Origin of the sequence: Arthrobacter sp. AOP36-C1-22, from assembly GCF_052377515.1 — a bacterium.
Taxonomy (GTDB): Bacteria; Actinomycetota; Actinomycetes; order Actinomycetales; family Micrococcaceae; genus Arthrobacter_H.
This window is the reverse complement of record NZ_JBQSWW010000006.1, coordinates 57,672-154,691: the sequence shown is the minus strand read 5'-3', so window position 1 is coordinate 154,691 and position 97,020 is coordinate 57,672. Positions and strand designations below refer to the sequence as shown.

Below are 97,020 nucleotides of genomic sequence, written 5' to 3'. Positions count from 1 at the left end.
AAGCTGGTGGCAGGACCCTCGGATCGGGAGGGATGGCAGAAAGGTGCCGGTACATGCCCAAGATCGTCGATCACGAACGACGACGGATCGAGCTGGTGGAAGCAACCTGGCGGATCATCGCCAGACTCGGCCTGCAGCGCGCCACCATGCGTGAGGTGGCCGAGGAGGCCGGCTTTTCCAACGGTGCGCTCAAACCGTATTTCCCCACCAAGGATGCCCTGCTCCAGGCGACCTTCGAGCACGTCTTCCACCGGACCAGCGAGCGGATTGCCGAGGCGGCGGCCTCGCTGGAGGGACTCGACGCGCTGCGGGCCTTCGGCCGGGAGGTGCTGCCGTTGGATGCGACCCGCCTGGATGAGGCGCGGACGGTGGTGCCGTTCTGGCATGTGGCGATCCACGACCGCGAGAAGGCGGCGCTCAATGACGATTCGATGGTCATCTGGCGTGGGTGGATCCTGCAATGGCTCGCCCAGGCCCGGGAGTCCGGCGAATTGCGTGCGGGGGTCGAGGTCGGCCCGGCCGCCGAAGGGCTGTTGACCTTCCTGCTGGGCGCCCAGGTGGCGGCCACCCTGGATCCGGGGCATGCCGGCCCGGAGCAGTTGACCCGTCAACTCGACGTTCATTTGGGCTTGCTGTCCGCCTGAGGTTTTTCGACACTCGGAGAAAATAGTGACTTCCGCGGGGAACTGGCGTATTTTGACTGGTGTGTGACAGCTGTCACCAGAGGAGGAGGGGATCGATGACCATCGCGATGAGCCACCCGGCAGCCCAGCGGGCGGAGACCTTCACCAGATGGCGTGAACTCGTCTCCGCTTCCTTCGTTCCGCTCGAGGCCGATCCGGTGGCCCCGGGGCCTTTTGCCGGGCAGGTCTCCGGACATGGGCTCCAGGACCTGGCGGTCTTCGAAGTCGATGCCATGGCCCACCGTGTGCGCCGTACCCCGGCGCTGATCAACCCCGCGGACCCCGGCTACTACAAGGTGAGCCTGCAGATGAGCGGTCACGGGATCCTCATCCAGGATGGGCGCGAAGCCGTTCTGTCCCCCGGTGACCTGGCCATCTACGACACCCAACGCCCCTATACGCTGAGTTTCCATGAGGACTTCTCCACGCTGGTGCTCATGTTCCCCAAGCAGCTGATCGGGCTCGATGATGCCGACATGTCGATGTTGACCGCCCGTCGGCTGGGGTCCTCCGACGCCGTGGGCCGGGCCGTGGTCCCCTGCATCGCGCGCATCGGGGACCTGGTGCCCGAGGTCGGGGACGGGCTCGGCTACCTGCTGGCCCGCAATGCCGTGGATCTGCTGGGCACCGTGCTGGCGGCGGAGGTGCAGGTGGGGCCGCGGGCCGCCGATGCCGAGCAGGTGTTGCAGCTGAACAGGATCAAGCAGCACGTCGAGGCCCATCTGGCCGATCCCGCGTTGACGCCCGGCTCGATCGCCGCCGCCCACTACATCTCGCCCCGCACCCTGCATAAGCTCTTCGAGCCCACGGGAACCACCGTGTCGGCCTGGATCAGGGCGCGCAGACTGGATCGGTCCCATCGGGAGCTGTTGGACCCGCTGTTGGCGCATCTGCCCGTCGGGGTCATCGGGGCCCGCAACGGGTTGCCCGACGCCGCCCACTTCAGCCGGTGCTTCCGCGCCGCCTATGGTTCCGCCCCCAGCGCCCTGCGCGCGCGGAGCTGACGGCAGGGCCCCCGGGAGCCCTGGCGCCGGGTTTCCCACGGGCCGGCCGGTCGCCGGAGCGCGGCGTCGACACCTCGACGCCGCGCTCCGTATCTCAGGCGTGCCCGGTGGGCCCGGCCTCCAGCTCCTGCAGGATGGTCCGGGCCGTGGTGATCCCGGACTCGATGGCGCCATCGACCACGACACCGTTCCAGCCCTTGGCCCAATCCGCGCCGGCGAAGTGCAGCCGGGTGCCCGTGGAGCGGAAGTGGTGCCAGCCGTCGGTGAACTGCTCGGAGGCAATGGTGGACCAGGTCTGCCCGCTCCACTTATCGGCCACCCAGTCGTGCCCGGTGGTTTCGAGCACCTCCAGATCCGGCCGCCACCGGCGGATGATCTCCTGCACCTGCTCCGCATCCTGCAGGTCGATCCGCGTGTGGTCCGGCCCGAATCCCACCAGGACGGTCGTGCCGTCCTCCAGGAAGTACTCGCTCTTCATCATCGCCAACGGATTCCCCGACGGGGCGGTGGCCAGGAAGTTGTGGTGGCCCTTGACCTTGATCCAGATCTTGAACCCGGTGGAATTCGATCCTTGGCCCACCAGCCGCTGCTGGTCGGCCGAAAGCCCGGGGGAGAAGTCGAGGTTCTTCAGTGCGCCCCACGGCACGGTGACGATGCCCGCGTCCGCCGCGTGCACCGCACCGTCGGCGGTCGTCAGGCGGACGCCGGCGCCGTCATGGACGATCTGCTCCACAGCCGTCTCCAGGTGGATGGGGCAGCGCAAATCCGCGGCCAGAGGCTCGTAGATCCCACGCATGCCGTTCTTGAGCTTGAACTTCAGCGTCTGCTCATCGAGCAGGGACAGACGGTGATCGCTGAGTGCGGCCCAGTGCTTGGCCATGAGCGGAGAGGCGGTGGCCGTATGGCCGTTGTAGCCGGCGGACCAGTAGGCGTCGGCCAGATCGATTTCCTCCTGGCTGAAGTCCCCGTCGCGCAGGGTATCGAGGACACTGCCCCGATCGGCCTGGCGGAAGCGTTCAGCCACCTCGGGGGAGCCGTCGTAGTCCGGGCTGAGCACGTGCAGGGGCTCATGCGGGTACGGGAAGAACTCCTGCGAGCCCTCGAAGATCCGTGCCTGGGGGCGCTGCAGTTTGGCATCCAACTCCGCCTCGGTCCCCTCGTGGACCGTTCCGCAGGTCAACCAGTAGGCACGATCGTAGTCCGGGCTGGGATAGATCTCCTGGCCGTAGCGGATGATCTCGGTCCAGACGAACGGTTGCATCCAATGGACCCAGGTCGCGCCGATCTCCAGGGGGAGGCCCATGCGCTCCTCGGTCCAGGCCCGGCCGCCGATCCGGTCCCGGGCCTCGAAGATCTCCACCTCCACACCCGCGGTTTGCAGTTCGCGTGCAGCGACCAGGCCGGCGAAACCGGCTCCGACAATCAAGACCTTGGCAGACATGGGGACCGCTTTCTGGAGGCAGGGTGGGGCAGCGGCAACGCGGAGGCCCTGGGTGGGCCCGTCAGGGCCGGAGCCCCGGGCGCTGCCGAGCGATGATGCCGTGCTGTGGAGCACGTCACACCTTTTTTCTATGTCTGTAGAATATACGGTCGGCATCGCGTTGTGGCAAGCCCCTGCTGCCCGGGCTCGGCTGCGGGAAGGGTCGCGGACCCGGGAGCACGGACCGGTCAGAGGGCGGCGGGACCGGCTATTCGGACCATTTGGGGGTCGGGGGTCGCCAGGTGCCGAGCTGGTCCAGCAGGTCGTCGGGATCGTCGCTGACGATCAACGTGTCCCGGTACAGCGGAGCCAGGAACCCGCGCTCGACCATGGTCTCGATCATGGCCAGGAGTGGATCCCAGAACCCCGCGACGTTGTACAGGGCCACGGGCTTGGCATGGATGCCCAGATGCTGCCAGGTCCAGGCTTCGAAGAACTCCTCGAGCGTTCCCGCCCCGCCGGGCAATGCGACGAAGGCGTCGCAGAGGTCGGCCATGCGTTGCTTGCGCTCATGCATGGTGGCCACGACCTCCAACCGCGTCAACGACGCATGGGCCGTCTCGCCCTCGAAAAGCGCTTCCGTCGTGATGCCGGTGACCGTTCCGCCGCGGGCCAGGGCGGCGTCGGCGAGGACCCCCATGAGCCCCACCTGCCCGCCGCCGTAGACGATGCCGACACCGGTTTCGGCCAGCCGGGAGCCCAGCGTGGAGGTGGCCTCGAGGTAGGTGCCTCCGTGGCCGGTCCGGGAACCGGTGAATAAGGCGATCCGGCCGATGGGCCTCCGGCCCCGGTCCTGCAGGGCGGGGATGACCTGCTCGGCCAGCAGCGGGGCCAGGTCCCCGGGCAGGGGGACCGCCGTGGGGTCCAGCCAGCGCAATTCGGCGATCTCGGCGGCGGGGTATGCCGCGACCAGTTCCGGATGTTCGAAGACGGTCGCCTGGACCTCGTGGCCCGGCTCGTTGGCGGCGCGGCAGCGGAAGACCCCGAGTTCACGAAGGTCCGCGGGGTCCAGCTCCACGCCCAGCTCCTCGGAACATTCACGCAATGCCGTGATTGCGGGACTCTCGCCCGCCTCGGGCTTGCCTCCGGGGAGCATGAACCGGCTGGTGCCTCCCTTGCGCACGGTCAGCAGCGCCCCGGAGGAATCCCTGAGGACGACGGCGCTGACATGGATGACGGGGGTATTCGATGGCTTCACGCTGATCACGCTACTCCGTTGCGTCCTGCCTGCGCCCGGGGACAAGGGGGCGTCGCGCAAAGCCAAGCCCACCGGCTGTGATCCGGGGCACAGTGGTCTGTAATGCCGGTCCCATCACGCCGTGCTGTCATCACCAGGAGGAACCATGACCACCACCAAGACCCAGCAACAGGCCGGACGGGACCCGTCCGCCGGAACCGGGTTGGGGCAACGCCGACTCGGGATCCCGGCCCTGGTCTTCATGATCATCGCCGCCTCCGCCCCGTTGACCGTCGTCGCCGGCGGGGTGACCAGCAACTTCGCGGTCACCGGTCTGCTGGGGGTCCCGCTGTCCTTCATCCTGCTCGGTGCGGTCCTGGTCATCTTTGCCGTCGGCTATCTGGCGATGAGCCGACACGTCCGCAACGCCGGGGCGTTCTACGCCTATATCTCCCGCGGGCTGGGCAAGCCGGCGGGAGTCGGATCCGCCTGGGTGGCCCTGCTGTCCTACAACGCCATGCAGATCGGCATCAACGGCCTGTTCGGCTTCGCCTTGTCCTCGTTCCTGGCAGGGTCGATGGGGCTGGAAATCCCCTGGTGGGTCTGCTCGCTGGCCGGATGGCTCATCGTGGGCATCCTGGGGGTGAACAAGGTCGACCTCTCGGCCAAGGTGCTGGGCGTGCTGGTCGCGCTCGAATTCGTCGTGGTCATCATCTACGACGTGTTCGCCTTCGGCACCGCCCCGGAAGGAATCAGCACCGCCTCGCTGGAACCGGGATCGCTGTTCACCACCGGTGTCGGGGCGGCCCTGGCCTTCAGCGTCGCGGCCTTCATGGGCTTCGAATCAGGGGCCATCTACAACGAAGAGGTCAAGGATCCGCGCAACACCGCCCGCCGGGCGACCTATATCGCCGTCGTCGTCATTGCCGCCTTCTACGCCTTCTCCGCCTGGGCGATGACCATTGCCGAAGGCGAGAGCCAGGTGATCGGCCGGTCGGAGGAATTCGGGCCGGACCTGATGTTCGTGTACTTCGCCGACCACGCAGCCGTCTGGTTCGTCGATCTGGCCAACCTGCTGTTCATCACCAGCCTGCTGGCCGCCCTGGTGGCCTTCCACAACGTCGTGGCCCGCTACATCTTCTCGCTGGGACGCGAAAACGTCCTGCCGGCGAAACTGGCCGCGGTGTCCGCCCGGACCCGGGCCCCCTTGGCCGGTTCGATCGCACAGTCGGTGCTCGCACTGGTCGTCCTGGTGGTCTTCGCCGTGGCCGGAACCGGCCACGAATACGGGGAGCTGTTCCCGGTCCTGACCCTGTTCACCTGGCTGACCAACACCGGCGCGTTCGGTCTGGTGCTGCTGATGGCCCTGACGTCCTTCGCCGTCATCGGCTTCTTCCGCCGCCAGCCCACCAGACCCGGGGCCTGGACGACGATGGTCGCACCGCTGCTGGCCGGGGTATCGCTGACCGCGGTGTTCGGAATGATCGTCGCGAACTTCGATGTGCTCATCGGGTTGGAGGAACCCGGGATGCTCAGCTGGCTGCTTCCGGCCATCATCGTGGTCCCGGGGCTCCTCGGCGTCCTCGGTGCCTACTGGTTGCGATCGGCCCGGCCGGGCGTCTATGCCGGCATCGGCCGCGGTGGTCTGGACCCGGAGGAACTGGACTAATACCGTCACGGTCGTAGGCTGGAAGAAGAGCCCGAAACGTCGTCACGGGGGCAGGTGGCACCGCGGGCCCGGACCGATATGTCGAGGAGGACACGATGGGTACCCACGAACACCACCACCAGGACGCCGTCTCGCAAGCCGGGATGGGCATGGACGGGACACAGCTGCCCCAGCCGGAGGCCACCGAGCACGAGAGGCGCCGCGACGTCGACGGCCCCACCGAGATCGACTCCGGGTCCATTCCCGTCCACGGTGACGAAGACACCGCCGACGAGCTGGCGATGGAGGCCTACGGCGATGAGGACGAGGACGGGAATCCCTACATCCCCAACGCGCCGTTCCCCGGCTGAGCCCCCGGACAGGACCTGTCACGACAACGCCCCCGGACCATGGAAGCCATGGTCCGGGGGCGTTCGTCGTCCCGGCGGGAGCCCGGGGATACCTACCTAGGCGGCCAGCGCCGGGCGGGTGGAGGAGGCCGCGACGCGCAGTGCGCCCTCCTCGACCCGGAGGGTGATCCTGCCACCGTCCCGGACCGCTTCGGCGACCAGCAGGTCGGCGATCGGGTCATCGACCTCGCACTGGATCACCCGACGCAGCGGACGGGCCCCGTATTCGGGCTCGTAACCGTGCTCGGCAATCCACCCGATGGCCGCATCCTCCACGTCCAGGCCGATTCCCTGGGCTTCGAGCCGGGCTTCGGTGTCACGCAGTTGGATGGACACGATCTGGCGCAGCTGCTCCTGCTCGAGCTTGCGGAACAACACGATCTCGTCGATGCGGTTCAGGAATTCCGGACGCATGGTCTCGCGCAGCCGGCCCATGACCCGATCGCGGAGCGCCTTCTCGGAGCCGAAACCGCCGGCCCCCTCGCCGGACTGGGCGTTGAAGCCCAGGGCGCCGGTCTTGCTGGCCAGGAACGCGGAGCCCAGGTTGGAGGTCATGATGACCACCGTGTTGCGGAAGTCCACGGTCCGGCCCTGCCCGTCGGTGAGCCGGCCGTCGTCGAGCACCTGCAGCAACAGGTTGAACACGTCGGGGTGCGCCTTTTCGATCTCGTCGAGCAGCAGCACCGAATACGGGTTGCGGCGCACCCGTTCGGTCAGCTGTCCAGCCTCGCCGTAGCCGACGTAGCCCGGAGGGGCCCCGACCAACCGCGAGACGGTATGCCGTTCACCGAATTCGCTCATATCGAAGCGCAGCAGCGCCTCCTCGCGGCCGAACAGCGACTGGGCCAGCGACTTCGCCAACTCGGTCTTGCCGACCCCGGTGGGCCCCAGGAACATGAAGCTGCCCACGGGACGGGAGGCATCGCCCATGCCCGTGCGGTTGCGCCGTACGGATTTGGCGATGACGCCCACCGCATCGTCCTGCCCGATGACGCGCTCATGCAGTTCCTCCTCCAGCTTCGCCAGCCGGGCCCGATCGCCCTCGGTCAACCGGGCTGCGGGGATGCCGGTGGCCCGGGCGATGATCTGGGCGATCTGCTCCTCGTCCACCACGCTGGTGCCGTCGGTGTCGTCGTCGGTGCCGTCGGATTGCGTCCCGGCAATCAGCTCGTCGAGGTGCTCGGCCAGTGCGGCGATCTCATCGCGCAGCCATCCGGCGTCCTCGAAGCGTTCGGCCGCGATGGCGTCGTTCTTGCGTTCGCGCAGGGTCTCCAGCTCGCGGCGCAGCGCCTGGACGTCGACGGTCGGGCCGCGCCGCAGGCTCAGACGCGCCCCGGCCTGGTCGATCAGGTCGATCGCCTTATCGGGCAGGAAACGGTCGGTGAGATAGCGGGAGGAGAGGTCGACGGCGGCCCGCAGGGCACCTTCGGTATAGGTCACCTGGTGGTGTTCGGCGTAGCGGCCGGCCAGACCGGTGAGGATCTTCACGGAATCCTCCTGGGAGGGTTCGCCGACCGTGACGGGCTGGAAGCGGCGCTCCAATGCCGGGTCCTTCTCCACGCTGCGGTACTCGGCCAACGTGGTGGCGCCGATGAGCCGCAGTTCCCCGCGGGCCAGCCGCGGCTTGAGGATGTTCCCGGCGTCCATGCCGCCTTCCCCGGAGCCGCCGGCGCCGACCACGTTGTGCAGCTCGTCGATGAAGACGATGTACTCGCCGTCCCCGGCCGCGATTTCGTCCATGGTCTGGGTCAGGCGTTCCTCGAAGTCCCCGCGGTAGCGGGTGCCGGCGAGCATGCCCGGCAGGTCCAGGGAGATGACGCGTTTGCCCTGCAGCTGGGCGGGGATCGAATCGGCGGTGATGGCCTGGGCCAGGCCCTCGACGACGGCGGTCTTGCCGACGCCGGCTTCGCCGATGAGCACCGGGTTGTTCTTCATGCGACGGGCCAGGATCTCGATGGTCTGCTCGATCTCCTCCTGCCGGCCGATCACGGGGTCCAGTTTCTCCTCGAGGGCCAGTGCGGTCAGATCCGTGCCGTAGGTGTCCAGCATCGGGGTCGGTGAATCGGTCGGGGCCCCGGTCTGCGCGGGGCCGTCCTGGGGGCCGGAGGCTTCCTGCTGGGCGGCGGCCCCGATGTTCTGCAACGTTTCGGGGGTCACCCCGGAGGCGGCGAGGACCTGCCCGGCGGGGGAGTCCTGGTTGACGACGAAGGCGACGAAGAGGTGCTCGGGGTCGATGTAGGTCGAGCCGAAGGCGCGGGCGACCTGGCGGGCGTCGAGCAGGGCCCGTTGGGTCGAAGCCGTCAGTGCCGGGGCCCCGCCGGTGGGGCGGTCGGAGGATTGCGGCAGACGCTGTTCCGCGTTGCGGGCGATGGCCTCCACGTCGATGCCGCCGGCCCGCAACTGGGCGGCCGGCCCGTCCTGGGCCACGAGGACCCGCAGCAGGTGCAGGGCGTCGACCTCGGCATGGCCGTGTTCGGCGGCGAAGGCCGCCGCCTGCCCGAGCAGTTCGTGCGTGCGCCGGCTGAGCAGCCGGGTGATGTCGATGGGGCGGCCTGCGGCTGCGGCTCGCTGGCCCTGCAGGTAGCGGGCCAGGAAGTCATCAAACGAGCCGCTTCCCGATCCGGTGGGTCCGAAGAACGCTGGCATTTTCCCTCCAAGGAACTTGAGTGTCTTACGCTCAAGTATAGACCTGAGTGTATGTCACTCAAGTTAACGTGATGCGGTCGTCATTATTCCCCGCACGGTTTCCACCCGGCGGGCGAGGCCTGTGACCGGTAGGATTTCCAGCGAGAGCAGCCGGTGGCGGCTGGGGCAACAGCGGGAGGACGACGGTGGCCGACGAAGGCGAACGCGGATGGCTGGCACGCAAGGCGCTACCCAGCGGCAACGAACCCGACCCGCGGTTCACCCTGGCCAACGAACGCACGTTCCTGGCTTGGATCCGCACTTCGCTGGCCTTCCTGGCCGGTGGAATCGCCTTGGAGGCCTTCGCCTTCGACGCCTTTCCCACCGACCTGCGCAAGGCCATCTCGATCCTGGTCATCTGCCTGGGCCTGCTGATCAGTGCCGGGGCGGTGTTCCGCTGGCTGCGGATCGAGTCGAGCATGCGCAACCACCGTCCGTTGCCGTTCCCGGCGATCGTGCCGCTGCTGGGCATCGGCGGGGCACTGGCCGCGGCGGTCATCGTCGTCGTCCTCGTCGTCTCCGGATAGGTCCCTCGATGACCATCCCCATCACGCGCGGCCACCAGGACCCAGGACTGCAACCCGAACGCACCGTCATGTCCTGGGGCCGGACCACGTTGTCGCTGTTCGTGGTCAGCGCCGTGTTCATGCGCTGGATGCACCATTACGGCCCCTCGATCCTGATCCTGGTGGCCGTGGGGGGCCTGGGGGCGCTGTCCATCTACGTGACGCAGCGCCGCCGTTACTCCGCCCGCACCCGTGGCATCGCCGAGGGGCGCCTGGAGGCCGATGTGGCCGCCATCTTCTGGACCGCCGGCGCCGTCATGATCCTGGGCGTGCTGGCCCTGATCGTGGTCATCACGACCTGACGGTCACCCAGATCGTCTTGAGCTGGGTGTACTGTTCCAAGGCTTCCAACCCGTTGTCGCGCCCCCCGAAGCCCGAGGCCCGGTAGCCACCGAACGGGGTGGTGATGTTGCCTTCGCTGTAGCCGTTGACGGCCACGGTGCCGGCCCGCACCCCACGGGCCAGCCGGATGGCCCGATCGATGTCGTGGGACCAGATGGTCGCGGCCAACCCGTAGGTGGTGTCGTTGGCCAGGGCCAACGCCTCGGCCTCGTCCTGGAACCCGATCACCGCGACGACGGGGCCGAAGACCTCCTCACGGGCGATCGCCATCCCGGCGGTGACCTCGTCGATGACGGTCGGGCCGAGATACCAGCCGCCGCTGTCTTCGAACAGGGCCCGTCCTCCGGCGGCGATCCGGGCCCCGGCCGTGCGGGCATCTTCGATGAAACGCAGGGCCCTGGCCAGCGCGTCGGCCTCGATCAGCGGACCGAGGATCGTCTCGGGTTCGGCGGGGTCCCCGACGATCCGCTGGCCGGCCTGGCGCACCAGCTCGGCCACGAAGTCGGCCCTGAGCGATTCATGCACCAGGATCCGTGAACCCGCCGAACAGTTCTGCCCAGAAGCCCAGAACGCGGCCTCGGCCAGATCGGCGGCCACCTGGGGCAGGCGGTCGGCGTTATCCGCCAGCACGATCTGCGGCGACTTGCCCCGCATTCCAAGGTGATGTTCTTCAGGTTGCTCTCGGCGGCGTAACGCAGGAATTCCCGGCCGGTCCGGGTGGAACCGGTGAAGGAGATCATATCGACGTCCATATGCAGGCCCAGGGCCTTCCCGGCAACGGGCCCGAGCCCGGGAACCACGTTGAACACCCCGTCGGGTACGCCTGCCTCGGTGGCCAGTTCTGCGATCCGCAAGGTGGACAGGGAAGCCAACTCGGGGGGTTTGACCACCAACGAATTCCCGGCGGCCAGGGCCGGGGCCATCTTCCAGGCGAGCATGGCGGCCGGGAAGTTCCAGGGCAGGACCGCCCCGACCACACCGATCGGCTCGCGGACGATGAGTCCCAGCGCCCCGGGCCCGGTGGGGGCGACCTTGCCGAAGACCTTGTCGATGGCTTCGGCATACCAGCGGATGGTGCCGATCGTGTCGGGGAGGTCGAACTCGTGGCAGTCGGCCAGCGGACGGCCCGCATCCACCGATTCCAGCCCGGCCAGCTCGGCGGTGGCCGCCTCGATGAGATCGGCCAGGCGCAGCAGCACCTGCTGGCGTTCGATGGGGTCGGCATCGGACCAGACGCCGGAATCGAAGGCGGTGCGGGCGCTGGCCACGGCGGCATCGACGTCCGCGGGCCCGCAGGCGGCCACCCGGGCAATCGGCTGACCGGTGGCGGGGGAGAGCGCCGTGAACGTGGCCCCGCCGGCGGCGGGACGGAACCGGCCGTCGATATAGGCCTCCGTGCGCAGGGAACCGGTGGAGGGATCGGTCATTGCTGCCTCCATCCGGGGGGTCGACGTGGTTTGATCGTAGTCCTGCCCACCCGGTCCCGGCCATGGTTATTCCCGAACGACGGCAGTGCCCCGGGTGAGCGTTCCATCGGTCCGCACGTGGGCGTAGACGCCCATGATGGTGTGCCCGAAGGCGTCGTGGAGCAATTGCAGGACCGGCAGATCACGTTTCGAGCTCACCGGATCCACTTCGGTGGCCGGGCACCTGCCGATCTCCTGGAAGACCTCCAGCCGGGCACCTCCGGCCAGCAGCGAACGGCCCGGCAGGTGCCGTTCGGCCCAGGGCGGCAATCCGTCGAGGTAGATGTTGGCGCGGAAACGCAGCGGGTCCACCGGGACGCCGGCGATCCGGGCCAGTTCACGGACGGAGGCCAGGTTGATGATGGACACGGCTTGGGCTTCCTCATCGCCCTTGGAGAGCAGATCAGGGAAACGCCGGCCGGATTCGTGGGCGATGACCGGCGCGGCGTCCCCGGCCAGACCCAGCAGTTCGGCCACCATCGACGCCAACCGGTCGCGGCCGGTGGAGGTGGACAGATCGGCGTGTACCGCCTCTGCGTCATCACCCTGCGGGCGGGTGAGAGAGATCGTCCGTGAGGAGGAGTCGTAGTGGCTGCGCAATCCGGCCAGCGCGAAGTCACGGGCCAGGACGTGGAAGTTTTGTTTGCCCAGGTTCTGCGCCGTGTCCGGGACGTACTTCCCCCCGGCCCGGGCGAGTGCGTAGATCCGGTCGTCGGGGAAGCCGTGCCCGGCGTGGAGCCCGACCTCGGAGAGCGGCTGCGGGGACAGGCCCTTGACTGGATAGTGGTAGAGAGCGGCGATGGAGGCATCGGTACTGCCCGGCGGGGATTTTGGACTCTGCTGCACGGCTCCAGTCTAGTCAGGCTGCCTTGCTAGTCTGGCCGGGTGAGTTTCCTGATCATTGCCGCCCTGTTGGGCCTGCTCTACGTCTGGCTGCGCCGCAAGGACCGGCGCATGCTGCGCAACGGCGTCGTCCTGGTCGCAGCCATCTGGTTCGCACTCACCGGGGCCACGGCCCTGTTGAGCAGCTGGTCCCCGGTCTTCGACTACATCACCCTGGGCATCCTCGCCCTGGTGCCGTTGGCGGTGATCGTCCTGGCCGGATTCCTCATCGCCAACGGGCTGACCATGATGCGCAGCGAGGGCCGCCGGCTGGGGAACCTGCTGACCCTGGTGCTGGGCATCGCGATGCTCGTGCTGCCGGTCCTCGCCCTGCTGCTGGTGCTCACGCTCCAGCCCCTGCTGGTGGGACTGGCGTTCCTGCTCTTCTTCCTCTGCGGCTATCTCGGGGTCGTCTTCGTCATCTTCCTCGCCTACGCCGTGGCCTACGGCCGCATGGAGCACGACATCCACCCCGAAGCCATCACGATCCTGGGCTCGCGGTTGATCGGCGGAAAGGTCCCCCCGCTGTTGGCCAGCCGGCTGGACAAGGCGGTTGAACTCCATCGGCAGGCACCGGATCCGAAACCGGTGCTGATCCCCTCGGGAGGCCAGGGCCACGACGAGTCGCGGACCGAAGGGGAGGGGATGGCCGAATACCTGTACGAGGCAGGAATTCCCGCGGCCGACGTCGTCCCGGAGAACCAGGCGAAGACGACCCGGGAGAATCTGCGCTTCTCCCGCGAGGTCCAGAACGCCGCGGGGCGTCCCGGACCGTTGCTGGTGGTGACCAATAATTATCATGTGCTGCGGGCAGCCTTGTTGGCCCGCAAATACGACGTCGATGCCCAGGTGGTCGGGTCCCCGACCGCCCGCTACTACGTCCCCAGCGCCTTCCTGCGGGAGTTCGTGGCGATCATCAACGAGCATCGGGTCCTCAATGCCGTGTTGTGCCTGCCGTTCTTCGCGATTTCCGGGTTCATCGTCCTGGGCGTGCTGGCGGGGCAGTAGCCACGAGGCCAGAGCGGACCCCAACTACACTGGAGCCTCAGGTCTGCCTGCGAACCCGCCGAAAGGGCATGATGAAAAGACATTTGAGGAACGTGGCCACGGCCGCGTTGATCTGCGCCGCCCTGCCGTTGGCCGCCTGCACGACGCCGGGGGCCGGGACCGCTTCCAGCGGATCCGCCGGTGCTGCTTCGTCCGGTGCCAGTTCGTCCGGGACCGGGTCCCCGACAGCGACGCAAACCCCGGGCCATGCGGGTTCCACCCCGGCCTCGGCGGATGCGGCCTCGCCCGGGACTCCCGCGGCGGAAACCGCCGCGCAGGAGCGCCTCGACACCCTGAGTCTGGAACAACGCGTGGGGCAGGTCCTCATGATGGGGGTCCCCGCCACGAGAGCCACCGCCTCGGACCTGGGGATCCTGCAGAAGAACCATGTGGGCAACGTCTTCCTCAAGGGCCGCAGCACCGTGGGGCTGAAGGGCACCGCCGCGGCGGTGAAGAAGATCAAGGCGACCGTCTCGAAGAAGACCACCGGTGGGGTCGGGCAGTTCATCTCCACCGACCAGGAGGGCGGCAAGGTCCAGGTCCTGAAGGGCCCCGGCTATTCCACCATCCCCGCCGGACTGACCCAGGGTTCCTGGGATCCGAAGACCCTGGAACGCCGGGCCACCGGCTGGGGGAAGGAACTGGCGCAATCGGGCATCAACGTCAACCTGGCCCCGGTCGCCGATACCGTTCCTGCCTCCATCGGTGCCGCCAACGCCCCGATCGGCGCGTTCGGGCGGGAATACGGAAAGACCCCGGGCAGCGCCCAGGCCGGGTCCTCGGCCTTTGCCGCGGGAATGGAATCCGCGGGAGTCGCCCCGGTCATGAAGCACTATCCCGGGCTGGGGCGGGTCAGCCGGAACACCGACGTCTCCCACGGGGTCACCGACACCGTCACGACCCGCGAGGACGCGACGCTCGAGCCGTTCCAGGCAGGGATCGACGACGGGGCGGACTTCATCATGCTCTCCAGCGCCTACTACTCCCGGATCGACGCGAAGAACCCGGCGGCCTTCTCCGATACCGTCATCAACAAGATGCTGCGCGACGACCAGGGCTTCGACGGGATCGTCATCTCCGACGACATGTGCGATGCCACCCAGTTCCGTGATTGGAAATACGCGACCCGGGCGAAGAAGTTCTTCGACGCCGGAGGCACCATGATGCTCTGCGTTAATCAGGCCGCCATCGGACCCATCACCGCTGGGCTCGTCGCCGAGGCGAAGGCGGACCCCGACTTCAAGGCCAGGATCGACGAGGCCGCCTTGCGCGTGCTGAAGGTCAAGGACGGGCTGTAGGCCGGGCCTGCGGGCCCCGCCAGTGCATCCGTAGATGCTGCGGGCCGAGTTCGGCGACGGAGGAGACACCCAGCAAGGTGGTGGCCACCCGCAGCTCCTCGGCGAGGATGTCCAACGCCCGCTGCACTCCTTCACGCCCCCCGGCCATCAGCCCATACATGTAGGCCCTGCCGATCAGCGTGAAATCGGCGCCGGCGCAGAGTGCGGCGGCGATGTCCCCTCCAGACATGAGGCCCGAATCGAGGATGAGTTCCACGTCGGGGCCCACGGCCTCGCGGACCTCGCGCAGTGCCTGCAGGCTCGCGGGGGCGCGGTCGAGTTGGCGGCCACCATGGTTGGAGACGATCAGGCCATCGGCACCGGCATCCAGGGCCTTGGACGCGTCCTGCGCGGTGAGGATCCCCTTGACGAAGAGTTGGCCCGGCCACACCGAACGCAGCCAGGACAGGTCCTGCAGCGACAGCGTCGGGTCGAACATCGAGTTGATCAGTTCGGGCAGTGAATGCGAGGTGCCGCTGAGCGAGGCGAACTTCAGCGAGTCGGTGGTCAGGAAGTTGAACCACCACTCGGGACGGTAGGAGGCGTCGAGCACCGTCTTGAGGTTCAATTTCGGCGGGATGGTCATGCCGTTGCGCACATCGCGCAGGCGTTGACCGGCAATGGCGGTGTCCACGGTGACCATCAGGGTGTCGTAGCCGGCGGCCGCGGCCCGGTTGACCAGGTCGAGCGAGGCCTCGTGGTCGTTCCAGAGGTAGAGCTGGAACCAACGACGGGCTGCGGGCTGGAAGGCGGCGACCTCCTCGATGGACCGGGTGCCCATCGTCGAGAGCGTATAGGGGATGCCGGTATCCGCAGCGGCCCCGACCCCGGCCTCCTCGCCTTCGGCGTGCATGAAACGGGTGAAGCCCGTCGGGGCGATGCCCACCGGCAGGGAGGACCGTGCCCCGGCGATCGTCGTGGACAGATCGACTGCGGGGTGCCCGCCGAGGATCCCGGGAACCAGCTCCACATCGGAGAAGGCCTGCCGGTTGCGGCGCAGCGTCTCCTCGTTCCCGGCGCCACCATCCACGTAGTCGAAAGCGGGTTTGGGGGTCCGTCGCCGGGCGATCCGGCGCAGGTCCCAGAGGTCGGCCGCCTTCGCCAGTCGGTGGGCCCGGAAGTCCAGGCTCGGGCGTTCGAACTGCATGAGCGGACGCAGCTCGGAGAGCTGGGGGAAATTGCGTTGCATGGGTCCCTTCGGGGCTCGCTAGGGCTTGGCGATGTCGATGACTACCTTCACGTCACCGTCACGATGCTCTAAGGCCCCAGCGTAGTCCGCCATCGGGTGGCGGCGGCTGATCAACCGGGCCAACCACTCGGAGTCCGCCTTCGCCAGGGCATCGGCGCCCTGCTCGTAATGGCGTCGGTTGGCGTTGACGGAACCGAAGACGACGTCGTTCTCCAGCACCGCGGTACGGTTCATCTGCCCGACATCGAGCGGGGTCTTCCCGCCGACACTCGAAACCCCCGTCAGGCAGACGACCGCGTTCTTGCCGTTGTTGGCGATGGCGTCCACGATCACCGGGGCCACCCCGGTGCATTCGATGACGATATCGGGTTCCAGTCCCGATTCCGGCAGTGAGTCGGTATGGAAGTGCGCCCCCAGATCGGCCACCAGCCGGGGTTTCGGCCCGTCGGTGACGATGTCGTAGACGTGGACCTCGTATCCGCGCTGCACCCCCAGCAACGCCGCCAGCAGGCCGACCGGTCCCGCGCCGGTGACGGCGACGACCCTCGGGTCGAAGAAGGCGCGGGATCCGATGCGTTCGATCTGTTCCCAGGCCTTGGCCACGATCGTCGTGGGTTCCAGCAGGACCCCGACCTCGGCCAGGGCGGCATCGAGCGTGACCAGATGTCCCGGCTCCTCGCGCCACTGTTCGCGGCCGAAGCCGTCCAAGGAGGCGATGCCGTGTTCGGTGTACTTCCCGTTCAAGCACATATCCCATTCACCCGCGGCGCAGGCAGCGCACGGGACGGGATCGGGGCGACGGACGATGCCGACGACCAGGTCACCGGCGGAGAAGCCGGAACCCGCGGGAGCCTCACGGACCCGGCCGAGGTTCTCATGGCCGATGACCAGCACGTCCTTGCCCTCGGGGGCGGTGCCGTACTCGGCGTTGATGATCTCCCGGTCGGTCCCGCATAGCCCGATGGCCAGCGCATCGACCAGGATGCTGCCTTCGGATGGGTCGGGAGGCCCCACCTCCTGCAGGGTCAGCGAATCCTTGCTTCCCGGCGTGACGGTGAGGGCCTTCATGAACACTCCTTGGTAGGTGGCGCGGGTCGATGGGGTCGAGGTCGGCTATCCGCTGAGCGGCATCCGCGGGATGTTCGGTTTGCCGTCGCCCCCCGCGCCATACGCCTTCAGGGCGATCCGGGTGGCCAGTTCCTCGTCGACCCGATATTTGTAGATCGGGGAAACCGGTGTCTGTTCCGCCGTCGCCTTTGCGGCATGTGCAGCGGGCGCAATGACCTTCTCGTGGATCCGGTGCCTTCTGAACAGGCTCATGATGACCTCCTCGTCAACCCGGCAGAAGCTGCTGGTTCCTTCAGGATACGCCGAATATCCCCCGAATCCAGAGGATGAACGGAACCGTTTGGCCGTTGCCGTGGGGGCCTTCATGACGAGTTCACCGGCCGTTGATCCGGCCGTTGTCCGGGGTGGCCAACATGGACGTGGAGCACCCGCACCCCGAACGCCGAAGGAACCGAAACCCATGGCATTTTGCCTCACGTCCTCTCCGAAACCCCGCCGACCGCTGACAGTCCTCATCCTCCTCGTCGCGGTTCTGGTGATCCCGGCCGCGATGGTCCCTGCCGCCGCCGCCCCGGCGCATGCCGTGGCACCGGAGGCCACGAAACTGCGACCTTCGTCGGCGGGTCCGCTATTGATCGGGCACCGTGGAGCCGCCGGGGTGGCACCGGAAAACACGGTGGCCGCCTTCAGGGCGGGCCGGGCTGCCGGCGTCGACTTCATCGAAACCGATGTGCAGCTCAGCGCCGATGGGGTGCCCTTCCTCTTCCATGACAACACTCCGGCACGCACGACCAATGTCGAGGAGGTCTATCCCGGTCGGGAGAAGGATCCGATCACCTCATTCACCTGGAAGGAACTGCGGGCTCTGGAGGTCGGCTCCTCCTTCGGCCGACGGTTCACCGGGGCGCGGATCCCGCATCTGGATGACCTGGCCCGTATCGCGAACCGCCGGACCGGGGTGTACCTGGAGATCAAGTCGCCGAAGAACTCCCCGGGCATCGAAGCGCTCGTGGCACGAAAGCTGTCCGGGCATCCGGCATGGAAACGGCTGGTGGACGCCGGGAAGGTCCACGTGCTGGGTTTCGACGCCTCCTCCAACCGCCGGTTTGCTGCCTTGGCACCACGAATTGACTTGCAACAACTGGTCGGCACCGTGCCGAATGAACAAACCCTGGCCGATTGGTCCGGCTTCGCCGACTCGGTGGGCACCAACTACCGCACCCTGACCCCCGGCGCGGTCGACCGGGTCCACGCGGCAGGCCTGGGTCTGGGGGTCTATACGGCGAACTCACCCGAAGCCATCACCATCGCCGTCGACCTGGGAGTGGACATAGTGACCGGGGACTTCCCGCAACAAAGCGTGCGACTCCAGGCCGGGAGGCCCCCGTTCCCGCGGGCTCGTGGCCTGCAGATCTCCGAGGCGGTGAATGATCCGCCCGGGGACGACGTGGCATTCGACGCGGGGGAGCATGTCGTGATCCGCAACGCCTCCGACCATGCGATCGACGCCTCCGGGGTGCTGCTCCGCGACGCCGCGAACAACACCCTGCGGGTCGGCGCCGGCTACCGGATCCCTCCGGGCGGGGAACTGCGGGTCCATACCGGCCCCGGAACCAACACCGCCACGGCCTACTTCAACGGCGGCTCGGCATCGATCCTGAATAAGGGCGGGGACTCGGTGGCCCTATGGGACAAGTGGGGGCGACTGCAGGACGTCTTCGCCAACTGAACGGTCCGAGGAGGCTCGGGCATCCGGGCCTCTCCCTTGACGCCCGCCGATGGGCGGCAGATGATCGAGCCAGGGACGGAGGAGGACCGAAAGAGATGACGGAGGCAGCATGCGCGAGGTCAAGGTAGGACTGTTCCAATCGGTTGACGGCGTCGTCGAATCGCCCCATCTGTGGCAGTTCGACCGTTTCGACGAGGAACTCGGTGCGGGGATGAACTCCATGATGGAGCAGACGGACACCGTCCTGCTCGGGCGGCACAGCTACCAGGAATGGGCGGGACATTGGCCGAAGGCCGGGCAGGACGACCCGTTTGCTGCCTTCATCAACCCCGTGGAGAAGTTCGTGGCCTCCCGGACGCTGGGCGGTGAGCTCGAATGGCAGAACTCGACGCTGATCCAGGACCCGTTGGAGGACTTCGTCCGCGACCTGCGCCAATCCGACGGCGGGGACGTTTCCGTATGCGGCAGCATCTCGGTCGTCCGCCAGCTCCTCTTCGCCGGCTTGCTGGACTCCTTGCAGTTGATGGTCCACCCGGTCATCGCCGGGGCGGGGAAGCATCTGTTCGAAGCCAGCGACCCGGTCACCCGACTGGTGCTGCAGGATTCCCGCCGGACCAGCAAGGGCAACATGGTCCTCAGCTACGGCCGCCACAGCGAGTGAGGACCCCGCAGAGACCGGCTTCACGGCGACGGCTGGGCGATCTTGAACAGTGCACCGGTCGGATCCGATAAGGCGGCGACCCGGCCGAACGTCGTGTCGACGGGCGGTTCGATCACGCTGGCTCCCAGGCCCAGCGCGCGGGTGATCGTTGCCTCGGTGTCCACGACCTGGAAGTAGACCTGCCAGGCGGAGGGGTGGCCCGTGCGCAGATAGGGGGCCGCATCGATGATTCCGGCGCTGGCCTCCGGCCCCTGGCCCAGCGTCGTGTAGCGGAAGTCGTCGGTGTAGGAGACGACGGTGGTCTGCCAGCTGAAGACCTGCTGGTAGAACTGCACGGTCTTCACGTAGTTGCGGGCGTGGAGTTCATGCCAGTAGGGGGCGCCCGGTTCGCCATGGAGGCGGAATCCGCGGTGCTCGGCGATTTCCCAGAGGCCCACCGAAGCCCCGGAGGGATCCAGCGCCCGGGCCACCCGGCCACGGGGAACGATCTCGGTGGTCTGGGCCATGATCTTTCCGCCCTGGCTGACGGCAACGGCGAGCGTGGCCTCGATGTCCTCCACGCGCAGGTACGTGCTCCAGGTGTCGGGGAGACCGGCTTCGCCGTCGTTGCCCACGATCCCGGCGACGGGGAGGCCGTCCTTGAAAGCGGTGAAGTACCGGCCAGACTGCGCCGGGTCGGCGGTGTCGAAGGTCCAGCCGAACACGGCTGCATAGAAGCCGCGGGCCCGTTCGGGTTGGGAGGACATCAAATCGATCCAGCAGGGGGCACCGGGGCTGGGGACGGGCATGGGCATGACGACCTCCTGGGTGGCGCGGATGGAACCGTGCGGAGAGTCTATGCCCGCGGCATCGGCTGCGCCCATGGGGCAGGACGTGCGGGATTCCCGAACCATCCCGGCTGCGGGGGCCGATCGGTCGCCCCGGTCCCTGATCTGGCCTACGGTGAAGCCATGGCCATCGTCTATCGTGCTGAGCTCACCCCCGGAAAACAAGAAATCGTCACCGCCTGGCTGGCCCGCCAACCCTGGTCGGGAGTCGACGACGGCGACTCCGTCGAAATGATCGGCGCCTACCGGTTCGATGACCCGGACGAAAGGATCGGCATCGAAACCCATCTGGTCCGCCGCTCCGACGGCACCGTCCTGCAGGTGCCGTTGACCTACCGGGGGGCCGAACTGTCCGGGGCCGAAGAACATCTGGCCGGGGAAATGGAACATTCGGTGCTCGGGCATCGCTGGATCTACGACGCCACCGGTGATCCCGTCTACGCCGCGGCACTGGCCCGGACCATCGTCCGGGGCCAGGCGGGGGCCGACCAGTTCCGTGACATCGACGGAACCTTGGTGCTCCAGCCCAGCACCGTCGTCGTCCACGGGTTCGGCGATCACGCGGCGCCGGCGCCGGACATCACGAGGGCTGCCCCGTCCACGAGCGAGGAACCGGGGGCCGGGCACGTCACGACGATCACCACCGACGGTCCGGCGCTCGCCGTCTACCGCACCCCGCACGCGGCGTCCGGGCATGACGGACACGACGGACGTGACGGACAGCTCACCGGCCGCTGGGACGGCCTGGGGGATTCACTGCTGCTGGCCGCCCTGACCTGAACGGGTAGGCCGGGAGGGCCCGGGGCCGCTGCCCGTAGGATATGGCCCATGACGACTCAAAGTGCGATCTTCGTGGATGCCGGGTTCCTGTTGGCCGTCGGCGGGCAGCATACGGCGGGCACTTCGCTGCGTTCGGCCTTCCGGGTGGACTACGAACGACTCGTGGAGGGCATTGCCGGCATTGCCCGGGAAGACAGTGCCCTGCCGGTGCTGCGCACCTATTGGTATGACGCCTCCCGGGACGGGCTGTTCACCGATCAGCATAAGCGCATCGGCATGGTCGACGGCGTGAAGGTGCGGCTGGGCCGGATCTCCTACAGCGGTGAGCAGAAGGGCGTGGACCTGCGGCTGGCCCTGGACCTGGTGGGGCTGGCCCGCAGCGGAGCCGTTTCGGTGGTCTACCTCGTCTCCGGGGACGACGACCTGGCCGAAGCCGTCGAAGAGGCCCAGGACATGGGCGTGCAGGTCAAGCTCATCGGACTGCGCAAACCCGAGACCCGGATCGGGCTGGCCTCGGTGGCCGAGCACCTGGCCCTGTGCGTCGACGGCATCACCGAGCTGCCCGCCGAGTTGCTCGAGGCGATGTTCACCCGGTCGGTGACCAAGGGGTCCATGCCCGGTCCCGGGGTCCATGCCACCGCTGATCCGACGCCGGAAGACACCCCGGGTGAAGCATCCGGGGCCGCGCTGGAAACCGACCCGGTCCAGGCGGTGAAGCCCGGGGCCCCTGCGGTGCGCCCGCAGCGACCTGTGCCCGGTCCGTCCCCGGTGCGCATCCCGCCGAACACCGGGCCGCTGCCCCACGTGCCATCGGCAGGACCGCAGCTGGTCCACTCCTCCACGCGAGAGAACGCCGCGGCCACGGCCGGGGCCCCCGAGGCCAGCGATAGCGCCCTTTTGCGGGCCGTCGGTGAAGTCGGGGCCAGCGTCGCGGACAACTGGTACGTCAACACCACCCAGCGCGAACTCACCGAGCTGCAGGCCGACCGTCCGCTGTTGCCACCGGAGATCGATCGGGTGCTGCTGAAGGATTGCGCCCAGCAGATCGGTGAATGGAAGACCGATATCCAGGTGGTCCGCCGGACCTTGCGCGCTTCCTTCTGGGACCGTCTCGATGAGCTGACCTGACCCGCTCGAAGGTTAACCTTCTACTTCCTCGGCAGTAGGGTCGACGGCATGAGTGAACACCCAGCCACCTCGACGTCGGACGTGACGGAACAGGGACCACGGACCGGGGCCTCCTGGATCAGCAGCAACCGGCCGGCAAGCATGTATGCGGCGGTGATGATGGCCATCTCCGGGGGAATCGTCTGGTCCATGGCCGGCGCCCCCGAGGAAGCGGCCAAGAACTGGCTGATCCTGGCGTGGATCCTGCTGACCTCCACCTACACGGCGTTCGCCCTGGCCCCGAGGCCCCTGCCCCGTGTCGTGCACTTCGCGCTGGCCGTCGTCGTGGTGGCCGTCGTCGTGTGGGCGTGGTCGCCCGGTGTGCAGGAAAGTAGCCTGGCCATACCCTTCATCCCCCTGGCCATCGGAGCCGTGGGAATGGCCTTTTCCACGGGCCGGTTCCGGCCCGAAGGCGCGGAGCCCGAAGGGAACCCGCAGCAGCACGATTGAGACGTCTCAGCGCCGCCCGGTGCCGGCATCGCGGACCAGCTCGCGAAGGCCGGCGACAAAATCCTTCCACGCGGAACGACAAGGGACCCGGGGCTCCTCGGCCCCTTGGATGCGGGCGGCCCACAACTCATCGGTGGTGCTGTCCAGTGCCTCCTGCGCCCAACCGCCCATGAGCCCATAGGCCGGCGCACGGACGGGCGCGGGGGAGAGGAAGATGTCGTGGAAGGCGTCCTGGATGCGTCGGATGGTGACATCGCTGCCCAGGGACGACGCGCGTTCGGCCACGACGTCGACGTTCAGGGCGACGTCGGCGGTGGTGGCCTCGACGGACCAGCGCGGCTGCAGGTAGCTCCTGGATGAAAGCAGGACCAGGACCGGGATCTCCAGGTCCAGGCCGTCGGCCACGGTGGCCTGGCCCTCAAAGACGGCATTGAGGAAGGCCCAGGTCAGCGGGAACCCGCGTTCGGGCCGCCATTGAAGGTTGTAGTCCCATTCGCCGTCGAACTGGCTGGAGACGGCCCGGGTGTAGATCCCCGGATCGATGGTCGGCAAAGAGGCCGCCGGGCGCAGCCACGACCCGGCGTGCATCAACGGGGCCATCATGGCCCGGCCGATATCCCGTCCCTGGAACTCCAGCCACGGGGAATTCAGGACCAGGGCGTCGACCTGCTGCGGATGGCGGGCGGCCCACAGCGTGGCCGTCAGGCCACCGGTGGAATGACCCATCAACAACAACGGGGTCGTGGACGCCGAATCGCGACCCATGGCCTCCAGCGCGGCGGCGATCTCCTCGTCGTATTCGTCGAGGCTGGTGATGTACCCCGGGGTGGAGCCCGGGCGGAGGCTGCGCCCGTAGTGGCGTAGATCGATGGCGAAGAAGCGGGCGCCGGCCCGATGCCAGAACTCCGCGAGCTCACGTTGGAAGAAGTAGTCGGACCACCCGTGGATGTACAGGACGTCGACTCCGGATAGTTCCGGGACGTTCCAGTCCTGGATGCCCCCGCCATACCTCACCAGGGTGGCCACCTCGCCCGAGGGCAGCTCCAGGGTGAGCTGCTCGAACCCCGGCCCCAACACATCGGGAACCCACGTCGTCATGTCCGCAGCCTACAACGACTGACCGGGCCTCCCTCCAGCTGCGGGAACCTACAGTAGGGGTGTGACCTACACCGCACCGGAATCCTTCACCACCCGCCCGACCCTGTACGGCAGCTTCGGCATGAGCGCCTCCACCCACTGGCTGGCGACCGGCTGCGCCCAATCGGTCCTCGAACGCGGGGGCAACGCCTTCGATGCCGCCGTGGCCGCCGGCTTCGTGCTCCACGTCGTCGAACCGCATTTGAACGGCCCCGGCGGCGATATGACCGCGCTCTTCGCCACTGCTGAACGGCCGGCCGAGCCAGTGATCCTGATGGGCCAGGGGCCGGCACCGGCGGCGGCCACCGTGGAGCATTACCGTGCCGAAGGCCTGGATCTGGTGCCCGGGGCCGGCGCGCTGGCGGCGGCGGTCCCCGGGGCGGTGGACGCCTGGTTGCTGCTGCTGCGTGACCACGGCAGCTGGGACCTGGCCGACGTGCTGGCCTATGCCATCGACCAGGCCCGGGACGGGCACCGGATCCTGCCGCGCGTGTGCGACACCATCGCCACGGTCGCCGACCTGTTCACCGACCATTGGCCCAGCTCGGCCCGGCAGTGGCTCCCGGAGGGGAAGCCGCCGGCCGAAGGGTCGATGCTCTACAACCCGACGTATGCGCAGCTGCTCGGATCCCTGGCTCGGACGGCGACAACTACCGCAGCGGACGGCGGCCGGGCCGCTGGAATCGATGCCGCCCGTGGGCTCTGGGCGCATACCGTCGGCACCGAGGCGGAGGCCTTCCTCGCGACACCCCACCGGCATTCCTCCGGGACCGACCATGCCGCGGTGATGACGGCCGCCGACGTCGACGGGTTCCGGGCCGGCTACGAACCGGCGGCCACCGTCGTCTTTCGCGGACACACCATCGCCAAGACCGGACCCTGGGGGCAGGGCCCGGCACTGCTGTTGGCCCTGGCCATCCTCGAGGGGTACGACGACGACTACCTGGACCCGTCCACCGAACTCGGCGCCCACACCATCCTGGAGGCCCTGAAGCTGGCGATGGCCGACCGGGAAGCCTATTTCGGGGACACCGATGTCCCGCTGGAGTACCTGCTGGGTGCCGACTATGCTGCCGAACGCCGCGGCTTGATCACCGAACGGGCCAGCCATGACTTCCGACCGGGAACCGTCCCCGGGCACACGCCGTTTCGGCCCGACCTGCGCACCGAGGAACCGTCCCCGGCCCGGGCCGACGGCGCCAAGACCGGTTTCGCCGGCGTCGGGGAACCGACGGTCCGCCCCAGCGGGGAAACCCGAGGGGACACCTGTCATCTGGATGTGGTGGACCGGTGGGGGAACATGGTGTCGGCTACCCCCTCGGGTGGCTGGCTGCAATCCTCGCCGAACGTCCCCGCGCTGGGATTCTGCCTGGGCACCCGGCTGCAAATGACCTGGCTACAGGCAGGCTCTCCGTCCACCCTGTCTCCCGGGAAACGCCCGCGCACCACGTTGACCCCCACCCTGGTCTTCAAGGGCGGTCAGCCGGTGGCGGCAGTGGGCTCGCCGGGAGGGGACCAGCAGGATCAGTGGCAGCTGCTCTACCTATTGCGCACCATCGTCGGTGGGTACACCCCGCAGCAGGCGATCGACGCCCCGGCGCTGCACACCACCTCAATTCCCGGTTCTTTTTGGCCGCGGACCTGGGCTCCGGGTGGGGCCGTGGTGGAGGACCGGCTGGGCGAAGCGGTGATCGCCGGGCTTGAAGCCCGTGGCCATGTGGTGACCCGGGCCGGTGACTGGGCGCTGGGACGGCTGTCCGTCGTCGTCCGGGATCCAGCGACAGGTCAACTCGCGGCGGCAGCGAATCCCCGTGGGGCCCAGGGCTACGCCGCAGGACGCTGATCGGCAGGTGTGGGTGCCGGACCGCGTCCAGCGCGGTTCCCGCCGTGGAGCCGGGCCCCGCGCTGGTTTCGGCGTTATGCCTTCCTCGGATGGGCCACGGCCTCGCTACTGGCCAGGCGGTTTAGCGCCAAGGCGGCCACCAGAAGGCCGAAGTCCCGCAGCCCCACATCGAAGAACCCGGGGAGCAGCAGGAGGTTCACGATGATGCCGGCCAGCCAGGCGACGATGACCAGCGAACCGATGCGTGGCCGCAGTGCGACCAGAATGCCTGCGGCGATCTCCACGATGCCGACCCCGTACATGAAGACCTCCGGGCTGACCGGGACGATGTCGGTGGCGATGGGGGCCAGGTAATGCGTCCAATCGGTGAGCACGTTGGTGAACTTGTCGATACCGAAGATGATCGGCGCGATGGTGAAGATGGTCCGCAGCAGGAGGAAGGCCTGATGCGTGGCACGGCTGTGTTGCCGGGTGCCCTCCGGGGCGAGATGGGTGGTCATGATGGGAACCTTTCTAAAGTAGAGATAACTCACATTAGAACCGTCGGTACTCTAAATCAATACATATTCGTTTTAGAAGTAGACTGACGTCATGAGACCCGTATCGCGCCATCGTTCCCTGCAGGACATCGCCACCGTCGCGGACCCCCTACGCGCTTCGATTTACGAGTTGGTGTCGCGCAGCCGGGAATCAGTGGGGCGCGACGAGGTCGCCCGGGAACTGGGCTTGGCCCGCCATGCTGCGGCCTTCCAATTGGATCGGCTCGCCGAACAGGGGCTGCTCACGGTGGAATTCCGTCGGTTGAATGGGGCCACGGGCCCCGGTTCCGGCAGGCCCTCCAAGGTCTACCGGGCGACCCGGACTGAGGTGTCCGCCAGTGTCCCGCAGCGCGAATATACCGTCGCCGCCGACATCATGGCCGAGGCGATCGACGCCTCCCGTGCCGACGGCCGGTCGTTGGACGAGCACCTGCCCGAAGCCGCGCGCGCGGCGGGGCGCCGCCTGGCGGCCGGCCAAGCGGATGTGCAGGCTTTTCTCGCCGCGAACGGCTACCGGCCAGAGGATCGTCAAGACGGGACCACGGATCTGACCAACTGTCCGTTTCACTCCCTGGCCAACCGGCATACCGACACGGTGTGCGGAATCAACCAGGAGCTGATCTGCGGGGCCTTGGAGACGCTGGAATCGGATCGGCGCACCGAACGGGTGGAACCCAGCGCGCCCTGCGGATGCTGCGTCAGATTGGCTGCGGAGTAGCGCCCGGCAGGTCTACGGGGCGCACGTCAGCTCATCCGGCACAGCGATCGTCTTCACGACGTCGCCGCTGGCGGGATCGATGAAGACCACGGAATCCTTCGGCCATTCGGGGTTCGGCTCCACCCGGTCGGGGTACTCGGCTGAGGGTGAAGAAGCATCGGGATCCTGGGCGGCCTCCGACGTGAGCGGGCCGTCTTGGAGGATCGTCCCGCTGGTGGTCTCGACGACCCGCACGCCCTGATCCACGCCGTCATAGAATTCCTGCGGGAGATCCCCGGCAATAAATTGGTCCTGCAACGCCGAACAGTCCTCCGAAGCCACGGCCGAAGAAGAGCCGGCGGCGGACTCCGGCGGCGCCGAGGCATCCGGCGCCGTTGTCCCCGTGCCGCAGCCGGCCAGCAAGGCGCCGACCGCGATCAGCGGCAGGATCGTTTTGGTCTTCACTGGCATGCGTCCTCCGACGTTGTGGTTTTGCCCACCGTATCGCAGGGGGTGAGCAACAAAAACGCTTAGCGGTGCGGGAGAGGTCATCATTGGCCGTTGTTCTTCACACCGTGTAGTTCTGGGGTGTGCTTCCTCCGAATCCCCCCGCGCCCCCGGTGGCCACGCCCAGCCCAGAAACCCCTGGACACGTCGTGGCGGCCCGGGGCCATGATGGGTATCGGCAGTACCGGATCCCCGCGCTCGCCGTGAGTACCTCGGGAACGGTACTGGCCGCCTATGACGGCCGACCCAATCTCGATGACCTACCCAACACCATCGACCTGCTCGTGCGCCGCAGCTTCGACCACGGTACGACGTGGGGACCACAACAGCTGATCCGCACCGGGGAAGGCCTGACCGGATACGGTGATCCCAGCCTGCTCGTGGACCGGCAGACCGGACGCATCTTCTGCTTCCATGCGGCCGGCACCCATGCCGGGTTCTTCGAAGCCGTCGAAGGGCTCGAACCGGACGACGACGTCCAGCACGTGGATCTGTCCATCTCGGACGACGACGGGGCCACCTGGTCCCACCGGCGGCTGACCGGGGAACTCAAGCGCGAGGGCGTGACCGGGATCTTCGCCGCCGCCGGGAACGGGATCCAACTCGACGCCGGCCCCTATGCCGGCCGACTCATCCAACAGATGGTCCTGCTGTTCAACGGCTTCATCCGCGCCGCCAGCGCCTACTCCGACGACCACGGAGACACCTGGACCCTGGGTGAGCCCGCCCCGGGGGAAGCGAATGAAAACAAGACCCTCTGCCTGCCCGACGGCACCGTGCTGCTGAACTCACGGGCGCCCGGGGCCCGCCGGGGAGCCATCTCGCGCGACGGCGGCCACAGCTACACGGCCCTGGAACCGATCCCCACCCTCCCCGATCCGGGGGACAACGGATCCATCCTGCGCCTGCGCACCACCGCAGACGGAGGGTCCGTCCTGCTGGCGACCAATAACCGGGACACCGCACTGCGGCGTCAGACCGTGCTCAGTGCCTCCTACGACGCCGGGGCCAGCTGGGTGCCGGTGCGTACCCTCTGCTTAGGAAGCTCGGCCTATTCCACGGCCGCCGTGCTGGCCGACGGCTCACTCGGGGTCTTCTACGAACGCTGCGGGTACACCGAGCTGGTGTTCACCCGCATCGACGCCGACCAGTTGGGTGATGAGGCACTCGCCGCCGCGGCGGCGACCTTCACCGAGGACGACGGCGGAGCGCTGACCTGGGTGCTGCGCTCCATCACCCCCGGGCGGCCCACCGAATGGGTCACGGTCGGGGCCACGCATTCGATCCCGGCGGAAGCGGGGCAGTGGGGTGTGCACACCTGGAAGGAAATCGGGCACGGTTACGCGGAGGAGGGGCAGATCCTGGGCACCCGCGAGGCCCAGATCGCCAACTACGGGCCCCCGGCCCCCGGGGTGAAGGTCGGGGACCTCCTCGCCTTCACCGGGCGGTTCAGGAACCTTCGGGATGAAACGGTGACGGCCGAACTCTCCGGGACCTTCGATGGGGAGGTGGCCGGCGACTTCCCGCCGGTTGAACTCGAGCCGGGCGCCGAGACACTGTATTTCACCCCGACCCAGACGGTGAGCGCAGCAGATCTGGCAGCCGGAGCCGTCGTCGTGCACTGTGCGGTCGCCGCCGGAGGGGAGTACTTCGAGCAGACCTTCACCGTGGACACGAAGACCGGAACCGGGGAACCGGTGGGCAGTAACGGTCGGACGACAATATAGACCAGCCGAGTGGACGTCTCTTCGAGTGCTGTAGCGTGGCCGGAAACGCCCGTCGCGAGGTCGCCGGGCCGGACCACTGGCACCGTGGGGAGAGGCACCATGATCGGTCAAAACGCAGTGGGGCCAAGGATCGCGGTCTGCGCCGCGGTGACGCTCCTCGCCGCTGCCGGGCTGAGCGGCTGCACCTCATCGACCGGATCGTCGGCTGCCACCTCCACGGCAGCGGCGGCCCAGCAGGGGCTGGAATACGACGCCGACCTCGGGGCCATGTATGCCGGCGTCCCGGTCCTGTTCAACCCGGCGGAACTCGCCGGCGGGGCGGCCGTGGAGGATCATGAACGACTGGAGTTCGACGCCGGGCAGGAGGTGCCGAAGGGACTGGAGATCGCCACCCCCGGCGTGGCCGAGCTGCCGCGGCTTTGCGAGGAAGCAGAGCCTTGCCGGGACGGCGAAGAACCGAAGTTCGCCCCGGAAGAGGCGGTCGTGGTCAAGGCCTCCGAAGGGTATGACGGGGCACCCTTCACGCTGACCGGGCAGGCGATCGATGCCGACGGAAAATCCACCGACGTCAGCATGGTCGTGACCCCCGAATCGGTCGGCAGGGCCCCCCGGGGATACCACGGTGTCCGCAGCCAACCGCATGACCGCGGGATAGGGGGACAGCAAGCTGACCATCGACTTCTCCGAGGCGATGATGGTCAACCATGCGGGCGGCAAAAGCTACGTCACCGGCACCTATGAGGCCGAGTTCCCGGCGATGGCCGTTCCCCCCGGTGGCGTCCTGGACAGCACCCACGCCGGCGACTTCACGGCTGATGAGATCTTCAGCACGGTCGTCGACCAGAAGAAACCGCAGCTCTCCGGCGAACAAGGCGTCCTGGCGGTCCTCATCGACGATACCGCCGGCGGGGTGACCTACTCCCTCGCCGCCGGCGCCGTCCTGTCGTTCCCATACGCCGAGGTCGTGGCTTCGCTGCCCCACACCACAGACGAATAGGCGCCGGCACCTTCTCCTGCGGTTAGTGGTCCGGGGCCTGCGGGTTGAGCATGCTGGCTGCGGCGGCCCGATGCTCCTCCAGCCCGGTGGCCAGTGCGTAGAGCGCATGACTTAGTGGGCTGGCCGCCAACAACGAGGCGCAGCGTTCGGCCAGCCGGGGCTCCTCCCGCCCGGTGAGCTCGGTATAGCGGGCCACGGTCCGCTCGAAGATATCGGCACTGGAGATCATGCAGTGGAACGTGAAATCGACCACCGGATCGCTGACCTTCGCCGTGGTCCAGTCCAGCACCGAAACGATCTGCTCATGCTCATCGAGCAGCAGATGGGCCGGGTAGAGCTCCCCGTGGGTGAACACGGTGGACCGTGGCCATAATCCGTCATCGGCCAGCCAGGCCTCCCAACCGCCGACCAGGTCGTCGGAGACCTCGAACTCGGCCCGCACCCGCTCCAGGTCCGCCCGCCAGCGGGCTCTGACCTGCTCGGGGTCCTCATGCGGAACGCCTGCTGTTTGGGCCCGGTCCGTGTCCAGGGTGTGCAGTTCGGCGATGACCCGGGCCAGGGAATCGGCGTAGGCCTCTGATTCGGTGTCGAAGTTCCACAGCGGCTCACCGGCGCCGTCCAGGGTCAGCCCGGGGAAACCGGGCAACAACGGATAGGCGATGAGTTCGGCGGTGCTGATCCGCCAGTCGGGGACGGCCACCGACAGCCGGGGGCGCACGAAATCAAGGATCGCCCGTTCCTCGCCGAGCGTGGCGGAGACCTCGTCGCGGCGCGGGATCCGTAGCACCCACTGCTGGGCCACCTCGGAGTCCTCGTGGCCGAACGCGACCCGGTAGTCCAGCCCCGATTCGTTGAACGTGATGCCCTCTTCGGTCAGGTCCAGATCGTGGCGGGCGGCCAGGGCGCGGACGGCTTCGGGGGTTTCCGGCAGGTCGGTGCTCATGGATGGCATTGTCTCAGAGGTCGGTGACGATGACGACGTCCAGACGCCGGGGCCCGTGAACCCCTTCCACCCGTTCGAGCTCGATATCGCTGGTGGCGCTGGGGCCGGAGATCCAGGTCAACGGCCGGGTGATCTCCAGCCGCGACATGGCCTCGGGCAGGATCTGGACGATGGACGACGCCGGGACGATGCACACATGCTGATCGGGCACCAGGCTGATCGCCCGCCGCCCCTGGTCGGGCGAGCCGTCCAACACGATCGTGGCCGATTCGGCGATGGAGACCGTCGAGGAAGTGACCACGGAGGAGAGCGCGTCGAGTTCGGGCACGCTCAACCGGTGGCCCGGGGCGTCGGTGATCCGCCGGTCATCGACGCGCAGATCGTCAACGTCGAACCAGGCCTCGGGCAGCCCGTGGGGGACCACGTACCCGGAGGCCTCCTTCAGCAGGGTGGCGATGGTCCCCGGGAGTCCTGCCGCAGTCACGACGTCGACGTGGGCCTTATAGTCCTCGAGACGTTCGACCAGCATCTCCTCGATGTCCTGTTCCGATAGATCGGCGGACCGGCGGTAGGTGCGCGGGACCTCGGGGATCGCGGGTTCGTCGGCCAGGGCCGAGGTGATGCGTTCGAGGATCTCTTCGCGGGCGCCCATCATTTTCCGTCCTTCGTGGTGCCGGTGTCCCCAGCGTCGTGCTCGGAGGCCCACCAGTCGCGGAAGGACTTCTTCGGTGGCGCCGGGATGTCACGGGAGGCGGTCCACCCGCCGGCCAGGCGGCCGGGAAGACGTTTGATCTTCTTATCCCGTCCGGCAGCCAACCGGCCCAAGGGCAGGGCCTTCTCCAACAGGTTCAGGTGCGTCCCGGAGGAGAACGCCCATTGGGCGCCCTTCATCATCAGGTCCATTTCCGAGGGCATCCGGGGTTTTCCGCGCCGGGAGTCGACGTCCTCGCCGCGCAGGTGCACCAGGATCTCGGGGATGTTGATCTTCACCGGGCAGGCGTCGAAGCAGGCCCCGCACAGGCTGGAGGCATAGGGCAGGGAATTATTCTCCTCCGCCTTGATGCCGGTCATCAGCGGGGAGAGGATCGCCCCGATCGGTCCCGGGTAGGTCGAGCCGTAGGCGTGGCCGCCGGTGCGTTCGTAGACCGGGCAGACGTTCATGCAGGCCGAGCACCGGATGCAGTGCAACGCCGAACGTCCGTACCGATCCGACAGGGCGGCGGTGCGCCCGTTGTCCACCATCACCAGGTGCACGTTCTGTGGTCCGTCGTCCTCGGTGACCCCGGTCCAGAAGGAGGTGTACGGGTTCATCCGTTCCCCGGTGGAGGAGCGGGGGAGCAGCTGCATGAAGACCTCGAGGTCGTCGGCCTGGGGCAGCAGCTTCTCGATGCCCATCACGGTGATCAGCGTTTGTGGCAGCGTCAGGCACATCCGGCCATTGCCTTCGGATTCGACGACGCCCAGGGTGCCGGTATCGGCCAGCGCGAAGTTGGCCCCGGAGATGGCGACCTTGGCCGAGAGGAACTTGCGCCGCAGGTGGGCCCGGGCGGCCATGGCCAGCTGGCGCGGGTCATCGGTCAGCTCCGGGTCGACATCGGGCATTTCGCGCAGGAAGATCTCGCGGACCTCGGAGCGGTTCTTGTGGATGGCCGGGACCAGGATGTGGCTGGGCTTATCGTGGCCGAGCTGGACGATCAGTTCGGCCAGATCGGTTTCGAAGGCCTCGATCCCCTCGGCCGCGAGGTGGTCGTTCAGACCGATCTCCTCGGTGGCCATCGACTTGACCTTCACGACCTCCTCGGTGTCCTGCTCACGGACGAGGGAGGCGACGATCCGGTTGGCCTCCTCGGCGTCCCGGGCCCAGTGGATGATCCCGCCGCGGGCGGTGAAGTTCGCCTCGAACTGTTCCAGCAGGGCCGGAAGGTCGGCCATGGCCGCTTCCTTCGTCGCCGATCCGGCGGAGCGCAGGTCCTCCCAGTCGGGCAGCTCCCCGACGACCTTCAGCCGCTTATCGCGGATGGAGTGGGTGGCATGGCGCAGGTTGGTGCGCATTTGGTCGTTGGCCAGCTCGTGGTGGGCTGCGTCGGGGAAGGACTCGGTGGCATGCAGGTTCCCGATCCCGTAGGCGGGCAGGGACGGCATGCCGACGAAGACGGCGCTCATCGGGCCACCTTCGCCTTCGCGCCGTGCCCGGTCCCGGCGTCATACGGGTTCTCCCGGGTGCTGGCGAGGATCTCGGCGAAGTGCAGGGTGCCCGCCGCGGCGCCGGAGCGGGAGAGCCCACCGCCGATATGCAGCAGGCAGGAGGCGTCGCCCCCGGTGCACAGCGAGGCGCCGGTGGAGGTGATGTTCTCCGCCTTGTCCTCGAGCATGGCCGAGGAGACCTCGGCGTTCTTCATCGAGAACGTCCCGCCGAAGCCGCAGCACTGGTCGGCCTCGGGCAGATCGGCCACCGTGATGCCCTCGACGGTGCGCAGCAGATCCAGTTGGCGGTCCTGCAGGCGCAACAGCCGCATCCCGTGGCAGGAGGGATGGTAGGTCACCGAGGTCGGGAACCAGCTGCCCAGTTCTGCGGCGGCGTCGGTGATGCCCAGGACGTCGGTGAGCAGTTGGGAGAGCTCGTAGGTGCGCGTCCCCACCGACTCGGCCCGGCTCTTGAGCCCGGCATCGCCGGCCCGTTCGGCGATCATCGGGTGCTGGTGCTTCACCGAGGCGACGCAGGAGGCCGAAGGGGCCACGGCGACGTCGTAGTCGGGGGTGTCGAAGGCCTCGACGTGATTGGCGATGACCGGCACGGCCTCGGCGAAGTAGCCGGAGTTGATGTGCATCTGACCGCAGCAGGCCTGGCCGGTCGGGAACACGACTTCGTGCCCGAGCCGTTCCAGGATCGAGACGGTGGCCCGGGCGGTGCTCGGGTACATGCCATCGACGATGCAGGTGGCAAATAGGGCGATTTTCATTCAGGGCCTTCCGGTGGCGTCGTCGAGCGAGCCATGGGCTATGTGGTCAGACCACTATAGGGTTACTGCTCCCCTCCGTCCAGCACCCGCGCCGAGGGTGGTCGGACCATGGAAGGATGGACGGGTGACCACCGAGAACCAGGCCGGAGCTCCGGCACCGAAGGCCTACCAGACCGTCCTTGACGCCATCGAGAACCAGCTGCGTCATGGGCAGCTGAAGGTCGGGGACCAACTGCCCGGCGAACGGCTGCTGGCCGAAACACATGGCATCTCCCGGGCCTCGGTCCGGGACGCCATCCGGATCCTGGACGTCATGGGCGTGGTGCGCACCGCCACCGGATCCGGGCCCGGCGCCGGGGCCGTGGTGATTTCCGAACCGGCCACCGGGATCGCCACCGCCTTGCGGATGCACGTCGCCTCGGCTCGGCTCAGTGTCGAGGAGATCGTCCAGACCCGCATCCTGTTGGAGACCTGGGCCGCGAACACCGCGGACCTCCAAGCCGACCCCGAACGCTCCGATCGCCTCCTGGCCGCGGCACGGGAGCTGCTGGACGCCATGGACGATCCGCAGCTGGACCGTGCCGGCTTCCATGCCATGGACGCCCGTTTCCACGTGCTGCTCTCCGGGCTGGCCGGTAACGCCGTGATCGAGGCCATGATGGAGTCCCTGCGGCTGTCCATCGGCGACTACGTGCGCGAATCGGTGCGCAGCGACGCCGCCTGGGAACCCATCGCCGAGGTCCTGCGGGCCCAGCACCATGGCATTCTGGCGGCCGTATCCGCCGGCCACGGGGCCGAGGCCGCCCGGTTGCTGCGCGAACACATCGAATGGTTCCACCAGGAATCAACGGAGACCCAGGGGGACTGACCCTGCGGTGCGGAACGCGTTCGACAGGGCCTCGACGGTTCACTCCATGCGCCCGGTCTCGTAGGCCCAGATGGCCAACTCGACCCGATTCCGTGCCTGGAGTTTGGCCATGAGACTGCCGAGGTGGAACTTCACGGTGCTTATGGCGATGTGGAGGTCCTGGCCGATTTCCGCGTTGGTCCGCCCTGCGGCCACGCTGAGCAGCACCGCTTCCTCACGGGTGGTGAGCGGATCGAGGGGCTGGGCAGGGCGGGTCGGGATGCGACGGGTGAAGTCGGCCAGGAGTCGGGCCGTCACCCCGGGATCGATGAGCGCCCCGCCCCGGACGGCGGCCTGGACGGCCCGGACCAGTTCTTCGGGGGAGGCGCCCTTGAGGAGGAACCCCCGCGCGCCCGCCTTCAGCGCCCCGTAGACATGTTCGTCGGTGTCGAAGGTGGTGATCACGACGACGGCCAAGGGGTTCTCCACGCCGGGCCCGGCCAACAGGCGGGTTGCTTCGATGCCATCGAGGTTCGGCATCCGGATATCCAGCAAACAGACATCGGGGCGCAGGCGCAGGGCCATGTCCACGGCCTCCCTCCCGTCGGCAGCCTGGCCGATGACGTTCAGGCCGGGCTGGTGGTCCAGGATCGTGGTCAGCCCGGCCCGGATGATGCTTTGATCATCGGCGATGAGTACCCGCAAGGTCATGATGAGGCCCCCGGGCGGGGGAGGACCGCGGTGACCAGCCAGCCGTGTCCGGTTCCCGGTCCGGCATGGAACGTCCCCCCGAGCAACCGGACCCGCTCGGCCATGCCGATCAGCCCATAGCCGGGGACCCCACCGGTGGTGGCTGCCCCGTCGTCCATGACGCTGAGCCTCACCTCGGTGCCACCGCCCACGACGGTGACATCGATCAAGGTGGCGTGGCGTGCATGCCGCCGGGCGTTCGTGACGGCCTCTTGTGCCACGCGGTACAAGGAAGTCTGCACGCCCGCAGGCAGGCCTGCCAGCTCGCCCCGCAGCCGGACCTCGACCCGCGGAAGGCCGGTTCCCGGGGAGGCCAGGTTCTTCAGATCGGCCAGCTGGCTCGTTGGACCGGCCGCTTCCCGATCGCCGGTGCCGCGCAGCGTGCCCACCATGGCCCGCATTTCCTCCAGCGTGGTGGCGGCCTCCCGCTCGATGACTTCCAGCGCGTCAACGGCGCCGCCCGGCGAGGTGGAACGAGCCAGGACCAGACCTGCTTGGGCTTGAATGGCCATGGCGGAGACATGATGGGCGACCGTGTCGTGGAGATCCCTGGCCAGTTGCTCCCGCTCCTGGAGCCTCGTGTGCTCGATCAACTGACCCCGGACGAGAACCCGATAGCGGCCGGCCGTTCCCACGGCGGCGGCTGACACCAGGACCGCCGTCCCCCCGATCGCATCCGCCGGCCCGCTGAAGTCCGTCAGGATGCTGAGCAGGAGTCCGATCACGATCACCCCGGCGCCCAGGGCCACGTCCCGTCCGGCGGCCCGCCGGAAGAGGGAATGGACCAGCAGGAGCACGGCGGCCCCGCCATGGAGCACCACCGGGCCGGTGCCGGAGACGAGGGCGCCCAGATCCACGAGGATGAACATCCCGAACGCAAGAACGACGGCGGCCAGAGCATGCGCTCGCCGGATCAACACCGCCACCGTCACGAGCAGTCCCATCGGTACGATGAGCCACGCGGAGTCGGGCCGGACGGCCGCCTCGAGGACCACCGCCACGGCCACGACCGCAGCCAGGACGCCGTCGTGCCAGCGGATACCGGCCGACGCACCCCTGACGGGTGGCTCGACCCACAGCGACCGGGCGACACTCCACATGGTCATCAGCATAGAAGAGCGGTGCCGGCAACGGAACGGCCGAAGGACCAGCCCCCGCCCGGCCGATGGGCCAGATCGATCCAGGCCTGCGGACCGGTGTGGTGCCGGGGGTGCCGGACCCACACTGGAAGCCAGGAACCAGTGCCCACCCTCGATGAAAGTGAAACCGTGATGCGTAGGAATCCAACGACGGACCGTTCGGACCCCCGACTCGACGAAAGGATCGTGCTTAGCGGCCTGTGGACCAGCGTCTTGTTCGTCTTCGCCTATGTCGATCTCTTCGGATTCTGGAGGGCAGACATCGTCCAGGGCGCGCTCGCCGGCCAGGTCTCCGGCACGGGCGTGGCGATCAACCAGACCTTCCTGGCGTTGGCGACCGCCTACATCCTGGTTCCCAGCCTCATGATCGTGGTGTCGCTTCTGGCCCGGGCCAGGGTGAATCGGACCGCCAACATCGTCATCGGTGTGCTCTACTTCGTCACCATCGTGGTGACGGCCCTGAGCGAGAGGTGGATCTACTACCTTCTCGGTAGCGCCGTCGAGCTGGTTCTTCTGCTGATGATCATGCGGACCGCGTGGACCTGGCGGCACTGTTCCCGCCGGACGCTGCCGTTGGCTGGTTCCAGCGCAAAACCAGCCACCTGAGCCAGGGCCACGGCGCCACGAGGGGGGAGGACCTCATGGCTGCCGGATCCCGCACGGACCCCACCGCCGACCTGCTGGTCGACGTCCGCGCATTCCACCCCGGGACCACCGATCTGCGTCACCGGCTTTACCATGACCCCCACGTCGGGCTCGATCTTCCCGGCACACAGCAAAAGGTCCTGGACTTGGCTCGACGGAGCGCGCTTCGAGATCTCCACGGGGGCCCGCACCACCTCGGTGTCCGCAGTGCTGTTGCTCGGGGACATGGACGCCTTGCCGATCCAGGAGAAGATCGGGCTTGGCTATGCGTCATGGGTCGAGGGCTCGAAAATAGAACCGCATCTAACGCAGTAGGCCTCGACGTGGATGCGGCCCACCCCCAGCAGGTCCAGCGCGGAGCGGTTCAGACACTCCAGAAGGGGAGGCCGTGCCCATAGGTGAGACGGGTGTGCTCCGCCGGCAGGGATAGCGCCCATTTGGCGATCAAGACGGCTTAACGGCCTGCCTTGCTTGAAGTTGGGCCGACGGTACCGAGGGCTGACGTCACTTCCACTCGATAACCGACATTATCGTGTGTATTCTGTGCGAAAATTTCTGCTTCCGGGGCTGCTACACGGATCCCCCGAAGTCGGTTGCAAAATAGTTCCGTTTCCGTCCGGGGATCCAATCGAACAGAACATAGATGGCGACTAGGCCTGTTGTTGAATAGTTCCGAAAGACACGGAAAATTCCGTCCGCGATCTTGGAGAACGCTAACGCCCTGCTCAGCAACTTAGCCAGTGACCAGGCAAAACGTGCGTTGTAATACCACTGCCGAACAGCCCCTTGTTCTACTCATCGCTGGTTACCTAACCGGATGTTGCAATAGCATCTCAGGTACAGGATCGAACGTAGCAGTCAATTAAATGCAAACGACCCGCAACACTGGCGGGTCGGAGCAGATAAACAGCGAGCATTTTTGCTGCGCTTCGTGGACAATTGTCTTACCAATTAGCGAATAAGTCAAGGAGACCCAATGACGAAGCCTGCTTTCGCTTCATCCATATTGTCCGTTTTAGTTGAAGTTATCGCTGGCATCGCCATGATTGTGATTGGCGTTATTTTGCAAGTAAGTGGTTCAAGCGGAAAAGTACCTAACCCCACGCTCACAGTAACTGGTGGTGTGCTTGTTGCCTTAGGCGGCGTGCTCTTATCGTGGTTGGCTTCCCGGATACTAAGCGAACGCCAGCGCGAAGAATCACGAAAAAACGCAAAAGATGAGTCAGCGAACGCTGTAGAAGTCGCGCGTGCTGAGATCGACGAAAAACTCAATAACCTTAGTCGTGTTCTCGGGCAGGCTGCAGGCCAAATTAGCCAGACCGTCGAAAAGTTCGAAATGAAAGTATTTTCCGCCGACACGGGGTTCGAACTAATTTCACAAGCAAACAGGACGATTTATGGGCAAGTAAATGAAATTGCGGTTATGCGAAAATCTAAGTTTGACTCGGCATCCTTGCTTGATACCGCGCACTCGCTGGACAAGCTCGGTCGGGAACTAGCTTCACGATCAGACGCCGACAACAGCCAACAAGACTCAACTGGCTTAGCCCAGTTACAAAACAAAATTAACGAGGTCATTGAGGAGCTAGCAGATAGCAACGGGAGCGTGCCTCGGGCTTCAGGGAAAGTACGCACCACATGCCCATACTGTGACTTCGGGGTAAATGTACTGGTAGGAGCGACACCTGGAGATACCTCTATAGAAACTTGTCCTAATTGCGGTGAGGTTTTCAACGTACATCGAAACTCAGCCGGTGCTGGGTTCACTAGAAAATTTGGTCCCAAAGGTGCAGAAAATTCGTCGAAAGAGAAGCTTCCACGATGGAAATTCAGTTGTACCAATTGCAGCGTTGATCTTTTCGCATCCCAAAACGGCAAAGGCGAAAGAACGATGGTCTGTTCTTCATGTTTCTTCGCCTTCAACGTCGATCCAACTGCTGAGTCCGCTATTCAAATTGGCCAACTGGATAAAATGGAGGCGGTGGAACCATATAGAAGTGGATCTCGGCCTAAAGCTCCATGTCCTAAATGCAAAAATACAGTCAATATGGCCCTTCGGTATGACGATGGATTCTTCGGTTTCTGTCCAGAAGATATGGTTGCGCTCGTTGTTACAGATAAGAACTGGGATGACCTCAATCGCCAAATGCTTTCCGAGACATGAGCACGTTTCTATGGAAAATCACCGCATTTGCTAAAACATCACTCATAACCCTCATCGCAGCTTCCCCCCGTCGCGTCAAGGAAAGGGATGGATTAGAAACCTAGGAGTCTCTTTGGAGATGCTGCCGGTCTTCCCTTTGAACGATTAACGCCCAATTCCTTTATCGTGGCCGTACTGGCGTTGCGCGGCACTGCGGGGTCTGGCGACCGGCGTGCTTTCCGGGGCTCTGGGGCTGAATGGGTGGGGGGAATTCGCTTTCTGTAGCCGGCGGCTCTCCGCCATGGCCTTCGCCATCTGGAGCCGCTCCCGTTCCTGCACCGCCCGACCTGCCTCCACCGTCCGGGCTTTGCCCTTGAACTCCTCACGCTCGGCCCCCACCGAAACCTTGGCCTGCACACGACGCCTGGGTGCCTGCTCCAGGCCGTGCTCTTGTTCTAGGCGGGTGCAGGCACTCTGTGCGGCACGCCGGTCGTTTCTCCCATGCCAGACCTCTCCCAGGTCGCTTACCCGGGAGACCACCACATGCACATGGTCAGAACCGTGGCGGACCATCACCCAGGGATGATCGGCAAAGCCCATGTCCTCGGCGAAGGACTGGCCCATATCCGCCCACGCATCATCTGTCAGGATCGGATCCGTCGCGGTGTTGCGTAGCGAGGCATGCCAGACCGGGTTCCTGATCTCCGGCCGGCTATGCATGGCCTTGCGCAGCTCGCCGGCCCACTGGGACGGGTCCAGGTGTCCTTCCACGCCGATGTTCGAGGCGATCACCACCCCGCCAGGAACCAGCTTCCCGTTGGCCGGATGGACGTGCTCGTTCGCCTTCCCCGGACCATGCAGGTAGGCCCCGATGTCCCCGGGGTTCTTGCCCCGGGTGATCTTCGCGATCACGCCAGCTCACCCCGCAGACGGGCCAACTCCTGGCGCGTGGCCTCCACCGTCTCCAGCAGCTCACCATGGGCAAGAACCTGGCCGGAATTCACCGCGCGCGTCGGCTGGTTCAAGTTCGACCCCATCCGGCCCAGGTCAGCACGCAACCGCGCAACCTCCTTGCCGTCATCCCCGCGACGGCACCGGGAGCAACGTCATCTTGGAGTGGGCCCGCTTCGAAGCCATCGTCGGTTCATATTCGGTCCGGGCCAACGACAGACTCCGCGCCGCAGTGCCCCGGTTACTCCACGGTGTTGCCGAGGCCTATGGCGTGGATGTGGCGGTGGAGTACAGCCCGCAGCACCCGGTCAACGTCAACGACCTGACCGAGACCGCTGCCGTGCATGGCGTCATCGAGGAGCTGTTCGGTCCCGAGAGCCATCTTCGGATCCCCGTCAGTCGGTTGGTTCGGAGGACTTCCCCCGCATGCTGGATTGGGTGCCCGGCTTCTTCGTGCTCCTGCCCGTGGGGCCCGAGGGCGTGGAGTCGGCCACCGCCCCCGCCAACCGTTCGGCGCACGCAGTTTTCGCCGATGTGATCCGGTCCGACGGGGCGGTGCCCCAAGTGGGGCTGGTCAGCAGGCGGCCGGCCCGCGGCAGGAGCTGAGTCGCCGGACTACTCAGGGCCGGGCCTCGTGATGGCGTTTGCCGTGGGTCCGGCGCTCCTCCTTCATCCTGGCCTCGTGCAGATGCCTTTTGCCCTCGGCGAGTTCGTGGCGGGCCGCAGCTTCCTGGCGGCGGAATTCGGTGTAGTAGCCGTCGTCGTAGTCCTCGATGATCTGGAACGTCCAGCGTCCCTCGACGACGTTGCGCCCCACCAGTTCCTCCTCCAGGCGGGCGGCCACGGCCCCGTGGCCGGCGGAACGGAGCATCTCCACCGCCTCCCCGAGGGCCAGATCGGCACCTCCGGTCTTGCGGTGGAAGTTGTAGAGGCTTCCGCGGGCGTCCTCGACCATTTCCAGCGCCTCGGAGAGCTTGCCCAGCGCCTCCACGGTCGCGTCGTCGACTCCCTCGGGGACCCGGTGTTCCGGTGCGGGGCGGTCTCGATCCTCGGTGCTGTGGTTCTCGGTCATGACGGATCCTTTCCCCGGCGGCCGGGACGCCGGTGGATCCGAGCCTACGGGGCCGCGACCACTCTGTCAGCCGTCGGGCCCGGGGCCGCCGCGGCTGGGCGGGCCCGGGACCGTCGGGTGTGCTGAAACACCCGGGACGATGATTGGGGTCACAGTGAGTGGTCCATATGCCTTAGGCTACTTGTTAACAAGTGCTTCACAACACGATGAGGGCTTGAAAATACCGACCAGTAGCCGAAGCGGTGTCATGGGTAATCCTCCCCGCCGTCCGGCATCACAAGGAGCAAGAATGCGTTATTCGCGCACTTCAAAAATCCTCGGCGTCGCAGCAGCAGTTGCGTTGAGCCTGAGCGCCTGCGGTGGCGGAGGAGACAACGCCGCCGACGGTGGAGGAGACACGAGCCGGGTCATCGTCGTTGATGGCGCCGAGCCGCAGAACCCGTTGATCCCCACGAACACCAATGAGGTCGGCGGCGGGGCCGTCTTGGACCTCATCTTCGCCGGCTTGATCAGCTACGACGCCGATGGCAAGCCGCAGAACGAGATGGCCGAGTCGATCGACACCGACGATTCGCAGAACTACACCATCAAGCTCAAGGCCGACCAGAAGTTCACCAACGGTGACCCGGTCACGGCCGCGTCCTTCGTCGACGCCTGGAACTACGGTGCCGCCGCGAAGAACGCCCAGCTCAGCGGATACTTCTTCGAGAGCATCGAAGGCTACGACGAAGCCAGCGCCGAGGGCTCGAAGGTCGATGAGCTCTCCGGTCTGAAGGTCGTGGACGACACCACCTTCACGGTCAAGCTCAAGCAGCCCGAATCCGACTTCCCGCTGCGTCTGGGATACAGCGCGTTCTACCCGATGCCGGAAGAGGCGCTGAAGGACCCGAAGAAGTACGGCGAGAACCCGGTCGGCAACGGCCCGTATAAGTTCGACGGCGACGGCGCCTGGGAGCACGAGACCCAGATCAAGCTGGTCCCCAACGAGGACTACGAAGGCCCGCAGAAGCCGAAGAACGGCGGCGTGACGTTCAAGATCTACCAGAACGACACCACCGCCTACCAGGACCTGATCTCCGACAACCTGGATGTCCTCAAGACCATCCCGACCTCGGATATCAAGAACTTCAAGAACGACCTGGGCGACCGCTCCATCGAGTCCCCGTACGCCGGCAACCAGACGATTGCCATCCCGTACTACCTGGACAACTGGGACGGCGAAGCCGGTAAGCTGCGCCGCCAGGCCATCTCCATGGCCATCAACCGCGAGGAGATCACCGACGTGATCTTCAACGGTGGCCGCACCCCGGCGAAGGAATTCACCGCACCGGTGCTCGATGGCTACTCGGATTCGATCCCGGGCAGCGAGAACCTGGCCTACGATCCCGAAAAGGCCAAGGAACTGTGGGCCAAGGCCGAGAAGATCGAGCCGTACGACAAGTCGGAGAAGCTGACCATTGCGTACAACGCCGATAAGGGCGACCACAAGACCTGGGTCGAGGCCGTGGTGAACAACATCAAGAACAACCTCGACATCAAGGTCGCCGGCAAGCCGTACGCCACCTTCAAGGAGGTCCGCACGGATGCGACCGCGCAGAAGCTGACCGGTGCCATCCGCTCCGGTTGGCAGGCCGACTACCCGTCGCTGGCCAACTTCCTGGGCCCGATCTACACCACGGGTGCCGGCTCCAACGACGCCGTCTACGAGAACAAGAAGTTCGACGACGCCATCACCAAGGGCCTGTCCGCCGACAACGTCGAGGACGGTTCCAAGGCGATGAACGAGGCCCAGGAGATGCTCCTGGATGACCTGCCGGCCATCCCGCTGTGGTATCAGGTGGCCCAGGGCGGCTGGAGCGACAACGTGGAGAACGTCGAGTTCGGCTGGAACGGCGTGCCGCTGTACTACGCCATCACCGGCAAGTAGGGGACACCACACCCCTCAGTCACACGCGGGGCCCGCTTTCGTATCACGGGGGCGGGCCCCGCATTCCTGCCTCACCCAAAAGGTAAAAAGCATGTCAAACTCCCTACGCCCCGATCGGGCGTCTTCAGCACGAAAGGCCCACCGCTGATGGGCAGATTCCTCCTCCGCCGACTGTTGCAGCTGATCCCGGTCTTCCTGGGCGCGACGCTGCTGATCTACTTCCTTGTCTTCAGCCTCCCCGGGGACGCCACCGCCGCCATCTGCGGCGAAAAGGGCTGCACCCCTGCGGTCGAAGCTTCACTGCGCGAGCAGTACAACCTGGACCAGCCCTTCTGGATCCAGTACCTCCTGTATCTCAAGGGCATCTTCACCTTTGATCTGGGCACCAACTTCGCCGGCCAGCCGATCACCGACATCCTGGCCCGCGTCTTCCCCACCACCGCTCGTCTGGCCCTCATGGCATTGGCGTTCGAAGCCGTCTTCGGCATCGCCATCGGCCTGTTCGCGGGGCTGAAGAAGGGCAAGTTCTTCGACTCGACCGTACTGGTCTTCTCGCTGCTGGTCATCGCCGTGCCGATCTTCGTGCTGGGCTTCCTGATGCAGTTCGTGGTGGGCGTCAAACTCGAATGGGCCAATCCGACGGTCAGCGGTGACGCGAGTTTCACCGAACTGATCCTCCCGGCCCTCGTGTTGGGGCTGGTGTCCTTCGCCTACGTGTTGCGGCTGACCCGCACCGCGGTCATCGAGAACGCCAGCGCCGACTATGTGCGCACGGCCACCGCCAAGGGGCTGAGCCGTCGCCGCGTGGTGACGGTCCACGTGCTGCGCAACTCCATGATTCCGGTGGTGACGTTCCTGGGTGCCGACCTGGGCGCCCTGATGGGTGGAGCCATCGTCACCGAGGGAATCTTCAACGTCAACGGCGTGGGCAACACCTTGTACCGCGCCGTGCTGAACGGGGAGGCCCCCGTTGTCGTTTCGATCGTCACCGTACTGATTGTGGTCTTCGTCCTGGCCAACCTGCTGGTGGACCTGCTGTACGCGTGGCTGGACCCGAGGATCCGATATGCCTGAGAACACCCAAAACCGTCCCACCGTCCGCGGTGCCAAGATTTCCAAGTACCCGATCGAACACTTCGTGGCCGACCCCGACGAAACCCCGTTGCAGGCCACCGACAGTTCCGTCTCCGACGCGGCACCGGTCTCCCTGTGGCTCGAGGCGTGGCGGAACCTGCGCACCCAGCCACTGTTCATCATCAGTGCGATCCTGATCGTCTCGGTGGTCTTCGTGGCCCTGTTCCCGGGGTTGTTCACCAACGAACAACCCAATGCGAACTGCCAACTGGCCAACTCCGACGGCGGTGCCGTCCCCGGGCACCCGCTGGGCTTCACCCAGCAGGGCTGCGACATCCTGGCCCGGGTGATGTACGGGACCCAGTCCTCGCTGACCATCGGGTTGTTCGCCACGATCGCCATCGTGATCTTCGGCGGCACCATCGGGGCGATCTCCGGCTTCTTCGGTGGCTGGGTCGACGCCGTGCTGGCCCGCCTGGGCGACATCTTCTTCGCCCTGCCGCTGATCCTGGGCGCCATCGTCGTGGTGCAGATCCCGTTCTTCCAGGAGAACCGCAACGTCTGGACCATCGTGCTGATCCTCTCGGCCTTCGGCTGGCCGCAGATCGCCCGCATCACCCGGGCCGCAGTGATCGAGGTGCGCGACGCGGACTTCGTCATCGCGGCCCGCTCATTGGGTGTGAGCCGGGCCGGTGCGCTGATCCGCCACGTCATCCCGAACTCGTTGGCCCCGGTCATCGTGATCGCGACCATCACCCTGGGCATCTTCATCGTGGCCGAGTCCACGCTGTCCTACCTGGGTATCGGGTTGCCGCCGGACGTCATGTCCTGGGGCAATGACATCTTCTCGGCCAAGAGCTCGCTGCGCTCGAATCCGATGGCCTTGTTCTGGCCGGCCCTGGCGCTGTCGTTGACGGTGTTGAGCTTCATCATGCTCGGCGACGCGCTGCAGGACGCCCTGGACCCGAAGGCGCGCAAACGATGAACGGTGAAACCATGAACAACGAAACCTTTGACGAAGCCTCGAGGCCGCGTCCGCTGCTGGAACTGCGCGATCTGGCCATCAGCTTCAAAACGGGAAACGGCGAGGTCGAGGCGGTCCGTCAAGCCAACCTGACCATCCTGCCCGGGGAAACCGTGGCGATCGTCGGGGAATCCGGCTCGGGCAAGTCGACCACCGCCCTGGCGGCGATCGGTTTGCTGCCCGCCAATGGCCGTATCGCCGGCGGGACCCTGCTCTTCGACGGTGAGGACATCACCAACGCCTCGGAGAAGCGTCGGGTCGAGCTGCGCGGTTCCTCCATCGGCATGGTCCCCCAGGACCCGATGTCGAACCTGAACCCGGTCTGGCAGATCGGCTTCCAGGTCAAGGAGACGCTGGCGGCCAATGGACTACCGCATCAGAAGAAGGATGTGGCCAAGGTCCTCTCCGAAGCCGGTCTGCCGCGGGCGGAGGAGCGGGCCAACCAGTACCCGCACGAGTTCTCCGGTGGCATGCGCCAACGCGCGCTGATCGCGATCGGGCTGTCCTGCCGACCGCGGTTGCTCATCGCCGATGAACCGACCTCGGCCCTGGACGTCACGGTGCAACGCCAGATCCTGGACCACCTGGACACCATGACCGACGACCTGGGCACCGCGGTGCTGCTCATCACCCACGACCTCGGGCTGGCGGCCGAACGCGCCCATAAGGTCGTGGTCATGTACAAGGGACAGGTCGTCGAGGCCGGGCCCGCCGTGGAACTGATGACCAACCCGCGCCACCCCTACACCCAGCGCCTGGTGGCCTCGGCCCCCTCGCTGGCCTCGCGCCGGATCGAATCGGCCAAGGAACGCGGGAAGGAATCCGCGGAGGAACTGACCGCCGACCGGCCGGTGGCCACGGACAACGTCATCGAGGTCCGGGACCTGGTCAAGAACTACAAGATCCGCGGCGGCGTCGGCAAGGCCACGGAATTCCGGGCCGTGGACGAGGTGTCCCTGAGCATCAAACGGGGCACGACGACCGCCGTCGTCGGCGAATCCGGTTCGGGTAAATCTACGGTGGCCCGGCTGGTGCTGGGGCTGGAGGACGCGTCGGAGGGCAGCATCCTGTTCGACGGCGTGGACATCACCACGCTCTCGCGCAAGGAGATGTTCAAATTCAGGCGCCGGGTCCAACCGATCTTCCAGGACCCCTTCGGCTCGCTGGATCCGATGTACAACATCTTCCGCACCATCGAGGAACCGTTGCGGGTCCATAAGATCGGTGACGGCAAGGTCCGCGAACAGAAGGTGCGGGCGCTGCTGGAGCAGGTGGCCCTGCCGGCGTCGATGATGCAGCGCTTCCCGAACGAGCTCTCCGGCGGCCAGCGTCAGCGCGTGGCCATCGCCCGGGCGCTGGCTTTGGACCCGGAAGTGGTGATCTGCGACGAGGCCGTCTCGGCGCTGGACGTGCTCGTGCAGGCGCAGGTGCTGAACCTGTTGGCGGATCTGCAGTCCGAACTGGGGTTGAGCTATTTGTTCATCACCCACGACCTGGCCGTCGTCCGCCAGATCGCCGACCATGTCTGCGTGATGGAGAAGGGGAAACTGGTGGAGACCGGGAGCACCGACGAGGTCTTCGAGAACCCGCAGACCCAGTACACACGGTCGCTGCTCGACGCCATCCCCGGTGCCGGTCTGATGTTGCCTCCCGAGGTGGCCTGACCCGCCAGCAGAACGACAGTTCCCGGCCCGCCATCCCTAACGGGGGTGGCGGGCCGACCTGTCGGTGGGCCCACCCGGGGACTGAATCCGGACCGCAGGAGGCCCCCGATTCCGGCAACGGTGCAAGAATCGACCTACGGCAGGTGGGCCAGGACGGGCCAGCACGGTGCCGGCGACGAAAGGGACCAGCATGGCTGAACGGGTCGGGATCATCGGCGGGGGCATCGTGGGGGTGGCCATCGCCCGGGCGCTGACCGCCACCGAGGACGTCGAGGTGACGGTGCTCGAGAAGGAAGCACGTCTGGCGGCCCACCAGACGGGCCATAATTCCGGCGTCGTGCATGCCGGGCTCTACTACCCACCCGGTTCACTCAAGGCCACCCTTTGCGGCCGGGGCCGGGAGATGACCCGCGACTTCTGCCGCGAGCGTTCCCTGCCCTACCGCGAGCTCGGCAAACTGGTTGTCGCCCTCACGAAGGACGAGCTGCCCCGGCTGGAGGAGATCGAACGCCGCTCCCGCGAGAACCGGGTCCCCGGCGTGCGGCGGCTCGATGCCGGGGCGATGCGTGAGATCGAACCCCATGTCGCCGGGGTCGCCGCGGTGCATTCACCGCATACGGCGGTGGTGGACTATTCGGCGATCACCGAGGCGTTGGCCGATGACGTCCGTCGCGGAGGTGGGGCCGTCCTGCTGGGTCAGGAAGTCACCGCGGTGTCCACCGCCGGCGGATCAGTGAGCGTTTCAACCACGGCAGGGACCCATGTCTTCGACCGACTCATCGTCTGTGCGGGTCTGCAGTCCGACGTGATCGCCCGGATGGTCGGGGCCTCCCCGTCGCCGAGGATCCTGCCCTTCCGCGGGGAATACCGGGCCCTGGCCCCGGGCCGCCAAGACCTGGTCAAGGGCATGATCTATCCGGTTCCTGACCCGCGTTTCCCCTTCCTGGGCGTCCACTTCACCCGCGGGGTGTACGACGACGTCCAGGTCGGCCCGAATGCCGTGCCCGCCCTGGCGCGGGAAGGATACCGGTGGCGGCAGGTCTCGATGCGGGACACCCTCGAATCGCTGCGCTGGCCCGGGGCTCCGGCCCTGGCCAAGCAACACTGGCTGATGGGGGTCCGGGAGATCTCCGCCTCCCTGGTCAAACCGCTCTATTTCCAGCAGGCCCGCCGCTTCGTCCCCGAATTGCTGCCGGCGGATCTGGCCTCGAAATCGGCGGCCGGGGTGCGGGCCCAGGCCTGGGACAAGGACGGGTCGTTGGTCGATGACTTCGCCGTCGACCAGGTCGGAGCCGTCACGCTGTTGCGCAACGCCCCCTCCCCGGCGGCGACCTCGGCGATGGCGATCGCCGAATACGTGCTCGAACATCATCTGGGGATCACCCCCGGAGGCTGAACGACGCCGGGTGGGGCACGGGAGGAGTGCCCCACCCGAGGACCACGCAGTGGGCTTGAGCTACTTGACCTTGACCATCAGCGGTTTACTGGCCGTGGTTCCGGCGGCATTGGAGAATTCGACGACATACTCATAGGTCCCCGACTTCCGCCCGGAGATCTTTTCTTCGACCTGCTGGGCTGCGGGGCTGCTGGCGTCCAATTTCCCGGTGGCGATCTGCCGACCGTCTTCCAGAAGTCGGTAGGTCTCGCCATTGGTGCCCCACCAGAGGTTGGCGGTCAAGGTGTAGTCCCCGCCGGTTCCCTGGTGGTCGCGGCTGAGAACCGGCAGCGCCGGGGCCGCGTCGGTGACCCTGACCTTCAGCGGCGCGGTCTTCGTCGAGCCAGCGGCATTCACCAGCTCTCCGGTGTAGGTGTAGGTGCCGTTCTTTTTCCCCTCAACAGAGAAGGAGGCCTTCTGTGCTTCCGGCGTTTTGGCCTTGAGCTTCGAGACGGAAACCAGTTCGCCATCTTCGTAGAGACGGAACAAGCTGGCATTGGACCCGTGCCAGAGGTTCATGCTGACCGTAAAATCGCCATCCTGGAGGCCGGTGTCCCACCCGTTGTCGTGGGACAGGGATGCTGCTGTCGGCGCCGTGGATTCGTTGTCGCTGGGTGCTCCAGGGTCGATATCTTCAGACACGTCCAAGGAAATGGCAGCAAGCTTGGCCGTCAGGGAGGTCGACTTCGACCCATTGGCTGCAGTGAATTTCACAGTCTGGGCCGCGATGGCACCCGACTCGACGTCTTCGGAGGACACCGTGTGCTGCAGTTCATGGGTCGTCGTTCCGCCGGTGGAAAGTTCCTTCGCCGCGGTATGGTCGCCCGTGGTCACGTCCGTCAACCGCACGTTGCCCGTATTCTCCAGAGTCAGCGTCGTGGTGACGGTATCTCCGGTGCTGGCGTACCCGTCACCGTCCACGTCGATGAAAGCCCCGTCGTCGTGGGTTTCAGAAAGCTCCGGTGCCCGGCGGAGAACGTCGACTTCCTCACCGGTGACTTCGAGGGTTTGGTCGATATTCGTGTATTCCGGGACTTGTCCGACGGTCCAGGTGGTTCGGGGGACGAAGAAACCGTCCGCGACGTCGTCGTCGGTCACCGTGTGACGTGGAGACGTGCAGTTGTAGGAAGTGCCCACGGCGAGGGAACCATAACGGCAGTTGCCTGCCGGGCTGGGGTCCCCGACGGGCTGGGCCGCGAACGGGGCGAAGTTTCCGTCCGTGGGCACCACCCATTGCGTGACATTTCCGGTATGGGACACCACGAAGCTGTAGGGGACCTGGTCCCGGGCCGCATACGGATCGGCGTCGACATCCCGGTTCGAGTCGGTCTGTTCGCCCTCGACGGAGATACCCACGATGGTCTTGCCCTCGACTTCTGCCGTGACCGGACCTTGGGATTCCCTCCCGTCGGCGGCGGTGAAGACGCTCTGGAGCTGGACGGGGCCGTTGGCCGTGGCGGGGGAGGTCACGGGAACCTCGACCATGGTGCTCTTGCCGGAAGCGACGGCGGGGACCTCGACGGTCTTGGCCGTCCAGCCGGCGGGGCCGGAGATGGTCAGTTGGCCTGCTGGCAGTCGGGTTGCTTCCTGGTTCGTCACAGTCACCGGAACGTTGGCGGTTTCATCCGGGTCGATCTCCAGGGGTTCGGCCTCAAGCGGTGCGCACACGACATTCAGCCAGTCCTGGTCGTAGGCGGAGAAACGCAGGTCATTGGTGTAACCGGCTTCGTAGAAGGTACCGAAGATCCCGCTGTCCAGGGCTGTGGTGGACGAGTAAGCGGAGGTGCCGGACCGAATGGTCCGCAGACCAGGCCAGGTGGCCCCGTCGTCACAGGAAACCCTGGCCGAAACGTTTTCGCGTTCAGTCTGTGAGTTGGCCCCCGTGTAGAGCAGTTTCCGGGCGTCGTCGCTACCCTCGGCGGCATTCGGGAACATGCTGGTCAGCTCCGCGTTGTTAGTGGGATCCGGTAGCTGTCGGTCGGCGGTGACTTGTCCGTAGGTTTCGCCGCCGTCCTCGGAGATGGTGACCTTCCGGAATCCGCCTCCGTTCGAATCGCGGGAGTTGAGCATGACACGGCCGTCGGAGAGCTCGACGACCTTGTTCTCGTCCATCCCGGTGCCGACGAGTTCACCGCGGTGCCAAGTCGCTCCGTGGTCGTCGGAGTAGACCGAATAGGCCTGCATGGCGCGGGTGCCGTCTGATTGCTGGACGTCGCCGGCGAACTGCTGGATGAGCCGTCCACGGTGTTCACCATGGCGTAGCTGGATTCCTTCTCCGGAACTGGCGAACATGCTGCGGACATCGCCGGGGGATGGGGTCTTCGAAGCTCCGGGCTTCGCCACGTCGGTGATCAGCCGCGGTTCGGACCACGTCCTGCCCTCGTCCGTGGACTCTGCAACGGCAGCACTGATGACCTGGCGGTCGTCATCATCGTTGCCGAATGCACTGCCGTGGAAACCTTGATCCTTGGAATACACGAAGAAGGCGAAGACCTTGCCGGCTTCGTGGTCGGTGACGAAGCTGGGGTCGCTGTATCCGTATTTCTTCCCGGTCGCATCACCGGGATGGCCTGCGGCAATCGTCGACATGGAATCCCACGTCTTGCCGTTGTCGGTACTGCGCCGCATGACGATTGAATTCGGGTTGGGTGCATCGGCTGCGCTGTCCGGTCGGGCATCCCACGCAGCCAGCAATACTCCGTCACGAACATGCGTCAGAGCGGTGATCCGGTAGAAGAAATCCTCTGCTGTCCGGTCGGCTGCGAGGTTCTGCTCATTGAATACCCCGGGGGCAGCTGACGGATCGCCCCCCGGGGTGGTGGTGTCGCCCGTGGCAGGGACGGCGATGGCGACCGGAAGCACCAGCCCCAATGCTGCACCGGTGATGAGGAGGTGGCGAACTCGTCCCATCCATGGTGCCGACCGTCGACGACGGGTAGGGGGAACCGCTGGGGCGTGGTGCATGCAGAGACCTTTCGAACGAAGCAAATGGAATAGATGGGAGGTGGGATGTCCGATGTACTGTATGAACTGGATCACAGATTTCTGGATTGGGCCAGAAGGGGAAGGCTGTGTGACTTTTGGGCAAGCGAGGTTTGACTCTCCGGGAGTGGTCGGCGCGCCCCCTTGTCGACACGATCCCGGTACGGCGTCGAATCCTGTCTGGCTTTCCGTGCGGTGAACTCGTGGCGAAGTATTTATTGCTGATACAGATAACATTTCGTATTCTGATCTCAAATTCGGGTCATCAGGGACCTGTGCGTGGATTGGCCATGATGGCCCCAGGGGCCTTCCCGCGCCCTATGTGTTCGTGGAAGCGCATGAAATCAAAGAAGTTTTCGTCCCTTTTGTGGTTTGCCCTCATTTCGAGGCGCACAGTTTTGGTCTTTTCGGGAATGTGCTTGCGCTCACACTCTTCATGGGTAAACATAGGTAAGTGATCCATAACATCCGTGGATCACCACATTGGAGAAGTCGGGAGAGACGATGCGTTCCATGCACACTTCGAGGGCCGGCGCCCTCACCGCCATTGCCGTGACGGGCGCCTTGGCGCTGACCGGATGCGGAGGAGATGCCGAGTCGTCGGGTGCCGCCAACGCCGCCGACGGCGATTTTTCCGGAAAGACGATGACCTATTGGTCGTACTGGCAGGAGAAGGAACCCCAGGCCAAGGCGATTTCGGCAGCGATCGAGGACTTCGAGGAGGAAACCGGAGCGACGGTGGAGGTGGAATGGCAGGGACGCCAGGTCACCCAGAAGCTGGCGCCGGCGATGCGCTCGAACGCCCCCGATGTCGTCGAATCGGCGCTGGACAACTTGGCGCCATTGGTCGGTGACGGCCAGGGCGAGGACCTCAGCTCGGTCATGACCGAAAAGAGCATCAACGAGGACTCCTCGCTGGCCGACGCCGGCGTGGACCGGTTCGAGGACCTGGTCACCAACGACGACGGCGAAGTCTGGATGATTCCTTACTCCGTGCTCGGAATCGGCATCTGGTACGACGCCAAGGAACACTCCGAGCTGGAAGGCAACGCCCCGAAGACCCTGGACGATCTCGGTGCCCTCATCACGAAGGAAGGCAAGGGGTCGGTGGCACTGGATAGCGACGTGCCGTACTACACCACCCTCTGGGCCAGCAGCATCCTGATGCGTGAACTCGGTCCCGAGAAGTTCCGGGCCACGGTCGAGGACAAGTCCGGTGAGGCCTGGATGGACGACGACGTGATGGCTGCCGTGGAGAAGATCCGTGACGTCGTCCCCCCGGAGTCATTCGCCGACGGCAGTTTCGGTTCGAAGTTCCCGGCCATCCAGGAACGGTGGGCCACCGGGAAGGCGACGTTCCTGCTCAACGGGTCCTGGATCCCGCAGGAAACCGCCAAGAGTGCGGGCAAGGATTTCGACTTCGCGTCACTGGAGATCCCCGCGGGGACCTCGGGCGAAGCAAACGCGCAGATCGGCCTGACCGGGTATTCGGTCCCGGGTAGGGCAAAGCATAAGGAGCTGGCCAAGGCCTTCATCCGTTTCGTCCTGGAGAAGCAATACCAGGAGGATTACGTGACCAGCTCCAGCGCGATGTCGGTCCGCGACGATGTGGAGGTCCCGGAGGACCTGAAGAACATCGGTGACTCCATCGCCGCCGAGGACCCCGTGCTGGCATTGGACGGGGTGAACGTCGACTACGCGGGCATCGTCCCGGAGGTCTTCGCCGCCCCGGTCCGCGACTACCTTTCGGGGGGAACCGACGCCAAGGGCTTCGCCCAGAAGATCTCCAAGGCCCAGGCGAACTACTGGAAGGGCCAGAACTAGATGGCCCTCGCCACCCGGGCGGCCGAACATCCCGTTCGGCCCGCCCGGCACGGAGCGGCCCGCCGTCGGGCGGGCCGCTCCGAGTCACCCATGGAGAAGCGGCGTCGCCGGATCTTCTGGCCGTTCCTGATCCCGGCCCTGCTCGCCTACGGGATCCTGTTCCTCGGGCCGGCGCTGGCCTCCTTCGTCATTTCGTTCATGCGCTGGGACGGCATGGGCGAGCCGGACATGGTCGGCTTCGAGAACTACAGCCGGTTGTTGGGCGATAGCGTCTTCCACCAGGCGTTTGCCAATACCCTGATCATCCTCCTGGTCGGCGGCATCGCCGTCTTCGCCGTGGCCTTCGGCCTGACCATGGTGCTGCGGGAGATGCGCGGACGGAAGTTCATCCGCAACGTCGTCTTCTTCCCGGTGATCATTTCCCCGGTGGTGCTCTCCATCCTCTGGGGCTTCATCTTCCAGTCCAACGGACTACTCGAATCCGCATTCCGCGGTGTGGGGATCCCCGAGGGACCGAACTGGCTGGGTGACCATCTGTTCCTGATCATCGTGGTGGGGCTGATCTGGATCAACCTCGGCCTCTACGTCACCATCCTCATGGCAGCAGTGGACCAGATCCCCATCTATCTTTATGAGGAATGCGCCCTCGCCGGTGCCACGGCCTGGCAACGGTTCCGCTATGTCACCCTGCCGCTGACCTGGGATGTCGTCACCGCCGCAGCGGTGTTGTGGACAATCGGTTCACTGAAGATCTTCGAGTTCATCTATGCCTTCGGAGGCACCTCGGCGGATATGCCACCGACCAACGTGTGGAACAGCGCCCTGTTCATCTACGGGAAGACCTTCGGGGGCCGGACACCGGCCTTTGAATTCGGCTACGCCTCCGCAGCCGCAGTGGTCACGGTGCTGGCCGTGATGGTCTTCGTCTTCGCGCTCCAGCGGGCCACCCGCCGCGAACCGATCGAGTACTGAGGAATCCATGGCTACCCTGCTTTCCGACCGGGCCACCCCGGCCCATCAGGAACATCCCGAGAACACCCCGCCGCCACCGCCGCGCAAGACAGGCTCCACCGCCAGGATCGGCGCGACCGGAAAGGTCCGCAGCGTCGGCATCGTGCTGGTCTGGATCCTGGCCGCCTTCAACGTCGGCACCCTGCTGTGGGTGTTGCTGACCTCGCTGCGGACCCACCGGGCGATCTTCGAAACACCGTGGGGGCTACCGATCCCGCCGGCCTTCGAGAACTTCGCCACCGCATTATTCGAGGGCGAATTCGGCATTGCCGCGTTCAACACCGCCCTGATGACCGTCGGCGGGTCGATCACCCTGATGCTGCTGGCCGCTCCGGCCGCCTACGTCCTGGCCCGCAGCACCCGCAAGGTCTCCGGGACGATCTTCGCCCTCTTCGCCATCGGCATCGGCGTGCCGGTGCAGGTGATCATCATCCCGCTGTACGTCATGCTGGAACAACTGCATCTGATCAACTCGTTGTGGGGGCTCTTCCTGGCCTTGCTGGGGGCCAACATCCCCTTCACGGTGATCCTGCTGACCGGGTTCATGCGCAGCCTGCCCAACGATCTCGAAGAGGCGGCGGCCCTGGATGGCAGCTCCTCGCTGCGGACGTTCTGGCAGATCATGATGCCCCTGGCCCGGTCCGGCATCATCACCTTGCTGACGCTGAACGCCATCAACATCTGGAACGAGACGTTCCTGGCCCTGGTGCTGATCCAGGACACGGATAAGCAGGTCCTTCCGGTGGCGTTGCTGAACTTCATCGCCCGGCAACAGACCAACGGAGCCGACTACGGCGGACTCTTTGCCGGGGTGCTGGTGCTGGTGCTGCCGATGATCCTGCTCTACATCTGGCTGGGCCGCCGGATCATCGAGGGCATGACGCTCGGCGCCAGTAAATAACGAGGCCACCCACCCTTCCGGACGGCCACCGGAATGCAACCCCCATGGAAAGTGAGTAGGAATGCTGCAGGAAGCGCGCCCCCACGCCGCGCCGCTGGACACGGAGGCCTCGTCGCCGACCCCGGCGGCGCTGTCGATCCACGACGGGGGGTTCCTCCGTTTCGGCGAACCCCACCGGATCCTCTCCGGGTCCCTCCACTACTTCCGGGTCCACCCCGACCAGTGGAGGGACCGGCTGGCCCGCTTGGCGGCGATGGGGCTGAACACCGTAGACACCTACATCCCCTGGAACTTCCACGAGGCGGTCAAGGGCCGGGTCGATTTCACCGGCTGGCGGGATGTGGGACGGTTCATCGATCTGGCCGGGGAGCTGGGCCTGGACGTCATCGTCCGGCCGGGCCCCTACATCTGCGCCGAATGGGACAACGGCGGCTTCCCCGTCTGGGTGACCCACGGCAGGAGGGGACGCCTGCGCTGCCTCAGCGATGACTTCACCCGCGATGTCGCCGGCTGGCTGGACCTGGTCATGCCCCAACTGGTGTCCCGGCAGTCGGGGACCGGGGGGCCGATCGTCGCCGTGCAGGTCGAAAACGAATACGGCAGCTACGGCGACGACGCCGAATACATGGCCTGGCTGCGCGAGGCACTGCTGGCCCGCGGGGTCACCGAACTGCTCTACACCGCCGACGGGCCCACCGAGTTGATGCTCGACGGCGGCACCCTCGAGGGGACGTTCGCGACGGCGACCTTCGGTAGCAGGGTGGCCGAAAGCGCCGCGTTGATGCGCGGACGCCGCCCCGGGGATCCCTTCATGTGCGCCGAATTCTGGAACGGCTGGTTCGACCACTGGGGCGAAAAGCACCATGTGCGCGAACCCGGCGACGCGGCCGGGATCATCCGCGAGATCGTGGAAGCCGACGGATCGGTGAGCCTGTACATGGCCCATGGCGGAACCAACTTCGGTCTCACCTCGGGGGCGAACTTCGACGAGGGCCAGTACCAACCGACCATCACCAGCTACGACTCGGACGCCCCCGTGGCCGAAAACGGGGAGCTGACCGCGAAGTTCCATGCCATGCGCGAGGTCCTGCTCGGCCCCGGAGCCGAACCGGTCCCCGCCGGACTGTTGGCCGCTCCGGCCACCCTGCCGGCGACGAGCCTGCCCCTGGAGGGCAGGGCAGGTCTGCTTCCGGTGCTGCGCGGGGCGGGAACCCCGGTCGCCTCGGCCCACCCGTTGACCTTCGAAGAGCTCGACGCCGATGCCGGACTGGTGCTCTACAGTGCCCGGCCGATCCTGCCGAAGGGCCCGACGACCATCAGCATCCTGGGGCTGCGCGACCGGGCCCAGGTCCATGTCAACGGGACCCTGGTCGGGGTGCTTCAACGCAACGACCCGCAGGCGGTCATCGAACTCACCGGTGCGGGGGAGCGGGTGGAGCTGGAGATCGTCGTGGAGAACCAGGGGCGCATCAACTACGGCCCCCGGCTGGGGGAGTCCAAGGGCATCACCGGCGGGGTCCTCATCGGGCGACGACTGGTCAGCGGCTGGAACCACCGCCACGTGGCCCTGACTGAACCGGGGCCTGCCGAACTGTTGGCGACGGCCCGGACCACCCCCGGGGAAACTGTGCAGAACCGAAAAACCGGCCTGGCGGAGGCGACCCTGATGGTCGACGACACAGCGGATGCCTTCGTGTCCCTACCCGGTTCGGTGAAGGGATTCCTCTGGGTCAACGGTTTCCTGCTCGGGCGCTACTGGAACCGTGGACCGCAGACCACGCTGTACCTGCCGGCGCCCTTGTTGGTTCCAGGGGCCAACACCCTGACCGTCCTCGAGCTGGAAGGCCTGGGCGACCAGGTCCGGATCGTGCAGGAACCAGAACTCGGTCCCCCGGAGGTCTTCATTGAAACCTTCTAATGCGGGCACCGCGGAACGGCCGAACGTCATCCTCATCTGCGCCGACCAGTGGCGGGGGGACTGCCTGTCGATCGCGGGCCACCCGCAGGTCCAGACCCCGCACCTGGATGAACTGGCCCGACGCGGCACCCGCTTCACGAAGGCCTACTCGGCGACGCCCACGTGCGTTCCAGCGCGCGCCGCCTTGTTCACCGGCCAGTCACAGGAACGCCACGGCCGGGTCGGCTACGAGGAAGGTGTTCCGTTTGCCGCGGCCCACCCGGTCACCCTCGCGGGGGAATTCTCCCGCGCCGGCTACCACACCCAGGCCATCGGAAAGATGCATGTCTACCCCGAACGCGCCCGGGTGGGCTTCGACGACGTCGTACTGCACGACGGGTACCTCCACCATGCCCGCGGGGAGCATCGGCAGGACTTCCGCTTCTTCGACGACTACGTCCCGTGGCTGCGCCGCCAGCCCGGCATCGCCGTCGACGAGGAATACTTCGATTCCGGGGTGAACTGCAATTCGGTGGCCGCCCGCCCTTGGGACAAACCCGAACGGGTGCATCCGACCAACTGGCTGGCCACCGAGGCGATCGACTGGATGTACCGCCGGGACCCCACCCGCCCGTTCTTCCTCTACCTCTCCTTCCATCGGCCCCATCCGCCCTACGATCCACCGGCCTGGGCGATGGACCAGTACTCCTGCGTGCCCGAGGACGAACTGCCTGTGGGGGACTGGATCTCCGATTGGCAGGAGCACCGCCGGGATGGGGACTACCAGGCGGCCGTCGCGAAGCTTCCTCCCGCCGTCGTCCGCCGGGCCCGCATGGGGTATTACGGGTTGATGACCCAGCTCGATCTACAGCTCAACCGCATCGTCGAATCCCTGGCCGACTTCGGACTGGACGAGAACACGGTCATTGCCTTCACCTCCGACCACGGCGAGATGATGGGGGACCACCAGATGTTCCGCAAGGCCGTGCCCTACGAGGGCTCCGCCCGGGTGCCGCTGATCATCCACGACCCCCGCAGCCCGGCCGCCTCGAACGGTTCCACCGTGGACGACGTCGTGGAACTGCGTGACCTCATGCCCACCCTGCTGGACCTGGCCGGGGTCGAGATCCCCGCCACGGTGGATGGTCTCTCGCTGGCCGGGCACCTGGCCGGAGGCCCGGTCCCGGCCAGGACGCACCTGCACGGCGAGCACACCTATTTCGGCCAGTCGATCCAATGGATCACCGACGGGCGGTTCAAATACATCTGGGCCTCGGGCAGCGGCGCCGAACAGCTCTTCGACCTCGACGCCGACCCGGGTGAATTCCACAACCTCATCGGCGAACCGGCGGTCCTGGACGACGAACGGCGGTGCCGGGGGCGGCTGATCTCGGCGTTGGAGGACCGGGAAGAGGGATTCGTCAAGGCCGGGGAGCTGGTGGTGGGCGCCGAACCGGTGACCGTCCTGCGTCAGACCCGCCAGCGGGTGGCCGCGGCGGCCGCGAACGTTGCGCTCCCCGCCGATGAAGCTGCCCGGGCCTAGGCTGGAACCCAAGGAGACCGGATGATGACGAGGGGACGTGGAGGCATGACCATGCCGGTGGGGCGTGCCCCGTCCATGCGCGATGTGGCCCAGGCGGCCGGGGTCTCGGCGCAGACCGTGTCGCGGGTGCTCAGCGGGCACCCGCATGTGCAGCCGGCGACCCGGAACCGGGTCATGACGGTGGTCGAGGAGATGGGGTATCGGCGCAACTACACCGCCAGGGCCCTGGTCACCGGTCAAAGCAAGACGTTGGGGGTGCTCACCCTGGCCACGGACTTCTATTCCCGGGCTTCGCTGTCCCTGGGCATCGAGAAGGAGGCCCGCGCCCACGGCTACCTCGTCAACAACACCACCACCGACTCGTTGGCTTCCTCCGCCATCGGCCAGGCCGTCACCCGGCTCGTGGACCAGGGGGTCGATGGGCTGATCATCGCGGTGCCGTTGATCGACGTCGACGAACCCCTGGAACGGATCACCCGCCGGGTTCCCACGGTCACCGTGGACGGTTCGCGGACCTCTGCCGCCGATGTCGTAGCCGTGGACCAGGCCGAAGCGGCCCGGCTGGCCACCCGCCACCTGCTCGAACTGGGGCACCGGACGGTCTGGCATATCGCCGGACCCGATCAATGGTCGGATTCGGCGACAAGGGTCGCCGGCTGGAGGGAGACGTTGCAGGAAGCCGGCTGCGAGGTGCCGCCCGAACTCCACGGTGACTGGACGCCGGAGTCGGGGTACCGCAATGGCCAGTTCCTGGGGCGGATGCCCGAGGTGACCGCAGTGCTGGTCGCCAGCGACGAAATGGCCTTCGGGACACTGCGTGCCTTGCATGAGCTCGGCCGGCGGGTGCCCGAGGATGTGTCGGTGGTGGGAATCGACGACATCGCCCTGGCCGCCTACAGCCAGCCGCCGTTGACCACGATCAGGCAGTCGTTCGAGCAGACCGGGAGGCAGGCGGTGGCCCATCTGATCCGGCAGATGACCCACCCGGAACCGGACCATTCCTCCGAACGGGTGGCCCCGGAACTGATCATCCGCTCCAGTACGGCCCCGCCGCCGGGCAGCTAGTGCCCCCGGTGTTCGGGGACCAGGGTGGAGACGACCTGCAACAGCAGCTCGGGGCTGAATTCCTCCGGCTGGCGGGCCACGTTCACGGCCGCTCCGTAGATGAGTGAGGCCAGGGTGGAACGCAACGCGGGGCCTGACATGCCGGTGCCTTCGACCAGCCGCTCGGTGACCGGCTCCAGGGTGGCCGCGTAGCGGTCCAGTGCGGCGTTGATGGGCGCGCGGTATTCGTCGTGGTGACGCAGGAAATAGAACTGGAAGATCAGGTCGACTTCACCGCGCCGGGCGGGCAGGGCATGGATCTGCTGGGCCACCATCGAAATCAGGGCGGCCCGGGGGGAGAGATCCTCGCCGAAACCGGGCGGGGGACCACCCAGGATGGTCTCCAGCAGGTGGGTCAACAGCGCGTGCAGGAGACCTTCCTTGGACTCGTAATAGAAGTAGACCAGGCCGATCGACAGCCCCGCTTCGGCAGCCACGCTGCGGGAGGTCACCGACTCGATCCCGCCGTCCAGTGCCACCTTTGCGGCGGCGTCCATGATGTCCTTGCGTCGTTCGCCCTCGGGCTTCTTGATTCCCCCCATGGAGCAAGCCTAGCCTTGTCATCCATCGAACGATGGTTCAATGTGGGGTGATGATCGTTGACGCCCACGGAACCGGAGCACCATGCGCCACCCCTTGAAGAATGAGACCGTCCTGATCACCGGTGGAGGCAGCGGCATCGGCCGGCTGTTGGCACTGGGGGCCGCCCGACGCGGAGCCCGCATCGTCATCTGGGACCTGTCGGAAGCCTCCGGACGGACAGTCCGTGACGAGGTGCGGGCGCTGGGGGCCGACGCCGAGGCCTTCGCGGTGGACGTGACCGACCGGGCCGCCGTCCGGGCCACGGCGGAGCAGACCGGCGAGGTCGACGTCGTGGTCAATAATGCCGGCGTCGTCAGCGGCAAACGGCTGCTCGACGCCTCCGAGGAGGCCTTGGAGGCCACGATCCAGGTCAACGTGATGGCCTTGTACTGGGTCACCCGGGCCTTCCTGGGCGGAATGATCGAACGCCGGCACGGCAGTATCGTCACGGTCTCCAGCGCCGCGGGAATGGTGGGGGTGGCGAAGCAGACCGACTATTCGGCCAGCAAGTTCGCGGCCTTCGGATTCGCCGAATCGTTGCGTGTCGAACTGGCCAAGGACGGCACCGGGGTCAACTCCCTGGTGGTCTGCCCCTACTACATTTCCACCGGCATGTTCGAGGGCGTGAAGACCAGGTTCCCGCTGATCCTGCCGATCCTGAAACCCGACTACGTGGTGACCCGGATGCTCGACGCCATCGAGGCGGGCAAGCAGAAGCTCGTCATGCCCCGCGCCGTCCATGCCCTGTCTCCGCTGCGTATCCTGCCGGTGCCGCTCTTCGACAAGGTGGCCAACCTGCTGGGGGTGAACAACACCATGGACGCCTTCGTCGGACGCTCGGGCGGGAAACGGGAGGCAGCTTCGACGGACTCAGCGCAGAGCTGAGATCCCGGCGCGGCTGCAGGGCGGCCTATTCGTCGGCGGTGCGGGGAGCCCGGGAATTGATGGTCCACCATTCGGTGGGTTCGGAAATGGTGAACCGGCGGCCGGTGGTCGAGGTGGGGGTGATGCGGACGAACGCGTCCTTATGCCCCGATTCCCATGGGAAGAGCATCAGCGAGAAACTCTCCACGAGCTCCTCCGTGGACTTGAGCAGTTCGGCGGCACCCTTGAGATTGACGCTCCAGGCGACACCCGTGGACTGGTCAACGCCGTCCACTTCGAAGGCCACCGGGTGATCCCCCAACGCTGCGGAAAGTTTTGTTCCCGCACCGGTGCGAAAAACGACGGTTCCGTGGTCGACGGCGTAGTTGACTGGAAAAATATCCGGGTGGTCCTCCACCCAGACCGCCAAACGGCCCACCGACACGCTGCGAAGCAACGTCCAGCACTCGTTGACCTCGAGGCGTTGTGTGGAGGAACCCTGATCCTTCGTCATGGTCCCGAGCATAGGCTCGGCGGCCGGACTTTGGTAGGGCGGGAGCCGACCCCGGGATCAGGGACCCCGGAGGGCCGTGCGCAGTGCCCTCCAAGCCCCCGTGGACCAGAGGGCCCAGAGCATCAGGACGGGCTGGAAGAACAGGCGGACCAGCCGCGAACCATCACTATCGAGTCCGAACGCGGAGGTACCAGTGACGTATTGGGCGATGTTGCCGGGGAACACCGCAAGGAAGAAGGCCGCAACGGCCCAACCCACCAGAACGCGGCGTCGACGCCAGAACACCAGGGCCGCACCCAAACCGATTTCCACTACTCCGGAGGCCAGGATCACGACATCGGCATCGAGGGGGACCCACTGCGGCACCTGAGCCGTGAATTCCGTGCGGGCGAAACTCAGATGGCTGGTCCCGGCGAAGACCAGGAACGCACCGAGGATGACGGCGCCGACGAATCGGGGCCGTGAGACCTTCCCCGTGGGGCGGGCCACCATGCTTCGGGCCCTCTGCACGAACGGACGCTTCATGACGGAAGGCTAGCAGTGCCGATGTCCGGACCGGGGCCGGGCATGGATACGATCGACTGATGAACGACGTGATGAAGCTGCGTTTCCTAGCGGCCCCCACCGATGTGTCCGAGGACGGCGTGACGGTCCAGGCCGGCCGGATCCTGGAATGGATCGACCAGGCGGGGTACGCCTGTGCGGTCGGATACGCCGGGGGCTATTGCGTCACCGCCTACGTCGGGAACGTGCACTTCACCCGTCCCATCCGCAACGGCGATCTGATCGAGGTCACCGCCCGGATCGTGCATACCGGACGCACCAGCATGCAGGTGGTGGTCACCGTCGACGCCGCGGATGTCAGTGAACGCGAATTCCGGCCCGCGATGGACTGCATTCTGGCTTTCGTCGCCATGGATGAGGACAGCCGACCCAAACCCGTCCAACCGTGGGAGGCCTCCGATCCCGAGGCGGAGCAGCTGGCCCGCTGGGTCGAGGACCGGGTGGAGGCCCGGGCAGCCATCCGCGACCTGATGCGGGCCCAAAAATACACGGAGGCCGGAACGGCCCCGCAGGAGATGTTCAGGTTCCTCGCCTCACCCACCGATGTGAACTGGGGTGGCAACGCCCACGGCGGGATCGTCATGCGCTGGATCGACGAGGTCGCCCGGGCCTGTGCCACGCGCTGGAGCGGACGCGATTCGGTGGCCGTCTACTCGGGTGGCATCCATTTTTTGAACCCCATCCACATCGGAGACGTCGTCGAACTCGAGGCCCGGCTGATCCACACCGGCCCGCACAGCATGCATATCGCGGTACACGTCAGGGCCCGGGACCCGCGCTCGGAGGCCTGGCGGGAAACCACCCGTTGCATGAGCATCTTCGTGTCCCGCGACGAAAGCGGCCATGCCTCCCCGATCCCGCAGTGGGTTCCGGTCACCGAGGAGGACCGGCGGCTTGATGACCATGCGCTGGAACTGATCCTCCGGCGGGCCGAGGTTCCCCCGCTGCAATTCGCCAGCGAACGAAAATACTAGCCCGCGCGGAACCGGTGGCATCCCGGGGTCAGGAGTCGGTGCCGGCCGCCGGCCAGTAATAACTGTCGGGGAGCGTCCGTGGCCCGAAGATCGCCTGGCCCACCCGCACGACCGTTGCGCCTTCGTCGATGGCCCACTCGAAATCCCCGGACATGCCCATGGACAGTTCTTCAAAGGCCGCCGGATCCGGGGCGTCCTGGCGGATCCGATCGCGCAGGGTGCGCAAGGTGGAGAAACAGCGGCGTACCCGCTCCTGGTCGGTGCTGAATGCGGCGAGCGTCATGAGTCCGCGGACCCGCAGGGTACTGAATGCCGGCAATTCGGCGATGAAGCCGGCTGTCTCCTCGGGCTCCATCCCGTATTTGCTGGCTTCGCCGGAGGTGTTCACCTGGACGAAGACGTCCAGACCGCGGCCCTCGCGTTGCAGCCGGCGATCCAGCGCCTCGGCCAGACGCAGGCTGTCCAGGGCCTGGAACTCGCTGGCGAACCGGGCGACGAATTTGGCCTTATTGGTCTGCAGGTGCCCGATCACCGACCATTTGACCTCCTCCAGATCGGACATCGCCTCCCATTTGCGGTGGGCCTCCTGCACCTTGTTCTCACCCAACCACCGGCAGCCGGCGTCGACGGCCAACCGGATATGGGCTTCGTCGATGGTCTTGCTGACCGGCAGGAGGCGAACCTCCCCGGGGGAGCGGCCGGCCCGCCGGGCGGCGGTGGAGATCCGGTCCTGGACGGCGTGGAGATTCCTGGCAAGATCCTCCCGGGTGTCGGCGGGAGGGTAGATGGGGGTGCTCATGGTTGAACCATACGCCCTGGTCCGGGGCTCCACTCAGGCGTCGTCGCGGTAGCGCAGCACCCCGCCGACAGCCGTCGCCCGGACCGGCACATCGCGCAGTTCCGCGGGATCGATCGTGTAGGGGTCGGCTCCGAGGGCGGTGAAATCGGCCAGCATGCCCGGACGCAACCGTCCCTTCAGGTCCTCCTCGCCGGAAGCATGGGCGGCTCCGATGGTGAAACCGGCAATGGCCTCGGCGATGGTGATCCGCTCGCCGGGCTGCCAACCACCGGTGGGTTCGCCATCGGGGCGCTGGCGGGTGACGGCCGCGTGGATGCCGTGCAGGGGGTTGGGGAGTTCGACCGGGGCATCGGAGCCGAAGGCCGGGAACGCGCCGGCATCGATGAGCGAGCGCCAGGCATAGGAGGCCAGATCGCGGCCGGCCAGCAGGGTGGAGGCCAGGGTGATGTCGGTGGGGCAATGCGTGGGTTGCATGGACGGGACGACGCCCAGGCGGACCACCCGGGCGATATCCTCCCGGCGCAGATGTTGGGTGTGTTCGATCCGGTGGCGCAAGGCCCGCGGGGCCGCGGAACCATGCAGCGGATGGAGGGCCAGATCCTGGTAGGCGTCGAGGACGAGCTGGTTGGCCCGGTCCCCGATGGCGTGGGTCGCCACCGCGATGCCGGCACCGGCGGCCCGCCGGACCAGGGCGAGCAGCTCGGGGTAGGGGGTGACCTCGAGCCCGGTGTTCCCGTCGTCACCGGGGAAGGGCGAACCCATGTGGCTGGAGTGGGATCCCAGGGCACCGTCGGAAAAGAGTTTGACCGGCCCGGTCCGCAACCAGGCATCGCCGTAGCCGGTGGCCAGGCCCTCGTCGATGGCCCGGTCCAGAGAGGTCGCCGGAATCGATTTATGCACCCGCAGCCGCAAATCGCCACGCGCGCGCAGTCCCTCGTAGGCGGTGCGGCATTCCTCGCCGTCGAAGTCGTGGACGGCGGTCAGCCCGGCCGCCAGCAACCGCTCCTGGGCGGAGGCGAGCTGGGACTGTAGATCCCCGGCCGCGTCACCGTGCATGATCTCGCTCAGGGGCGCATGCGCTGCCTCCCGGAGGATCCCCGTGGGTTCTCCGTCCGGGGTGCGGATGATCCGACCACCGACCGGATCGGGGGTGGACGCGTCGATGCCGACCAGGGCCAGTGCCGCCGAATTCGCCCAGACCGTATGCCCATCGATGCTGGGCAGGGCTGCCGGATGTGAACCGGTCGCCGAGTCCAGTGCCGCCCGATCGGGCTGGACGGGCACATCCCAGGTATTGAAGTCCCACCGGCCCCCGAAGATCCAGGCCCCCGCCGGCAGCCTCGAGGCGTGGACCCTGATCCTGCCCAGGGCCTCGTCCAGTGAGGAGGTGCCCCGCAGGTCGAGCGCGGCGCTCTCACGGGCGTAGTTGGCCGTGTGGATATGGGCATCGGTGAGCCCGGGGATCACCGTTGCCCCGCCGAGATCAATCGTTTCCAGGGCTCCGGTGGCCTGGCCCCGGAGATCCTCCGGGGTGCCCACCGCGATGATGTGCTCGCCGCGTGCCAGCAACGCCGTCGCCCGGGGATATCCATCCCACTGCGTGTGGAAGGTGGCGTTCACGTACAGGCGTTGCTCAAGCATTCACGGGTCCTTTGCAGAAGATCACAGGTCAACGCAGGTGATCACGTCGGCTGATGCCCGGATGGACCCCTGCGTCCTGCGGCCACTCTAGGGCAGGGCCGGGTGTTTGCCGGGGCCGGGCCCACCGCGACGACGGGTAGCCCTGTGCCGCGCTCGCCGACGGTCGTAGACTCCAGCATGGAGGAGGGGCATGATGGCGATCCCCCGGGAAACACCGGTGAACGACGACGGCTTGCTGGAGGTTGGCGGCGTGGTCTTCTATTGGCGCGGGCCGGCACCCTTCTATTATCTGCGGGTCCCCGAGGAGGCGGCAGCCTACATCCATGACGTCGCCTCCCAGGTCACCTATGGGTGGGGGATGATCCCGGTGGCCGCGAAAATCGGTTCCACCCGCTTCACCACGGCTCTATTTCCGAAGGACGGTGGCTATCTGGTTCCGCTGAAGACGGCGGTCCGGCAGGCGGAGGGGATCGACCTCGACGAGGAGGTCACCGTGGAGCTCGAGCTCGGGGGGACCTGAAGGCCCGGGCACGGAAACGGGCCGTGGGCGATGAACCCACGACCCGCCGCCGTTCCTTAGGCAACCGGTGAAAACCGGCACCGACGCTACTTCTTCGAGGATCCCTTGGCCTTGGCGGCAGCACCCTTCTCGGTGCGGGCCCCGGCGTCGGCCAGATCGCCGTCGCTGTTCTCCACGTGGGAGCGCAGGAACCACTGGAAGAGTTCGAGTTCGCCGACCTGACCGATCAACAGGTCTTCGGTGATGGGGTCCAACGCCCCGACGATCCCGATGGCCTTGCGGTGGCTCTCGATGATCCCGGTGTAGACGACGTCCAGGGCAGCCAGGTGCGCGGTGGTTCCGGCGCGGCCGATCTCGTAGTCATTCCAGGGACGGGCCGCGACGAGGGCCCCGGGGAGCCCGTTGGGGGAGACCCCGAGGGTGGCCATGCGCTCGGCGAGGGTGTCGATCATGCCGCGAACGGTGTCGATCTGCGGGTCGAGCATCTCGTGGACGCCGATGAAATCGCGGCCGACGACGTTCCAGTGGGCATGTTTGAGGGTCAGCTGCAGGTCGTTCAGCGCGTGGAGGCGCATCTGCAGGGTCTCGCCGACCTGGTGGCCGTCCTTGAGGCTCAGGCCCGGGACGGTGTAGGTGGCGTTCTTCTTGTTCTTCGTAGCCATGGTTCTGCTTCCTTCCATTGACGGGTACTGCGGGCTCCTCGGCGGACTCAGGCCGCCAGCTCGTTCTCGATCGCTGCGGTGAACGCATCCAGATCCCCGGGGTTCCGGGAGGTGATCAGGGTCCAGCCTTCCGCCGGGCAGCGGAAGACCTCCTGGTCCTTCCAGGTGCCGCCGGAGTTTTCGACATCCGTTCTGATCGAGAGATACGAGGTGAGCGTCTTGCCGCGGGTCAGACCGGTCTCCACCAACAGCCACGGACCGTGGCAGATCGAGGCGACGGGGCGGGACGCTGCGGCGAAGGACTTCGCGAGGCGTTGGGCCTCGTCATCCAGACGCAGGGCGTCGGCATTGAGCGTGCCACCGGGCAACAGCAGCAGGTCGTAGTCGGCAGCCTCCACGTCCGCGAGGGTGGCATCGACCGGAACCCGGTCTCCGGGTTCCCAATCACTGACGAGGGTTTCGATCTCGCCGGGTTTCGGCGCGGCGACGGTGACCTCTGCTCCGGCGGCGCGCAGCCGCTGCAGCGGAACCGTGAGCTCGTCCTGCTCGACGCCGCGGTTCGAGACCGCGACGAGGATCTTCCTGCCGTTCAGGTTGGCCATGATTGATGCTCCTTTCGAAGGGGAGTCACTGGGTCCAACCCTTCCACTGCTCCGGTGCGCTGGCAAGGTGGAATATCCTGCCTTGGCGTCAGGCTGGATCCGCGGGCTTTGCGCGGGGATTCCGTGGCGCGAAGGGAGCTTGGGACTGCCGCTTTGCGGTGACGAGCCGGTAACAGAAGACGGTTTTATGCCGAAATGGCCCCCCGATCGGAAATACGTGGCTACGGTGGGACTGGATGACGCAGCCCTTCGGGCCGCGTCGAAAGTCTTACCGGAGCCAGTGTGAAGAGGGTCTGAACATGTGGGAATTCGTCGGCGATAGATACCGCCAAATACTCTTTGACTCCTGGCAGCACTTCAGCCTGGTCGTCCAATGCCTGATCCTCGCGACGGTCATCGCCATCGTCCTGGCGGCCCTGGTCTACCGGAGCAAGGCAGCCAGCGGGGCAGCCAACAGCATTTCCGCCATCGGCCTGACCATCCCGTCGTTCGCGCTGATCGGCCTGCTCATCGCCCCCATGGGCTTCGGTGTCGCCCCCGCCGTCGTGGTCGTGACGTTCTTCGCCGCCTTGCCGATCCTGCGCAACTCGGTGGTTGGCCTGGCCGGCATCCCGCCGTCCGTCGTCGAGTCGGCCCGCGGCATCGGCATGAGCCGCTTCCGCACCCTGGCCACGGTGGAGATCCCCATGGCGTGGCCCGTCATCCTGGCCGGCGTGCGCGTCTCGGCGCAGATGGTCATGGGGATCGCCGCCATCGCCGCCTACTCCCTGGGTCCCGGCCTGGGCGGGTTCATTTTTTCCGGTCTGTCCCGGCTCGGGGGCGCCAACGCGCTCGAGTCGGTCGTCGTCGGCGTCGTCGGCGTCATCCTGTTGGCCCTCATCCTCGACCTGCTGCTTGTCGGCATTGGTCGGCTCACCACACCGCGAGGTATCCGTGTCTGATTTGAAACCAACCACCCAAGGCTCCGAGAACGGCGTCACGGGCGCCGCCATCCTGCTCGAGGAAGTCACCAAGCGCTATCCCGGCCAGGCCACACCGGCCGTGGGCGGGCTGACCCTGGAGATCCCCGCCGGGTCGATCGTCATGTTCGTCGGCCCATCGGGCTGTGGCAAGACCACGACCCTGAAGATGATCAACCGGCTCATCGAACCCACCGGCGGCGGCATCGTCATCAACGACCAGGACGTCACCGCGATGGACGGGGACAAGCTCCGTCGGCAGATCGGCTACGTCATCCAGGCCGGCGGCCTCTTCCCGCATATGACGGTGGCGACCAACATCGGCCTGGTGCCCAAGATGCTCGGCTGGACCAAGCAGCGCATCGCCGACCGCGTGGATGAACTGCTCGAACTCGTCTCCCTGGACCCCGATACCTACCGCGACCGCTACCCGAAGGAACTTTCCGGCGGGCAGCAGCAGCGCATCGGGGTGGCTCGCGCCCTGGCCGCCGACCCGCCCATCCTGCTGATGGACGAGCCCTTCGGCGCCGTGGACCCGATCACCCGTCAGCGGCTGCAGGACGAACTGATCAACATCCAGTCCGAACTCCAGAAGACCATCGTCTGCGTCACCCACGACTTCGACGAGGCCGTGAAGCTCGGTGACTGGATCGCCGTGTTCGACGAGGGGGCGCATCTGGTGCAGTACGACTCCCCGGAGCGCATCCTGGCCAACCCGGCCAACGAATTCGTGGAGAACTTCATCGGTTCCGGCGCCGGGCTCAAGCAGCTCACGCTCAACCGCGTGGAGGACGTGAAATTGGAGGAAGCGGTCACCGCGGTCGCCGGTGACACGGTCTCCGATGTCCTCTCGCGCCTGCAGGGGGAGGGGAAGAAGAACGTGGTGGTGCTCGATTCACGCGAACGCCCCGCGCAATGGCTGTCCCGACGCGAGCTGAGCCGCATGGACGTCATCACCGACCAGATCGATCCCGACCTCGCGGTGGTTTCGGACCGTTCGACCCTCAATGACGCCCTGGACGTCATGCTGGTCAACAGCGTCAGTGCCGCGTTGGTGGTCGGCAGACGCGATGTCTTCCGTGGCCTGGTCACCGTGGACACGGTCATGGAGTCCATCCATGCGGCCCAGGAAGCGGCCAGGGACGATGCCGCTTCCCCGGTGGGCCTGAACAGCGGCGCCATCCCGACAGCATCTGTGGATGCAGCGGTCGCGGCGTCCGGGCGGAGCAACGCGTCGCGGACTGATGACGATGAAGCACCCGGCGAGCCGCAGGATGGTGGCCAACCATGAGCTCCCTCGAGACCACCACGGGCGCGGACGCCGGCGCCGTCGGCGAGGCGTCCCGGGCGGTGGATGGAGGCATGGCCAAGGCGCTCTGGTGGCAGCTGGCCGGCATTGCCATCGCCTTCCTGCTGCTCATCGGTTGGCTGGGACTGAGCGATTTGAGCGCGACGGAAAAAGCGACCCTCGATCCCGGCGAACTGTGGGGGTACACCCTCGAGCACCTCAAGCTCACCATCGTGGCGGCCGTCATCGTGCTGGTCATCGCCCTCCCGCTGGGCGTGCTGCTCACCCGGGGGCCGCTGCGCAAATTTAGCGGCCCGGTGATGGCCGTGGCCAACATCGGCCAGGCGGCACCGGCCATCGGTCTGGTCGTGTTGCTGGCCTTTTGGTTGGGTTTCGGCTTCAACGCTGCAGTGGTCTCGCTGGTCGCCTATGCGATCCTTCCCGTCCTGCGCAACACGATGGTTGGACTCAGCCAGGTCGACGAGCGGCTCATCGAGGCAGGACGCGGCATGGGCATGAGCTCCAGTGCCGTGCTGTTCAAGGTGGAACTGCCGTTGGCCGTACCGGTGATGCTTGCGGGCATCCGCACCGCACTGGTCCTGCTGGTGGGGACCGCGACGCTGGCTGCCTTCATCAACGGTGGCGGACTGGGAATCCTGATCGTCACCGGTGTCAACCTCAACCTCAGCACCGTGCTGGTGGCCGGCTCGCTGCTGGTGGCCCTGCTGGCGCTGGTCATTGACTGGCTGGGACGGCTCGTCGAGCATGTTGCCCGCCCGAAGGGACTCTAGAAATGGCTGTTCATTTCCCCGCCCGGGGCCCGCGGCGCCCCGCGGCCAGACGGCGCGTCCATGCGGCCGCCGCCGCCCTTGCCGTGGGTTCCCTGCTGGCCGGTTGCGGGCTGCAGCCGGCTGCGTCCTATGTCCCCAAGGCCGATCCGGGGATCATCGAACCTGCCGAGGGGTTGCCCGACGATGCCTCGCTGGTGGTGACCGCGAAGAACTACACCGAGGCGCTGACGCTGGGCAAGATGGCCGTGCTGGCCGCCACCGCGGCGGGGTTCAAGGTCACCGACCTGTCCAATGTCCCGGGCAGCCAGCCCTTCCGTGATCTGTTGGTCTCCGGCAAGGCCGACATGGGCTGGGACTACACCGGCACCGGATGGATCATCTACATGGGCCACGAGGAGGGCATCCCCGATAAGGAGAAGCAGTGGCAGGCCGTCCATGACGAGGACCTGGGCAACGGCCTGACCTGGGGCCGGCCCTCGCCCGAGAACAACACCTATTCCTTTGCGGTGCGCAAGGACGCGGTGAAAGACCTAGGCGGGATCAGCAAGATGTCCCAGATTGCCAAGCTGCCGGTGAAGGACCGCACGTTCTGCGTGGAGTCCGAGTTCAATTCGCGGTCCGATGGCTTCAATCCCTGGCTGAAGGACTACGGGATGAAGCGTGGGGACGCGAAAGGGGTGCCCGATGACAACATCGGCATCTACGACACCGGTGCCGTCTACTCGGCCACCGCCAACGGCGACTGCAACTTTGGCGAGGTCTTCACGACCGATGGGCGGATCGATGCGTTGGACCTGGTGGTCCTGGAGGACGACCGCAAGTTCTTCCCGGCCTACAACCTCGCCCCGGTCATCAGTACAGAGACCCTCGAGGAATACCCGCAGCTGGCAGATGTCTTCGCGGAGGTCTCCTCCCGGCTCGATGACGAGGTCATGCGTGGCCTGAACCTCAAGGTCGACGTCAACGGCGAGGAACCTGCCGATGTCGCCTACGACTGGATGGTCTCGGAAGGACTGATCACCGAACCTCAGTAGCCCTGTTCTGGCCGCCGGGCAAGCTCGGCAGCGACCGGGGGATGAGGACTAGGGTGGGTGGACCAAACTCTCGAGGGCAAGGAGCGAACCATGGGTCGGATCTAGGACAAGGTAGCAGTCATCACCGGAGGAGCCAGCGGCATCGGGCTGGCGGCAGCGAAGTTGTTCGCCGCCGAAGGAGCCAAGGTCGTCATCGGGGACCTGAAGCCAGAACAGGCCGAGGCCGCGGCTGCGGAGATCACCGCCGACGGCGGTACTGCCATCGGGGTGGCGGTCGACGCGATGGACGAGGCCTCGCTGACCGGGCTGGTCGACACCGCAGTCTCGACGTTCGGGGCCCTGCACATCATGTGCAACCACGTCGGGGGCAGCAACCCAAAGAAGGACCTGGACCTGCTGCGCCTGGACATGGATGAATTCGACCGGACGATGAAGCTGAACGTGCGCAGCACCGTGGTCGGTTCGCGGGCCGCCCTTCCGCATATCATTGCCGCAGGAGGCGGGTCGATCATCAACACCGCGTCCGTCGGAGGGCTCTCCGGGGACTTCCTGCAGGTCTCCTACGGCACGGCGAAGGCCGCGGTGATCCGGCTGACCGAATACATGGCCACGCAGTACGGGGCACAGAACGTACGCTGCAACTCCATTGCCCCGGGCGCCATCATGACCCCCGCGCTGCGAGACAACCTGCCCCAGGAGGCCATTGAGTCCATCCGCGGACATAATGCCCTGCCCTACATCGGTGCCGCGGAGGACATCGCCCAGGCGATGCTGTACCTGGCCTCCGAGGAGTCCCGCTACGTCACCGGGCAGTGCCTAGTGGTCGACGGCGGCATGTCCAGCCACTCATCGATCGCCGAGGACCGCCGCTCGCTGCTGCCCGACACCCCGGGGCAGTAGCTCTGTTCGTGACTTCCTCGGCCGGTGACGTCGACTTTGTGTCCTGGCCCGAAGGCCGGACATGCGGCTCCCAGCGAATCGAAAGTTCACTAAGTCGAGGTCGTGGAGACTGAGCATGAATAAGGCAAGGTCGTTCCGTCTCGTTGGCGCCTCCGGACTCTTCGCTTGCGGAAAGCTCGGCGCACACCGGCAGTTCATCTGACGAGCTCAGGCTGATCGCGATGTGGTAGATAGTCCCGAGCCAACCGCGCCGTCGGGTGAAGGTCGACCTCAGCGGCTCTCCAGTGGTCCCTGAAGGCCATGCAATCCTGCTGTCAGAGCTTCGGTGAATGAAGCCCTCTGGGTATCACTTTTGACCGGCCACCCGGGGATTTCTGCTTGGCCAAAGTTTCGGGCGAAGAGCTCGAGTGGTGAGCAAGACCACGTGTCGTCGAGTTCTGCCGCACGCTCGGTGCCTAGATGTTCGCGTACGTCTAGACCCAGAAGGTGAATGGCAGCTCGGTCGGCTTCCAGATCATAGGCGAGGAGTACGTCCCGTCCTTGCTTGCTTTCGTAGAGGCGGTCTTGGATTGCTGCGGATTTTTGATACCAAAAGGCCGGAACTGATAAATCGGAGACATCTTTGGTCTCGTGTGATGGTGCACGATCAGTCCATGCCTTCATTTTGAGTGCCGTGTAGCCCGCGGGGTGTGGAACACTAACGGTTGCTCCACAGGGCAAAGTCAGAGGAGTTGCTTGTTCAATGACTTCTCTAAACCCGAAGACGGCCACGCTTTCTTTGCGGGGTGAAGGGGGTGAACTGCCTGTTGGATTCTCGATGTCTCCGAAAGGCATGAGATCCACCGGAAGTGAACGGATATAGTACCGAATTCCGGTATCGCCTGTAGGTTCGAGGCGAGATACCAGATCGTCGAATGCATCCCAGGACGCCAGTGTCAGTGCCACATCGATATCGCTGGTACTGCGTAGAGCGAAGGTGTGCTTGTGTGCGCTGTGCAGAATGTCGCGGCTAACAGCACCAATCAGCATTATATCTGCGGGATTGATGTTGCTGATATTGAGAATTTCTTCAACGACCGTGTTAGGCAGGTCGAAGAGGCGTCGATCAGTGCACGATAGATCGAACATCTTGCTCCAATAGCCTTGCCACTTCTCGTTGCCGCGGCTCTCGTGATGCGAGGAGGTCGGCATATGTCAGGAGGAGGGGTGTTTGCCGTGGAGCCAAGTCCGTGGGGTTCTCCCAAAATGCTCGTCGGATGTATATGTTGGGAGAGCGACCGGCCTTCCACCGATGCCTGATAGCTACAGTAGGGTCAAACTTCGGCGTGTAAAGAACCAACGTTGTTGGTTTTATCCAACGTGTCACAGCCGATTCGCCGCCGAGAAGTAGTTCGTCATCTCCGGGTGATGTGCCAAAATTCGAAATCTCACCTTCCAATTGGGCGAGGCTCAGTTTTGTTCCTAATCCAGTGGAGTAAGCCGCCAGCCACATATCTAATAGTTCGTCGCCGTGGGTGAGCGCGGAGCCTACAACGTAGCCGCTATTTTCGAGTTCTTTGATCGTTGCTTGTGCGGTTCCGGTGGAAACGCCTGCTGCGCGGGCGATTCTGCGCACGGGTTGTTGAATTAGCGTGGGCCAGCATAGGAGAGCAAAGACGACTTGTGCGCGCCGTGGTGACAACAGGTTGATTGGTGCAACCGCGTCCGTGCGTGGCGAAAAGCTTGATTCGCTGGGTTGTCGTCCTCGGATATCGAGGTGAACACCGGGGAAATCAAAATAGGCATTTCCGGAGGCGTCGAGGTACTGAATACCAAGGTTGCGAAAGGCTGAGGCGCTTCGTTCATTCATGTACTCGGCAAGCACGGTGACGTCGCGGCTATCCTTGGAAATTGGGGTGCGTAGTTGGTAGTACTCCGTTAGCGTGCCGGTCGCTAGATAGACGAGTTGGGTTTCTGTGGACCCCCTGGCGTGAGAGATGTCAGCGTTCAATACCTCGCCGGGCAGCAGTTCTTTCGTTGGCTTATTGGGAGAAATCTGGACGCCGTACTCGTGAAGCTGCTCGAGAACATGTTCGATCAGACTCTGATCGGGCCTCATTCTTTACCTCCTGCGTTCAAGATTGTTTGATGTTCAGTATACTTGAACAGAGCTTGAACTTGAACAACCTGAGGGATCTCACCAGGGATTGGTGTCGCAATTGGGGGCAAGTGTGGCGCTCTATCCCGGCCTGCGGGCGACCTGCCAAGACGAAGGGGCTGGACATAGGGGAGGCAATCTGTTCCGGGATGCCGCCTCATGGGCCGATGGTGGACAGAGCAGAAAAGTGGGTGCGAGAGAATCCCGGACGATGACTGGGCTGAGCGAGCTAGTATCCGCAACTTCTCGCCGCTCTTCCGGGCTTATCCGGTGAGTAGTGGCGGCTTATCGAAAATTCGTACTGTGACTGACGGATGGTCGGGCGACCGAATGTGCGAAATCGCAGCGAAACGAAGGGACTATGCCTTCCCGAAGACCCGGCGCGCAGCCACCAGCCCGGCCAAGGAGATCAGGCCGATCGCGATGTAGTAGAAACTCGGCGCCAATAATGAACCGGTGGTGCTGATCAACCAGGCCAGGATCAGCGGGGCGAAGCCGCCGAACAAGGTGACCCCGACGTTATAGGAGATGGACATCCCGGTGGTCCTGATGTTCGTGGGGAACATCTGGGCCAGCAGGGCCGGCAACGGACCGAAGTAGGCGGCCATCAGGATGCCCAGGACCACCTGGACGGCCGTGAGCACCGCGACGCCGGGGGCGGCGACCAGGATCAGGAACAGCGGGAACGCGACCAGCACGGCCAGCACCGCCGCGAAGAGCATGACCTTCACGCAACCGATCCGGTCGGCCAGCTTGCCCGCCAGCGGGGCCCCGATGAGGGTGACGATCCCCGAGATGATCCCGCCCAGATAGCCGGCGTAGGAGGGCAGGTCCAGGTTCTGGACCGCATAGGTGGGCATGAACAGGATCAGGTAGACCGACACGCTGGCCAGACCCACGATGGACGCCGAGGTGACCCAGCGTGGTGCCGCGCCGAGCAGGGTGGCGGCCAGCGGTGATTTGGTCAGGTTCCCGCGGGCCGCCTCGAAGTCGGGGGTCTCATCCATCTTCAACCGGATGTAGAGTCCGACCGGGCCGATCAGCAGCCCGAAGAAGAACGGGATCCGCCACCCCCAGGAATACAGGGCGTCGTGGTCCATGAAGGTGAACAGGGTGAATCCGAAGGCGGAGGCCAGGAACATCGAAACACCCTGGGTCGCCACCTGCCAACTACCGTAGAACGCTTTTTTATCCGGGGCGTTCTCGATCAGGAATGCGGTGGCGGTCCCGAATTCGCCGCCCGCGGAGAATCCCTGGATGAGTCGGGACAGCAGGATCACCAACGCCGCCGCCGGGCCGATCATCTCGGTGGTGGGGGCGCAGGCCATGATCAGGGTGCCGAGCATCATCAGCATGATCGTCAGGGTCAGTGCGCCCTTGCGCCCGTGTCGATCGGCGTAGGAGCCCAGCACTATGGCGCCCAAGGGGCGGATCAGGTAGGACACGGCGAAGGCGCCGAAGGTCAACAGGATCCCGGTGGTCTGTCCTCCCGCCTCGCCCGCCGGTTCGAAGAACAGGGCGGAGATGACGACGGCGAAGGAGGAGTAGACGATGATGTCGAACCACTCGAGGGCGTTGCCGATGGAGGAGGCGATGACGGCGCGGCGGGCCCGGGAACGGTCCGCCTCGGTGATGGTGTGTGGCGCGGCCGAGGTGCCTGGCCCGGCGCTCGGCCCGCTCATGCCCGGTCCTGCCCGAGCTCGGTGATGAGCGTATCGATGAATGCCTCGCAGGCGGCGAGTTGTTCCAGCTCGACGTATTCGTTGGCGGCGTGGGCCACGGCGATCTCCCCGGGCCCGCACACCACCGTCTCGATTCCTGCGCCATGGAACAGCCCGGCTTCGGTGCCGTAGGTGACCTTCTCATCGGTCGGATGCCCACCGCAGTCACGGGCCAGGGCCACAATATCGGCGTCGGGGCCGATCTCCAGGCCGGGACCCTGTGCCTTGACCACCAGCTCGATCCCGGCTTTTTCGTTTTCGGCTTTCATCGCCGGTTCCAGGGTGTCGAAGAGGAACTCACGGATCCTTGCCACCACCGGGGCGGTGTCCACGGTTCCCAAGGCACGGAACTCGAACTCGATCTCGCAGGAGTCGGGGACCGTGTTGCCGGCAATGCCCCCGGAAATCAGGTTGACCCCGCCGGTGGTGAAGGCCACCGGGTAGGCCGTATCGAAGGGGCCCTCGCGGCGCCATTCCTCGGTGAGCTGCCGGTAGAACTCGATGAAGCGGCCCGCATGATGGATGGCGTTGGAGCCCTGCGGGGTCAGCGAGGAGTGCGCCGCGACGCCACGGAAGGTGACGGTGAACAGGTTGATCGATTTATGCCCGCGGACCACCCACATTCCCGAGGGTTCACCGACGATGCAGGAGGCGGGTTTGATGCCGTGCTCGGCGAATTGGCCGATCATCCGTTGGGCACCGAGCAGTCCGACTTCCTCGTCGTAGGAGAAGGCCAGATGCACCGGTCGGGCCAGCGGGGCGGCGGCGATCGCCTCCACCCGGGACATGATGACCGCCAGATAGCCCTTCATGTCGGCGGTGCCACGCCCGTAGAGCCGGCCGTCGCGTTCGGTGACGGTGAAGGGGTCGCTGTCCCAGTCCTGTCCTTCCACCGGGACGACGTCGGTATGACCAGAGAGGACCACCCCGCCCTCGGTGGAGCCGTCCTTCGCCGGGAAGGTGGCAAAGAGGTTCACCTTGCGCACCCCGTCCTGTTGGTCGTGGGGCAACAGCAGGGGCTCCACGCCGTGCCGGCGCAGTTCCGCGGCCACGCAGTCGATCAGCTCGAGGTTCGAGCGATGGGAGGTCGTATCGAAAGCTACCAGGCGTGTGAGCCAGTCCACAGGTGAAGTCATGACCCGCACTGTACACCCGGGTATGGAGGGGCTTCAGGGAATGTTGAGTCGGGTTAACCCGCAGGTTCGGCCCCCCGAATGAGAGGCCTCTCACGGCCGCCGCAGACACTGTGGGGGTAGCGTGGGAGGGTAGCGGTCCGGACGCCCCGGGCCTGGAAGGAGCACCCGTGTCCATCGTCGTCATCAACGCCCTGAAGGTCCCGGTCGAGGCCGGTTCGGAACTCGAGAAGCGTTTTGCCGCCCGCAAGCATTCGGTCGACGGTTCACCGGGGTTCGAGGGCTTCCAGCTGTTGCGCCCCGTGGCCGGCGACGACCGGTATTTCGTCTACACGCAGTGGGCCACCCGCGAGGACTTCGAGAACTGGCGTGACCAGCGCCCGGGCCATGACCATTCCAAGGGTGCCCCGGTGGCCACGGGCATGGAACTGCTCGAGTTCGAGGTCGTTGACCTCAGCGACTGATCCGGCCGGCGGTTCTGCCGCCCAGATCACCCCAGTGCGACGGCGGTGCCTGCGTGGCACCGCCGTCGCACTGTGTCTCCGGCCACCGGCCTACGAGCGGGTGGCCTGCCGGTTTAACTGGCCGCGCGGTGGCAGACCCACCCTTCGGGCATGGTCCCGGAGGCGATGAATTCCTGCAGCTGGGCGTGGGCCTGCTCCTCCAAGGCGGTATCGGCCTGGGGGTAGATGATCGGCTCCTCCTTGGAGTTGTGCCGGTCCAGCAGCGAGAGCAGTTCCTGGCAGGTGGAGACCAGTTCGGCGGGTGCGGCCCCGCCGTCGTGGGCTGCCTGCACGGTGTCCATCAGCTGCCAGAGTTCTCCGTGCTCTCGTTCCATGACCATGATCGGCATCATCAACCCGGCCTCACGCAGGGGCGGGAAGAGGAAGACCTCCTCCAGATAGATATGTCGACGCAGGGCCGCCAGTGCCCGCAACAGGGCCGCGTCGTCGTAGGACCCTGTCGTGGCCCCGGCGGTGAAGGCCTCGATGCCGCCGTCGATCTCGCGGTGCTCGCGTTCGAGTGCGTCGGACAGGATGCCGGCGGTGCTCATGATGCCGGGCCCGGGGTGGGTGCAGCGACCTCCGGCAGCGCCTGGCGGGTGCTGATGGCCATCCGGTTCCAGGTGTTAATCGCGCAGATGGCCATGATCAACGTGACGGTGTCCTGGTCCGTGAATTCGTTGCCGACCCGTTCCCACGTCTGATCAGAGACACCGGCCTGACTGATCAGGGTCATCTCCTCGGTCAGTGCGAGTGCCGCCTCCTCGCGGTCCGAATACAGGCCGGAGGCTTCATGCCATCCGGCGAGGACGTCGAGGCGGCGGGCCTCCACCCCGGCGGCGCGGGCTTCGCGGCCGTGCATTTCCAGACAGTAGGCGCAGCCGTTGATCTGGGAGGCCCGGATCTTCACCAGGGCCAGCAGATCTTCTCCGAGGTTGCCACCATGGATGTACTTCTCCAACGCGAACATCGGCTGGTAGGCGGCCGCATCGATGCCGTGGATGTCTAGACGTTGAGCTGCGGGCATTTCACGTGGTCCTTTTGACTGGAACGGTGCCGGCGGGAATCCGTCGTCGATTCCACTGTCCCGCCGCTCCCGGGGGTTGTCAATCGGTCGCTGACTGGCCGTGGGGACAGTCCATCCGGGGCGGTTGACCGGCAAAGGTCCGATGATTGACCGTAGGATGGTGGCCATGGCTGTGACTGATGAGGCGATCGACAAGATCAAGGGCATGTTGCTGCGCGAGGAGCTCAAGGCGGGGGACCGGCTTCCCCCGGAGAAGGAGCTGGCCGAACGGCTCGGACTTTCGCGCAATTCACTGCGAGAAGCGGTCAAGGCCCTGGAACTGATTCGGGTGCTGGACGTCCGCCGCGGTGACGGAACCTACGTGACGTCGCTGGATGCGAACCTGCTCAACGGGGCGGTGGCCTTCATCGTGGAGCTGCACCAGGACCGGTCGGTGCTCGAACTCTTCGAAGTCCGGCGCATCCTCGAACCGGCCAGCGGCTTCATGGCCGCCTCGAGGATGTCGGCCGAGGAACTTCAAGCCCTGCGCGCCACGATGGAGGGGATCGACGAGACCACCGGCATCGAGGAACTCGTGGCCCACGACCTGGATTTCCACCGCATCATCGGCCAGGCCGCCGGCAACGAATACCTGGGCAGTCTGGTCGAGGCGCTCTCTGGAAGCACCGTACGGGCGAGGATCTGGCGGGGGCTGACCCAGGACCACGCGGTGGCGCGCACCCTGGCCGAACACCAGGCCATTGCCGATGCCCTGGAGCGCGGCGATGCCGAACTCACCCGGGCCTTGCTGACCGTGCACGTCAGCGGTGTGGAAGCCTGGTTGCGCGAGGCGATGTAGCCGGTTTCCGGTCGGTCCGCAGTTAGTGGTCGTCGCCCAGTTGGTAGACCCGGGCCGCGGTCCCGTGCAGCACGGCCTCCTGCTCGGAGTCGGAGAGCGTGGAGATCAGCTCGAACAGCGGGCCAGCGGTCTCACCGTAGGAACCACCCAGCCGGCTGATGGGCCAATCGCCCCCGAACATGAGCCGCTCCGGTCCGAAGGCCTCCAATGCCTCATCCCACACCTGGCGGAGGGCATCCGCCGTATAGGGCAGTCCCGGGATGAACAGCCCGGAGATCTTCGCGACCGTCCGGGGAAGTTCCGCCAGGGCCCTGAAGTCCCGCTGCCAGCTCGGCATCGCCTGCTCGTCCGAACGCGGCGGCTTGCCCAGATGGTCCAGGACCACCGTCAGGGGGTCGAGATCGCGGGCCAGCTGCACGGTCTGGTCCAGGTGGCCCGGAAAGGCGTCGGGAACGTCGAAGGCCAGCCCGGAAGCAGCGACGGCTTCCAGGGATTCGCGCACTGCAGGAAGTTCGAGGAAATCGGGGCGCGGGTCGTCGTGGACCAGATGGCGGATGCCCTTGAACTTCGTCTCGGCCCCCAGGAGGTCCAGGGCGGCGCGGGCGCCGGTGGGGTCATCGAGCCGGATCCACCCGACGACGCCGAGCACCCAGGGGCTCTCCTGCGCCACGGCGAGCATGGCCGCCGTATCGGCGGCGGTGTCGTCGGCCTGGACCAGCACGGCGTTCTCGACGCCTCCGCCCGCGAGGGCGTCGTGGGCCTCCCGGGCCCCGTGGCTGCGGTGGAGGATGCCGTGCTGGGGGCCCAACCAGGCGTAGGCCTTCGGCGCATCGCCACCGCCGGCCGCGGTGTCGGCGTCGTCGAGCTCCCACAGGTGCAGGTGCGCGTCGATAATGGGCCGGCTCATGAGAGGAGTCCGCGCTCCGTCAGGGCCTCCCAGAGTGCCTCGGGGATGTCCTGCCCCATCCGCTCAGCGTTGGAGACCATTTGGGACGAGGAGCTGGCCCCGACCGTCACGTTCACCACGGCGGGGTGGCGCAGGCTGAATTGCAGGGCAGCCTTCGGTAGTTCGACCCCGAAGTCCTGGCAGATCGAAGCCAACTCCCGGGCCCGTTGCACCATTTCGCGTGGGGCTTGTTCATAGTTGTAGTGGGCATCATCGCTGACCTCGGCCCGCGCTAGTAGCCCGGAGTTGTAGACCCCCACATTCACCAGACCGGTGCCGCGTTCGAGGCAGCGCTCCAGCAGCGGCCCGTCGGGCTGCTCCAGCAGGGTGTAGCGTCCGGCCAGCATGACCAGATCCAGATCGGAGGCTTCAACGCATTCCAGCGCCGCCTGCGCGGAATTCGTGCCGACCCCGATGGCCCGGATGAGTCCCTCGGCGCGCAGCTGCTCCAAGGCAGGAAGACCCTGGTCGATGCCTGCCTGGAGGTCATGGACATCGGGATCGTGCAGATAGGCGATGTCCACGCGGTCCAGACCGAGTCGTTCCAGGGACTCCTCGAGGCTGCGGCGGATCCCCGCCTCGGAGAAGTCCCAGACACGGCGGCTGGTGGCGGGCACGTCGAAGCCCTCGTCGTCACGGGCTCCGGCGTTGGAACCACCGGGCAACGCGTCCGGGTTGGGGGCCAGCAGCCGTCCCACCTTCGTGGAGATGACGAACTGATCCCGTGGCTTGGTGGCCAGCACGGCCCCCAGACGGCGCTCGGACAGACCGAGGCCGTAGTGCGGGGCCGTATCGAAGTACCTGACGCCCGAGTCCCAGGCGGCTTCCACGATGGCGGTTGCCTGGTCGTCGGGCATCGCCTTGTACAGGTTGCCGATGCCCGCGGCACCGAAACCCAGTCGACCCAGTTCGGGCGCACCGCCGGCTCCGGGTGCGACGGTGCTCATGGCAGCGCCCACACCAGCGGAATGCCGGAGTCGTCGCCCGAGTAGTCGTCTTCGACGGCCAGCATTTCGGCCATCCGGGCCTGCCAGGGGACATTGGCTGGATGGTCGGCGATCGCATGGCGCATGGCCTGGTAATCGTCCACGTCCAGGACGTGGAAGAGGTCCAGACCGCTGCGCCAGATGCGCCAGTTGCGGACTCCGGCCTCCTTCAGGGCGGCGACCAGTTCGGCGGGGATCCCCGCGTGGGCGTCGGCGTAGTCCTGCTCGGCGCCGGGCTTGAGCTGGGTGTGCAGGGCAATGGTTTCAGGCATCGGTGGCTCCTGGTTCGGGGAAAGATCCACTTCCGGATGATGCGGAAACCGGCTGTCCGGTCCAGACGGGTCCATCGGGGAAACTGTAGTCGGCCAGGGACTTCTGCAACATCTCCGTTCCCGCGCCGGGGGTCGACGGTGGCCAGTAGTTCCCGCCGTGGACGTCCACGGGGGTGATGAAGTGCTCGTGCAGGTGGTCGACGAATTCGATCATCCGGCCTTCCAGCTCACCGGAAACGGCCACGAAGTCGAACATGGACAGATGTTGGACCGCTTCGCAGAGCCCCACGCCGCCGGCGTGCGGGCAGACGCGGACCCCGAATTTGGCGGCCAGCAGCAGGATCGCGACGTTTTCGTTCACCCCGGCCACCCGGGCGGCGTCGATCTGCAGGACCTGCAGGGACCCTGCCTGCAGCATCTGCTTGAAGACCACGCGGTTCTGGACATGTTCGCCGGTGGCCACCGGGATCGGTGCAACGCCGCGGGCGATGGCGGCATGACCCAGGATGTCGTCGGGGCTGGTGGGCTCCTCGATCCAGGCGATGCCGTAGGGGGCCAAATGTGACATCCAGTCGATGGCGTCGGCGACGTCCCACCGCTGGTTGGCGTCCACGGCGACCCCGATGTCCGGCCCCACGGCCTCGCGGGCAATGCGCACGCGGCGGATGTCGTCGTCCAACGAGGCCCCGACTTTGAGCTTGATCTGTTTGAACCCCTCGGCGACGGCTTCCTTGGACAACCGGGCCAGTTTCTCGTCGCTGTAGCCCAGCCATCCCGGGGTCGTCGTGTAGCCCGGGTAGCCCCCGGCCAGCAGCTCGGCACGGCGCGTGGCCTTGCCGGGTTCTGCACGCCGGAGGATCTCGAATGCTTCCTCGGGGGTCAGCGCATCGCTGAGGTAGCGGAAGTCCACCAGGGCCACGAGTTCCTCGGGGCTCATGGAGGCCAACAGATCCCAGAGCGGCATCCCGGCCCGTTTGGCCTTCAGGTCCCAGAAGGCGTTCACGACGGCACCGATGGCCATATGCATCACGCCCTTTTCGGGGCCGAGCCACCGGAGCTGTGAATCGTTGTTGAGCATCTTCCAGGTGGTGCCCATGTCACCGAGCAGTTCCTCGACATTCGAACCCATGACGTGGTCGGCCAGTGCCTTGATGGCGGCGGTTTCGATTTCGTTGCCGCGGCCGATGGTGAACACGAAACCATGGCCCTCGAAACCGTCGCCCGCATCGGTGCCGATCGTCAAATACGCGGCCGAGTAGTCCGGGTCCGGGTTCATGGCATCCGAACCGTCGAGTTCCAGCGAAGTGGGGAAGCGGATGTCATAGACATCCACCGAGGTGATGACGCTCATGGTGCTCCTAGTTTCGCGGTGTCCCTGGAAATTTCCCTGATGGAGAACCGGGCAACACCGCACTCTGGCGATTCTGACTCTGCGCTCAACCCAAACATCCGATCTTTCTCTTGTCAATAAGTCTCTTTTGTGAGGTTTAGCAGATAATATAGATGAAGAGTTCGGATGTTAGAGCTGTGACGGAGGAAAAATGAACGTGAAATTTGCGCGTCTAGGCGCCCCCGGCGAAGAACAGCCGGTGGTCATTGCCCAGGAAGCCGACGGCGAGGAGAAATACTTCGATGTGTCGTCACTGACCAACGATATCGACGGAAGGTTCTTGGCCGGCGGCGGTGTGGCCCGCACCCGTGAAGCCCTGGAGTCGGGAAGCCTGCCGGAGATCGGGTTGGAAGGGGTCCGCGTCGGCTCACCGATTGCCCGGCCGGGATCCGTGGTCTGCATCGGCATGAACTATGTCGCCCATGCGGCGGAGTCCGGTGCGGAGCCGCCGACGATCCCCGTGGTCTTCCTCAAGCCCTCCAACACCGTCTGCGGACCCTATGACGCCGCGCCCATTCCTCCGTCGGCCCAGAAGTACGACTGGGAGGTGGAGCTGGGGATCGTCATCGGCCAGGAAGCAACCTATCTTTCCGGCGTCGAAGAAGCAGCTGCGTGCATTGCCGGTTTCGTTCAGGCCAACGACCTGTCCGAACGCGAATACCAGATCCCCGGTGCCGCCGGGCAGTGGACCAAGGGCAAGTCCCTGCCAGCATCCACGCCGCTGGGCCCGTGGATGGTTCCCGCCGATCAGCTCGACGGCGAAAAGCTCCGTTTGCGCTCCTGGGTCAATGGCGAACCGCGGCAGGACTCCAGCACGGAGGATCTCATCTTTGATCTGGCCACCGTGGTGCACCACGTCAGCCAATACATGCTCCTGGAACCGGGCGATGTCCTGTTGACCGGCACCCCGCAGGGAGTCGCCTTGTCCGGACGCTTCCCCTACATCCAGCCCGGTGACGTCATCGAGCTCGAAATCGAAGGACTCGGCCGGCAGCGCCAGGAGTTCTACCGCGCAACAGCTAAGGAAGCAGTATGAACAACGAATTCGAGAACCTCGTCGCCATCGTCACCGGCGGTGCCTCAGGTATTGGGGCCGCCGTCGCCGATCGTCTGGTCGCCGGTGGAGCGCAGGTGGCCGTGCTGGATCTGAACCCCGCAGGCAGCGAGTACTTCGGCGTCGAATGCAATGTCGCCGATGATGAGTCAGTGCGCTCCGCCGTCGACGCCGTCGTAGCCAAGTTCGGTCGCTTGGATATCGTGGTCAACAATGCCGGGATCGGTGCCCAGGGTGATATCGCTGCCAATGACGACGCCGAATGGGCTCGCGTGTTGAACATCAACGTGATCGGTATCGCTCGGGTCAGTCGCGCCGCGCTTCCGCATCTGCGCCAGTCGGACTCGGCGGCCATCGTGAACACCTGTTCCATCGCCGCCACGGCCGGGCTGCCGCAGCGTGCGCTGTATTCTGCGTCGAAGGGCGCCGTGCTCTCCTTGACGCTGGCCATGGCTGCCGACCACATCCGCGAAGGCATCCGAGTGAACTGCGTCAACCCCGGAACGGTGGATACCCCCTGGATCGGACGCCTGCTGGACTCCGCCGAAGACCCCGCAGCCGAGCGGGCCTCCCTCAACGCCCGTCAGCCGCACGGACGTCTGGTTGCCGCATCGGAAGTTGCCGGTGCCGTGGCCTACCTCGCGAGCCCACTCTCCGGCTCCGTGGCCGGAACCTCCATGGCCGTCGATGGCGGGATGCAGGGGCTGCGCCTCCGCCAGGAGTAGTACGGTCGACCCCGAACGATCTGGACGCCAGCGGACCATCGGTCCGCTGGCGTCACTTCTTTCTAGGCGTCGTCGTAGTACTGGCTGCTCTTGCCGTAGCCGGGGTCGAGTTCAGAACGTTGCATCCGGTGTTCGACCGGTTGGTCGATGCAGGGAGTAGAGACAAAGACCTCCATGGACGGCTTGGCGTACTTGGAGCCATTCCTGAGTTCGGCGGTGACTCCTAGATCGCCTTTGCCAAAGAAGAGCATGCGGGCTTCCCCTTCATGGCGCTTGACCTCGTTCTTCTTTTCCCAGCCGTCAGCTTGTAGGTGCTGGTCGATTCGGTCGAGGGCGTGGTGGGCCTTGCTCCGGGCATCGCCCTTGACCGCAGCGGTGGCCAGGCCAACCCAGCGGGTTTTCGTCTGCGGGGCGTCGTTTTCAGGGCGCAGACATGTTTCCTCACGGGCATCGTCGACCTTCAGGTCAGCGTCGTCTCCGACGACCTCCGATAGCTCTAGGAGCAGTGGCCCGACTTGCTGGCCCCGAGCTGTCGAGGCACTCGAGGCTTCAGAGGGATCGGGCGTGCTACTCGTTGAACATCCGGACATCAGGAACATGATCACGGCAAGGCCCGCAGCAACCGTCAGCAGTCGCGGTACGGTCTTGGGTTTCCGGCCGGAGTGTCCGGGGTGGTGGTTCACGGGTTCTTTGGCTTTCCGTCGGTGTCGGTTGTCCGCATCGGGCTGGAAGGCCTATTTCCAGTCGTCGTAGTACTGGCTGCTCTTGCCGTAGCCGGGGTCGAGTTCAGAACGTTGCATCCGGTGTTCGACGGGCTGATCGACGCAACGCGAGGTGAGTTTGATGTCGAGCGTCTCCTGGCCGGACGAGCGATGAAGCTCCGTGGTGATGCCAAGGTCGCTTTTCCGGAAGAACAGCTTCCGAACGCCGCCGACGTCGGTATCGGGTTTCTCGATTTCGTTCTCCTTCTCCCAGCCGTCGTCGACGAGTTGCTTTTCCAGATCGTCGAGTGACTGGTTTGCTGCGGCAGTATTGCTGGCTTCACCAATAGCCCAGCCGAGCCAGGACGTATTGACCTGTGGATTGTCCACCTCATGGGCCAGGCAACTTTCCTCGCGGACTCGTTTATAGCCCATCTCGGCACCCTCGGACAATGTGGTGAGGAACGGAGGCATCAACCGGGTGAATTCCTCCTTGAGCGACGCCGAGGACTTCGAGGCGTCTGCGGGACTCGGGGTGGTGGACATGGAGCAGCCTCCCAAAATAGGCATAAGGGCCAGGGCAGCAAGGGCGCCGGCGGCGAATCGTTGGTGACGGGTCATTGTTCCAAGCTCTCTGTCGGCACAGTCTCCAGCTTGCCGTAAGCGTAGTCCTCGGGGTTTCTCGCGAACGGTGAGAAAGTACCTGCACGAGGACCAGGATGCTGGCGGTCTTCTACGAATAGGCTGACGTTCCCGCCTTCGATGACCTCTTGGATGTTCTGAGCCGAGGTCGAGCCCGGTTTGAAGTACTCGACATGGCCCTTCACGATGGACTTGGGGTCGCTGCTGTCGAGGAAGCCCGACTCCAAACGGTGGGCGCCCATTTGTTGATCCGGGTAGCTCCCTGACCACCACGCCCTCCCGTGGTATCCGCCGCCGAAGTCCTGTGCCCAATGGATCGGGTCATCGCGGGTCTGGACCCAATAACGGTTGGCTTCTGAATTATTGTCATCTTCGGAGGGGCCGGTATCTTCGATGCTGCCAACATTATTGCCTGTACCAGCAGGAGCGACGTACACGATGTTGTCCGAGTTCAGGCCTTCGCGCTCGGCCGTGCCGAGGAGTGAGCCGCCGGCGCTGTATCCCACGTAAGTGCTGCGGGCATCGTCGGGAATCTCTGCGTCGACCGCGAAGTCGAAGGCGGCAAGCTTCGACGAACCCTCCTCGTTGTATTTGCTGGTCAGGTTGTCCGATACCTCATTCGGCAGGTCGGCCCCCTGCCAGTAGAAGGAGACCTTCCGGGGGGACGGGGCGCCATCGACCGCATCCAACCGCTCGGTGTAACTCTGGAGCTCGCCGAGGTCGGCGCCCGTACCTGGAACCAGGGTGGAAACCGTGTCGGTGTCCTCGGAGGGGGTTCCTTTCATGGAAACCACGCGCCCGTCACCGTCCAGCGAGACCATGACGACCTGGGTTTCATGTTCCCAGGCATATTCGAGACCCTCGGCCTGGCTCTGCAGATTATGCTTCCTCTCTTCCCACTCCTGATGTGCCGCTTCAAACAAACCCTGAGCCTCGTAGGCACGAACCCGATCATGGCCGGGTTTGGAGAAGGCGTCTGCGGTGAAGTCGTTGATGTTCGGTTCGGGATCCGCGGTGGCTTGCTTTCGACGGACCTGTTCGCGGAACCCGGCGACCGTGATGATGTTTGCCGTGGCGCGGGCGGCCATCGGCACGCCGTTGAGATTACCGAACTTCCCCGGGTACAACAGCAGCAACTTCTCCCGGCTCTTATCGCTCAAGCCCGACCAGGCGTCGCGGATACCGGCGATACCCTCGCGGGTGAGCTCGTCATTGTCCTCCATGGCGGTCAGCATGGTGGCTTCCGCGGAACCGGGGGTGGTTCCGGCCCTGAGCTCATTATTGGCCAGGGCCTCGGCAGCCTCGGGGTTGACGTTGGCCCAGACCCTCAGCTCGTCGGAAGACAAGCCGCGCAGGGAAGCCAGCAAGTCCTCGGGTCTGACCTTGCCGAAATCCTCATCGAGTCCGGAGGTGAAGTCGGCCCAGGACACCTTCGGCAGGGAGGACCCGCCGAGCGGCTCGGACATCGGCAGGGTGCTGCCGGTCCCCGCAGTAATGCCACCCAAGGCCTCCGCTGCCGTGGATTGGGCCGTTTCCCAGTCGCTTCGCAGCTGCCGCGCACGTTCGTTGAAGTCGGTCACCTCCGAAGTGGTTCCGGAGTCCTCCCCGTCCGGATCGGCCTCGACCTTGGACTTCAGACCCGGCAAGGCAGCATCCAGTGATTCGGACTCCTTTTGCAGTTTCCGTCCGGTATCGACGAAATCGCAGATCGCTGTTTTTGTCAGACACAGCGCATTGCTCCAGTCGTCCAGCGGCGTCGTCAGGTCATCGAGGGCTGCATAGACCGTGGCTTGGGTTTCATCATGCTCGTAGGCACCGGGAAGACGTTTCCAGGCTGTCTGTGCATCCTTCAGATAGCTCGACGTGGTACCGGCCCGGGTGTCCATATCCATGGCGGAGTCTTCGAGATCGTCCCAAGGGACGTCGATGCGGGGAAAGGTTCCAAGGGATGTCATCGGCCCTACCTCGAGAAGGTGAACGGGGACGCGGGCTTGCCGACGTCGAAGATCGGCGGTGTCTGATACGCGACGGGTACGCGGTCCAAGGCCGTCGATGCTTCGGTGGACATCTCCCCATCGGCGTGGATCAAGGCGAGGGCGGCGTCGGACACGGAGGTGGTCTTGCGGAACACCAGGCTGGCCACCCGCTGGCCGATGTCATCACGGGGGCTCCAGAAACGGCCGAACGCCGCGGAGACGGTGGTGGCATTCCCGAAGTTGCCGCTTGCGTCGTCGCCCGACGATTTGGTGTCTTTTGCTGCGGAACGCAGTGATTCCCCATCGGCGGCAACGTCGAGGAGGATCGCGTGCAATTGCGCAGGATCGATCTTGTAGGCCATGGCTTTCCCCCGGAAAAGTGGTAGCTGTGTGGTCAGGATTGGCCCCCTTGGCCGCCATGAGCCTCTCAGATGCGCAGGCCCGCCGTCCATGGGGAGAACTCCCCATCCGGTTTTGGTGCACGTGCCGGCCAGCGGGAGGCCGATGGGTTCCTGCAACCTCTAGCATCCGGGGGCCTGATCACGGCAGACTCGGGACATGGATATCCTTTCGAGCCGCGTGCTCCTGCGCCCGGTGAATCTGCAGCAAACCCAGGCGTTCTACCGTGACGTCCTCGATCTGGGGGTCTCCCGGGAGTTCGGCACCGGAGAGCAGACGGGCATCGTATTCTTTCTGGGCAACGGATTGCTGGAGGTCTCCGGTACGAGGGAACCTGGCACCCCGTCGTCGTTGGTCCTGTGGCTACAGGTGCGCGACGTCGTTGCCGAGCTGGAAATGATCGCTGCCCGCGGAGTCACGGCGGTGCGGGAAGCCCGTCAGGAGCCGTGGGGACTCATCGAGGCCTGGGTCGAGGACCCTGATGGAACGCGGATCGTGCTGGTCCAGATTCCACAGGACCACCCGATCCGGCGTGATCAGCGAGGTCTGTAAGAAAAGCCCCATCCTCCCGGGCAGCACCTGGAGGCGAGGAAGGTCTGTTGGCAGGCTAAGAACTGGGGCGAGGGGAGTGCCGGGAGCGCTGGACGACATGCCAGCCACCTAGGGGCAGGCCCGCAACAACCAAGAGGCCGGCCACCCACGGAGCCGGGTCCCAGGACCAACTCACGTTCCCGTCGACCACGGTGAATCCGCAGGCGAGAAGTATCGCGAGGATGGAGAGTGGGAGGAGAAGCGATCGTGCTGGTTTATTCGCCATGCGGCCGTCTCTCCTCGGGCCACGGCCGCCCACGGTGGTCGGGCTGCCACGGGTGGCCTGCCACCCACGCTACGCGCGGTGACCGGGGTGGTCCATGACTTTGCCGGGCACAAGAGCAGCACGACGCCGTCGACGACACCGGGTCAGGGTAAGCGGTCAAGCACCCACTGCCATCGGATCAGCTCCTGTTCCAGGCGGACGGCAGGGCCGTGTTCATCGTCGCGCAACGCCTGGTAAACGGAAGCTTCGGGATCCGTTAGCCGGGTCAGCGTGGCGCGCGACGGGGTCGGCTCGATACCCCAGATCTCACGGTGGCCCAGCAACGTTGCCTCGTCCATGAGGACGCTGGCCACCCCGGGATGCAACGAACGCAACTGGTCCAGGATCACGAAACCGTGCGTATCCAGGTCACCCCAATAGTGCACCTGGCATCCGTGGAGCCAGCGGGCATCGCGCAGCATGGAGAATCCGTAGCCGCCTCCGAAAAGTGCCAGAGTGCGCGGGCGCTCCGGCAGCGCCAGGAAGTTCACGAGGTTCTCCGTCACCACCACGCGTTCCACTGGCAGCTCGAGACTCGCGAAGGCCTCCGCCGTGATGGTCAGGTCCCGCGCGCCGCCCAGGACCGGGATGGCAGGATCCAGCATGCGGAACCGTACGCGTTCGGGCGGATGCAGGAATCCGTGTCGTTGGGCGAAGCGCGCGGCGGGGGAGCTGGGCGTGACCAGCAAGGACGCAGGCTCCGCAGCAGCGGGGGAGTCGGTCTCCCGGGATGCGTCGGCGGCAGGAGCCTCACCGCTGGCTGCAGCCCCGGTCGCCAGGATCGTTGCCATCGCCTCGATGATGCGCCGATGGCCCTCCACGAACTTGGTGTCCACGCCGGGCAGGCTCAATTGCCGGAGGTAGATGCCCGGACTGGGGTTCTCCTGCAGCCAAAGGGCCACCCGTGCCGCGGTGATGGCCCGTTGCCCGCAATCGAGCAGTTCCAGCGGTCGTTTGAGCGCCCAGGTCTTCAACAGCGGCTCCACGCCCACGAGCCGCTCGGTCAGTGAAACAAAGCGCTGCGCCTCCCGGCCTTTCCCGACGAAGGCGATTTCCTCGCGGGCCGAGGCGAACACCACGGCGGACGGTACCGCGTTGCTGCCGATCGTGGTGCGCCCGAGGTCCACGGTTTCCATCGTGAAGTCCCCGGAGGCTGCGAATAGTTCCCCGGCCCACGCCTTCGCCGCCCCGAAATCGGTGCGTAGCTGGGCGGCCGTGGGTTTCTTCAGCGGACGACGGCGGGGATAGGTCTGCGTCGGATCGATCAGCTCGCGGAGCAAGGAGCCACGATTCCAGGTGGTCTGGGAAAGCGCCCGCAGTTCCGCCACGCCCGTCCAGCGATTGGCGGGAGACTCAGAGGGCACGTCGTTCACGTTCGTCTCGATATTCCTGGATGGTCATATTGCGTAGTTGTGAGTCATCGCCGTGGGGATTGGCCACGAATCCGACGTGGGATACGAAGGGTTCGATGACATGGATCTTCTGCAGCGGCGTGACGATGAGCAACTGCAGCTTCATCCGTTGGAAGAGTTCCAGCCCGTAGCGGGCGGACTCGTCGGAGCCGCGGCCGAAGGCCTCGTCGATGACCACGAAACGGAAGCTGCGACCGGCACCGCCGCGCCCGGTCGGCGATCCCGCACCGAGGCCGAACTGGAACGCCAGCGCCGCGGCAAGGATGGTGTAAGCCAGTTTCTCCTTCTGTCCGCCGGATTTGCCGCCGGAATCGGTGAAGTGCTCGTACTCCTCGCCGGTTTCGGTCCATTTTTCCGAGGCGGAGAAGGTGAACCAGTTCCGCACATCCGTGACCTTTGTGGTCCACCGCTCGTCCAGTGCCGTGTAGCCCTCGCGGCCGCGGAACCGCTCGATGAGACGCTCGACCTGCAGATATTTCTGCTCGGAATACTGATCGGTGTCGCCGAGGCTGCCCTCCGAGCATGCCCGCAGATCGAGTCCGAACTGGCGCACCTCCAGGTCGGTGCTGCTCTGCGGTTCCAACTGGATATGTCGGCCGGGATTGTACTCGATGCCCGCCAGGGAACGGTTGATTTCCCGGATACGACTGCGGATGTCCTGAACGCGGCTGTCCAGAAAGGCGTTGAACGCAACGACCTCGTGGATGGTGTTCTGGTTCAGCGACTCCTTGAAGTGCGCTTCGAAACGGGGCAGACCGTTGTCCACCAGCTCGTCCAGCAGCCGGGTGTAGTCATCGGCTGCCTCCAGGGTGGCGTCCATTTCCGTGGTTTCGTTCGGGTATCTGTTGCGGAAGTCGGACATCTGCCGCACGGTGTTCTCCGACGCGCGGGTCAGCCGCTTGAACAGGGCGTCGATGGCGTCGGTGAGGCGGTTCCTGACCGTGCTCTCGACGCTACTGGTGTTCTTATAGGTCAGCTCCTTACCGTCCAGGGCCTGGGTGGTCAGTTGCCTGACAGCGGCGAGCACCCTCTCATCGTCGGTCAGCGGGGTCTCGGCGAGGGTTTCTTGGCAGTCGGCGATCGTCTCGGCGATCGACCTCGTGGCGTGCTCGTTGGCGCCGAGGCGCTCACTGAGCTTGCGGTCCTTCCCCTCCAACCGCGTCACCTCGTCCGCGAGTTCGCTCTCGCGGGCGGTCAACTGGGCCAACACGTCGTTGCTCGCCTCGAGACCCGCCCGTTCCCGGCGCAACCCCTCCACCCGGCGAACGGTGAGTTGCCAGCCGATTTCGGTGAAGTCGGCGATCGACCGGACGGTTCCCAGCTGCTGATGCTGCCGGGCCAGGGTGCCCAACGGTTCGTCCACCGCAGCCAGTTCCCGCTGGGTGGCCGCCAGTCGGCTCTGCAGGTCCTCCCGCTCGGCCAGGAAGCGGGCGATCTTGGCCTGGTTGTCCCACCCGAGCACGAAGTTGCGGCGGTCGGTGATGTCCCGGCGATCGTCCTTCTCATGCCGCCCGCGCCCACCCTTGAGCTGGCCGTTCATCGTCAGGGCCCGGGGGTAGCGGCGGAATTCCTCGAGGCTGTCACAACAGTAGTAGTCGAACCGGCTGGCCAGCTCGTCGAGCAGGAAATCCCGGAACGGGGTTCCTTGTTTCACAGCGATCTTCGCGGCCAGGGTTCCCGGTTCCGCGGCCTTGGCCTGCCGGGTGTCGGCAATCCGGCGGTAGACCAGCCGGCCGCGCAGGTTGTTCCCGTCGACCCAGGCGCTCACTGCCGCATAGTGGGCGGCGGGCACCAGCATCGACAGGGCGAAACCGTGCAGGGTGCGTTCCGCAGCCCCCTCCCAAGAGCCTTCGCCGTCACGGACCTGCAGCAGTTCCCCGGCATAGGGGAGCGCGGATTCAGGGACGCCCGTTCCCTCGCAGAGGCGGCTGCGCAGTTCGAGCTGTGGTCGCGGCAACAGGTTGGGTCGGGACCCCAGACTAGTAAGTTCCGCCCCGAGATCGGCCAGCCGCTGGTCGAGCTCCGCGCGTTCGATCCGCGCGGTGGTTCGTCGCTCCTGCAGTTCCTCGGAGCGGGACTGGAGCCCGGCCTCCACCTCTTCCAAACGGGAGCGGTTGCGGTCGAAGAGCACGCGGTCCTGAGGAACCTGCAGCCCCAGCGCGGTGGCGGCGTCCGCGTAGGAATCGAATCGGGCGCGTTGGCGTCCCCGTTCCTCCTCCAGGGTCGACACCTCGGCATCGATGGCTGCCAGCCGGCCTCCTCCGTTGGTGCGGATGTCCTCGCGAACGGTGGAGAGTTCGTGGCGCCGACGCGTGATGTCCACGCCCAGCGTCCGGGCGTCTTCGTGCAGTCGGGTTCCGGTGGCCTCCAGCTCCGCGTGGTGCTCACGACCTAAAGCCAGCTGCCGGTCGGTGAACCATGGATGCAGCGCGTCGCGCTGGGCCCGGGATTGTTCGTCCTCGTGGTTCAGCCGGGCATGCTGGGCGGCGCCGTCGCGGATCGGCGTCAGCAGGGTGATCTGGTCTTTGGCGCGCAACACTGCTTCGTGCGCCTTCTTCAGGTTGTCGAAGTGGTGGATGAGGTTGGCCACCCGGGTGCCGGCATCGTCGTCCTCGAGCATATTGGTCCGCACGAAGGAGGTGATGTTCTCGACCTGCTTCATGGATACGGTGCGGTGGAACAGGTCCATGGCCTGGTTGCCGCCGATTCCGAACTGGCGTTTGAAGGCGCTGCAATACGGGTCGAAGGTATCGTGGACGACCGTACCGGCCGCGCGCAGCTTCTTCTTCAGTTTCGCCGGATCCTGCCCGAAGTGGGAGAAATCCTCGGCGATGGACTGACCGGTCTCGGCGAGTGAGTAGAAACGGTTGGGCTGGCCGGCCTCCTGGGTGGCCCACAGGGTGATGGCCAACGTGACCGTCTTGTCGAGCTGGTCGTTGTGGAAGACGCCGAGCACCACCGACAAGGTCCCGGGCCGGCGCAGCGCCACCGGCCGGGAATGTTCCCCACCGGCACCACGCGCGCTCTTGTGGAAGCCCCGGACGTAGGACATCAGGGTGCGTTCCTTTTTCTGCGCTCCGGCGGCCTTGTTGTAGTCGATCCGGTGCGCTGGCAGCAGCAGGGTGGTGATGGCATCGACCACCGTGGACTTCCCGGAGCCGATGTCGCCGGTGAGCAGGCTGTTGGAGCCGTCGAGTCGAAAGGTCCGGACCCCTTCGTGGAAGGTGCCCCAATTGAGCAGTTCCAGACGGCGTAGCCGGAAACCCGGTGCCGTGTCGCCCTCGTCGGGTTCCTCATCCAGGCTGAAGAGACTGTCCTGCAGGTCGGTGCTCATGCGCCCCCCTCCGTGGTCGAGGGCGTGGCCGCGGAGCCGTCCCGTGCCAGGGAGGAACGGTAGTCGGCCAGTCGCGCATCGAACTCCTCCAGCCATTGGGCGTCGACGAAGGCCTTGAGTATGCGCATCACCTCGTAGGTGCCCGGCTGGCCACGCAGTTTGCGCAGGAATCCGAGATCGACCACCTTCTTGATGTCTGCGCCGAGACGGTCCAGGACGCGGGCTTCGTTGCTGGATGGGGGCAGGAACACCGAGACCATGTCCGCGAGGTCCTGTTCGGTCATGATCAGCCGCAGTTCGCTGCTGTTGGTGTCGAACTCGAGCATGCGTCCGCGCAGCAGCGCCAGTAGCAGGCTGACGTTGAAGGTCAGCTGGCGGCGGGGGATCAGCCGCGGGAGCTGGTTCTCCGGATCATCTCGTGAGCGCAGGAACGCATACCCTTCCGGCTCGTCCAGGATCAGATCCAGTCCGAGCACGGCCACGTAGTCGCGGACCTGGGATTCCAGACCCAGGAGGGACTGCCAGTTCTTCGGGTCCACCTCGGCATAGAGCACCCCCTTGAACAGCCGGGTGACGACGCCGGGTAGTTCCTCCGGCGTCCTGGCCGCTCCGGTGCCCGTTTCGGTTGTTTCGGTGCTCATGTCGGCCTCACGAAGATGATCTGGTCGATGTCCGCCTCGCGGATGCTGCCATCGGGCAACGTCCAGGAGAGCTTTTGGGTGGATTGCGCGTCAATGGAGGCCCAGGGAGAGTCGGTGGCCAACTGGTAGTACGCCACGATCTCGGCCAATCCCTGTGTCAGTGGATAGGCGCCGGTGACCTCGGCCAGCGTTGCCTGCGGGAGTCCGGCCAGCACGGCGTCGATATTCGCGTTGAGCCGCCCCGGATCGACGTGGAACTGAGTGAAGAGGGCTTCGGCGTCGAGATCGGTGTCGTCGGCGGTGACCACGTCGTCGTCCACCAGCACCTTGCGACTAGATTCGTAGAGGGGGCGTTCGAAGGGCAGCGCCACGTGGACGGCGGGTGCGGCGATGTCCACGAACGGACCCGACGGAGGCCGGTCCCGGGTGGCCAGGGCACCGGATTCGACGCCGCGGATCAGTTGCATGACGCGCTTATTCTCCAGGAACACCTTGTCATCGAGTAGCCGACGCATCTGCTGGGAAAGTTGGCGGACGGTGTTCTGCGTCTGCTCGACGGCTGGAAGCCAGTCCTGGTGGAGGTGGGCCAGAGCCTGCAGATTCGGTTCCTGCGCCAGCGCTTCGATGCGGGTGGCCCGGTGCAGCAGGTCCTGCAGTTCGCTACGCCGTTGCGGGGACATCAGATAGTCCCAGAACCCCTGGAAGGTGCGGCCCTGGAGGGAACTGCTGATGTCCTGCTGGTTGGCGAAGATGCTGGCCAGCAGATCGCCCTGGCTACCCTCCCAGGTGGTGATCTGTTCCCGGACCGCCCGGTCCAGGGCGCGGAAGTTCTGCTCGACCTCGCGGAAGTCCGAGAGCAGGTCCTGGGCGAGTGTGGTCAGCTGCTGGAAGTGGTCTCGAGCCTCTGGGGCGCTCATGACGCGCAGATGCCCGTCGCGGATGCGCTGCATCTGCGCGTCGATCCCGTCGCGCTGGCGTTGCAATTCGTCCAGGCGGACCTCCGGGTCGGTTTCCGATTCCTGGACCAGTTGCTGCAGGACCGCGAAGATGCTGGTCAGCCGTGACTGAGTGGCCACGAAATCCCGGCCGCGCAGGCCCTCCACCCAGCGGATCACATCCTCGGCTGCGGCGGTCAGGTCATAGCGGGGTTCGTCCTGGTCGGGGACGTAGTACTTGCGGAGCCAGGACCGTTCTGGGGCAGCCCAATCGTCGAGGTATTCGGCGGCTGGCTTGGGGAAGGCGTCCTCCTCCGCCGCCTCGCGCAGCACGAACAGGAGGTCCTCGAGCAGGTCGATGAGTTGCTGGCGACCGATATTGCGCTGGTTCGGTCCGGTGAATGCCTGCATGAAGAAGGACAGAGCCAGCGGTGCGTTCTGGGCGCGCAGCAGGGACCACCCGGCGTGGTGGTCACGCAGGGAGCTGATTGCGTAGAAATCCATCTTTTCCTTGCCGGCCGGTACTGTTCTTGGTGGCTAGGGTCCATGGTACGGGCCGGAGCCGTTGGCGGGGCCCGTATACCCCGTGCGGGACGGTTCAGGACGCTTGGTCCGAACCGGCTTCGATCGAGGCCATGAGACTGCGGAACGTCTCCTCCAAGGCGATGGCCCGGAAGGCGTTCTCCTGAATGACCAGGTCGTGGCACAACAGGTCGTGCAGGGCATCGAGCGTTGCGGTGCAATGGGCCAGCTGTTCGTCCTTCATATCGGCGTCCTCGCAGGCATGAATGGCATCGTTCTTCTTGAGGTCTCCCAG

At 65.9% G+C, this 97,020-nt stretch carries 94 protein-coding genes and 2 pseudogenes (1 of these 96 cut by a window edge); 47 read left to right on the top strand and 49 right to left on the bottom strand.

Annotation, left to right across the window (positions count from 1 at the left end; translation table 11 throughout):
• Nucleotides 1-53: 53 nt before the first annotated feature.
• Both ACT3S6_RS05655 and ACT3S6_RS05650 read left to right on the top strand, forming a co-directional pair.
• A complete protein-coding gene (locus tag ACT3S6_RS05655; RefSeq protein WP_443382040.1) occupies nt 54-644 on the top strand; it encodes a TetR/AcrR family transcriptional regulator in 591 nt (196 codons plus the stop codon).
• 95 nt (nt 645-739) lie between these two features.
• The gene (locus ACT3S6_RS05650; protein WP_443382042.1) at nt 740-1,687 is read left to right on the top strand and encodes an AraC-like ligand-binding domain-containing protein; all 948 of its coding nucleotides are present in this window, start codon (nt 740-742) and stop codon (nt 1,685-1,687) included.
• 94 nt (nt 1,688-1,781) lie between these two features.
• Here the strand turns inward: ACT3S6_RS05650 and ACT3S6_RS05645 are convergent, their stop codons facing one another.
• Together ACT3S6_RS05645 and ACT3S6_RS05640 are read right to left on the bottom strand one after the other, a co-directional pair.
• On the bottom strand, nt 1,782-3,128 hold the full coding sequence (locus ACT3S6_RS05645; protein WP_443382044.1) for an NAD(P)/FAD-dependent oxidoreductase: 1,347 nt from the start codon (nt 3,126-3,128) through the stop codon (nt 1,782-1,784).
• Nucleotides 3,129-3,375: 247 nt separating this feature from the next.
• Nucleotides 3,376-4,365, bottom strand: a complete 990-nt coding sequence (locus ACT3S6_RS05640) for a TIGR00730 family Rossman fold protein (protein WP_444554134.1) — start codon at nt 4,363-4,365, stop codon at nt 3,376-3,378.
• A gap of 145 nt (nt 4,366-4,510) precedes the next feature.
• On the opposite strand from ACT3S6_RS05640, the gene ACT3S6_RS05635 reads away from it, so the two are divergent.
• Both ACT3S6_RS05635 and ACT3S6_RS05630 read left to right on the top strand, forming a co-directional pair.
• Entirely contained in the window at nt 4,511-6,013 is a 1,503-nt protein-coding gene (locus ACT3S6_RS05635) for an APC family permease (protein ID WP_443382048.1), read from the top strand.
• 95 nt (nt 6,014-6,108) lie between these two features.
• Nucleotides 6,109-6,363: a hypothetical protein gene (locus tag ACT3S6_RS05630; RefSeq protein ID WP_444554133.1), complete on the top strand. Its 255-nt coding sequence runs from the start codon at nt 6,109-6,111 to the stop codon at nt 6,361-6,363.
• Nucleotides 6,364-6,459: 96 nt separating this feature from the next.
• Here ACT3S6_RS05630 and ACT3S6_RS05625 read toward each other — a convergent pair whose 3' ends face one another.
• On the bottom strand, nt 6,460-9,048 hold the full coding sequence (locus ACT3S6_RS05625) for an ATP-dependent Clp protease ATP-binding subunit (protein WP_444554132.1): 2,589 nt from the start codon (nt 9,046-9,048) through the stop codon (nt 6,460-6,462).
• A gap of 185 nt (nt 9,049-9,233) precedes the next feature.
• Here ACT3S6_RS05625 and ACT3S6_RS05620 point away from each other — a divergent pair, with 185 nt between their 5' ends.
• Both ACT3S6_RS05620 and ACT3S6_RS05615 read left to right on the top strand, forming a co-directional pair.
• The gene (locus tag ACT3S6_RS05620) at nt 9,234-9,614 is read left to right on the top strand and encodes a YidH family protein (protein ID WP_443382054.1); all 381 of its coding nucleotides are present in this window, start codon (nt 9,234-9,236) and stop codon (nt 9,612-9,614) included.
• An 8-nt stretch (nt 9,615-9,622) separates the two neighbouring features.
• Nucleotides 9,623-9,955, top strand: a complete 333-nt coding sequence (locus ACT3S6_RS05615; RefSeq protein WP_443382056.1) for a DUF202 domain-containing protein — start codon at nt 9,623-9,625, stop codon at nt 9,953-9,955.
• Here ACT3S6_RS05615 and ACT3S6_RS05610 read toward each other — a convergent pair.
• A pseudogene (locus ACT3S6_RS05610) lies at nt 9,945-11,422 on the bottom strand (aldehyde dehydrogenase family protein). The gene ACT3S6_RS05615 and the pseudogene ACT3S6_RS05610 sit on opposite strands and share 11 nt — an antisense overlap.
• Before the next feature lie 66 nt (nt 11,423-11,488).
• Nucleotides 11,489-12,307, bottom strand: coding sequence for an MOSC domain-containing protein (locus ACT3S6_RS05605; protein ID WP_443382060.1), 819 nt, complete (start codon nt 12,305-12,307; stop codon nt 11,489-11,491).
• Nucleotides 12,308-12,346: 39 nt separating this feature from the next.
• Here ACT3S6_RS05605 and ACT3S6_RS05600 point away from each other — a divergent pair, with 39 nt between their 5' ends.
• Both ACT3S6_RS05600 and ACT3S6_RS05595 read left to right on the top strand, forming a co-directional pair.
• Nucleotides 12,347-13,351, top strand: coding sequence for a YdcF family protein (locus tag ACT3S6_RS05600; protein ID WP_443382062.1), 1,005 nt, complete (start codon nt 12,347-12,349; stop codon nt 13,349-13,351).
• A gap of 92 nt (nt 13,352-13,443) precedes the next feature.
• Complete coding sequence (locus ACT3S6_RS05595) at nt 13,444-14,688, top strand: glycoside hydrolase family 3 N-terminal domain-containing protein (RefSeq protein WP_444554131.1); 1,245 nt, start codon at nt 13,444-13,446, stop codon at nt 14,686-14,688.
• Here ACT3S6_RS05595 and ACT3S6_RS05590 read toward each other — a convergent pair.
• The 3 genes from ACT3S6_RS05590 to ACT3S6_RS05580 are packed head-to-tail and all read right to left on the bottom strand — an operon-like array spanning nt 14,672 to nt 17,236.
• Nucleotides 14,672-15,916 carry an alpha-hydroxy acid oxidase gene (locus tag ACT3S6_RS05590; protein WP_444554130.1) on the bottom strand — a complete coding sequence of 415 codons (1,245 nt, stop codon included), beginning with the start codon at nt 15,914-15,916 and terminating at the stop codon, nt 14,672-14,674. The two genes, ACT3S6_RS05595 and ACT3S6_RS05590, sit on opposite strands and share 17 nt — an antisense overlap.
• A gap of 18 nt (nt 15,917-15,934) precedes the next feature.
• A complete protein-coding gene (locus ACT3S6_RS05585; RefSeq protein ID WP_443382068.1) occupies nt 15,935-16,984 on the bottom strand; it encodes a glucose 1-dehydrogenase in 1,050 nt (349 codons plus the stop codon).
• 45 nt (nt 16,985-17,029) lie between these two features.
• Nucleotides 17,030-17,236 (bottom strand): hypothetical protein, encoded by a 207-nt coding sequence (locus tag ACT3S6_RS05580; RefSeq protein WP_443382070.1) that lies wholly within the window; start codon nt 17,234-17,236, stop codon nt 17,030-17,032.
• 208 nt (nt 17,237-17,444) lie between these two features.
• On the opposite strand from ACT3S6_RS05580, the gene ACT3S6_RS05575 reads away from it, so the two are divergent.
• Nucleotides 17,445-18,713 (top strand): glycerophosphodiester phosphodiesterase family protein, encoded by a 1,269-nt coding sequence (locus tag ACT3S6_RS05575; RefSeq protein WP_444554129.1) that lies wholly within the window; start codon nt 17,445-17,447, stop codon nt 18,711-18,713.
• Between the two features lie 109 nt (nt 18,714-18,822).
• On the top strand, nt 18,823-19,374 hold the full coding sequence (locus ACT3S6_RS05570) for a dihydrofolate reductase family protein (RefSeq protein WP_443382074.1): 552 nt from the start codon (nt 18,823-18,825) through the stop codon (nt 19,372-19,374).
• 20 nt (nt 19,375-19,394) lie between these two features.
• On the opposite strand, the gene ACT3S6_RS05565 is transcribed toward ACT3S6_RS05570, so the two are convergent.
• Nucleotides 19,395-20,168 carry a VOC family protein gene (locus tag ACT3S6_RS05565; protein ID WP_443382076.1) on the bottom strand — a complete coding sequence of 258 codons (774 nt, stop codon included), beginning with the start codon at nt 20,166-20,168 and terminating at the stop codon, nt 19,395-19,397.
• Nucleotides 20,169-20,198: 30 nt separating this feature from the next.
• Between ACT3S6_RS05565 and ACT3S6_RS05560 the strand changes: the two genes are divergently transcribed.
• From ACT3S6_RS05560 to ACT3S6_RS05550, 3 genes are read left to right on the top strand one after another with little or no spacing between them, the layout of a single operon-like run.
• The gene (locus ACT3S6_RS05560) at nt 20,199-20,981 is read left to right on the top strand and encodes a CG0192-related protein (protein WP_443382078.1); all 783 of its coding nucleotides are present in this window, start codon (nt 20,199-20,201) and stop codon (nt 20,979-20,981) included.
• Nucleotides 20,982-21,029: 48 nt separating this feature from the next.
• Nucleotides 21,030-22,109, top strand: a complete 1,080-nt coding sequence (locus ACT3S6_RS05555) for an NYN domain-containing protein (protein ID WP_444554128.1) — start codon at nt 21,030-21,032, stop codon at nt 22,107-22,109.
• Between the two features lie 48 nt (nt 22,110-22,157).
• The gene (locus ACT3S6_RS05550) at nt 22,158-22,598 is read left to right on the top strand and encodes a hypothetical protein (RefSeq protein ID WP_444554127.1); all 441 of its coding nucleotides are present in this window, start codon (nt 22,158-22,160) and stop codon (nt 22,596-22,598) included.
• Between the two features lie 6 nt (nt 22,599-22,604).
• Here the strand turns inward: ACT3S6_RS05550 and ACT3S6_RS05545 are convergent, their stop codons facing one another.
• Nucleotides 22,605-23,696, bottom strand: a complete 1,092-nt coding sequence (locus tag ACT3S6_RS05545; RefSeq protein ID WP_444554126.1) for an alpha/beta hydrolase — start codon at nt 23,694-23,696, stop codon at nt 22,605-22,607.
• Between the two features lie 61 nt (nt 23,697-23,757).
• On the opposite strand from ACT3S6_RS05545, the gene ACT3S6_RS05540 reads away from it, so the two are divergent.
• Nucleotides 23,758-25,578, top strand: a complete 1,821-nt coding sequence (locus ACT3S6_RS05540) for a gamma-glutamyltransferase family protein (RefSeq protein WP_444554125.1) — start codon at nt 23,758-23,760, stop codon at nt 25,576-25,578.
• Nucleotides 25,579-25,652: 74 nt separating this feature from the next.
• Here the strand turns inward: ACT3S6_RS05540 and ACT3S6_RS05535 are convergent, their stop codons facing one another.
• The gene (locus tag ACT3S6_RS05535; protein WP_443382088.1) at nt 25,653-26,078 is read right to left on the bottom strand and encodes a hypothetical protein; all 426 of its coding nucleotides are present in this window, start codon (nt 26,076-26,078) and stop codon (nt 25,653-25,655) included.
• Between the two features lie 91 nt (nt 26,079-26,169).
• On the opposite strand from ACT3S6_RS05535, the gene ACT3S6_RS05530 reads away from it, so the two are divergent.
• A complete protein-coding gene (locus tag ACT3S6_RS05530; RefSeq protein WP_443382090.1) occupies nt 26,170-26,835 on the top strand; it encodes a helix-turn-helix transcriptional regulator in 666 nt (221 codons plus the stop codon).
• Between the two features lie 12 nt (nt 26,836-26,847).
• Here the strand turns inward: ACT3S6_RS05530 and ACT3S6_RS05525 are convergent, their stop codons facing one another.
• Nucleotides 26,848-27,285, bottom strand: coding sequence for a hypothetical protein (locus ACT3S6_RS05525; RefSeq protein WP_444554124.1), 438 nt, complete (start codon nt 27,283-27,285; stop codon nt 26,848-26,850).
• Between the two features lie 239 nt (nt 27,286-27,524).
• On the opposite strand from ACT3S6_RS05525, the gene ACT3S6_RS05520 reads away from it, so the two are divergent.
• The 3 genes from ACT3S6_RS05520 (at nt 27,525) to ACT3S6_RS05510 (ending at nt 30,045) form a co-directional block, all read left to right on the top strand.
• On the top strand, nt 27,525-29,048 hold the full coding sequence (locus ACT3S6_RS05520; RefSeq protein ID WP_444554123.1) for a sialidase family protein: 1,524 nt from the start codon (nt 27,525-27,527) through the stop codon (nt 29,046-29,048).
• 99 nt (nt 29,049-29,147) lie between these two features.
• A complete protein-coding gene (locus tag ACT3S6_RS05515; protein WP_444554122.1) occupies nt 29,148-29,789 on the top strand; it encodes a hypothetical protein in 642 nt (213 codons plus the stop codon).
• A complete protein-coding gene (locus ACT3S6_RS05510; RefSeq protein WP_444554121.1) occupies nt 29,740-30,045 on the top strand; it encodes a hypothetical protein in 306 nt (101 codons plus the stop codon). The genes ACT3S6_RS05515 and ACT3S6_RS05510 overlap by 50 nt, the downstream gene beginning before the upstream one ends.
• A 22-nt stretch (nt 30,046-30,067) precedes the next feature.
• Here ACT3S6_RS05510 and ACT3S6_RS05505 read toward each other — a convergent pair whose 3' ends face one another.
• From ACT3S6_RS05505 to ACT3S6_RS05490, 4 genes are read right to left on the bottom strand one after another with little or no spacing between them, the layout of a single operon-like run.
• Nucleotides 30,068-30,988 carry a macrolide 2'-phosphotransferase gene (locus ACT3S6_RS05505; RefSeq protein ID WP_444554120.1) on the bottom strand — a complete coding sequence of 307 codons (921 nt, stop codon included), beginning with the start codon at nt 30,986-30,988 and terminating at the stop codon, nt 30,068-30,070.
• 13 nt (nt 30,989-31,001) lie between these two features.
• Nucleotides 31,002-31,640, bottom strand: coding sequence for a LutC/YkgG family protein (locus tag ACT3S6_RS05500; protein ID WP_443382120.1), 639 nt, complete (start codon nt 31,638-31,640; stop codon nt 31,002-31,004).
• On the bottom strand, nt 31,640-33,151 hold the full coding sequence (locus tag ACT3S6_RS05495; protein WP_444554119.1) for a LutB/LldF family L-lactate oxidation iron-sulfur protein: 1,512 nt from the start codon (nt 33,149-33,151) through the stop codon (nt 31,640-31,642). Before ACT3S6_RS05495 ends, ACT3S6_RS05500 begins: the two co-directional genes overlap by 1 nt.
• Nucleotides 33,148-33,948, bottom strand: coding sequence for a (Fe-S)-binding protein (locus ACT3S6_RS05490; protein ID WP_444554118.1), 801 nt, complete (start codon nt 33,946-33,948; stop codon nt 33,148-33,150). Before ACT3S6_RS05490 ends, ACT3S6_RS05495 begins: the two co-directional genes overlap by 4 nt.
• Before the next feature lie 124 nt (nt 33,949-34,072).
• On the opposite strand from ACT3S6_RS05490, the gene ACT3S6_RS05485 reads away from it, so the two are divergent.
• Entirely contained in the window at nt 34,073-34,816 is a 744-nt protein-coding gene (locus ACT3S6_RS05485) for a FadR/GntR family transcriptional regulator (protein WP_444554117.1), read from the top strand.
• Nucleotides 34,817-34,855: 39 nt separating this feature from the next.
• Here the strand turns inward: ACT3S6_RS05485 and ACT3S6_RS05480 are convergent, their stop codons facing one another.
• A complete protein-coding gene (locus tag ACT3S6_RS05480) occupies nt 34,856-35,506 on the bottom strand; it encodes a response regulator (protein ID WP_444554116.1) in 651 nt (216 codons plus the stop codon).
• A complete protein-coding gene (locus ACT3S6_RS05475; RefSeq protein ID WP_444554115.1) occupies nt 35,503-36,651 on the bottom strand; it encodes a sensor histidine kinase in 1,149 nt (382 codons plus the stop codon). The genes ACT3S6_RS05480 and ACT3S6_RS05475 overlap by 4 nt, the downstream gene beginning before the upstream one ends.
• A 165-nt stretch (nt 36,652-36,816) precedes the next feature.
• Here ACT3S6_RS05475 and ACT3S6_RS05470 point away from each other — a divergent pair, with 165 nt between their 5' ends.
• From ACT3S6_RS05470 to ACT3S6_RS05460, 3 genes are all read left to right on the top strand, one after another.
• Complete coding sequence (locus ACT3S6_RS05470) at nt 36,817-37,290, top strand: DUF6326 family protein (protein ID WP_444554114.1); 474 nt, start codon at nt 36,817-36,819, stop codon at nt 37,288-37,290.
• A gap of 132 nt (nt 37,291-37,422) precedes the next feature.
• Nucleotides 37,423-37,644 (top strand): hypothetical protein, encoded by a 222-nt coding sequence (locus ACT3S6_RS05465; protein WP_444554113.1) that lies wholly within the window; start codon nt 37,423-37,425, stop codon nt 37,642-37,644.
• A gap of 661 nt (nt 37,645-38,305) precedes the next feature.
• A complete protein-coding gene (locus ACT3S6_RS05460; RefSeq protein ID WP_443382114.1) occupies nt 38,306-39,493 on the top strand; it encodes a hypothetical protein in 1,188 nt (395 codons plus the stop codon).
• 144 nt (nt 39,494-39,637) lie between these two features.
• Here the strand turns inward: ACT3S6_RS05460 and ACT3S6_RS05455 are convergent, their stop codons facing one another.
• From ACT3S6_RS05455 to ACT3S6_RS05445, 3 genes are all read right to left on the bottom strand, one after another.
• Entirely contained in the window at nt 39,638-40,384 is a 747-nt protein-coding gene (locus tag ACT3S6_RS05455) for a relaxase/mobilization nuclease domain-containing protein (protein ID WP_444554112.1), read from the bottom strand.
• Entirely contained in the window at nt 40,381-40,509 is a 129-nt protein-coding gene (locus ACT3S6_RS05450) for a hypothetical protein (protein ID WP_444554111.1), read from the bottom strand. The genes ACT3S6_RS05455 and ACT3S6_RS05450 overlap by 4 nt, the downstream gene beginning before the upstream one ends.
• A 155-nt stretch (nt 40,510-40,664) precedes the next feature.
• The gene (locus ACT3S6_RS05445) at nt 40,665-40,805 is read right to left on the bottom strand and encodes a hypothetical protein (protein WP_443383026.1); all 141 of its coding nucleotides are present in this window, start codon (nt 40,803-40,805) and stop codon (nt 40,665-40,667) included.
• A gap of 44 nt (nt 40,806-40,849) precedes the next feature.
• Here ACT3S6_RS05445 and ACT3S6_RS05440 point away from each other — a divergent pair, with 44 nt between their 5' ends.
• Nucleotides 40,850-41,029, top strand: a complete 180-nt coding sequence (locus ACT3S6_RS05440; RefSeq protein WP_443383029.1) for a hypothetical protein — start codon at nt 40,850-40,852, stop codon at nt 41,027-41,029.
• A 13-nt stretch (nt 41,030-41,042) separates the two neighbouring features.
• Here the strand turns inward: ACT3S6_RS05440 and ACT3S6_RS05435 are convergent, their stop codons facing one another.
• Nucleotides 41,043-41,495: a hypothetical protein gene (locus ACT3S6_RS05435; protein ID WP_443383032.1), complete on the bottom strand. Its 453-nt coding sequence runs from the start codon at nt 41,493-41,495 to the stop codon at nt 41,043-41,045.
• 289 nt (nt 41,496-41,784) lie between these two features.
• On the opposite strand from ACT3S6_RS05435, the gene ACT3S6_RS05430 reads away from it, so the two are divergent.
• The 5 genes from ACT3S6_RS05430 to lhgO all read left to right on the top strand — a co-directional run bounded on the left by ACT3S6_RS05430 (nt 41,785) and on the right by lhgO (nt 48,580).
• Nucleotides 41,785-43,422 (top strand): peptide ABC transporter substrate-binding protein, encoded by a 1,638-nt coding sequence (locus tag ACT3S6_RS05430; protein WP_443383035.1) that lies wholly within the window; start codon nt 41,785-41,787, stop codon nt 43,420-43,422.
• Nucleotides 43,423-43,569: 147 nt separating this feature from the next.
• The gene (locus ACT3S6_RS05425; protein WP_443383038.1) at nt 43,570-44,496 is read left to right on the top strand and encodes an ABC transporter permease; all 927 of its coding nucleotides are present in this window, start codon (nt 43,570-43,572) and stop codon (nt 44,494-44,496) included.
• On the top strand, nt 44,489-45,481 hold the full coding sequence (locus ACT3S6_RS05420; RefSeq protein ID WP_443383041.1) for an ABC transporter permease: 993 nt from the start codon (nt 44,489-44,491) through the stop codon (nt 45,479-45,481). Before ACT3S6_RS05425 ends, ACT3S6_RS05420 begins: the two co-directional genes overlap by 8 nt.
• 11 nt (nt 45,482-45,492) lie before the next feature.
• Nucleotides 45,493-47,184, top strand: coding sequence for a dipeptide ABC transporter ATP-binding protein (locus ACT3S6_RS05415; protein WP_444554110.1), 1,692 nt, complete (start codon nt 45,493-45,495; stop codon nt 47,182-47,184).
• A gap of 190 nt (nt 47,185-47,374) precedes the next feature.
• Nucleotides 47,375-48,580: an L-2-hydroxyglutarate oxidase gene (gene lhgO, locus ACT3S6_RS05410; RefSeq protein WP_444554109.1), complete on the top strand. Its 1,206-nt coding sequence runs from the start codon at nt 47,375-47,377 to the stop codon at nt 48,578-48,580.
• Nucleotides 48,581-48,640: 60 nt separating this feature from the next.
• Here the strand turns inward: lhgO and ACT3S6_RS05405 are convergent, their stop codons facing one another.
• Nucleotides 48,641-51,529: an exo-alpha-sialidase gene (locus tag ACT3S6_RS05405; protein ID WP_444554108.1), complete on the bottom strand. Its 2,889-nt coding sequence runs from the start codon at nt 51,527-51,529 to the stop codon at nt 48,641-48,643.
• 585 nt (nt 51,530-52,114) lie between these two features.
• Between ACT3S6_RS05405 and ACT3S6_RS05400 the strand changes: the two genes are divergently transcribed.
• The 6 genes from ACT3S6_RS05400 (at nt 52,115) to ACT3S6_RS05375 (ending at nt 59,842) form a co-directional block, all read left to right on the top strand.
• Entirely contained in the window at nt 52,115-53,425 is a 1,311-nt protein-coding gene (locus ACT3S6_RS05400; RefSeq protein WP_443383052.1) for an ABC transporter substrate-binding protein, read from the top strand.
• Nucleotides 53,426-54,397: a carbohydrate ABC transporter permease gene (locus tag ACT3S6_RS05395; RefSeq protein ID WP_443383055.1), complete on the top strand. Its 972-nt coding sequence runs from the start codon at nt 53,426-53,428 to the stop codon at nt 54,395-54,397.
• Nucleotides 54,398-54,404: 7 nt separating this feature from the next.
• Complete coding sequence (locus tag ACT3S6_RS05390) at nt 54,405-55,337, top strand: carbohydrate ABC transporter permease (RefSeq protein ID WP_443383057.1); 933 nt, start codon at nt 54,405-54,407, stop codon at nt 55,335-55,337.
• 61 nt (nt 55,338-55,398) lie between these two features.
• On the top strand, nt 55,399-57,255 hold the full coding sequence (locus ACT3S6_RS05385; RefSeq protein ID WP_444554107.1) for a glycoside hydrolase family 35 protein: 1,857 nt from the start codon (nt 55,399-55,401) through the stop codon (nt 57,253-57,255).
• Nucleotides 57,242-58,777: an arylsulfatase gene (locus tag ACT3S6_RS05380; protein ID WP_444554106.1), complete on the top strand. Its 1,536-nt coding sequence runs from the start codon at nt 57,242-57,244 to the stop codon at nt 58,775-58,777. Before ACT3S6_RS05385 ends, ACT3S6_RS05380 begins: the two co-directional genes overlap by 14 nt.
• 21 nt (nt 58,778-58,798) lie before the next feature.
• Nucleotides 58,799-59,842, top strand: coding sequence for a LacI family DNA-binding transcriptional regulator (locus ACT3S6_RS05375; RefSeq protein ID WP_444554105.1), 1,044 nt, complete (start codon nt 58,799-58,801; stop codon nt 59,840-59,842).
• On the opposite strand, the gene ACT3S6_RS05370 is transcribed toward ACT3S6_RS05375, so the two are convergent.
• On the bottom strand, nt 59,839-60,423 hold the full coding sequence (locus ACT3S6_RS05370; protein WP_444554104.1) for a TetR/AcrR family transcriptional regulator: 585 nt from the start codon (nt 60,421-60,423) through the stop codon (nt 59,839-59,841). The genes ACT3S6_RS05375 and ACT3S6_RS05370 overlap by 4 nt on opposite strands.
• An 82-nt stretch (nt 60,424-60,505) precedes the next feature.
• On the opposite strand from ACT3S6_RS05370, the gene ACT3S6_RS05365 reads away from it, so the two are divergent.
• Entirely contained in the window at nt 60,506-61,348 is an 843-nt protein-coding gene (locus ACT3S6_RS05365) for an SDR family oxidoreductase (RefSeq protein ID WP_444554103.1), read from the top strand.
• A 25-nt stretch (nt 61,349-61,373) separates the two neighbouring features.
• Here ACT3S6_RS05365 and ACT3S6_RS05360 read toward each other — a convergent pair whose 3' ends face one another.
• Nucleotides 61,374-61,841 (bottom strand): pyridoxamine 5'-phosphate oxidase family protein, encoded by a 468-nt coding sequence (locus tag ACT3S6_RS05360; RefSeq protein ID WP_443383074.1) that lies wholly within the window; start codon nt 61,839-61,841, stop codon nt 61,374-61,376.
• Between the two features lie 57 nt (nt 61,842-61,898).
• Complete coding sequence (locus tag ACT3S6_RS05355; RefSeq protein ID WP_443383076.1) at nt 61,899-62,366, bottom strand: DoxX family protein; 468 nt, start codon at nt 62,364-62,366, stop codon at nt 61,899-61,901.
• Between the two features lie 59 nt (nt 62,367-62,425).
• Between ACT3S6_RS05355 and ACT3S6_RS05350 the strand changes: the two genes are divergently transcribed.
• The gene (locus ACT3S6_RS05350) at nt 62,426-63,379 is read left to right on the top strand and encodes an acyl-CoA thioesterase (protein WP_444554102.1); all 954 of its coding nucleotides are present in this window, start codon (nt 62,426-62,428) and stop codon (nt 63,377-63,379) included.
• A gap of 28 nt (nt 63,380-63,407) precedes the next feature.
• On the opposite strand, the gene ACT3S6_RS05345 is transcribed toward ACT3S6_RS05350, so the two are convergent.
• Together ACT3S6_RS05345 and ACT3S6_RS05340 are read right to left on the bottom strand one after the other, a co-directional pair.
• The gene (locus tag ACT3S6_RS05345; RefSeq protein ID WP_443383082.1) at nt 63,408-64,178 is read right to left on the bottom strand and encodes a YggS family pyridoxal phosphate-dependent enzyme; all 771 of its coding nucleotides are present in this window, start codon (nt 64,176-64,178) and stop codon (nt 63,408-63,410) included.
• A 33-nt stretch (nt 64,179-64,211) separates the two neighbouring features.
• Nucleotides 64,212-65,819, bottom strand: coding sequence for an amidohydrolase (locus ACT3S6_RS05340; RefSeq protein WP_444554101.1), 1,608 nt, complete (start codon nt 65,817-65,819; stop codon nt 64,212-64,214).
• Nucleotides 65,820-66,009: 190 nt separating this feature from the next.
• On the opposite strand from ACT3S6_RS05340, the gene ACT3S6_RS05335 reads away from it, so the two are divergent.
• On the top strand, nt 66,010-66,339 hold the full coding sequence (locus ACT3S6_RS05335) for a DUF1905 domain-containing protein (protein WP_444554100.1): 330 nt from the start codon (nt 66,010-66,012) through the stop codon (nt 66,337-66,339).
• Between the two features lie 86 nt (nt 66,340-66,425).
• On the opposite strand, the gene ACT3S6_RS05330 is transcribed toward ACT3S6_RS05335, so the two are convergent.
• Entirely contained in the window at nt 66,426-67,001 is a 576-nt protein-coding gene (locus tag ACT3S6_RS05330) for a Dps family protein (RefSeq protein ID WP_443383091.1), read from the bottom strand.
• A 47-nt stretch (nt 67,002-67,048) separates the two neighbouring features.
• Nucleotides 67,049-67,603, bottom strand: coding sequence for a type 1 glutamine amidotransferase domain-containing protein (locus tag ACT3S6_RS05325; RefSeq protein ID WP_443383093.1), 555 nt, complete (start codon nt 67,601-67,603; stop codon nt 67,049-67,051).
• Nucleotides 67,604-67,902: 299 nt separating this feature from the next.
• On the opposite strand from ACT3S6_RS05325, the gene ACT3S6_RS05320 reads away from it, so the two are divergent.
• The 5 genes and pseudogenes from ACT3S6_RS05320 to ACT3S6_RS05300 form a co-directional block, all read left to right on the top strand.
• Nucleotides 67,903-68,544 (top strand): ABC transporter permease, encoded by a 642-nt coding sequence (locus tag ACT3S6_RS05320; protein WP_444554099.1) that lies wholly within the window; start codon nt 67,903-67,905, stop codon nt 68,542-68,544.
• A 1-nt stretch (nt 68,545) separates the two neighbouring features.
• Entirely contained in the window at nt 68,546-69,853 is a 1,308-nt protein-coding gene (locus tag ACT3S6_RS05315) for an ABC transporter ATP-binding protein (RefSeq protein ID WP_443383225.1), read from the top strand.
• Between the two features lie 71 nt (nt 69,854-69,924).
• A complete protein-coding gene (locus ACT3S6_RS05310) occupies nt 69,925-70,641 on the top strand; it encodes an ABC transporter permease (RefSeq protein WP_443383228.1) in 717 nt (238 codons plus the stop codon).
• A gap of 2 nt (nt 70,642-70,643) precedes the next feature.
• Nucleotides 70,644-71,675, top strand: coding sequence for a glycine betaine ABC transporter substrate-binding protein (locus ACT3S6_RS05305; RefSeq protein ID WP_444554098.1), 1,032 nt, complete (start codon nt 70,644-70,646; stop codon nt 71,673-71,675).
• Nucleotides 71,676-71,792: 117 nt separating this feature from the next.
• Nucleotides 71,793-72,575, top strand: a pseudogene (locus ACT3S6_RS05300) (SDR family NAD(P)-dependent oxidoreductase); the annotation flags it as partial.
• 270 nt (nt 72,576-72,845) lie between these two features.
• Here ACT3S6_RS05300 and ACT3S6_RS05295 read toward each other — a convergent pair.
• From ACT3S6_RS05295 to argE, 4 genes are all read right to left on the bottom strand, one after another.
• A complete protein-coding gene (locus ACT3S6_RS05295; protein ID WP_444554097.1) occupies nt 72,846-73,703 on the bottom strand; it encodes a hypothetical protein in 858 nt (285 codons plus the stop codon).
• The gene (locus ACT3S6_RS05290; RefSeq protein ID WP_443383106.1) at nt 73,681-74,673 is read right to left on the bottom strand and encodes a type IV toxin-antitoxin system AbiEi family antitoxin; all 993 of its coding nucleotides are present in this window, start codon (nt 74,671-74,673) and stop codon (nt 73,681-73,683) included. Before ACT3S6_RS05290 ends, ACT3S6_RS05295 begins: the two co-directional genes overlap by 23 nt.
• Before the next feature lie 398 nt (nt 74,674-75,071).
• The gene (locus ACT3S6_RS05285) at nt 75,072-76,394 is read right to left on the bottom strand and encodes an MFS transporter (RefSeq protein WP_444554096.1); all 1,323 of its coding nucleotides are present in this window, start codon (nt 76,392-76,394) and stop codon (nt 75,072-75,074) included.
• Entirely contained in the window at nt 76,391-77,569 is a 1,179-nt protein-coding gene (gene argE, locus ACT3S6_RS05280; protein WP_444554095.1) for an acetylornithine deacetylase, read from the bottom strand. Before argE ends, ACT3S6_RS05285 begins: the two co-directional genes overlap by 4 nt.
• A 167-nt stretch (nt 77,570-77,736) precedes the next feature.
• On the opposite strand from argE, the gene ACT3S6_RS05275 reads away from it, so the two are divergent.
• Nucleotides 77,737-78,030: an antibiotic biosynthesis monooxygenase family protein gene (locus ACT3S6_RS05275; RefSeq protein ID WP_086996071.1), complete on the top strand. Its 294-nt coding sequence runs from the start codon at nt 77,737-77,739 to the stop codon at nt 78,028-78,030.
• Between the two features lie 113 nt (nt 78,031-78,143).
• Here ACT3S6_RS05275 and ACT3S6_RS05270 read toward each other — a convergent pair whose 3' ends face one another.
• Together ACT3S6_RS05270 and ACT3S6_RS05265 are read right to left on the bottom strand one after the other, a co-directional pair.
• Nucleotides 78,144-78,620, bottom strand: a complete 477-nt coding sequence (locus ACT3S6_RS05270) for a hemerythrin domain-containing protein (RefSeq protein ID WP_444554094.1) — start codon at nt 78,618-78,620, stop codon at nt 78,144-78,146.
• Nucleotides 78,617-79,096 (bottom strand): carboxymuconolactone decarboxylase family protein, encoded by a 480-nt coding sequence (locus ACT3S6_RS05265; RefSeq protein WP_444554093.1) that lies wholly within the window; start codon nt 79,094-79,096, stop codon nt 78,617-78,619. Before ACT3S6_RS05265 ends, ACT3S6_RS05270 begins: the two co-directional genes overlap by 4 nt.
• A 166-nt stretch (nt 79,097-79,262) precedes the next feature.
• Between ACT3S6_RS05265 and ACT3S6_RS05260 the strand changes: the two genes are divergently transcribed.
• Entirely contained in the window at nt 79,263-79,934 is a 672-nt protein-coding gene (locus ACT3S6_RS05260) for a FadR/GntR family transcriptional regulator (protein ID WP_443383119.1), read from the top strand.
• A gap of 22 nt (nt 79,935-79,956) precedes the next feature.
• Here the strand turns inward: ACT3S6_RS05260 and ACT3S6_RS05255 are convergent, their stop codons facing one another.
• From ACT3S6_RS05255 to ACT3S6_RS05240, 4 genes are read right to left on the bottom strand one after another with little or no spacing between them, the layout of a single operon-like run.
• Nucleotides 79,957-80,841, bottom strand: coding sequence for an amidohydrolase family protein (locus ACT3S6_RS05255; RefSeq protein ID WP_443383122.1), 885 nt, complete (start codon nt 80,839-80,841; stop codon nt 79,957-79,959).
• Nucleotides 80,838-81,827 (bottom strand): aldo/keto reductase, encoded by a 990-nt coding sequence (locus tag ACT3S6_RS05250; RefSeq protein ID WP_443383124.1) that lies wholly within the window; start codon nt 81,825-81,827, stop codon nt 80,838-80,840. Before ACT3S6_RS05250 ends, ACT3S6_RS05255 begins: the two co-directional genes overlap by 4 nt.
• Nucleotides 81,824-82,138, bottom strand: a complete 315-nt coding sequence (locus tag ACT3S6_RS05245) for an L-rhamnose mutarotase (protein WP_443383127.1) — start codon at nt 82,136-82,138, stop codon at nt 81,824-81,826. Before ACT3S6_RS05245 ends, ACT3S6_RS05250 begins: the two co-directional genes overlap by 4 nt.
• The gene (locus tag ACT3S6_RS05240) at nt 82,131-83,489 is read right to left on the bottom strand and encodes an L-fuconate dehydratase (protein ID WP_444554092.1); all 1,359 of its coding nucleotides are present in this window, start codon (nt 83,487-83,489) and stop codon (nt 82,131-82,133) included. The genes ACT3S6_RS05245 and ACT3S6_RS05240 overlap by 8 nt, the downstream gene beginning before the upstream one ends.
• A 190-nt stretch (nt 83,490-83,679) precedes the next feature.
• On the opposite strand from ACT3S6_RS05240, the gene ACT3S6_RS05235 reads away from it, so the two are divergent.
• The gene (locus ACT3S6_RS05235) at nt 83,680-84,564 is read left to right on the top strand and encodes a fumarylacetoacetate hydrolase family protein (protein ID WP_444554091.1); all 885 of its coding nucleotides are present in this window, start codon (nt 83,680-83,682) and stop codon (nt 84,562-84,564) included.
• Nucleotides 84,561-85,307, top strand: a complete 747-nt coding sequence (locus ACT3S6_RS05230) for an SDR family NAD(P)-dependent oxidoreductase (protein ID WP_443383134.1) — start codon at nt 84,561-84,563, stop codon at nt 85,305-85,307. The genes ACT3S6_RS05235 and ACT3S6_RS05230 overlap by 4 nt, the downstream gene beginning before the upstream one ends.
• A 62-nt stretch (nt 85,308-85,369) precedes the next feature.
• Here the strand turns inward: ACT3S6_RS05230 and ACT3S6_RS05225 are convergent, their stop codons facing one another.
• From ACT3S6_RS05225 to ACT3S6_RS05210, 4 genes are all read right to left on the bottom strand, one after another.
• A complete protein-coding gene (locus ACT3S6_RS05225; RefSeq protein ID WP_443383137.1) occupies nt 85,370-85,990 on the bottom strand; it encodes a hypothetical protein in 621 nt (206 codons plus the stop codon).
• Between the two features lie 51 nt (nt 85,991-86,041).
• A complete protein-coding gene (locus tag ACT3S6_RS05220; protein ID WP_443383140.1) occupies nt 86,042-86,554 on the bottom strand; it encodes a hypothetical protein in 513 nt (170 codons plus the stop codon).
• A gap of 71 nt (nt 86,555-86,625) precedes the next feature.
• Entirely contained in the window at nt 86,626-88,605 is a 1,980-nt protein-coding gene (locus tag ACT3S6_RS05215) for a hypothetical protein (protein ID WP_444554090.1), read from the bottom strand.
• Between the two features lie 5 nt (nt 88,606-88,610).
• The gene (locus tag ACT3S6_RS05210) at nt 88,611-88,988 is read right to left on the bottom strand and encodes a hypothetical protein (RefSeq protein WP_444554089.1); all 378 of its coding nucleotides are present in this window, start codon (nt 88,986-88,988) and stop codon (nt 88,611-88,613) included.
• A 196-nt stretch (nt 88,989-89,184) separates the two neighbouring features.
• Between ACT3S6_RS05210 and ACT3S6_RS05205 the strand changes: the two genes are divergently transcribed.
• Complete coding sequence (locus tag ACT3S6_RS05205) at nt 89,185-89,577, top strand: VOC family protein (RefSeq protein ID WP_443383149.1); 393 nt, start codon at nt 89,185-89,187, stop codon at nt 89,575-89,577.
• 408 nt (nt 89,578-89,985) lie between these two features.
• Here ACT3S6_RS05205 and ACT3S6_RS05200 read toward each other — a convergent pair whose 3' ends face one another.
• The 5 genes from ACT3S6_RS05200 to ACT3S6_RS05180 all read right to left on the bottom strand — a co-directional run.
• Nucleotides 89,986-91,209, bottom strand: coding sequence for a Wadjet anti-phage system protein JetD domain-containing protein (locus tag ACT3S6_RS05200; RefSeq protein WP_444554088.1), 1,224 nt, complete (start codon nt 91,207-91,209; stop codon nt 89,986-89,988).
• 25 nt (nt 91,210-91,234) lie between these two features.
• Nucleotides 91,235-94,627 carry an ATP-binding protein gene (locus ACT3S6_RS05195; RefSeq protein ID WP_444554087.1) on the bottom strand — a complete coding sequence of 1,131 codons (3,393 nt, stop codon included), beginning with the start codon at nt 94,625-94,627 and terminating at the stop codon, nt 91,235-91,237.
• Entirely contained in the window at nt 94,624-95,268 is a 645-nt protein-coding gene (locus ACT3S6_RS05190) for a DUF4194 domain-containing protein (protein ID WP_444554086.1), read from the bottom strand. Before ACT3S6_RS05190 ends, ACT3S6_RS05195 begins: the two co-directional genes overlap by 4 nt.
• Nucleotides 95,265-96,707: a DUF3375 domain-containing protein gene (locus tag ACT3S6_RS05185; protein WP_443383160.1), complete on the bottom strand. Its 1,443-nt coding sequence runs from the start codon at nt 96,705-96,707 to the stop codon at nt 95,265-95,267. Before ACT3S6_RS05185 ends, ACT3S6_RS05190 begins: the two co-directional genes overlap by 4 nt.
• A gap of 94 nt (nt 96,708-96,801) precedes the next feature.
• On the bottom strand, nt 96,802-97,020 hold the 3' portion of the coding sequence (locus ACT3S6_RS05180; RefSeq protein WP_444554085.1) for a hypothetical protein. The gene runs 711 nt beyond the window's last position; the window shows 219 of its 930 coding nt (coding positions 712-930); its start codon lies off the right edge, out of view; the stop codon is at nt 96,802-96,804.

Coding starts and splice junctions, on each gene's coding strand:
- ACT3S6_RS05655 (WP_443382040.1), top strand. CDS start 54: ATGCCCAAGATCGTCGATCACGAACGACGACGGATCGAGCTGGTGGAA.
- ACT3S6_RS05650 (WP_443382042.1), top strand. CDS start 740: ATGACCATCGCGATGAGCCACCCGGCAGCCCAGCGGGCGGAGACCTTC.
- ACT3S6_RS05645 (WP_443382044.1), bottom strand. CDS start 3,128: ATGTCTGCCAAGGTCTTGATTGTCGGAGCCGGTTTCGCCGGCCTGGTC.
- ACT3S6_RS05635 (WP_443382048.1), top strand. CDS start 4,511: ATGACCACCACCAAGACCCAGCAACAGGCCGGACGGGACCCGTCCGCC.
- ACT3S6_RS05630 (WP_444554133.1), top strand. CDS start 6,109: ATGGGTACCCACGAACACCACCACCAGGACGCCGTCTCGCAAGCCGGG.
- ACT3S6_RS05625 (WP_444554132.1), bottom strand. CDS start 9,048: ATGCCAGCGTTCTTCGGACCCACCGGATCGGGAAGCGGCTCGTTTGAT.
- ACT3S6_RS05615 (WP_443382056.1), top strand. CDS start 9,623: ATGACCATCCCCATCACGCGCGGCCACCAGGACCCAGGACTGCAACCC.
- ACT3S6_RS05590 (WP_444554130.1), bottom strand. CDS start 15,916: ATGCAACGCAATTTCCCCCAGCTCTCCGAGCTGCGTCCGCTCATGCAG.
- ACT3S6_RS05585 (WP_443382068.1), bottom strand. CDS start 16,984: ATGAAGGCCCTCACCGTCACGCCGGGAAGCAAGGATTCGCTGACCCTG.
- ACT3S6_RS05580 (WP_443382070.1), bottom strand. CDS start 17,236: ATGAGCCTGTTCAGAAGGCACCGGATCCACGAGAAGGTCATTGCGCCC.
- ACT3S6_RS05575 (WP_444554129.1), top strand. CDS start 17,445: ATGGCATTTTGCCTCACGTCCTCTCCGAAACCCCGCCGACCGCTGACA.
- ACT3S6_RS05570 (WP_443382074.1), top strand. CDS start 18,823: ATGCGCGAGGTCAAGGTAGGACTGTTCCAATCGGTTGACGGCGTCGTC.
- ACT3S6_RS05565 (WP_443382076.1), bottom strand. CDS start 20,168: ATGCCCATGCCCGTCCCCAGCCCCGGTGCCCCCTGCTGGATCGATTTG.
- ACT3S6_RS05555 (WP_444554128.1), top strand. CDS start 21,030: ATGACGACTCAAAGTGCGATCTTCGTGGATGCCGGGTTCCTGTTGGCC.
- ACT3S6_RS05550 (WP_444554127.1), top strand. CDS start 22,158: ATGAGTGAACACCCAGCCACCTCGACGTCGGACGTGACGGAACAGGGA.
- ACT3S6_RS05545 (WP_444554126.1), bottom strand. CDS start 23,696: ATGACGACGTGGGTTCCCGATGTGTTGGGGCCGGGGTTCGAGCAGCTC.
- ACT3S6_RS05535 (WP_443382088.1), bottom strand. CDS start 26,078: ATGACCACCCATCTCGCCCCGGAGGGCACCCGGCAACACAGCCGTGCC.
- ACT3S6_RS05530 (WP_443382090.1), top strand. CDS start 26,170: ATGAGACCCGTATCGCGCCATCGTTCCCTGCAGGACATCGCCACCGTC.
- ACT3S6_RS05525 (WP_444554124.1), bottom strand. CDS start 27,285: ATGCCAGTGAAGACCAAAACGATCCTGCCGCTGATCGCGGTCGGCGCC.
- ACT3S6_RS05515 (WP_444554122.1), top strand. CDS start 29,148: ATGATCGGTCAAAACGCAGTGGGGCCAAGGATCGCGGTCTGCGCCGCG.
- ACT3S6_RS05510 (WP_444554121.1), top strand. CDS start 29,740: ATGATGGTCAACCATGCGGGCGGCAAAAGCTACGTCACCGGCACCTAT.
- ACT3S6_RS05505 (WP_444554120.1), bottom strand. CDS start 30,988: ATGAGCACCGACCTGCCGGAAACCCCCGAAGCCGTCCGCGCCCTGGCC.
- ACT3S6_RS05500 (WP_443382120.1), bottom strand. CDS start 31,640: ATGGGCGCCCGCGAAGAGATCCTCGAACGCATCACCTCGGCCCTGGCC.
- ACT3S6_RS05495 (WP_444554119.1), bottom strand. CDS start 33,151: ATGAGCGCCGTCTTCGTCGGCATGCCGTCCCTGCCCGCCTACGGGATC.
- ACT3S6_RS05490 (WP_444554118.1), bottom strand. CDS start 33,948: ATGAAAATCGCCCTATTTGCCACCTGCATCGTCGATGGCATGTACCCG.
- ACT3S6_RS05480 (WP_444554116.1), bottom strand. CDS start 35,506: ATGACCTTGCGGGTACTCATCGCCGATGATCAAAGCATCATCCGGGCC.
- ACT3S6_RS05475 (WP_444554115.1), bottom strand. CDS start 36,651: ATGACCATGTGGAGTGTCGCCCGGTCGCTGTGGGTCGAGCCACCCGTC.
- ACT3S6_RS05470 (WP_444554114.1), top strand. CDS start 36,817: ATGCGTAGGAATCCAACGACGGACCGTTCGGACCCCCGACTCGACGAA.
- ACT3S6_RS05465 (WP_444554113.1), top strand. CDS start 37,423: ATGACCCCCACGTCGGGCTCGATCTTCCCGGCACACAGCAAAAGGTCC.
- ACT3S6_RS05460 (WP_443382114.1), top strand. CDS start 38,306: ATGACGAAGCCTGCTTTCGCTTCATCCATATTGTCCGTTTTAGTTGAA.
- ACT3S6_RS05450 (WP_444554111.1), bottom strand. CDS start 40,509: ATGGGGTCGAACTTGAACCAGCCGACGCGCGCGGTGAATTCCGGCCAG.
- ACT3S6_RS05445 (WP_443383026.1), bottom strand. CDS start 40,805: ATGGCTCTCGGGACCGAACAGCTCCTCGATGACGCCATGCACGGCAGC.
- ACT3S6_RS05440 (WP_443383029.1), top strand. CDS start 40,850: ATGCTGGATTGGGTGCCCGGCTTCTTCGTGCTCCTGCCCGTGGGGCCC.
- ACT3S6_RS05435 (WP_443383032.1), bottom strand. CDS start 41,495: ATGACCGAGAACCACAGCACCGAGGATCGAGACCGCCCCGCACCGGAA.
- ACT3S6_RS05430 (WP_443383035.1), top strand. CDS start 41,785: ATGCGTTATTCGCGCACTTCAAAAATCCTCGGCGTCGCAGCAGCAGTT.
- ACT3S6_RS05425 (WP_443383038.1), top strand. CDS start 43,570: ATGGGCAGATTCCTCCTCCGCCGACTGTTGCAGCTGATCCCGGTCTTC.
- ACT3S6_RS05420 (WP_443383041.1), top strand. CDS start 44,489: ATGCCTGAGAACACCCAAAACCGTCCCACCGTCCGCGGTGCCAAGATT.
- ACT3S6_RS05415 (WP_444554110.1), top strand. CDS start 45,493: ATGAACAACGAAACCTTTGACGAAGCCTCGAGGCCGCGTCCGCTGCTG.
- lhgO (WP_444554109.1), top strand. CDS start 47,375: ATGGCTGAACGGGTCGGGATCATCGGCGGGGGCATCGTGGGGGTGGCC.
- ACT3S6_RS05405 (WP_444554108.1), bottom strand. CDS start 51,529: ATGGGACGAGTTCGCCACCTCCTCATCACCGGTGCAGCATTGGGGCTG.
- ACT3S6_RS05400 (WP_443383052.1), top strand. CDS start 52,115: ATGCACACTTCGAGGGCCGGCGCCCTCACCGCCATTGCCGTGACGGGC.
- ACT3S6_RS05395 (WP_443383055.1), top strand. CDS start 53,426: ATGGCCCTCGCCACCCGGGCGGCCGAACATCCCGTTCGGCCCGCCCGG.
- ACT3S6_RS05390 (WP_443383057.1), top strand. CDS start 54,405: ATGGCTACCCTGCTTTCCGACCGGGCCACCCCGGCCCATCAGGAACAT.
- ACT3S6_RS05385 (WP_444554107.1), top strand. CDS start 55,399: ATGCTGCAGGAAGCGCGCCCCCACGCCGCGCCGCTGGACACGGAGGCC.
- ACT3S6_RS05375 (WP_444554105.1), top strand. CDS start 58,799: ATGATGACGAGGGGACGTGGAGGCATGACCATGCCGGTGGGGCGTGCC.
- ACT3S6_RS05370 (WP_444554104.1), bottom strand. CDS start 60,423: ATGGGGGGAATCAAGAAGCCCGAGGGCGAACGACGCAAGGACATCATG.
- ACT3S6_RS05365 (WP_444554103.1), top strand. CDS start 60,506: ATGCGCCACCCCTTGAAGAATGAGACCGTCCTGATCACCGGTGGAGGC.
- ACT3S6_RS05360 (WP_443383074.1), bottom strand. CDS start 61,841: ATGACGAAGGATCAGGGTTCCTCCACACAACGCCTCGAGGTCAACGAG.
- ACT3S6_RS05355 (WP_443383076.1), bottom strand. CDS start 62,366: ATGAAGCGTCCGTTCGTGCAGAGGGCCCGAAGCATGGTGGCCCGCCCC.
- ACT3S6_RS05350 (WP_444554102.1), top strand. CDS start 62,426: ATGAACGACGTGATGAAGCTGCGTTTCCTAGCGGCCCCCACCGATGTG.
- ACT3S6_RS05345 (WP_443383082.1), bottom strand. CDS start 64,178: ATGAGCACCCCCATCTACCCTCCCGCCGACACCCGGGAGGATCTTGCC.
- ACT3S6_RS05340 (WP_444554101.1), bottom strand. CDS start 65,819: ATGCTTGAGCAACGCCTGTACGTGAACGCCACCTTCCACACGCAGTGG.
- ACT3S6_RS05335 (WP_444554100.1), top strand. CDS start 66,010: ATGATGGCGATCCCCCGGGAAACACCGGTGAACGACGACGGCTTGCTG.
- ACT3S6_RS05330 (WP_443383091.1), bottom strand. CDS start 67,001: ATGGCTACGAAGAACAAGAAGAACGCCACCTACACCGTCCCGGGCCTG.
- ACT3S6_RS05325 (WP_443383093.1), bottom strand. CDS start 67,603: ATGGCCAACCTGAACGGCAGGAAGATCCTCGTCGCGGTCTCGAACCGC.
- ACT3S6_RS05320 (WP_444554099.1), top strand. CDS start 67,903: ATGTGGGAATTCGTCGGCGATAGATACCGCCAAATACTCTTTGACTCC.
- ACT3S6_RS05310 (WP_443383228.1), top strand. CDS start 69,925: ATGGCCAAGGCGCTCTGGTGGCAGCTGGCCGGCATTGCCATCGCCTTC.
- ACT3S6_RS05305 (WP_444554098.1), top strand. CDS start 70,644: ATGGCTGTTCATTTCCCCGCCCGGGGCCCGCGGCGCCCCGCGGCCAGA.
- ACT3S6_RS05295 (WP_444554097.1), bottom strand. CDS start 73,703: ATGTTCGATCTATCGTGCACTGATCGACGCCTCTTCGACCTGCCTAAC.
- ACT3S6_RS05290 (WP_443383106.1), bottom strand. CDS start 74,673: ATGAGGCCCGATCAGAGTCTGATCGAACATGTTCTCGAGCAGCTTCAC.
- ACT3S6_RS05285 (WP_444554096.1), bottom strand. CDS start 76,394: ATGAGCGGGCCGAGCGCCGGGCCAGGCACCTCGGCCGCGCCACACACC.
- argE (WP_444554095.1), bottom strand. CDS start 77,569: ATGACTTCACCTGTGGACTGGCTCACACGCCTGGTAGCTTTCGATACG.
- ACT3S6_RS05270 (WP_444554094.1), bottom strand. CDS start 78,620: ATGAGCACCGCCGGCATCCTGTCCGACGCACTCGAACGCGAGCACCGC.
- ACT3S6_RS05265 (WP_444554093.1), bottom strand. CDS start 79,096: ATGCCCGCAGCTCAACGTCTAGACATCCACGGCATCGATGCGGCCGCC.
- ACT3S6_RS05260 (WP_443383119.1), top strand. CDS start 79,263: ATGGCTGTGACTGATGAGGCGATCGACAAGATCAAGGGCATGTTGCTG.
- ACT3S6_RS05255 (WP_443383122.1), bottom strand. CDS start 80,841: ATGAGCCGGCCCATTATCGACGCGCACCTGCACCTGTGGGAGCTCGAC.
- ACT3S6_RS05250 (WP_443383124.1), bottom strand. CDS start 81,827: ATGAGCACCGTCGCACCCGGAGCCGGCGGTGCGCCCGAACTGGGTCGA.
- ACT3S6_RS05245 (WP_443383127.1), bottom strand. CDS start 82,138: ATGCCTGAAACCATTGCCCTGCACACCCAGCTCAAGCCCGGCGCCGAG.
- ACT3S6_RS05240 (WP_444554092.1), bottom strand. CDS start 83,489: ATGAGCGTCATCACCTCGGTGGATGTCTATGACATCCGCTTCCCCACT.
- ACT3S6_RS05235 (WP_444554091.1), top strand. CDS start 83,680: ATGAACGTGAAATTTGCGCGTCTAGGCGCCCCCGGCGAAGAACAGCCG.
- ACT3S6_RS05230 (WP_443383134.1), top strand. CDS start 84,561: ATGAACAACGAATTCGAGAACCTCGTCGCCATCGTCACCGGCGGTGCC.
- ACT3S6_RS05220 (WP_443383140.1), bottom strand. CDS start 86,554: ATGTCCACCACCCCGAGTCCCGCAGACGCCTCGAAGTCCTCGGCGTCG.
- ACT3S6_RS05215 (WP_444554090.1), bottom strand. CDS start 88,605: ATGACATCCCTTGGAACCTTTCCCCGCATCGACGTCCCTTGGGACGAT.
- ACT3S6_RS05210 (WP_444554089.1), bottom strand. CDS start 88,988: ATGGCCTACAAGATCGATCCTGCGCAATTGCACGCGATCCTCCTCGAC.
- ACT3S6_RS05205 (WP_443383149.1), top strand. CDS start 89,185: ATGGATATCCTTTCGAGCCGCGTGCTCCTGCGCCCGGTGAATCTGCAG.
- ACT3S6_RS05195 (WP_444554087.1), bottom strand. CDS start 94,627: ATGAGCACCGACCTGCAGGACAGTCTCTTCAGCCTGGATGAGGAACCC.
- ACT3S6_RS05190 (WP_444554086.1), bottom strand. CDS start 95,268: ATGAGCACCGAAACAACCGAAACGGGCACCGGAGCGGCCAGGACGCCG.
- ACT3S6_RS05185 (WP_443383160.1), bottom strand. CDS start 96,707: ATGGATTTCTACGCAATCAGCTCCCTGCGTGACCACCACGCCGGGTGG.